The organism is Ruegeria sp. HKCCA0370, assembly GCF_013033705.1.
Lineage (GTDB): Bacteria > Pseudomonadota > Alphaproteobacteria > Rhodobacterales > Rhodobacteraceae > Ruegeria.
The window spans coordinates 511,664-623,281 of record NZ_WQEP01000001.1 but is presented as its reverse complement, the minus strand read 5'-3'; the positions used below and the strand labels follow the sequence as shown (position 1 = coordinate 623,281).

Genomic DNA, 111,618 nt, shown 5'->3' with positions numbered 1-111,618 from the left:
ACGCCACGCGGCAGGTCCGCCCAAACCTTGGGATCCAGATAGTTGGATTCGGGGTCGTCATACGGGTCGGTCAAAGTGGCATCCTGATGATGCGCCAAATGCAGATCGCGAAAACGGTTATACGGAATGGCCAGGGTCAGCGGCAGCGCCATCAGCGCCTCATTCAGCCATTTGGCTCGGAACGGGTGCCCGTGCAGGACTTCGTGCGTCAAAGACGAATGCAGGGCCGCAACAAAGCCCAAAGCCAGCACCGCCAACCACAGCGAAATATCCGCCAGCCAGAACAGCCCGACCAGCCATGCGGCATAGCATCCGACGATCAGGGCAAATGTACCCCATTCGGGCGACTTGGGTGTCGAGGGCTCAGCCATTGCGCCCCCACGAAACTCCGGCCCAAATTCTTTCATAGACAATGTAAAGCGTCAGGCCGATGGCGGTATTCACCAGTGCCAATGCCCCGCCGACGGCGGCCGAGCCTGTGGCGATCAGGCCCACCAGAGTCATGGTGGCCAACCCCATGACATTCCACACGATTGCTTTCACGACCGATCTTCGCCGCGTTTCCATTCCGATCCCCATTCTTTTTGCTTTTACAAAGGGGTTACATTTCATTTCTCACGCTGAAAATTCTGAATATGATTAACAAAACTAATCATATGTGATATTTTTCATCGCATGAAGGAAAACATCGACAAACGCGACCGCGCCGCTCAATTCCGCCTACGCCTTGCCCGCGCGATGGAGGACCGTCACGTCAGCCAAAGCGCGCTTGCGCGCCACATCGGCGTGGACCGTTCAACCGTATCTCAGTTGTTGACCGGTCATGGCGCGCGTCTTCCCAATGCGCATGTTGTGGGTGGCTGCGCCGCGGCACTGGGCGTTTCGGCTGACTGGTTGCTGGGCCTGTCCGACAGGCCGGAAAGCGCGGCAGAGATTCTGGCCAGTTCCCTGTCCATTACCGAAGCGCCCCGCGCCCTGGTCGATGAGCGGATTTTCGACTGGCACAAAGAAGCCACCGGGTACAAGATCCGCTATGTTCCGGCCACCCTGCCCGACATGCTCAAGACGCGCGCGGTGCTGGAGTGGGAATATGCCCCCCATCTGGGTCGCACGGCAGATCAGGCCATCGGTGCGTCCGAAGACAGGTTGACCTGGATGCGCAGTGCGCAGTCTGATTACGAAATTGCAATGCCATTGTTCGAGATCGAAAGCTTTGCAAGCGGCACGGGGTATTACCAAGGCCTTTGCCCGGCGATTCGTCAGGAGCAGATTGATCATCTGCTGGAGCTGTGTGAACAGCTTTATCCCCGAATGCGTATCTATCTGTTCGATGCCAAACGGCTTTATTCAGCCCCTGTAACGATTTTCGGGCCGCTGCTGTGCGTTTTTTATGCAGGCAGTCACTATATGGCGTTCCGAGACCGGGACCGGATCGAGACATTTTCACGGCACTTCGACACACTTGTGCGCGAGGCCGATGTGGCCGCCCGCGATTTCCCGGACCACTTGCGACAACTCAGAACGGCAGTATCCGGCAAGAATTGATGCAGCGGCGCAAAACCTGTGCTATCGTCCCTTGGCGCGAACCAACGGGCATTCCGATCACAAACGGAGGACCACAGGAATGGACGCAATTCAAACCGCTCAATACGCGCGCGCGCTGTATGCCGCGCACGGAGACCGGGCCGAGGCGGAAGCCGCGCAGAAAATGCGCGAATGCGAAGCCGCCGGAAACCAGAAAGAGGCGCAGGATTGGCAGGCGGTCCGTCAGACCATCCGCCAGATCCGGGGACCAAATCAGGGCTGACCTACAGTTTCGGGTCGGGGTTGACCGTGTGCCCATCCACCGCAATCACCTGCCCAGACACCAACCGTGCTGCGTCTGAAGCAAGAAAGACGGCCATATTGGCGATATCCTGCGCTTCCACAAAGCGCCCCATAGAGGTGCCCGAGGCATAGCCCTGATAGACCTCATCGCGGGTCATGCCTTTCGCGGCGGCCTCTCGGGCCAAGACACCTTCCATGCGCGGGCCTTCCACGGCACCCGGGCAAATGGCGTTTGCGCGAATGCCCAGCGGTCCAAGTTCCATCGCCAGGGTTTTCATCAACCCTATGACCGCCCATTTGGCCGAAGCGTAGGGCGCTCGGAACGGATAGCCGTACCGACCGGCTGTCGAAGAGGTCAGAATGATGCTGCCCGCCCGCGCCGACTTCATTATAGGGGCCGCGTGTTTGGCGGCCAGAAAGGCCCCGTCCAGATTGACCGCGACGCAGGCGCGCCATGCATCCAGATCGATATCATCGATCGCGCTGGTCGGCCCGGCGATTCCGGCATTTGCGCACAGAACATCCAGCCCGCCGGCGGCCCCGACAGCCTGAAACACCGCGCTCATGTCGGCCTCGTTGGTCACATCAGCCCTGTGCGCCACCCAATGGTCGGGCAAGATTTTCAGGGCTAACTGGTCAATATCCGTTACCCAGACATCATAACCAGCAGCGTCAAACGCCGCGGCCATGGCATGACCGACACCCGATGCCCCGGCCGTTACCAATACGCGCCTGGTCACGATGGCTTCCGAATGGCGGCACCCGCCCCTTCAGGGTAAGGCAAACCGGCCTGTGCCTCGGCAATCCGCGCCATCGCTGCTTCGATCTTGGGCGACGGCGGGCTGGGACGGCGGGTTTCAAGACTGACATGCAGCAGAAAGCTCTCGCCCGTGGCCAACAGCTTGTCGCCTTCATACATGCTGTGAAAGACATGCAGCTTCTTGCCCTGCCCCAACAGCATCTGCGTGCGCACGTCGATCTTCGCCCCTGCATGGACCTCGTCGATGTAACGGATGTGGTTCTCGGCGGTGAAATAGCTGCCACCCGACGCGATATACTCCATATCGCAACCGATGATCTCCATGAAACGGTCCGTGGCGGCCGCAAAGGCTTCCAGATACTTGGCTTCGTTCATATGGCCGTTGTAATCCGTCCAGTCCAACGGAACGGCGCGGGACAGGGTCAGGATCGGCTGGCTCAGATCCGCCTGATCCAGCGACGGCAGAGCACCCGGTTTCAACAGCGCATCATGCTGGTTCAGCACCGCCCCCGCGCCATAATTCTGCGCCTTGAGGGCCCGCATCATGCCGACAAGATTGTTGTCGCGAATGCGTTCCAGTTCCCGGATTGAATGCATTCCGGATTGCGCGTCTGACTGATCGGCGATCAGGTCGACCAGTTCATCGGTGAATTCCGGCACGTCCATCAGCTTGGTCCAGGGCCATTTCAAGGCTGGCCCGAACTGAGCCATGAAATGTCGCATTCCCGCTTCACCTCCGGCCACGCGGTAGGTTTCGAACAATCCCATCTGCGCCCAGCGGATGCCAAAGCCCATCCGGATCGCCTCGTCGATTTCTTCGGTGGTTGCAATGCCATCCTTGACCAGCCACAGCGCCTCGCGCCAGACCGCCTCAAGGAACCGGTCGGCGATATGCGCGTCGATCTCTTTCTTGACATGCAGCGGAAAGAATCCAACCGAGGTCAGCAATTCCCTGGCCCGCTCAATCATCTGCGGTGGGTTTTTGTCGGTCGGCACCAGCTCGATCAGCGGCAGCAGATAGACTGGATTGAACGGGTGCGTCACGACGATCTGTTCGGGCCGCAAAGCACCGTCCTGAAGCTCCGATGGTTTGAACCCGCTGGTCGATGACCCGATGATCGCGTCTGGATCACAAGCCTCCTGCAAGCCCTTGTAAACCTTCAGCTTCAAATCCAGCCGCTCTGGCACGCTTTCCTGGATCCACGTCGCGCCCTGTACGGCGTCGGCCATGTCGTCATGAAAGCTCAGCGCGCCCTCGGCCGGCAACGGAACGTCACTCAGCCCCGGCAGGGATCGCCGTGCGTTGTCCAGTACTTCGCCTATTTTGCGTTCTGCTTCGGGGTCCGGGTCGAACACCCGAACGTCCCAGCCATTGAGCAGGAACCGTGCGGCCCATCCGCCGCCGATGACACCGCCCCCGATAATTGCTGCCGTCTTTGTCATGCTGTCCTCTAATCGATACAGATTACCTGCGCGCGCGCCGTCTCATCCAGATGCGGAATGCATCCGAATTTCGGCGTCACCGCGCTGCATTGTTTGGTGTCCGACAGGCAGAACCCTGCGCAGTCAGAGGCTTTTTCACAGGAGTTTCCAGCGTCGGGCAAAGGTTCAAAGCAGATAAACTGCCGTATCCGCCCGCCCATCTCATAGCTTCCCCCTTTGGCTTCGCAGTCCTCGCGGGCCAAAGGGTCTTCCGCGGTCTGTGCCCCCCCGACCCGGGGCAGACATACGGCCAGAACCGTCGCGCAGATTACAAGCACCGATCGCATTGCTCACTTCCTTTTGCTGGCGCCCCTGCACTTACCGGTCATGGCAAGGGACGCAAGCAGGTCAACCTTTGGGCGCCCGTTTGACCAGCCCCAGCTTCTCGCGCACCTCGGCCGGGCCTATCACCCGCGCGCCCATGTTCTCGATGATGGTGCCTGCGCGTTCGACCAGTTGCCAGTTTTCGGCCAGCACACCCTTGTCCAGCCACAGGTTGTCCTCGAGCCCCACGCGCACATTGCCGCCCGCCAGCACCGAGGCCGCCACATAGGCCATCTGATGCCGCCCCAGCGAGAACGCGCTGAAGGTCCAGTCATCGGGCACGTTGTTTACCATCGCCATGAAGGTATTCAGATCATCCGGCGCGCCCCACGGCACGCCCATGCACAGTTGAACCAGGGCGTTGGGTTCCAGAATTCCCTCTTTCACCAGTTGCTTGGCAAACCACAGATGGCCGGTGTCAAAGGCCTCGATCTCGGGTTTCACGCCCAGATCGGTCATCATCTGCCCCATCGCCCGCAACGCGCCGGGCGTGTTGGTCATGACGTAATCCGCCTCGGCAAAGTTCATCGTGCCGCAATCCAGCGTGCAGATTTCGGGCAGGCATTCGGCCACATGCGCCACGCGTTCGGTCGCGCCAACCAGATCGGTTCCAGCCTCGGCCAATGGCAACGGGTTTTCGATACCGCCGAACACCATGTCTCCGCCCATGCCAGCCGTAAGGTTCAGCACTGCGTCCACCTCGGCATCCCGAATCCGATCGGTCACCTCACGATACAGCGCCAGATCGCGCGACGGGGCACCCGTTTCGGGGTCGCGCACATGGCAGTGCACCACGGCCGCACCCGCCTTCGCGGCGGCAATCGCACTGTCGGCAATTTGCTTCGGTGAACGTGGCACATGAGGGCTGCGATCCTGCGTCCCGCCCGAGCCGGTCACGGCGCAGGTGATGAAGACTTCGCGGTTCATTTCCAGAGGCATGGCGTTTTCCCCAAGTTATACCCAGTTTTGCCTTGGGTTTTCCCCAGGCTTCTCCACGGATTCCGATTTGCGTTCTAGCCCGACTCTGGCGCAGCCTTGGGAAAACCACTTGGCAGAATGCGAATCGAACTTGATGCAATCCGCAAAAAACATACTGCAACCCGAACATCGGGCCCTGAAAACCGCCGTTCTGGTGCTGGATGAATGCAACACGCTCAGCTTCGCCTCGGCGGTCGATCCGATGCGCGCGGCCAACCGTCTGGCGGACCGGCCCGCATTTGACTGGGACTATGTGACCGCCACAGCCGAACCCGCGATGCTGACCAGCGCGTTGCAAGTGCCCGGCATCCCGCTCGCTCGCCTGCAAGGTTGCGACCTCATGATTGTCGTCGCGGGCTTCCAACTGGCCCGCCACGCCACCCCCAGCCTGCTGGCCGGGCTGCGCCGCATTGCCGGTACCGGGGCGACGATGGCCGGGATTGACGGCGGCCCCTGGTTGCTGGCCGAGGCCGGGCTGCTGGACGGTCACCCCGCGACAACCCACTGGGAAGACCTGGAAAACTTTGCCACTCGTTTCCCCGACGTGGACGTGCGCCCCGACCGCTTTACTGTCTCGAATGGTCGCCTGACCTCGGGCGGCGCGATTCCCGCTGTCGAGATGATGCTGCACATCATCGCCGCCCGTCATGGCGCGGGTTTCGCCTCCCGTGTCTCGGGCCTGTTCCTCTATGATGGCGCGCCGGACCCGGGCAAACCGCAAAGCCGCACCGGCGTCCCACATCGCCACACCGCGCTGACGGCAAAGGCGAATTCGTTGATGCAGGCATCCTTGGATGACCCCCTGCCACTGGCCCATATCGCAGACCAACTGGGCACCAGCCCGCGCACCCTGCAACAACAGTTCCGCTTGCGCCTGAACACCACGCCGCAGGATCACTATCTGCAACTGCGCCTGGCCGAGGCCCGCCGTCTGGTCACTGACACCGACCTTCCATTGATGGATGTCGCGCTGGCCACCGGTTTTGCCTCGCAATCCAGTTTCGCCCGCGCTTTCCGCACCGCGCATGGCCAATCTGCCCGCGACCTCAGGCAAGAGCGCGCGCACCCCACCCATCACTGACCGGATCCAACTTCATCTGGCCAGAAATATCCCGGGGGAGGCACGCGCAGCGTGCCGGGGGCAGAGCCCCCTCGCCTCAGTACGGCATCGGGCGCGCCTTGTGGACAGCGTCCAGCTCGGCCAGCAACTCCTTTGACAACATCAAATCCGCACCGGCCAATACGTGTTCAAGCTGCGCGACCGTGGTCGCGCCAAAAATCGCCGACATCATGAATGGTCGCGAGCGGCACCAGGCCAACGCCATATGGGTCGGATCCAGGCCATGTCGCGCGGCAACATCCAGATAGGCCGCGACCGCATCAAACACCCGGTCAGACTTGCGCCCGCCCAATTGAGGTGAAAGCGACATACGTGAGCCGTCCGGCACGGCCCCGCCCTGGTATTTCCCGGTCAGCAGCCCGGTGCCCAGGGGTGAAAACGCCATCAGGCCGACATCTTCATGTACGCTCAGTTCGGCCATGTCGGTATCGAACAGACGGCACAGCAACGAATACTCATTCTGTACGGACGCCGCACGCGGTGTGCCCGTCTGCTCGGCCAGTCTCAGCCATTGCGCCGTACCCCATGCGCTTTCATTCGACAGGCCAAAAGCGCAGATGTTGCCTTTGTCCACCTGAACCTGCAAGGCCTCCAGACACTCCTGCATATTTTCCAGAACGTCCGCGGTATTGTGGCCCGAAGGCGAATAATCCCAGTTTTGACGGAACATATAGCTGCCGCGATTGGGCCAGTGGAACTGGTAGAGATCGATGTAATCCGTCTGCAACCGCCGCAAGGACCCTTCGATGGCCTCGGGAACGGTTTTTCCCGTGATCGGCGCACCGTCGCGAACATATGACAACCCCTCACCCGAATGCTTGGTCGCCAGTACGAAATCCGCCCGGCGCGACGAATTTGCAGCGTTCCAGTTTCCAAGAATTTCTTCGGTACGACCAATTGTCTCTTTGGCGACAGGATTCACGGGATACATCTCGGCGGCATCCACAAAGTTGATCCCCGCATCCAGCGCCATGTCCATCTGCCGGTGCGCATCCGTTTCCGAGGTCTGCGACCCGAACGTCATCGTCCCAAGGCAAAGATCGCTCACGACAATCCCGGTGCGGCCCAGAGGCTTCATCTGCATCCTCAAATCTCCTGATAAATGGCACGGCCCGTCAGGCTTCGGCCTTCTTTTCCCACCGCCCGGATTCCTCCGACCAGTATTGCGCGGCGCATCCGGCGCCGGTCAGCGTCTTCCACTGCCCGCGCGCGTGCTGTACGGCCATGTCGTCATTGCCGTCGAACAGAATGCAAACCCGCTCCAGGGCCGACACCTCTTCGGGTTCGACCGGCGCGCCGTCCACCGCCATGACACACACCGCGCCGTTGGGGGCCTCGGCGCTGGTGGTCAGAAGGATCGGCTGCTCGGCGTCATGCGGGCCGCCTTCGCGACCATGCGGCAGGAACCCGTCCTCGGGGCCCAGCCACAGCTTTTCATCCAGCCAGTCCATCCGTGCGGGATCGGTGCCCCGCACGGCAATCTTCCACCCGGCCTGTCGCGCCTTGTCCAGCAGCACAGGCAAGGTGTGCTCCAGCGGCTGGCGGGTCAGATGGTAGAAATAGACGGCACCCATTCGCTTACTCGAAATTGTCCTGCACGAACCGGCTCAGCGCGCGCACACCCCAGCCCGTGGCACCTTTGGGCGCATAGGATGTCTCGGACGACACCGAGGCCACACCCGCGATATCCAGATGGATCCAGGGCGTATCCTCTTTCACGAAACGTTGCAGAAACTGCGCCGCCGTGATCGAGCCCGCCGGACGGCCACCGACGTTCTTCATGTCGGCGATGCGCGATTTGAGCAGCTTGTCATAGGCATCGCCCAACGGCATCCGCCACGCGCCTTCATCCTCGGCCCGGGCCGATTTCAGGAAGGCGTCACAGAATGTGTCATTGTTGGAAAACACACCTGCATTCTCATGACCCAGCCCGATGATGATCGCCCCGGTCAGGGTGGCCAGATCGATCATGCCCACCGGATTGAACCGCTCCTGTGCGTACCACATCACGTCGCACAGAACCAAACGGCCTTCGGCATCGGTGTTGATGATCTCGACCGTGTCGCCCTTCATCGACTTGACCACATCGCCCGGACGGGTGGCATTGCCCGAAGGCATGTTCTCGACTAGCCCGACAAGGCCCACCACATTGGCCTTGGCCTTGCGCTTGGCCAACGCGCGCATCGTGCCCGCGACAACACCGGCACCGCCCATGTCCATGGTCATGTCTTCCATGCCACCGGCCGGTTTCAGCGAAATGCCCCCTGTGTCGAAAACCACGCCCTTGCCCACCAAAGCCAAGGGCGCATCGTCCTTGTCGCCGCCATTCCAGTGCATCACGACGACTTTGGACGGGCTGGCAGAGCCCTGCCCGACGCTCAGCAAAGTGCGCATGCCCAGTTCAGCCAGCTTGTCCTCTTCCAGAACTTCGACTTCCAGGCCCAGCTCCTGCATCTCGACAAGACGATCGGCAAATTCCGTGGTCGTCAGAACATTTGCGGGTTCGTTGGTCAGATCACGCGTCATCCGCACGCCGTCGGCAATCGCGTATAGCGGTGCAAACTCTGCTTCGGCTTCCTTGGGTTTTGAATGTCCGATCGTAATTGAACCGCTGCCTTCGCTGTCCTTGGTTTTGTGCGCGTTGAAATCATAACTGCGCAGCACCATGCCAAGGGCCAGATTTTCGGTATGCGCCTGATTGCCGACCATCACCAGCATGTCCTTGCCACCTGCGGATTTGGCCAACGCGGCACCAGCCTTGCGGGCCTCGTCGGCTTCCGGGCGGCGCGGCAGCACGACGACGTCCAGCGCTTCGGCCGCCATCCCAGCCGGCCAGGCCATCGAGATAACATCGCCGGTCTTGGACTTTCCGAATTTCTCACTTTCGACAAGCCGCGCCACAGCGCCTTTCGTCAGACGATTGGCCCGACGCGCCGCAGGGTTCATTTTTCCGTCCGACGGAATGATGATGGCCACCCGCCCTTCGGCCTGCGCCATCGCATCCAAGTCAAACTCCTGAAAGCGGACCGGTATCAGACTGCTCATTGCAAACTCCTCGAATTCTGTTCCCCAAGACCTAGCCCGCGCCGCCCGACTTGACCAGATAGCAGTTTTCCCCGCGTTTCAATTGCAGTAAGGTCCCGAAAAAATAACCGGCAGGCTCGGGGGAGAAAGACGTGACACGAGAGGGCAGGCATACGCCGTCGCGCAGGAAGACATGCACGCGCGATTTCGGCCCGTTTTCCGGCGCAAAAGGCTTGGCGGGGGCAGTCTTGTGATCCTCGACCGCTATTTCGCCCGCCGCTTTCTACAGAGCTTTCTGGTCATCGGCGGTATTTTTCTGACCTTGATGATTCTCATCGATCTGATCGAACAGATCCGCCGATTTGACGACGTCGACCTGTCCTTCGGCCAATTGTTGCACCTGACGCTTCTGAACACACCGGCCGCCATTAGTGAAATGCTGCCCCTGCTGGTCATTCTGTCCACCATTGCCTTGTTCGTCGGGCTGGCGCGGACCTCTGAACTCGTGGTGACCCGCGCCACGGGTCGCTCGGGTATCCGCGCACTGGTCGCGCCAGCGGCGCTGGCCCTGATCATCGGTGCGCTTGCGGTGGCATTGCTGAACCCCATCTCTGCGGCCACATCCCAGGAATTCCAACGCCTGTCCGATTCCTATCGCAACAACGGCAGTTCAGCGCTTTCGATCAGCAGCGAAGGCCTTTGGCTGCGTCAATCGGCGGAAAACGGACAGGCCGTCATCCATGCCCGGGGCACCTCGAACGGGGATACGCTGGGCCTGGACGACGTGACCATCATCACCTTTGCGCGCGATGGCAAACCCACCCAGCAGATCGTCGCCGACAGGGCCGTGCTGGAAGACCGAAACTGGGTCCTGTCGCGGGCCAAGATCTGGAATTTGCAGAATGGGCAGAACCCCGAAACCAGTTCGGTGGAGCATGAACGGCTGGAGTTGCCGACCTCGCTGACCCGGCAGCGGATTCTGGACACTCTGGGGCAACAGGATTCAGTGTCGGTTTTTGACCTGCCGCAACTGATCAAGGATCTGCGCGAAGCCGGGTTTTCGACCAAGCAATATGAAGTCTGGTTGCAGGTGCAGCTGGCCCGGCCGTTCTTTCTGGTCTCGATGGTGCTGATCGGGGCTGCTTTCACCATGCGCCACGTTCGGTTCGGCGGTACCGGAATAGCAGTTTTGACGGCCGTACTGCTTGGCTTTGCCATCTATTTCGTCCGCAATTTTGCGCAAATCCTCGGGGAAAACGGACAATTGCCCGTCTATATCGCGGCCTGGGCGCCGCCCTTCGCCGCCATCTTGTTGTCCCTTGGCCTGCTTCTACACGCGGAGGACGGCTGATGCGGAGCATGATTTCCCTGCTGCTGACCAGCGCAATCGCGTTGTCGGCACCGACCGTTCTGGCGGCGCAAACCACGTCGGCCGAGCCTGACCCGCAAGCTGCGCAGTCACAGGCCGAACCCGCCCTTTTGGTTGCCGACAAAGTCTTTATTACACCCGACAGAAAACTGGTGGCCGAAGGCAATGTCGAAGCCTTTCAGGGCGATACCAAGCTGTCAGCCCAACGTGTCACCTATGACCGGGAAACGGGTGAGCTGACGCTCGAGGGACCTATTCGCATTGATCAGGGGGGCCAGTCGACCCTTCTGGCCGATTCCGGACAGCTGGACAGCGGTATCCAAAACGGTCTGCTGATCGGTGCTCGGATGGTTTTCGATCAGCAGATCCAGATTGCCTCGGTTCAGGCGAAACGGGCAGCGGGCCGCTATACGCAATTCAGCAAGGTCTCGGCCACTTCCTGCCATGTCTGCACCAATGGTAAGCCACCCCTTTGGCAGATCCGCGCCCGCAAGGTCACACATGACCAGTTGGAGCGGCAATTGTACTTTGAAGGCGCGCAGCTTCGCGTGCTTGATTATCCGGTATTCTATTTCCCGTATCTGCGCTTGCCGGATCCGACATTGGAGCGCGCAACCGGCTTTCTTGTGCCGTCGATCCGCAGCACCTCACAACTGGGAACGGGGGTTCAGGTTCCCTATTTCTTCAAGCTGGGGGACCACAAGGATCTGACCTTGACGCCGTACTTGTCGGGCAAGACCACGACGCTGGGGTATCGATATCGCCAGGCGTTCGTGAACGGGCGCATTCAGCTTGAAGGGGCCTATACCCGTGATGATGTCCAGCCCGATCAGGATCGCGGTTATCTGTTCGCCAGCGGTTGGTTCAACCTGAAGAACGATTTCCGGCTGACATTCGCTCTGCAAACCACCTCGGACGACGCCTATCTGGCGGACTACGGGCTGCCGGGCCTGGATCGTTTGCGCAGCGAGATAGCGCTGGAACGGATCAAACGCGACACCGCGTTCAAAACAAGCCTGATCCATTACAAAACACTGCGTGACAGTGAAAATCAGGACGAAATCCCATCCCGCGTCTTCGACCTGAATTATGAAAAGCGATTCTTCCCCGGCGCACTTGGCGGCGAGGTTCGGCTGGCTTTCATCGGTCACGCACATGAACGCACCAGCGACGCCGATATCGTTGGCCGTGACCTAGCAAGGGCAACTGTTGATGCCGAATGGTTGCGAAGCTGGACATTTGCATCGGGCCTGCGCGCGGACGCGACACTGGGCGCATCGGTGGATACGTTCAATATTCGCCATGACAGCAACTTTCCCAGCAATGTGACCCGCTCGACGCCGCGCGCGGCGTTGACGCTTCGCTATCCGATGACCCGTCGTGAAAAGACCGGCGCGGTTCAGCTTCTGGAACCGATCGCACAGTTGGGATGGACCCATGTCTCGGACACTGATGTGCCAGATGATGAAAGCACGTTTCAGGAATTCGATCAGGGTAACCTGCTGGCCCTGTCCCGATTCCCTGCGGAAGATCAGCGCGAAGACGGTGCCACCGGGGTCATCGGCCTGAACTGGGCCCGCTATGGTGCAGACGGACAGCAGGCGCTTGTAACGTTGGGTCAGGTGTTTCGGGCGGATGCCGACCGGAATTTCACCCTGACGTCCGGGTTGCAGGGCACCACGTCCGACTTGCTGGTGGCGGGGCAAATCACCACGGCCAACGGTTGGTCACTCGGCGGGCGCGGTCTGATAGACAGCGATTTCAGTTTCGTCAAAGCTGAATTGCGCGGCGCCTGGGCATCCGAGTTTGCCGGCCTGTCCGGAAGTTATATCTGGCAGGAAGAGGATCCGGCGGAAAACATTGCGGATGAAATCTCGGAAATCTGGCTTCTGGGCCGCTATCAAGTCGACCAGAACTGGCTTACGAATGCCGAGGCACGCTATGATCTGAACCAGTCAGAGCCAATCCGGTTGGGGCTTGGTGTAACCTACCAGAACGAATGTGTTCAGGTTAACATGTCCGTAAGCAGACGCTTTACTTCAACATCCACTATTGAGCCTTCGACAGAATTCGGCTTTACCCTATCGCTGACAGGATACGCCCTTGAAGGCGGTGGTAACACATACAAGAGAAAATGCAGTTGATATCAGGTTTCTCCAGGTTTCTTCGTTCCGGTTGGCACAAACCGGTCACGCCGGCACTGGCCGCCGTTTTCCTCGCTTTTTCAGCACCGCAGGTCAGCGCCCAGAGCCTGTTCTCGCCAGCGATCCGCGTGAATCAGGATATCGTCACCTGGTACGAACTGGAACAGCGCCTGCAATTCCTGAATGTTCTGGGCCTGCCCGGCGGCAATGAAGCTGACGTCAGAGAAGCCCTGATCGAAGAAAAATTGCGCAAGCAGGCCATGCGTGAAGCAGGCGTGGAAGCTGCGCCGGAAGCCGTACAACTTGGTATCGACGAGTTCGCCTCGCGCGGGCAATTGTCCACCGAACAGTTCCTGCAACTTTTGGGTGAGGCAGGCGTCGACCCGGAAACTGTCCGTGATTATGTTGCAGATCAGCTGGCCTGGCGCGACTATATCAGCTCGCGCTATCTGTCGCAGGCCCGTCCGACCGAAGACGAGATTGATCGCGCGCTGGGACAGACCGGTGGCGGCGGCCTTCAGGTTTTGCTGTCCGAGATCATCATCCCGGTGAACCCTCAAACCGTTGCACAGACCGAATTGCTGGCGGAAGAAATCTCGCGACTTGAAACTATCGAAGCGTTTTCAGCCGCAGCGGCGCAATATTCCGGAGCGGCTACCCGCAACGAAGGCGGACGTCTGGACTGGCTGAATATCTCCAACCTGCCTCCTGCCTTGCAGCCGGTTATTCTTGGGCTTCAGAACGGTGAGATCACCGATCCCATCAGTTTGCCAAACGCCGTTGCCCTGTTTCAATTGCGCGGATTGCGCGAGGTGGCGACCGCTGCGCCGCGTATTTCCAAGCTAGATTATGCTGCCTATTACCTGCCGGGTGGTCGCAGCGCCGAGACCCTGGCACGGGCTGCCGCCCTGCGGGAGGAGATCGACACCTGCGATGACTTGTATGGAGTCGCCAAAGATCAACCCGTCGAAGTCCTGGACCGCATCGAAGCCAGCCCTTCAGAAGTACCACGTGATTTCGCCGTAGAACTGGCCAAGCTGGATCGCTTCGAGGTGTCAACAAACCTGACCCGTAACAACGGGCAGACGCTGGTGTTCTTGATGCTGTGCAACCGAGTCCGCGACCTGGGCGAAGACACCTCGCGGGCGGATGTCGCGAATGCACTGGCGCAGCAGCGGCTACAGGCCTTTGCGTCCAGCCTGGTAGAGCAGCTGCGGGCTGACGCCACCATTGTTCAGGAATGACACGCCCGATTGCACTCAGCTGCGGTGAACCGGCCGGAATCGGCCCTGAAATCGCGGCCAAAGCGTGGGCCGAGCTGCGCCAAACCTGCCCGTTTTTCTTTATCGGCGATGCCAACCACCTGCCTGCTGGCACGCCTATTGCGAAAATCCAAACCGCTTCGGATGCTGTTGCAGTCTGTGATCAGGCCTTGCCCGTGCTGCAACTGAACTTCCCTGCTGCAAACCTGCCCGGTCAGCCAGACCCAGCCAATGCCCCATCGGTGATCGATGCCATCGAAACCGGCGTCGATCTTGTGAAAGCCGGGGCAGCGGCCGCTCTGTGCACCGCGCCCATTCACAAGAAGGCCCTGATCGACGGGGCCGGGTTTACCTATCCCGGCCATACCGAGTTTCTGGCTGCGCTGTCGGGCACCCGCCGGGTTGTCATGATGCTTGCCAGCGACCAGTTGCGGGTTGTCCCGGCGACAATCCACATTCCCCTGGCGCAGGTTCCCGCCGCGCTGACACCCGACCTGCTTCGCGAGACGATCGAAATCACCACGCGCGGTCTGCGCGACCAGTTTGGCATACAACACCCCCGCATCGCCATAGCCGGCCTGAACCCCCATGCCGGCGAAGGTGGCAAAATGGGCAGCGAGGAGCTTGACTGGATCGCCCCAATGCTGGCCGATCTGAACCCGGAAGATGCGACCCTGACGGGCCCCCACCCTGCGGATACACTGTTCCATGCCGCTGCCCGCGCGCGCTATGACGCGGCGATCGCAATGTATCATGATCAGGCCCTGATCCCGATCAAGACACTGGATTTCGACCGGGGCGTGAACGTCACCCTTGGCCTGCCCTTCATCCGCACGTCGCCAGATCATGGCACTGCACTGGATATTGCAGGGAAAGGCATCGCCAATCCTACCAGCCTGATCGAAGCTCTGAAGCTTGCCCAACGCATGGCACAAGGCTCTTGATCCTTCATCTGGCTGAAAATATCCCCGCCGGAGGCAAAAAATTTCTGGCGCTGCCCCTGCGGCCTGCGTCACGGTAATCGGATCATGAGTGCTATCGACAATCTCCCCCCTCTGCGCGAGGTCATCGCCACACATCAACTCTCGGCGCGCAAATCCTTGGGTCAGAACTTCCTGCTGGACCTCAACCTGACCGCCAAAATCGCCCGTCAGGCTGGCGATCTTGCAGACTGCGACGTACTGGAAATCGGCCCCGGTCCTGGTGGCCTCACCCGAGGGCTCCTGTCCGAAGGCGCACGCAAGGTCGTGGCGGTCGAAAAAGACACCCGTTGCATCGCCGCCCTGAACGATATCGCCGCCGCCTATCCCGGAAGGCTGGAGGTCATCAATGGTGACGCGCTCGAGATCAACCCGCTGGAACACCTGACCCCGCCAATCCGCATCGCGGCCAACCTTCCATACAACGTCGGCACAGAACTGCTGGTACGCTGGCTGACACCCCCGGAATGGCCACCTTTCTGGCAGAGCCTGACGCTGATGTTCCAACGCGAAGTGGCCGAACGCATCGTGGCCCGGCCGGGCAGCAAGGCGTATGGCCGCCTCGCCATTCTTGCCCAATGGCGGGCCGAGGCGCGCATCGCCATGTCCCTGCCCCCCGGCGCCTTCACCCCGCCGCCCAAAGTCTCCAGTGCGGTGGTCCACCTGACCGCCCTGCCCGAACCGCGCTATCCTGCTGACGCCGCGACCCTGTCGCGTGTGGTGGCCTCTGCCTTCAATCAACGCCGCAAAATGCTGCGAGCGTCTCTGAAAGGCATCGCCCCTGATATCGAGGATCGCTTGCGGGCCGCGGGTATCCAGCCCACTGAACGGGCCGAGCAGGTTCCGCTTGAAGCGTTCTGTGCCCTGGCGCGCGAAGTCCAGAACCCCTGATCACAAAAAAGCCCCGAGGCTTGACCTCGGGGCTTTGCAATTTCTGATGCCGGCTTTATTCAGCCGCTTCCGGTGCGTCACCATCCGTTTTGGGTGCATCTTCGGCCGCGGGTGCCGGTTTGGGCTTGCGCGCCCGTGGTTTGCGCGCAGGCTTTTCCTTCTTTTCCGGCGCAGGAGCTTCGGCGCCCTTGCTTTCCGGTGTCTCGACCAGCCCGCTTTCCGGAGCAGCATCCGGTGCGGCGAAATCCATCACGTCCGGCTGAGGCGCTTCAGCGGGATCGGCCTGTCGGGCCGCTTCGCGTTCCTGTCGTTCAGCGCGCTCACGATCACGCTCGGCCTGGCGTTCGCGGTTCTGGCGCTCCTGCTCTTCGCGGCGCGCTTCAATCTCGCGCTGCGCCTCACTCAGCATGCGCAGATAATGTTCCGCATGCTGCTGGAAGTTTTCCGCAGCGACGCGGTCGTTTGCCAACTGAGCGTCACGCGCCAGCTGATTATATTTGTCAATGATCTGCTGTGGCGTGCCACGCACTTTGCCTTCAGGACCCGAGCTGTCAAAAACCCGGTTTACGACGTTACCGCCGGAAGGACGATTGCGGTTGTTCTTGGCCCGCGAGCGGGATTTGGAAGATCTCATCTTACTTTACGTCAGCCTTATCAATGCGCTGTCGCTCAACCCGCTTTTTGCACTGCTCTGAGGCGTTTGCTGTGACGGGACGTCGACTTTTTGGGCTTGGCGTCAGGGGTGCGCTGCAACAGCGTCAACCTCGCCGACTAATCCTGAGTAAACATGTCCTGACCGTGCAGACAAGAGGAATCTCGAATTTTCACACGCTTTTTTACTCGGGGCAGCATTTTTTGGCCTCAGACAACAGTTTCAACCCGGCATCTTCGCGCCGACAACCCGGTCACGCCCGTCCAGATCGGGGATTACGCGAATATCCACCAAACCCGCCGCATCAAACAAGGCAGACACCAGATTTGCCTGTGTCGGGCCAATTTCCACAAGTATTCGCCCGCCTGGCAGCAGGTAATCCGGGGCCGAGGCCGCAATCTGCCGATACGCGCCCAGCCCGTCCCCTTCATCGGTCAGCGCCATGCGCGGCTCATGCTCCCGCACTTCGGGCGAAAGTTTCGCCATTTCGGTTACGGAAATATACGGCGGATTGGAAACAATCAGGTCAAACTGACCCTCAATGTTTTCAAACCAGTTTGACTGCACGATCTCTACCCGCCCCTGTACCTGGTGGAGCACAGCATTGGCGCTGGCCTGAAGACAGGCGGCTTCGCTCAGGTCGGCCCCAAGGCCCGAAGCGCTGGTGCGTTCCGCAAGCAGTGTAATCAGAATGCAGCCCGACCCGACGCCGAGGTCCAAAACATGGTCAAAGGGTTCGCTCAGTGCGGCCTCGATCAGGGTTTCCGTCTCGGGGCGCGGATCCAAAACATCCGAACTGACGCGAAACCTGCGCCCATAGAACTCGCGTTCGCCCAGCAGATGAGACACCGGCACCCGAATGGCGCGCAGGGAAACCAACTGGTCATAGCGTTCCGCGATTTCGGGCTGCAATTCTTCCGGGGCAATCAGTGTCACCCGGCTGGCTTCTATCCGTGCGGCATGGGCCAACAACAGGCGCGCATCCCGCGCCGGGTCATCCACGCCCGCGGCCCTCAAGCGCGCGGTTGCGGCCACCATGGCCTGCGCAGCCGTCTGCACCCCCGTCATTGCGCCATCTCGGCCAGCAACCGGGCCTGATCATCCGCCGTCAGGGCGTCAATCACTTCGTCCAGATCCCCCTGCATCACCTGATCCAGTTTATAAAGCGTCAGGTTGATCCGGTGATCCGTCATCCGCCCCTGTGGGAAATTGTAGGTGCGAATGCGTTCCGAACGATCCCCCGATCCCACCTGGCTGGCGCGATCCGCTGAGCGTTCGCTGTCGATCCGCTGCCGCTCGAGGTCATAAAGCCGCGTTTTCAGCACCTGCATGGCGATCTCGCGGTTGCGATGCTGGGACTTCTCGGAGCTTGTTACCACCAAGCCCGTCGGAATATGCGTGATCCGCACCGCCGAGTCGGTGGTGTTCACGTGCTGCCCGCCTGCGCCGGAACTGCGCATCGTGTCGATACGGATGTCATTGGCGTCTATCTGGATGTCGACATCCTCGGCCTCGGGCAAAACCGCCACGGTCGCCGCCGAGGTATGAATCCGCCCGCCGCTTTCGGTTTCGGGTACGCGCTGCACACGGTGCACACCGGATTCGTATTTCAGCCGGGCAAAGACGTTGTCGCCCTTGATATGGGCCACCACCTCTTTGATCCCGCCCAGATCAGAAGCCTGTTCTTCGATGATCTCGAACTGCCACCCGTGGGCCTCGGCATAGCGTTGATACATACGCAACAGATCGCCCGCGAACAAAGCGGCCTCGTCCCCGCCGGTACCGGGGCGAATTTCCAGCATCGCCGGCCGCGCATCCGCCGCATCCTTTGGCAGCAGCGCCAGTTGCAGCGCGTGTTCCGCTTCGGGGATGCGTGATTGCAGGTCCGGAATTTCCTCTTCGGCCAACTCTTTCATATCCGGGTCGGCCAGCATCGCCTCGGCCTCAGTCAGATCTGCCACCAGCTGGCGCCAGGCCATGATCTGATCGACCACGGGTTTGAGGTCGGAATACTCCTTGGCCAACGCCGCAATATCGCCGCCCGATGCGCCATCCGCCATGGCTGCTTCGAGGTATTGGAAACGCTGGGTGATCTGTTCAAGTCGTTCTTCGGGGATCATCCCGGCGGTGTCTATCATCCGGGGGCTTTGGTCAAGGGCCACGTCATGCTAAGCTTGCCGTCATGAAACGGATTTTGCTTGCCCTTTTGCTGACGTCCACGCCGGTTTTCGCCGATTACATCGGCCCCGACGGCAAGACCCGCGATTGCTATTGCACCGACACATCCGGGTCCCGCATCGAATTGGGTGAGATGATCTGCCTGCAAGTCGACGGCCGAATGTTCACGGCGCAATGTCAGATGTCCCTGAACGTGCCCATGTGGCGCGAGGTGCAGGAAGGGTGTTTATCGTCCGGGTTGCAGAGCGATCCTGTTGATCACTTTGAACAGGATGAGGCGTCCTGAGCGCCGGTAGAACAGTTACATCTGCTCCAACCACCCATCAACCCGTGCCTTGTTCACACCGAAATCCCTGCGCCCAAACCGCAAACGGCCATGGATGCGCAGCGTGTCGCCGTCCTGCTGAACAGTGGTATAGTCGGGAAAACCGATCCATTTCGTGCGGGTGACATAGGTGATCATGCCCTCATCGACCGAACCTGCCAAAACCGAGGTACGCGGCGTGGCGCGGGCGATCCGATCGAGCTTTTGCAACCCTTCCGGGCCGGTTGCAACAACGCGCAGAACGCCACCCGGCAAGTCCTGATCAACCTCTGCAACCGGTGCAATATGCCATTGGGCCGGCGCAGATGGGGCCAGCCGGATGTAAGCGCCCAGCCCAAGCACCAGCGCGATTACTGCCCACAGAACCATCTTTTTCATCCCGCTTTACCCTCTTGCAGAAACCCTATGCGGATCAAGCGCCGGGGCAAGCCGTTCCGGGCCGGTTTACCGTAACGTCACCCCCGGCAGGATGCACAGCATCTCGTAGATCAGGTTGGCTGCCGTCAGGGCCGTGTTGCCGGACGGGTCATATGGAGGTGAAACCTCGACCAGATCACACCCCACTACATTCACACCCTGCAACGCGTGGATCAGTTGCAGCGCCTGCGGCGTAGTCAGCCCGGCAATCTCTGGCGTACCCGTGCCCGGTGCAAAGGCCGGGTCCAGGCTGTCGATGTCATAGGTGACATAGACCGGATGATCCCCGATGATCTTGCGGATCTGAGAGCCTATCTGCGTCAGATTCTGCTGCCACAACTCACAGGCCGGGAACTGGCGGAAGCCCCAATCCCTGGCTTCGGTGAAATCCGAAGCCGCATAGCCCGATCCGCGAATGCCGATCTGAAAGGTCTTGTCGGGGACAATCAGCCCCTCTTCATAGGCGCGGCGGAAGACGGTTCCGTGGGTCTCCTTCTCGCCGAACATCTCGTCATTCACATCCGCATGGGCATCCACATGCACCAGAGCCACCGGTCCATGCTTTGCCGCAATGGCCCGCAGGATCGGCAGGGTGATCGAATGATCGCCCCCCATCGCCACCGGGGTCACGTTCTTTGCCAGGATTGCATCATAGCTTTCCTTGATGATCCTCAGGCTGTCCGCAAGCGAAAAGGTGTTGATCGCCAGATCCCCGATGTCGGAGATTTGCAAGCTGTCGAACGGAGCCGCCGAGGTGGCCATGTTGTAGGGCCTTATCATCGCGCTTTCGCTGCGGATCTGTTTGGGTCCGAACCGGGTGCCCGATCGCCACGAGGTGCCGATATCCATCGGAATCCCCAGAACCGCCACATCCAGCCCCGCCAACGAGGCAGCCTGGGGCAGGCGCATAAACGTATTCGGCCCCGAGAACCGCGCCAGATCATTGCCGCTGACCGGTTGATTGAATTCAGTCATGCGCGTTGTATCCCCATCCCTTCAACTTTCTTTACCCAGCACATACCGGAAGTATGGCTAACCAATGGTTAATACGCATCCAAACGGTTATGTTTTTGCCAGCTTGTTCCACCCCAACAGGCAGACGATCTGCGTCGCCACATGCGCCCCCGCAATCGCCGTGGCGCCGGATGTATCGAACGGCGGAGACACCTCGACAACGTCGCCGCCCTTGATGTTGATCCCGGCGATGTCGCGCAGGATGATCTGCGCCTGAATGGAGCTCAAACCACCCCAGACCGGTGTCCCCGTGCCCGGTGCAAAGGCCGGGTCCAGACCGTCGATGTCAAAGCTCAGGTAGACCGGGCTGTCGCCCAGAATGCCCTTGATCTTCTGCGCCACAGCAGCGGGGCCGGATTCGTAGACCTCGCGCGCGTCGATGATGTTGACGCCCAGCGTGTCCTCGTTGGTGGTGCGGATCCCCACCTGGACCGAGCGTTTCGGATCCACGATCCCCGACTTCACCGCCTTGTAGAACATGGTGCCGTGGTCCACCCGGCTCATGTCGTCGTCGGCCCAGGTGTCGGTATGGGCATCGAACTGCAACAGCGACATCGGCCCGTATTTCTCGGCATAGGCCTTGAGGATCGGAAAGCTGATATAGTGATCGCCCCCCAGCGTAACTGAGGCCACATCCGCCGCCAGAATGGTGCGGATATGGTCGGTCAGCGTGTCTGGAAAGGCGGGGATATTGGCATAGTCATAGGCCATGTCGCCGTAGTCGATGATCGCCAGCTCGCTCAGCGCATCGAAGGGCCAGCCATAAGGCGCATCGGGAGATTGCAGCGCACTGGCCTCGCGGATCGCACGCGGGCCAAGACGGGTGCCCGGGCGGTTGGTCACCGCCTGATCAAACGGCACGCCGGTCACGGCGATGTCGGCACCGGTCAGGTCCTTGGTGTACAGCCGGCGCAGAAACGAGGTCGCCCCGCCAAAGGTGTTTTCGTAGGACAGTCCTTTGAGGTCCGGATTGGTGAATGCCTCATCCACCTGGTTTTTCGCGTCTTCCAGTGCCATTTCGCTCCCCCATCAGCCCAACGGCTGCGCCTTTTCCACGATCCGAGCGAAGAACGATGCCCCCACCGGCGCGATATCGTCATTGAAGTTGTATTTCGGATGATGCAGCCCGGCACCCTCACCCTGACCCAGGAACAGATAGGCCCCCGGCCGCGACTGCAACATGTATGAAAAATCCTCGGCCCCCATGTCGCGGCCCATAGTGTCGACCACCCGCTCAGGCCCCGACACTTCGCGCGCGACGGCCGCGGCAAAGGCAGCCTTTTCAGCATCGTTGATCGTCGCCGGATATCCCACCTGATATTCCAGCCGTGCCTCTACACCGTAAGACGCGGCCTGCCCCTGCACGATCTGCTCCATCCGCTCCATCACCATCTTCTGTACAGAAGGATCAAAGGTCCGCACGGTTCCGTTCAAATAGGCAGTATCAGGGATCACGTTGTTCACCGTTCCGGCGTGGATCTGGGTGACCGAAACAACCAGGTCTTCCACCGCATAGTGGTTGCGGCTTACAATGGTCTGGATTGCCTGCGCAATGCCGCAGGCCGCCATGACCGGGTCGCGGGTCTGATGCGGCATGGCGCCATGGCCGCCGACCCCTTGAATATGAATCTCGAACGTATCCACCGCCGCCATGATCGGTCCCGGCGTGGTATGGAACGTACCTTCCGGGTTTCCCGGATCATTGTGTATTCCATAGACCTCAGAGATATCGAACCGCTCCATGATGCCTTCTTCGACCATCACGCCCGCGCCGCCGCCTTCTTCCTCGGCCGGTTGAAAGATCAGGGCCACGCGGCCGCGGAAATTTCGCGTCTCGGCCAGATACCGTGCCGCGCCCAGCAACATTGTGGTGTGCCCGTCATGCCCGCAGGCATGCATCCTTCCGGGATTCTTCGATGCATATTCGACGCCTGTTTCTTCGGTTATCGGCAGCGCATCCATATCGGCACGCAGGCCAATGGTCGGGCCCTCCCCTTGCCCATTGATGATGGCGACCATACCGGTCTTGGCGATCCCTTCATGCAACTCATCCACTCCGAACTCGCGCAGACGCTCGGCCACAAAGGCGGCGGTCTCGTAGCATTCGAACTCCAACTCGGGGATCGTATGCAGGTGCTGGCGCCACTTGGCCATATCGGCGGCGAAATCGGCAATTCGGTTCACAACAGGCATATGGGGTGGACTCCTGATCCAAGCTGCGGGATGTCTGCATCAGACACCGGAACAAGGGGCTTCGCAATGGCTGAAAATCCGCTGATCCATGATCCAGACGCCGGAATCGAGCGTCTACTAGAAATCATGCGCCGCCTGCGCGACCCGCAATCGGGCTGCCCGTGGGATATCGAACAGGATTTCTCCACCATCGCCCCCTACACGATCGAAGAAGCCTATGAGGTCGCAGACGCCATTGAGCGCGAGGCTTATGACGAGCTGAAGGGAGAGCTGGGCGACCTGCTGTTCCAATCCGTATTCCACGCGCAAATGGCTGAGGAAGCCGGGCATTTCACCTTTCAGGACGTCGTTCGTACCATGTCCGACAAGATGGTCGCCCGTCATCCACACGTGTTCGGCGACGAATCCCGCGATAAATCCGCCGATCAACAGACAAAGGATTGGGAAACGATCAAAGCCGCCGAACGCGCAGGCAAGGAACAGAAAGGCGCACTCGACGGTGTCGCCGCCAACCTGCCCGCACTGTTACGCGCCCACAAGCTGCAGCAACGCGCCGCCCGCGTGGGATTCGACTGGCCAGATGCCAGCCACGTGCTGGCCAAGATCACCGAAGAGGCCGCCGAACTGGAAGAGGCCCGCGACAGCATGGATGCCGACGCGCTTGAGGACGAATTCGGCGATCTGCTGTTCGTCATCGTCAACCTTGGCCGCCATCTGGGCATCGAGCCCGAGGCCGCCCTGCGCCGCACCAATGCCAAGTTCACCCGTCGCTTTGAACAGGTCGAGGCCCGGCTGGCCGAACGGGGAAAGACCCCCTCGCAAAGCGACCTGACCGAGATGGATGCGCTCTGGGACGAGGTCAAAACCGAAGAGCATCGCGCCAACGGCAAACTCCCGCCGGTTGAAGTCATAGCCGCACCCAGAAACGGGTAGACAAGGCACCCGACACTTGCGAGTGTCCCACCTTCACGACCACCGGAGACGCCCATGCCCCCTCGCAAGATCATCATCGACACTGATCCCGGACAGGACGATGCCGTCGCCATCCTGCTGGCGCTGGCCAGCCCGGAGGACATCGAGGTTCTTGGCATCACGGCGGTCGCAGGCAACGTGCCCCTGGAATTGACCGCCAAGAACGCTCGGATCGTGTGCGAACTGGCGGGACGGACTGACATACCCGTTTACGCGGGCTGCGACAGACCGTTGAACCGCCCCCTTGTCACGGCCGAGCATGTGCATGGCAAGACAGGTCTGGATGGCCCGGACCTGCCCGATCCGCAGATGCCTTTGGCCGAGGGCCACGCGGTGGATTTCATCATCGACACCCTGCGCGCTGAAGAACCGGGTACGGTAACCCTTTGCCCGCTGGGGCCTCTGACGAATATCGCGACCGCATTCAACAAAGCCCCTGATATTGTTGATCGGGTGCAGGAAATCGTTCTGATGGGCGGGGCGTATTTCGAGGTTGGGAACATCACTCCAACAGCAGAGTTCAACATTAATGTCGACCCGGAAGCTTCTGATATCGTTTTCAAATCCGGAAGGCCGATTGTGGTCATGCCGTTGGATGTCACGCATAAGGCGCTGGTCACCAAACCCCGCAACGATGCTTTCCGTGCTCTGGGAAACAAAGTCGGAATCGCTGTCGCCGCGATGACCGATTTTTTTGAGAGGTTCGACAAGGAAAAATACGGCAGCGCGGGTGCGCCTTTGCACGACCCTTGCGTGACCGCCTATCTGATCCGGCCCGAGCTGTTTTCAGGCCGTCATGTGAATGTCGAGATTGAAACCCAGTCCGAGCTGACAATGGGCATGACCGTCGCCGATTGGTGGGGCGTAACCGACCGCGCGCCCAATGCGCTGTTCATTGGGGAAATCGACGCCGACGGCTTCTTCAATCTTTTGACGGAAAGGCTGGCCAGATTATGAGCGCCGCCCTGCGCCTGGCGCGCCCCGAAGACCTGGATCGTCTGATGGCACTGGTCACCGCCTTCCATACCGAGGCCGGATTGACGCAAGACCCGGACCAGACCCGAAATGCTCTGACACCCCTGCTCGAGGGTATTCCCCATGGCTGTGTCTATTTGATCGGCCCCGGACGGGCGCCGTTGGGCTACATCATTTTGACCTTCGGCTGGTCCGTCGAATTCGGCGGGATGGACGGTTTCGTGGACGAAATCTATATCCGACCCGCTGTTCGCGGCCGCGGCATCGCGACCGAAGTTCTGCTGGCACTGCCCAAAGCTTTGTCCGAAGCCGGGCTGACTGCCCTTCATCTGGAAGTCGACCGACACAACGAAGCCGCTCAGAAAATCTATCTGCGCACCGGGTTCAAACCACGCGACAGATATATGCTGATGAGCAAGTTGCTTTAACGAGACTCGCCGCGGAAGATATTGGCCGGGTTCATGTCCTGTACCGGGTCATTCGCCGAGACCGGGTCTCCGGTAATTGGGTAGGTTCCCGGACCCGCGCAGGCGGAAAGAACTGTGACGGAAGCTGCTGCGATTACCAGAAGGAATTTGGATACAGACATCGTGGTCTCCTTTCTGCAATGCATCCAGATTAGATCACGTGCCTGTGATTTACTTAGTAACAAGTTCACACATAATGTGATTTTTGCATTCTTTTTTGATACAAAAGGGCCATTGCAATACGCCTGCGAAACAAAAACCATTGAAATGATTGCGTAATCCGGATCACACCTCTTTCGCGAAAAGATCGAAGATTTCTTGAAAACTTTCAACTTCAACTGCAAGCAGGCCCGGCAATTTAAAACCCAAAGAAGGATCGAACCAGAAAGGTTCAATCAAGGGTGGATAACACCTGAAGCCGTGTTTCCCGCCGCAACCTATACCGCGATCGTCCGGAAGACGCCGGTTCAGGGCCCAAGAATCGCTTGGATCCAAGAGTTCCGAAGGGTCAACAGCACCAATTGATCCGTCACGCGGATTGCGGCACGTGCAGCGGAACGACCGCTTGGTGGATCAGAGACCCGCACTTTGAAAAAGGGGGCCGTTGGCCCCCATTCCATGCTTATTTCAGGATCGACGCGCCGGCGTATTCGGCCACTTCACCCAGCGACTCCTCGATCCGGATCAACTGGTTGTATTTCGCCAACCGGTCCGATCGCGCAAGCGAGCCGGTTTTGATCTGACCACAATTGGTCGCCACGGCCAGATCGGCAATGGTGGCGTCCTCGGTCTCGCCTGAACGGTGCGACATCACGTTGGTGTAGCGCGCGCGGTGCGCCATATCGACGGCGCGCAGGGTTTCCGTCAGCGAGCCGATCTGGTTCACCTTGACCAGCATCGAGTTCGCACAGCCGCGCTCGATCCCTTCGGCCAGACGCACAGGGTTGGTCACGAACAGGTCATCACCCACCAGTTGCACCTTGTCACCGATGGCGTCGGTCAGCGCTTTCCAACCCTCCCAGTCATCTTCGGACATGCCGTCTTCGATCGAGATGATCGGATAGTCATTGACCAGCGCTGCCAGATAAGCCGCGTTCTCGTCCGAGGTCAGGCTCGTGCCCTCACCCGAAAGAACGTATTTGCCGTCTTTGTGATACTCGGTTGCCGCGCAATCCAGCGCCAGGTGGATTTCCTCACCCGGCTTGTAACCTGCTTTTTCGATGGATTTCAGAATGAAATCCAATGCTTCACGGGTCGAGGCGATGTTGGGGGCGAAACCGCCCTCGTCACCCACACCGGTCGCCAGACCCGCGCCTGACAGTTCCTTTTTCAGCGTGTGAAACACCTCGGACCCCATGCGCACCGCTTCGCGAATGTTCGCGGCGGCGGTCGGCATGATCATGAATTCCTGAATGTCGATCGGGTTGTCGGCATGCTCGCCGCCGTTGATGATGTTCATCATTGGAACCGGCAGAACCCGCGCCGAGGTGCCGCCCACATAACGATAAAGCGGCTGGGTGGTGAAATCCGCCGCTGCCTTCGCCGTGGCCAGCGAGACACCCAGAATCGCGTTTGCGCCCAGACGGCCTTTGTTCTCGGTGCCGTCCAGCTCGATCATGGCCTGGTCAATGGCCACCTGCTCGGTCGCGTCAAAGCCCACCAGTTCTTCGGCAATCTCGCCGTTCACGGCGGCAACGGCTTCCAGAACGCCTTTGCCCATATAGCGCGCCTTGTCGCCATCGCGCTTTTCTACCGCCTCATAGGCACCGGTTGACGCGCCCGAGGGCACGGCCGCGCGGCCCATGGTGCCGTCTTCCAGAATCACGTCAACTTCGACCGTCGGGTTGCCCCGGCTGTCCAGAATTTCGCGTGCGTGGATGTCGATGATGGTGCTCATGAAGCCTGTTCCTGTGACTGCGGTCGGTTGCACGCGTCATAGCAGCAACCGGCCAAAAGTAAACCGGTTCCGTTAACGCTAACACGCATATTGCGGGACATTTAGGGCTAACAGTCCGCTGTTTGCGCCAACAGGGTCAGGCAGGGGCCAATTCGCGCGCCAGACGCCGTTCGCGGACAAAGGTATAAAGGCCCGAACCGATGATCAGGGTCGCCCCCGCCAGTGTCAGCACATCAGGACGTTCACCGAACACCAGCATTCCAGCGAGGATCGAAAACACCAGACGCGTGTACCGGAACGGCATCAGGGCCGAGGCTTCGCCCACTCTCATCGCAGTGACAATGCCGTAATACCCCAGAACGCCAAATCCGATCGCCCCCGCATAAGGGCCCGTTTGACCGGCTTGAACCGGCACGAAGGATGCCCCGGACATGACCATCAGAACCAGGCCGGCCAAAGCCACCGCAATATAGGCCTGCATCGCAACAACGGATGAAGCCACGCGTGGGTCCAGCTTGCGGGTAATCAGATCGCGCGCCGCAATGGCGACCACGGACAACACCACAAAAAGAGATTCGGGCCGAAAACCTTCTATCCCCGGGCGGATGATCATCAGAACACCGACAAAGCCGACACCGATCGCGCTCCAGCGACGCCAGCCGACCTGCTCTCCAAGAAACAGGGCCGCCCCCATGGTGACGACCAGCGGCATGGCCTGAAACACGGCCGCAACGGTGGACAGGTCGATCAGAGACAACGCCGTCACGAACGCCACCGCGCCAAAGCCTTCGGTCGCTGCGCGGATCAATGGCAGGGTTTTCCATGCCACGGGGTCAAGGATCCGCTTGCGGGTGACCACTGACATCGTGGCGAACACGAGCCCGCAAAACACGCCCAGAAACACCATGATCTGCCCTGTCGGCACAGAGCCGGACAGGAGCTTGATGAACATGTCCTCAAGTGCAAAGGCCGCCATCGACCCGATGAGCAGCAGGATGCCGTTTACGTTGTTCATTTGCGCGTCCGTTGGAAAGGGCACATCTGGTGCCTGTAGATGCACAACAACCTCAACCAACGGCATCTGGCAAGACAATTCCCGTCACGCCTGATGAATTAAAGTGAGGGCATCAATCGCGTTTCGTGATGGGTCAGTCCTTTTCCAGCGGGACGCCATACAGCTCCAACCGGTGCCCCTTCAGCTTGTACCCAAGCTTCGCGGCGATTCTTTCCTGCAGGGCTTCGATCTCGGGGTCGACGAATTCAATTACCTCTCCTGACTGCATGTCGATCAGGTGGTCGTGATGATCGCGCTCGGCGTCCTCGTACCGGGCCCGTCCGTCGCCGAACTCAAGGCGTTCCAGAATACCAGCCTCTTCGAACAGTTTGACCGTGCGATAGACCGTTGCAATGGAAATGCCTTTGTCCACGGCAGACGCCCGCGCATAGAGTTCCTCGACATCCGGGTGGTCGTCGCTCTGTTCCAGCACCTGCGCGATGACCCTTCTTTGACCGGTCATGCGCAGCCCCTTGGCTTCACAACGCCCAATAATCGTTTCCGACATGATGCCCCTCAGACTTGCTCGGGTGTCTGTCTTAATATGTCTGCGCAGGTTTCGCTACAGGGATTTCACCTTTTGCGACCTTCTGATCTGGCGCGCGTCAGATCGGCCCAGACCGGCAGGTGATCAGATGCGATATGCGCGGGACGTGTGTCGTGAACACCGTGCGCCACGGCCTGTATTCCGCTGCCCAGCGCGATCCGATCCAGCGCGCCCAAAGGCTGCGCGGCGGGAAAACTTGGTCTGGGGGGCAGAAACCGCATTTCGGGGACCAGATGATCCAGAACTGGCTGACGTGACCACTCGTTGAAGTCACCGGCCCAAACAGTCGGCATCTGGTCCATGTCCCAATCGTCCCGCCGAATGTGTAAAATCTGCTGTCGCCGCGACGCTGGCAGCAGTCCCAGATGCATACCCATCACGCGCAATGGCCCGATATGGGTGTCGAACTCGACCCGAACCGCCCCGCGCGGCTCCAGCCCCGGCAACTCGTGATGCCCTTTTCGGCGGACCGAGATCCCCTCTCCGCGCCAGATCACCGCGTTGCCGTGCCAGCCCAGACTTCCCGCGCCGCCCAGATCGACGATCTGCCATCCCGCCTCGTCCAACATGAAATGCGGCAGCGCGGCCGGACGGGGCGGCAGGCGCTTGTCGGCCTCCTGCAACACCACGATATCCGCTTTCATGTTTTCGATGACTTGCAGAATACGGTGGGGTTGACGCCGGAAATCCAACCCGACGCATTTCTGAATGTTGTAGCTTGCGATACGCAGCGTGGACGAAGTTGGCATGAGGGCTTGACCAAATGAATAGACCCTAAAGTGCCATGCCTGACGTGAGGCGCAACCCCTGTGCTTGGTTTCCTGCTGCGACAATTCCGATACGACACCCGCCCCTGACAATCTGCCTGCTACTTCGGCGATTGAATCCTGGCTGACATCAAAGCGAAGGTTCCGCTTGATCCCCGGCCCTGCAACGCTCTATCCCGATGCGGTGACGACAACGCATCGCAGCCAAAGCGGGGCCCGCATGAGCCTGAGCCAGACCCAACCCGACAACAGCACCCGGGCCAGTATGGTTTTGGTGACAGGCGGCGCGCTGTGGGGCCTTTATTGGATTCCGGTGCGGTTTTTCTACGATCAGGGCCTGACCGGCCCGTGGTCAGGGATCGCGATGTACTGCGCGGCCCTGATTGCGTTGATCCCCTTTGTCTGGCCCGACAGGCGCATGCTGGCCCGGCAATGGCGCGATCTGATGCTCAGCGGAATGTTCACAGGGGCTGCATTCAGCCTGTATTCGATCAGCCTTGTTTACACCGACGTCGTCCGCTCGATCCTGTTGTTCTATCTCACTCCGATCTGGGGCACGATTCTGGGCGTCGTATTTCTGAAAGAACGCCTGAGCGTGATGCGCCTTATGGGCCTGATCTGCGGGCTTGGCGGGCTGTTTGTCGTGCTCGGAGGCGCCGGATTCGTGCCATGGCCGCAGAACTTGGGCGACTGGTTGGCGCTGGCATCGGGCATATGCTGGGCATTGGGCACACTGGGCCTTTACAAGGCTGGCAGCATGACCATCTCGGGTCAGGTCTTTGCCTTTGTGATTGGCGCGTTGTTGCTGTCGCTTGTCAGCCTGCTGATGCTTGGGGGCCAAACCCTGCCGAACATCACAAGCGAAGAGTCGATCCGCATAGCGGGATACGCGTTGCTGTCGGCCTTTTATGTCCTGCCCATGATCTACATGACCATCTGGCCAGCAACCAAGCTGTCCCCCGCAAAGGTCGGCCTGCTGCTGATGAGCGAGGTTGTCGTTGGCATCGCGTCGGCCGCCGCCTTGTCAGGAGAACCATTTGGCCTGCGGGAATTTCTGGGCGCCACCCTGATCGTCAGCGCTGCGGTGTTGGAAATCCTGAGGAAATAGACGCAGGCCTCGCGTCACGTCCCGCAGAATGTTGCATGAACCACCTCATTTTCGGCCGGAGGACGCCTCAGGTCTTCCGCATCCCATTGATCCTCGTACGGTTGCGCCAACACGGCGTTCAACCGGTCGAAGGGCGCATAGTCGCCATGCACCGCCGCCTGGATCATCTGTTCGATCCGGTGATTGCGCGGAATGAATGCGGGGTTTGCGGCGGTCATCACCTCCTGTGGCGCCGCTTCGCGCGCCAACCGTGCGCGCCAGTCTTTTTCCCAGGTGTCAAACGCTGCCGGGTCAAGGAACTGATCCCGCGCCGTGCCGTCGCCCAGCGCCCGGAAGCTATTGGTGAAATCCGCCTGCCCCTCGGCCATGCGCTTCAGAAGATCGGTGATCAGTTCCTGATCGCCCTCGTCTGCGGTTGCCAGTCCGATCTTCGCCCGGAACCGGGACAACCAGTTCTGTTGCAGCAGGTCCGGCATCGCGTGGACGATCTCGGTCGCCTCTTCCACGGCGGCCTCTTTGTCGTCCATCTGCTGGATCAAGGACGTTGCCAACTGTGCGAGGTTCCACACCGCGATATCGGGCTGGTTCGAATAGGCATAACGACCCATCCGGTCGATCGAGCTGTAAACGGTGTTGGGGTGATACGTATCCATGAACGCACATGGGCCATAGTCAATGGTCTCGCCCGCGATCGAGCAGTTGTCGGTATTCATCACCCCATGGATGAACCCCACGCTCATCCACTGTGCAATCAAACCGGCCTGCGCATCGCGCACCGAACGTAACAGGCCCATCGGCCCTTCTGCCTTGGGATAATGCCGCGCAATGGCATAGTCCGTCAGGCGCTTCAGGCTGTCCATCTGCCCGCGCGCGGCAAAAACCTGAAATGTCCCCACCCGCAGATGACTGGATGCAACCCGGGTCAGAACCGCTCCGGGCATCGGGCCCTCGCGAAAGACGGTCTCGCCGGTTTCCACGGCTGCCAAGGCGCGTGTGGTCGGAATGCCCAGGGCATGCATCGCCTCGGATATCACATATTCCCGCAGCACCGGCCCCAGCCAGGCCCGGCCATCGCCCCGGCGGGAAAACGGCGTAGGGCCCGAACCTTTCAGCTGGATGTCCCGGCGCACCCCGTCCGTTCCGACCGTCTCGCCCAGCAACACCGCACGTCCGTCGCCCAACTGCGGGTTGTACTGCCCGAACTGATGCCCGGAATAAAGCTGTGCGATGGGCTCGGCACCTTCGGGAATACTGTTTCCCGCAAAGGCTTCGGCCATGTCCTCGACGTCTCCGGGCGAAATCCGCAGCAACTTGGCCAGATCATCGTTGAACGCAATCATCCTTGGCGCGCGCACGGGAACCGGTGGCTGCCGTGCAAAGAACGCATCCGGCAGACGGGCATAAGAGTTATCGAAGGGGATTTTCAGGGTCATGTCGTAAACATATCCCTCGGACGCATGAATACCATAGCGGATCACACCGGCCCGTGCATAATCGCACCCAAACACGAGGAACCACATGACCGCACAAGAGATTATCGACCGCTTGAACCTGCAACGGCATCCCGAAGGTGGTTGGTACGCCGAGACATGGCGCGCCGAAAACGAAGGTCGCCCCACCGGCACCTGCATCTACTTCCTGTTGCAGAAAGGCGAAAGCAGCCACTGGCACCGCGTCGATGCGACCGAGATCTGGCTGTACCATGCCGGCGCACCGCTTGTCCTGTCGCTCAGCGCAACGGACCAAGGTCCCGCCACCGAACATGTGCTGACCCCCGATCTTTCCGCTGGCGCACCACAATTGATCGTCCCGGAAGGCCATTGGCAAGCCGCCCGCAGCACGGGTGATTACACGCTGGTCAGTTGCACGGTCTCGCCCGGTTTCCAGTTCGAGGGGTTCGAACTGGCTGCACCGGGCTTCGATATCCCCAAGGCGTGAATGTTTACATAACGATCCCTGAAAAGGTCAGTTTACAGACGGTTGCCCATTGATCATTCTGTACACGCAGCCACAGGCGACGGAGTAACGAGTGAGTATGAAGCAGGTCCTGCTGACTGTCTTGTTCTTGTGTCAAAGCGCAGCATTCGCCAGCGCAGAGCCCGCTTGCGCCGAGGCCCGTCCTGCATCCGATCTGACTGCGCCAGAGCTGACCGGGGAAGAAACAGCTGAAGATGCTGACCCGACCGTGACAGTCGAACCTGCGGTGCTGGTTTCCAGGCGTCCTGCCCTGCGACCCTGCAAGTTTCGGCAATTCGAAGCGGGCCGTGAACGAATGCAGGCGCGGGGCGCCGTGTGCGGCGACTGGACCATTCTGGGCGAAACACGCAAGCCCGTCGCCGGAAAGGCCCGCGGATGCGGGATCACGAACCCGGTTCGCGTTTACAAAATCTCTGATATCGCACTCAGCCAATTCTCATTGATGGATTGCCAGACAGCGGTCACGCTGAAAACGTGGATCGAAAACACGGCCAAGCCAGCCTTTGCCGATATGGGCGGCGGGCTGAAGGGGATGCGGATCGTTGGCCACTATGCCTGCAAGACCCAGAACAACCAGCCGCGCTCACGCATCTCGGAACATGCGCGCGGAAGGGCGATCGACATATCGACCTTTGTTCTAAAGGACGGAACACAGATCACGGTCCGGGACGGGTGGAACAAGGCGCAAGGCGCTGTTTTGCGAAAGCTGCACGATGGCGCCTGCGGCATATTCGGAACCGTGCTTGGCCCGGACGCCGACCGCTATCACGTCGGGCATTTCCATTTTGACACAGCCCGCCGCAAGGGCGCTCCGGTGTGCCGATGAACCTTCGCGTTGCGCCTCTACTTGTCGCTTCGGCTTTTGATCAACAAATTGATCAGCGGTACCAGCAGCGTCGCTGCCGATCCCAAAGGGTTCGATCCAATGCTCTTAACCGCCTGCACAACCTCTTTGGCCTCTGCGGTCATCTCCTCCAATTCGTCTTCAATATCCGCTATGGCCATATCGCGCACCTCGACGGCCGGTGCGACTTCGTCGTCGATATTTCGGCGTTTTGCAATCAGCACCATAAGCCCGGCAAAAACGATGTTTCCAAAGGCCAACAGCGCCGCCGCCGATGCTGGTGACATCGAGCTTTGAAACGCCAAGAACAAGGAGACATTCAAAAGCACCACCGCCGACAATGCCGCGATGCCCGCGATGCCCATCAGTATGGTCTGTTGCTGCACCACCCCAAGACGGCGGCGCGCAATCAAACGTTCGGTCCGATAGATCGTAACCAGGTTCTTGCTCAGTCTGCTCATAACCTGCCTCCTAGCCCTGCGCGCGCCCAACGACATACCCAAGCGAAAAGGCAATCAGCAACGCCGTGATCGGATAGTCTTTCTGAAGCCGACCGAACTCCTCGACAACGTCATGTCCCAAGGACTGAACCTGGCTCAGGTCGATCCCGTGGTCTTCCAGCAGCTGCCGGATTTCATCCGACGATTTGGTACCCTCAGGCGGATCTTCGGAACCCGCTTCCTTTTCGGCCTGCGCCTCCAACGTCGCATTCCGCTTCCGCAACTCCTCCAACTCGGCCTCGAGCTCTGCCTTGGTCGCCATGCTGCCATGTCCCTGATCCATCGGTCCGGGCAATCGTCGCACAAAGAGTTGTTTTTTTGAACTGTTTTCGGATCGGGTTATCCGACCGGGTCCATCGACACCGTACTGACGACCCCGCCACCGACAAGCGCCTGAACGCCGGTGGTTCCAGGACAAGAGGTCGGCAACCCTCGCGCGACGCGCACCGCCAGATAGGCAAAGGCCTGCGCCTCAAGCATGTCGCCGTCCAGCCCCACCGCCTCAACCGGTTCGACCGGGCAATCCAGCGACACGCGCAACATCTCCATCAGCACCGGGTTGCGCCTGCCGCCCCCGGTGACCAACACACAGGACGGAGGTTTCGGACAGTGCTCCATCCCCTGCACAACAGCTGCGGCGCACATACCGGTCAGAGTCGCCACCGCGTCAGCGTCATTGAGTTCCTTGACCAAACCGATCATTTCCGAAAAATCGTTCCGGTCCAGGGATTTCGGCGGCATGCGAGAAAAATACGGCTCGGCCAGAAACAGCTCCAGCGCGCCCATTTCCACCGTTCCATCGCGCGCAAGCGCCCCGTCACGGTCCATCGGAAGCCCCAGCCGGGCCTGCATCAGATCATCGACCGGCGCATTGGCCGGGCCTGTATCAAAGGCCAGCAACGCACCGGGCGCTTCGGGGCCCTCGAACGCCGGGTCCACATAGGTCAGGTTGCCGACCCCGCCCAGGTTCAGGAAACACAGCGGCCGGTCCGCACCGAACCATTTGGCACAGGCGAAATGAAAGAAGGGCGCAAGCGGAGCCCCCTCGCCCCCCATCGCCACATCGTCGCTGCGGAAATCCCAGACCACCGGGCGCCCAAGGGCCTGCGTCAGCCCCAGCCCGTCACCAACCTGCAAGGTCCCGCGCCCGCGCGGCTCATGCGACAGCGTCTGTCCGTGAAAACCGATCAGATCCACATCCTCGAACTCGGACAGTGCTTCGGCATGGGCGATTGTCACCATCTCTGCCGCCGCATCGACCTGGGGTCCGTGCCACTGGCCCAGCGCGGCGCGCAACACGTCGCGTTCCGCATCCGAATACGCGCGGTATCCACTTTCCCCAAACCCGTAAATCGAATGCCCGTCGGTTTCCACCACCGCGGCATCAACCCCGTCCATGGATGTGCCGGACATTGCGCCCAAAGCCCGGAGCTTTCCGTATTTCGCGATGGTCTGGCCCAAGCCTGCCTCCTGAATTGGCTGTGTCTTTCGCCGCCTCCGGGTCCGGGATTTCACCTTTGGGTTGCAGCCCGGTCAACGTGCCTTCTGTTGGGGCGAAAAGGCAAGCGTTCCGGACCGGCCCGGCAATTTTTTTCTCAAGGCGCGTGTCTCGATCGACACCCTCCACCGCACCCCGCGCCCGAGGTGAAAAGGTGGCTTTTCCTCCCACGCGCTGCCGCCTATACAGTGCCCCGCAACATTAACCCAAAGGGCACGATATGACCTACCACCCCAAATCGGATTTCATCGCCACGATGATCGAGCGCGGCTTTCTCGCCGACTGCACCGATTATCAGGGCCTTGACGACGCGCTGATCAGTGGGTGCAAACCGGCCTATATCGGCTTTGATGCCACGGCCAAGTCGTTGCATGTGGGCAGCCTGATCCAGATCATGATGCTGCGCTGGTTCCAGAAAACCGGTCACCAGCCGATCACCCTGATGGGCGGCGGAACCACCAAGGTTGGCGACCCTTCGTTCCGCGCGGATGAACGCCCCCTGCTGGGACCCGAACAGATCGACGAAAACATCGCGGGCATCAAAAAGGTGTTCTCGGCTTACATCGACTATGACACAGAGGCCGAGAACAAAGCGTTGATGCTGAACAATGCCGAGTGGCTGGACGACCTGAACTACCTCGATTTCCTGCGCGACATCGGGCGTCATTTCTCGGTCAACCGGATGCTGAGCTTTGAATCGGTGAAATCCCGACTGGACCGTGAACAATCACTGTCCTTTCTCGAATTCAACTACATGATCCTACAGGCCTATGACTTCCTGGAACTGAACCGCCGCTATGGTTGCTTGCTTCAGATGGGCGGCAGCGACCAGTGGGGCAATATCGTCAACGGGATCGACCTGACCCGCCGCGTGCTGGATCACGAGATCTACGGCCTGACCTCACCCCTGCTGACCACCAGCGACGGCAAGAAAATGGGGAAATCTCAGGATGGCGCGGTCTGGCTGAACGCTGACATGCGTTCGCCCTACGAGTTCTGGCAATTCTGGCGCAACACGACCGACGCGGATGTCGGGCGGTTCCTGAAGCTATACACCGAAATGCCGGTGGACGAGTGCGATCGTCTGGGCGCGCTGCAAGGGTCCGAGATCAACGAGGCCAAGATCCGTCTTGCCAACGAGGTGACAACTCTGGCCCATGGTGCGCAGGCCGCGGCGAACGCCGAAGCCACTGCGCGCGAAGTCTTCGAAAAGGGGGGAGTTGGGGACGATTTGCCATCGTTTATACTCGAAACGAGTTCATTGAAACTTATGCCCGGAGTCGCATTGGGCAAAGGTAGCGAAGAAATGTACTGCTCTGCCGCCACCCTATTTGTTGAAGCCAAGCTCGCCAAGTCCGGAAAGGACGCAAAACGCTTGATCTCAGAAAAGGGCGCTCTGGTAAATGATGTTGCAGTAAACACAGATTTCCCGTTTGTCTCCGTGTCAGAGTTGAAGAAACCTACAAAACTGAGCGCAGGCAAAAAGCGCCACGCGCTGGTTCAGCTGGGCTGACCCGGCAAGGCTGAAAGACACGAAACTGCAACGGCCACCCAAACGGGTGGCCGTTTTTCATTCAGTAAGCCGTGCTTATCTGCGTTCTTTTCCGCCGCCACGACCGGGCCGGTCGCCACTTTCGTCATTGTTGGCGTTATGACCGCGGCCCGGGCTGCTGCCTTCACCGCCATTGCCATGGCCGTTGTTGCCCTTACCACCACCTTTACCCTTGCCGCCTTTACCTTCGCCTTTGCCTTCACCACCGCCGGATTCACCACCGCCACCGGATTCACCTCCACCGCCGGATTCATCACCGCCACCGGATTCGCCACCGCCACCGGATTCACCTCCACCGCCGGAGTCACCTCCACCGCCAGATTCACTTCCGCCGCCGGATTCACTTCCTCCACCGCCGGACTGGCCACCTCCATTGTTTTCGCTTTCTTCAGACGCGCCGCTGGGGCCACTTTCACCGCCTCCGACAGCTCCACCAGCATTGGCAAATCCAGACCCACCGGGTTCAGAGCCGCGGCTTTCACCCCGATTTTCTGCGGAACCAGACAGGCTTGCCGTCGGCAAATCCGTCAGCAACGCGGCCAGCCCCGGGCATTGCGCCCCGGCTACACTCAAAGTTGTTTCAAAGTCGGCCCGCTTTTGAAGCCTGTCCAGAAAACTCGGGGTTACCTGCACACAATCGCACAACCCGGCATAGTCCCCCGCGTTGGCAAGAGTCCGAGCCGTTTTCCAGTTGCAGGTTTCCGGTGCAGCAGCAGCATCGCCAACCATCACCATTCCAAAAACGGGCACAGCGACAACTGCACCCAGTATGTGTTTCGTACTTATTACCATAACAGATCCTCCTGGCGGAAAAACACACAAAGGCGCCGAGTTCTTCGCTCACGAACAGGCGCGTTTTCGTGAAGTCGGCATTAAGTATTGTTGAGGATCGGCCGAAACATCGGGGCCAAGGACCTTACCCGCCAACCAGGATCCTGCTTTCTCAAATTTGTGGACACTGACCCCAAAATGCAGTTATTGAACAAGTGTTCATATCCTTGGGAGGAGTTCACCATGCACCTGTCCACCACTGCCGCCCTCATCACCGGAGGCGCGTCCGGTCTGGGCGAAGCCACAGCACGCCACTTCGCCTCGGAAGGCGCGCAGGTCACCATTCTGGATCGTGATGCAGATCGCGGCGCACAGGTCGCCGCCGAGATTGGCGGGCATTTCGTGCAAACGGATGTGACCGACCAAGAGTCGGTGGCCGCAGCCGTGCGCCATGGCATGGACAAGATGGGCAAGATCACGGCCACGGTGAATTGCGCAGGTATCGCCTATGGTATCAAGACTGTCGGCAAGGATGGCCCACACCCTCTGGATGCTTTCCAGCGTACAATCGACATCAATCTGGTTGGCACCTTCAACGTGTCCCGGCTGGCCGCTGTCGAAATGGCAAAGAATGAACCCGAACCAGATGGGGCACGCGGGGTGATCATCAACACCGCCTCGATCGCTGCGTTTGACGGGCAAAAGGGTCAGGCGGCCTATGCGGCCTCGAAAGGCGGTGTCGTGGGCATGACGCTGCCGATGGCCCGCGACCTGGCCTCGACCGGCATTCGCGTCATGACCATCGCGCCGGGCATTTTCATGACCCCGATGCTGGCGGGCCTGCCCGAAGAGGTGCAACAACAGCTTGCCGCCGACGTCCCGAACCCTGCCCGCCTTGGCGATCCGCAAGAATTCGGAAGACTGGCCGGCTTCATCGTCGAGATGGGCTATCTGAACGGTGAGGTCATCCGCATCGACGGTGCCCTGCGTATGCGCTAAACCGGGGCTCATGACCGAGCGGCAGAAAATGGAAGCGGGTGAATGGTATTGCTGCCTTGACCCGGAACTGGATGCGCTTCGCGCCGAAGCGCGCCGGGCCGTTCATGCCCATAACACATGCCCGCCGGATGCCCGTGGGGCCATCGCGCCGGAACTGGATGCGCTTTTTGCGGGAGTTGGACGGGATTGCTTTCTCGAAGCTCCGTTTCACTGTGCCTACGGAATAAACCTGTCGTTGGGAGACCGCGTGTTTTTCAACGCAGGCTGTGTCGTGCTCGACACCGCGCCGGTGATGATTGGGAATGACACGATGCTTGGGCCTGCGGTGCAGATCTATTGCGCCGAACACGCGAAAGATCCTGTCTTGCGCGCTCGGGGCCTCGAAGTCACCCACCCAGTCAGGATCGGCGAAAACGTCTGGATCGGCGGGGCGGCGATCATCATGCCGGGCGTTACGATCGGCGACAATGCCATCATCGGAGCGGGCAGTGTGGTGACAAAAGACGTTCCCGCCGGCGAGACCGTGGTTGGAAACCCTGCCCGGCCTATACGCGCCCACCGATAGCCCTGCTCTTCCCCCAATCCGCCAGGGCCTTGTTCGCGGGGCGCAGCGCCTGTTTTTTTTCAGGCAGCGCCGGGTAAACGTGTCCCCAAGGGCGCGCGCGCCCGGGCAAGGGTGGATTTTGACCGCGCCGAACTCAAAAGTGTCATCGCCTGCACCGAAGAAGAATGCACCCAAAACGACCCCAATGTGGTTGCGACACATCCCGGTGTCGTTGCCTTCCATGCAATTTGGAACAGCCGCGAACCGTCGCAGACGCATTTGAACGCGCTTCATCTCGCCAGTTGCATAAAAATGCTCGACGGGTTCGCAGCCGAAGCAAGCTGAACGAATTGACGCGGATCCGCTGATCCGGTCCCCGGCAAAACCGAAGCAGCAGGCGAACTCCGGTCTTGAGCAGCTTTTTCCGCGCCGTTTGATAAGGCGGGCGCAGTTGGCGTCTACTCAGCCTGGGCTTTCTCTTCCAGTGTCAGCCATTCCTCTTCGGCCGCCGACAACTTGTCTTGCCGTTCGACAAGCGCCTCGGTCGCTTTCTGGAACTTGACCGGCTCGCGGGTAAACAGCTCGGGGTCGGACATCAATTCTTCGAGCTTTGCAATCTCGGCCTCCAGCCGTTCAATCTCGGCCGGCAGCTTTTCCAGCCGGTGCTTTTCGGAAAAGGACAATCCCGATCTGGCTTTTGCTTCCTGCTTCACCTTCGGCTTGGAAAGCTTTGTTTTTCCGTCTTTTTTTTCGGAAACTTCGCCCCGCTGCGCAATATAGTCGGACCAGCCGCCGGCATAGACGGTCGCCCGCCCGTTGCCTTCCATCGCGATGGTCGTCGTTGCAACGCGGTCCAGAAAATCCCGGTCGTGGCTGACCAGCAGAACCGTTCCATCGTAGTCGTCCAGCAGCTCCTGCAACAGATCCAGCGTTTCGACATCCAGATCGTTGGTCGGTTCGTCCAGCACCAGAAGGTTGGAAGATTTCGCCATCAACTTGGCCAGCAGCAACCGTGCCTTTTCCCCACCCGACAAGGATTTGACAGCCGCCCTTGCCTGCCGCTCGTCAAACAGGAATTCCTTGAGATAGCCCACGACATGTTTGGGCTGCCCGCCAACCATCACCTGATCGGCCTTGCCGGAAACCCGCATATCCGGGTCGCCGGTCAGGCTGTCCCACAAGCTCATCTCGGGGTCCAGTTGCGCGCGGGTCTGATCGAACACCGCGACCTCAAGATTGGTACCCAGCGACACCGAACCTTCGTCCGGCGCCACCTGCCCAAGAAGCATCTTCAGCAAGGTCGTCTTGCCAACCCCGTTCGGTCCGACAAAGGCCACACGATCACCGCGCTGCACTAGCAGATCAAAATTCCGAACGATCTGCTTGTCGCCGAACCCTTTGGCCAGCCCTTTGGCCTCGATCACCTTGCGGCCCGATTTTGGCCCGGCCTCCAGCGTCATCGCAGCGGAACCCTGACGCTTGATCTGTGCCGCCTTTTCGGCTCGCAGCGCCTGTAGGGCCCGCACCCGGCCCTGATTGCGTTTGCGCCGCGCGCTGATACCCTCAACCGCCCACTTGGCCTCGGACTTGATCAGGCGGTTCAGCTTGTGACGCTGCTGGTCTTCATCTTCCCAGATCTTGTCCCGCCAGGCTTCGAACGCGTCAAAACCTTGCTCCTGCCGTCGGACAGCGCCCCGATCAATCCACAGTGTCGCCCGCGTCAGTGCCCGCAAAAAGGCCCGGTCGTGCGAGATCAGCACAAACGCCGCTCGTGTCGACCCAAGCTCGCGCTCCAGCCACGCGATGGCTTCGATATCCAGATGGTTGGTCGGTTCGTCCAACAGCATCAGGTCCGGTGCCTCGGCCATCAGTTTGGCCAATGCCGCCCGCCGCCGCTCACCACCCGAAGCAGTCTCAACTGGGCGCGCAGGATCGAATTTCAGCCCCGCACCAGCCCGTTCAACTTTGTAGAGCTCACCCGGCTCCAACCCGCTCGACGCATAGTCGCCCAGGGTGGCAAAGCCCTCCATCGTCGGGTCCTGCTCCATATAGCCCACGGATTTTCCGGGCGGCACGACAATTTCACCGCGGTCAGCCTCGACCAGGCCGGCCATCACTTTCATCAGCGTGGATTTGCCCGACCCGTTGCGCCCAACCAGCGCCACGCGGTCACCGGGCTGTACCACCAGATCCAGTTCGGAAAACACCGGTTCGCCCCCGAAAGTCAGGGATATGCCGGACATCTGCAACAAAGGAATTCTCGCCATGCCCGCCAGCTAAACCGGCGGCCACACTGCGTCAACGCCCTGTCCTCACCTTTTCGGAAATACTCATCTTAACCGGCCAATGCCCGCAACAGGCGTTTTCGGGCCGGAGGGATCGCCCCGATTTCAAGCCCGGTAAACACATGCAACGTGTTCATGTGGCGATCCACAACCGCGTGATCACTCACCCACCCTCCCATCATCAGATAGGTTCGCAACAGGGGCGGCATGCGCGACATTGCCTTTTTCGCGTCCGGCCGGCGCCGCAGACGTGCGGCAAAACGGAACACGTCCGGAGCCTTGACCCGCGGCAACCACCGTTTCGGGGCCAGGTGGCGATGTTTGAGCATTGCAAAGGCATCAAGATATCGCCCGGTTTCGGTCCCGGCAAAGGACGAACATCCAAACAGCATCTGGACATTGTATTGATCGACATGGGACGTCATTGCACCCCAGGCGGCACGCAGAATGTCGGGATCGTTCAGACCCGGGTGAACGCAAAACCTGCCCATCTCGACCATGCGGCCACTGAACCCTTCCAACGAACTCAGGTCGTAGAACTGTGCTGAATAGCTGCGTCCGATTTCACCGCCATGCTCCATTGTCAGCATCCGAAAGCAGCAGACCAACTGCCCGGCGGATCGCATATCTTCAATCAGGACATGGCTGCATTGCGCGTCAAAAGCGTCAACGTCCGATTGCCGGGTCCCGAACGCCAATGTCCGCAGGCTTTGTGCGGCCCTGATATCCTCGGCCGATTCCGCCATTCGGGCGCGATAGCGCCCCTTGCTCAACATAACTGCCGCCGCCACGGTCGCGTCCTCCATGGGTGCCGACCCACGAGTGTCGGCACGACACCGTTAACACAAGACATGTGACTGCCTTGTGACCAACGCAAGGTTCCGGCGCGATCAGTTGGCGCCAGGAATATTGGCCGGGTTGAAGTTGCCGATATTGCCCAACAGCTGACGCAGGAAGCCTTTGTCCTGAACGTTGGAATCGGTCACACGGCGTTCCAGCGGAATCACGATGCCGTCTTCCAGGCCAAAACGCTCGATGTTTCTGACGACTCCACGCTGATCAAAGCTGATGGCGACCAGTTCGCGCGCCACCACTTCGGGCCGTTTCGGGCCGTAATGGCGCACCCGCGAGCGGACATAGTAATAGCCCGAATCCCGCACGACCCCGGACGCACCCGGTGCGCCAATGGCTTCTTCCACGCTGTCACGCGTATCGACGCCCACTTTGATTTCGGCCAGTTCCTCGGCCGGAGGCACATAGCCGTGATTCTTGTAGATCGGCGTACAGGCCCCGGCCGCAGCCAGACAGGCAACAAACACAAGCGATTTCGTCGCTGGTTTCAACCGGTTCACTACCTTCAACATGCACACCCTCTTGCCTTGGCCTCTTGCGGCTTCTATCCGATTACAGAAACCGCTGCCACGGTTCAACACATAGAAAGGCTCACGAATGGGCAACGTTACATCATTTCGGGTGGCTGACCTGCCCCAGAACGCCCCGACACCCTTTGAACTGCGCCCCGCAAGCGCCGCATTGGATGAGATCAGGCAGGGTCTGGGGCTGCTGGGGCTGCGCAAACTCAGCTTTTCCGGCGAGCTTCGCGCACAAGGCAAGCGCGACTGGGTTCTCAACGGCAAACTCGGTGCAACCGTGATCCAACCCTGTGTCGTGACGCTCGAGCCGGTCACGACCCGGATCGACATTCCCGTGCACCGCACCTTTCTGGCCGATTGGACCGACCCGGATGAACCCGAGTTCGAAATTCCCCAGGATGACGAATCCGAGCCCTTGGGCCCGGAAATCGACCCCGCATTGGTGATGATCGAGGCGCTGTCGCTGGCCCTGCCGCAATATCCGCGCAAGGAGGGTGCGGAACTGGGTCAGGCAGACTATACAAAACCCGGAAAACAGGCGATGACCGACGAAGACGCCAAACCTTTCGCCGGATTGGCGGGATTGCGCGATACGCTCAAAAAAGACGAGTGACAGAGCGCAGATTTCCTGTCATAGCAGGCGGTCAGAAAAATCGCTTGAACATACCGAGAATCGCAGTATTTTCGCGCGCTCATCGGATTTTGGGTTGGACATTGCGGGGCCCGTCGCCTAAACGCGCGTCAAACCACGATAAACGAACTACGAAACCCGGGTCGGCAGCGATTCTGCGACCCCTAGTCAGACAAAGGTTGAGACCATGGCCGTCCAACAGAACAAAGTTTCCAAGTCGCGTCGCAACAACCGCCGCGCACACGACGCTCTGGTTGCTGCAAACCCGAACGAATGCCCGAACTGCGGCGAGCTGAAGCGCCCGCACCACGTTTGCGCATCCTGCGGCCACTATGATGATCGCGAAGTCGTCGCTCAGGCCGATGAAATCGATCTGGACGAAGACGCAGCCTAAGCCTGATCGAGCGCAGACCAAGGCATGACTGAACAGCCCACGCACGCCGGACGGATAACCATCTCGGTCGACGCTATGGGTGGGGACGCAGGTCCCTCGGTCGTTGTTGCCGGTCTTGCGAAATCGGCCGACAAGAACCCGGATATCAGGTTCTTGCTGCACGGGCCCGAACAGGTATTGCGCAAGCTTGTCGCCAAACGGCGCGTCCTAGAGGGGCGCGTCGTTTTTCGTGATTGCTCGGGCGTGGTCACGATGGAGGACAAGCCCAGTCAGGTCGTGCGCAACGGCAAAGAGACCTCGATGTGGTCCACGCTGGAAGCGGTACGCCAGGGCGAAGCCCATGGCGCGGTGTCCTGCGGCAATACCGGTGCGCTGATGGCCCTGTCGATGATGCGCCTGCGCAAACTGCCGGGCGTGAACCGGCCTGCCATCGCGATACTGTGGCCCTCGCGCAACCCTCAGGGGTTCAACGTGATGCTGGATGTCGGCGCAGATGTGCGCGCCGACGCCAAGGATTTGCTGCAATACGCCCTGATGGGCGCCTCTTATGCGCGCAACGGTTTGGCCCTGAGCCGCCCTCGGATCGGACTTCTGAATGTCGGCACCGAAGAACACAAGGGACGCGCCGAACTGAAAGAGGCGCACTCGATGATCGCGGGCTTCGCGGAACAGGCGAATTTCGATTTCGTGGGTTTCGTCGAAGGCAGCGACATCCCCGGTGACAAGGCGGATGTCATTGTAACCGATGGCTTTACCGGCAACGTCGCGATCAAGACCGGCGAAGGCACGGCAAGCCTGATCGGTGACCTGCTGCGGCAGGCGTTCAAATACTCCCCGCTATCCCGATTGGCCTCGATTCTGGCTATCACGTCGCTGAACCGTTTGAAGAAACGGATCGACCCGCGACGCGTGAATGGTGGCGTGTTTCTGGGGTTGAACGGCACCGTGGTGAAATCCCACGGCGGCGCTGACGCAACAGGCGTGTCAGCTGCGATCAAACTGGCCTTCACCCTGGCGCAGTCCGGCTTTTCCGAAAAATTGGCTGCGCGGGTTGCATCCACTGCCCAGCTTGCACAAGATGCCGCGCAATCAGCGCCGCAAACAGATAAATAACAAAAAAGGCAGTACCGGAAAATGGCAGGCCGTTCAGTTGTAGTAGGTGTCGGGCATTATTTGCCTGAACGCGTTGTTCCCAATTCCGAGTTTGAAAAAACCCTGGACACGACCGACGAATGGATAAAGACCCGCTCGGGGATCGAACGCCGCCATTTTGCAGCCGAGGACGAGACGACATCCGATCTGGCCACCAACGCCGCCCAGGCCGCGCTGGCCGACGCGGGCCTGACGGCGGATGATATTGACGCAATCGTATTGGCGACATCAACGGCGGATCTGACCTTTCCTTCGGCCGCCACCATGGTTCAGGCACGGCTGGGCATGACCAAGGGTTTTGCCTTTGACGTGCAGGCTGTTTGCGCCGGATTCGTTTTTGCACTGTCCAACGCAAATGCGCTGATTGTTTCCGGTCAGGCCAAACGCGTGCTGGTGATCGGGGCCGAGACTTTCTCACGGATCATGGATTGGACCGATCGGTCCACCTGCGTTCTTTTCGGCGATGGCGCCGGTGCAGTGGTACTGGAGGCCCAAAAGGGCACAGGCACCGCCGAGGACCGCGGAATTCTGGCAACCGACCTGAATTCGGACGGGCGCTACAAGGATCTTCTCTATGTCGATGGCGGTGTTTCGACCCAATCCACCGGGCATCTGCGTATGCAGGGCAATCAGGTTTTCCGCCATGCCGTTGAAAAGCTTACAAAAACAGCGGAAACAGCGTTGGAACGAGCGGGGCTGAGCAGTTCGGACGTTGATTGGATCGTGCCGCATCAGGCCAACATCCGCATCATTCAGGGCACCGCCAAGAAAATGAACCTGCCGATGGAAAACGTGGTTGTGACCGTTCAGGATCACGGAAACACGTCGGCCGCATCCATCCCATTGGCCCTGTCCGTGGGCAAGCAGCGCGGACAGATCAAGCCGGGTGATCTGATCGTGACCGAAGCCATTGGCGGCGGTCTGGCCTGGGGCGCGGTGGTTCTGCGCTGGTAACCGGCGCAAACCGGCTTACACAGCCGCCCGCAATTCATTGATATTGACAGCGAATTTGCCATACCCATATGCTTCAATAGCAACAGGGGAATTAGCATGGGCGACAAAACACTGACTAGAATGGACCTGAGCGAAGCCGTCTTTCGTGAGGTAGGTCTGTCACGAAACGAAAGTGCGCAACTGGTTGAAAGCGTTCTGAACCACATGTCCGACGCCTTGGTGCGTGGTGAACAGGTGAAGATCTCGTCTTTCGGTACATTCAGTGTTCGCGACAAGACCGCCCGTGTCGGTCGCAACCCCAAAACCGGCGAAGAAGTCCCGATTCAGCCGCGCCGTGTGCTGACTTTCCGCCCGTCGCATCTGATGAAAGATCGCGTCGCAGCCGGGAACCGCAAGTAAGTTCAGGACGTCCAGGTTATGAGTAAGTCCCCCGATGCCTTTCGCACCATAAGCGAAGTTGCGGACTGGCTCGGTGTTCAGGCTCATGTTCTGCGATTCTGGGAAAGCCGGTTCACGCAGGTAAAGCCCGTCAAACGCGCAGGTGGACGCAGGTATTATCGCCCGAACGACATGCGTCTGTTGGGCGGGATCAAAAAACTGCTGCACGAAGACGGAATCACGATAAAAGGTGTCCAGCGTATCCTGCGCGAACAAGGCGTCGCACATGTCGCGGCGCTGTCCCCTTCCCTGGATGACCCTGGCCCCGCCCCGATTGAGGCCGTTCAGGCCACCGTGGTACCGTTTGAACCTAAGCCTGCAACCGCCACGGAACAGATTCGAATGGATCTGGGCGAACCGTCCGAGCAATCCGTCAAGGAAGGCGCGCAGGCCAACGCGCGTACATCTTCTGCGTCACAGCCGGAGCCAGAGCCCGAACTGGATGCCGCGCCCTTGATGGGGGGAATCGCGTCGCTTGCGTGGAATCAGACAGATTTTGATGACGACCTGTTGCGGCGCATCGCTCCGATTGCAAAAGATCTGCGGCGCTGGCTGGACCGTGTCGAAACACAGGCGACGGGTTAGGACAAAAGGCATTGATTTCCTCTTGCCCCTGCCGGGAAAATCTTTATGAACACCCCAACGTCGGGCTATGGCGCAGCCTGGTAGCGCGTCCGTCTGGGGGACGGAAGGTCGCAGGTTCGAGTCCTGCTAGCCCGACCAAATTACACCGACGTTTATGGCATACAGGCCAGATCCCGCTCTGGCACCAGGGGGGATCGAGATGACAGGTGTTTGCCCGAACCAACAGCTAGAGGCGATGATCGCGCGCGGTGAGATCACCGCCGAACCAGAGGTTCTGCCTGCCCAGATTCAACCTGCCAGCCTTGATTTGCGACTGGGAACAGTGGCTTACCGTGTCCGCGCCTCGTTTCTTGCGGGCGAAGGCCGGACTGTCACGGATCGCTTGACCGAGTTTGAGATGCACCGCATCGATATCTCGGATGGCGCGGTTCTGGAAAAGGGCTGCGTCTATCTGGTGCCCCTGATGGAATCGCTTGCGCTGCCCGACAGCATGAGCGCCGTGGCCAACGCCAAAAGCTCGACCGGGCGGCTGGACCTTCTGACGCGGACGATCACCGATGGCGGCACCGAGTTCGACCGCGTGCCCGCAGGTTACACAGGCCCGCTTTATGCCGAAATCTGCCCGCGCTCGTTCTCGGTTCTGGTTCGTCCCGGGATGCGTCTGAACCAGATTCGTTTCCGCCAGGGTCAGGCCGTGTTGTCCGATGCGGAACTGAGGACCTTGCATGCCGAATCTCCGCTTGTGGACGGACCTGCCGTCATTCAGGACGGTCTGGGCTTTTCGGTCGACCTGCAACTGCCCTATACCGATCTTGTGGGCTATCGCGCCAAACCTCATACCGGGGTGATCGATCTGGATCGAATCGGTGAATACGACCCGCAGGACTATTGGGAAGAAGTGCGCACCAAGGATGGTTGCATCATCCTGGACCCCGGCGCGTTCTATATCCTTGTCAGCCGCGAGGCGGTGCATATTCCACCGATGTACGCGGCTGAAATGGCGCCCTATCTGGCGATGGTTGGTGAGTTCAGAGTGCACTATGCAGGCTTCTTCGATCCCGGTTTTGGCCATGCCGCTGCCGGGGGGGCCGGTTCCCGTGGCGTGCTTGAGGTGCGCTGCCACGAAGCGCCATTCGTGCTGGAACACGGACAGGTCGTCGGACGTCTGGTCTATGAGAAAATGGCTGAAATGCCGACGCAACTATATGGTGCAGGCATTGCCTCGAACTATCAGGGTCAGGGCCTGAAACTGTCAAAGCACTTCAAAGCCGCAAGCTGACCCCTAGAACTTCATGAACCGGCGCATTTGACGGGTCACGCGCTGTGCCTGCCTGAGGTTCTGCGCATGTCGCGGTGCGCTGGTTTTTTTGGGCCCATTCGATATGCCGGGTCCGCCCTCCTTTCGGCTGGCCAGATCGATACCCTTGTTCACACCTTTGTTGACCAGACGGCGCATGACCTGACGCACAATCATGTCGATGATCCGGTTTGCATTCATCTCTCAACTCCGTGTCCTCACGCACGAAGATAGACGCTTTGTGCGGCAACAAAAGGGCTGTTCGATCACTCTTCTTCGAACAACTCGCTCTGGTCTTCGTCAACTTCGTCCTCGCGCCCTTCCCCCAAAGGGATCGCACCCGGAGGAGGCCGATTTTCCAACAATCCCGCGGCGCGCAGCTCTTTCAGGCCCGGCAGGTCGCGCGCGTTTTCCAGACCAAAATGATCCAGAAACTCAGGCGTCACCACAAACGTCACCGGACGACCCGGCGTCATGCGGCGGCGGCCCAGCTTGATCCACTCCATCTCAAGCAACTGATCGATGGTCCCGCGCGAAACCGACACACCCCGGATTTCCTCGATCTCGGCCCGCGTGCAGGGCTGATGATAAGCCACGATGGCCAGAGTTTCGATCGCGGCGCGGCTGAGCTTGCGGGTCTCGACCGTTTCCTTCTGCATCAGAAAACCCAGATCAGGGGCCGTGCGGATGGCCCAGGCATCCCCCACGCGCACCACGCGCACGCCACGCCCCTCGTAACGTTTCTGAAGCAATTCAACCGCTTGCGCCGCGTCGCTGCCATGGGGCATCCGCGCCTCAAGATCCGCAATCGTCACCGGCTCGGCGCTGGCGAAAAGAACGGCTTCGACCATACGCTCCTGCTCTGCCAGTGGAGGCGCCTCGAACAGCGTACCGGTCTCTTCTGGGGCATCAGTCACGTGTTTCGGTCCTCTTGCGCAATTGGATCGAAGCGAATGTCTCGCTCTGCTTGATTTCCATATGTCCTTCTTTCACCAGTTCCAGCGAGGCCGCAAAGGTCGCCGCCGTTGCCGACCTGCGCCGTACCGGGTCGGAATCCCAGCCATCGGGCAGGTAAGTTTCCATGTCGGTCCATGTCCCGGCAAACCCGATCAGCGGTCGCATCCGTTCCAGTGCCTGTTCCATGGTGAATACCGAATCGCGGTCCATCACAAACGGGCGGAATTCATCACGGGTGCGGATGCGGGCATAGCCCTGCATCAGATCCAGTAGCGTGGCGGAATAGGTGACGGTGCGGATCCGGGTGATATCTTCGCTCTGCCCGCGTTTGAAGAAATCTCGCCCCAGCTGATCGCGCGCCATCAATCGTGCCGCAGCGTCGCGCATCGCCTGCAAGCGTTCCAATTGAAACGCCAGATGTGCGGCCAGTTCCTCACCCGAAGGTCCCTCGTCTTCGGGGTCTGGCGGCAACAGCAGGCGGGACTTGAGAAACGCCAGCCAGGCCGCCATCACAAGATAGTCGGCGGCCAGTTCGATCCGCAGCGCCCGCGCCTTTTCGACAAAGGCCAGGTATTGCTGCGCCAGCGCGAGTACGGAAATTTTCCTCAGATCAACCTTCTGCGTGCGCGACAGGGTCAGAAGAACGTCCAGCGGGCCTTCGAACCCATCGACATCAACAATCAGCGCTTCGGCCGCAAGACGATCCGCGACCGAGACAGGATCTTCGCTGAAAAGATTATCGTTCATATACCTGCCCGCCCATTAGGGCAGATAGTTCCGCCTCGGCGGCAGGGATGTCAAGTTCCTGCGGAGCTTTGCGCATCGCCAGCGCCCGTTCTGCGCGGGCCTGTGCCACATCGGACATCTCCCCGGCAGCTTCCAGCACCTCGGCGCGCTCGGCAAAGCTTCCGTTGCAGTGCAGAACGACGTCACAGCCCGCGCTTATGGCTTGCCGCGACACCTCAGCAGGCGTTCCGCTGAGCGCCTTCATCCCGATGTCATCGGTCATGATCAGCCCGCCGAAGCCAATCCTGTCGCGGATCACATCCATCATGGTTGCCGAGATGGTGGCAGGCTGCGGGTCAATCCGGTCATAGACCAAATGCGCAGTCATCCCCATCGGCAGGTCGTTCAAGGCCCGGAACGGCACGAAATCGCTGCGCTCAAGCTCATCCAGGGGGAGATCCACATGCGGCAAGTCATGGTGGCTGTCCAGCGTGGCACGTCCATGGCCCGGAATATGCTTGAGCACCGGCAGCACTCCGCCATCCAAATGCCCCAGCGCCACAGCTTTGCCAATTCTGGAAACGCGTTCAGGATCAGCGTCATAACAGCGGTTCTTTAGGAACTTGTGCGTCTCGGAACGCGCGACATCCACCATGGGCGCGCAGTTGCTGTCGATGCCCAGGCCAAACAATTCATCGGCAATCAGGCGGTACCTCAGATACATGGCGCGCTCGGCCTGCTCGGCGGCATTGGCCACGTGATCCAACGGAGGCAGCCATTCGCGGGCCAGCGGCGCCCGCAGGCGCTGCACGCGGCCACCTTCCTGATCGATGGTGATCGGGCAATTGCGCCCGACTGCCTCGCGGAAATCATCACACAAGGCGCGCACCTGATCCGCGTGTTCGATGTTGCGGGCAAAAAGAATGAACCCGAACGGGTTCATTTGCCGAAACAAGTCTTTTTCTTGCTGCGTCAGGCGCAGGCCCTCTGCATCTGTGATCGTGGCACCGTACTTCACCTGACGGCCACCGGGATACAATCAGCCCCTTGCGCAACAAGCGCGGCACAAAACTGGCGCGAGTCGCTCAGGTCTTCAAAGCCCAGCACGCGCAGGCGGTAAAAGGTGCGCCCACCGCTTGAGGTCTTCTGGATAACGCGCTGTTTTCCCGCCATATATTCGCCGAACCTTCCGTTCAGGCGATCCCATTCCGTTTGCGCCACCTGAACGCTGTCATAGGCCCCAAGCTGCGCCAGACGCGTGCCTTTTGCCAGCGTATCAGGATCAACATCCAACCCAACCGCAGCCTTCACCGCGGCATTGATGGCGTCTTCGGAATTCTCGCTTGGCGACACCCGGCTGCGTGAGGCGCGTGCCGGGCGGGTCAACGGGCGCAAGGACCGGCGCACGCCCGGCAGCGCGGCAATGGCCGGGTCCGGCAAGGCGGCTGCGAAATCAGCCGGGTCAATTGCGGGTTCTTCCTTGGGGGTGGTCAGCGATGCCACCTTCACGCCATCCTCGGCGTTTTGCTGCGTTTTGGCTGCTTCACCAGCAAGTTCCGCAACCAGCGCATCCACTGCGGTCTGGCGCAATCGGGCGGCTTCCTGGGTTGAAATCGGCTTTTCCACCACATGCAGCGCCGGTGTCGGCTTCAGATCAGCGGCAGGTACGTCTTCATCCGTCAACGAGACCGGCCGCGGCGCAAGGATCAGACGATCCGCCGGGGCGGCAGCACTGCCCTTGGCTGCCACGGCGTTGACGGCCAAGCCCTGATGATCGGCCGGTGTTCCGCCCGGGTTTTCGGGTTGCACCCGCATCGGCCCTTCGGCTGCACGCACAACCGGCACGCCGCTGACATCCCGCATGACAAGCTTGTATCCCCAGATACCGACGCCGGCGACCAGTGCCAACGATGCGACAGCCCCCAGGAAATTGACCACCCGCCCCAGTCCGAACGCGCCGCGCGGCGCGTCGTAATCCTGCATCTCGTCGGGATAGTCATACGCATCCTCGAAATGCGCTTGATTCGGGTAATCATTCTGCCCAGGGCTTTGATGCCCCGAGTAATCGTAACTCGCCATGTCCGCCTCACTGCCCGCTTCGCGCCCGAAAATAAGGCGCGCGGGTCATTTCTTGCCTACCTCGTACCGGCGGTTCGGGCGATATTTGTTACCGCATCTCCTGCGCCGGGGTGACGCCAAGAATACCCAAGCCCGCTGAAATCACAACAGAAACGGCCCGGGCCAGCGCAATTTTCGACTGGCTTGTGGCAACATCGCCATCCTGAATGAAACGCAACTGGGTTTCTTCATTGCCCTTGTTCCACAGAGCGTGAAAATCCCCTGCAAGTTCATACAGATAGAAGGCGACACGGTGCGGTTCGTTGGTCCGCGCAGCGATCTCGACCAGGCGTGGCCATTCCGCCAGCTTCTTGGCAACCGTCAGTTCGGCGGGGTGGTCCAGCGACGCCAGATCGGCCCCGCGCAGGGTGGCGTCGGTGGCGTCGATCCCCGCCTCGGCGGCACGGCGCAGCACGCTCATCACCCGGGCATGGGCGTATTGCACGTAGAACACGGGGTTCTCGCGGCTCTGTTCCAGCACTTTGTCGAAATCGAAATCCAGCGGCGCGTCGTTCTTGCGGGTCAGCATCACGAAACGGGTCACGTCGGGACCAACCTGATCGACCACATCGCGCAGGGTGACAAAGTTCCCGGCCCGTTTCGACATCTTGAACGGCTCGCCATTTTTCCAAAGCTTCACCAGCTGCGTCAGCTTGATATCCAGCGGCACCTTGCCGTCGGACAGGGCCGACACTGCGGCCTTCATCCGCTTGACATAGCCGCCATGATCGGCACCAAACACGTCGATCAACGCGTCAAAGCCACGGCTCACCTTGTCATAGTGATAGGCGATATCGGGGGCAAAATAGGTCCAGCTGCCGTCCGACTTCTTGACCGGGCGGTCGACGTCATCACCATGTTCGGTGGATTTGAACAAGGTCTGTTCGCGCGGCTCCCAATCTTCTGGCTTTTTGCCCTTGGGCGGTTCCAGCACGCCTTCATAGATCAGGCCCTTTTCGGTCAGCGATTGCAGCGCGGCCTCGATCCGGCCCGTGCCATAGAGCGATTTCTCCGAGAAGAACACATCCATCTCTACGCCCAGCGCCTTCAGGTCGGCGCGGATCAGGTCCATCATCGCATCGGTCGAAAACTCGCGCAGCTCTTCCAGCCATTCGCTTTCCGGTTTGTCGATGAGGCTGTCGCCATACTTCTCTTTCAGCGCCTCGCCAATCGGGATCAGATAGTCACCGGGATACAGCCCCTCGGCAATCTCGGGGCTGAGGCCGTTGGCCTCGCGATAGCGCTCATAGGCCGAACGCGCCAGCACATCCACCTGCGCGCCACCGTCGTTGATATAATACTCGCGGGTCACATCATGGCCGGAATAGGCCAGCAGGCTTGCCAATGCGTCCCCGAACACCGCACCCCGCGTATGGCCCACATGCAGCGGACCGGTCGGGTTGGCCGAGACATACTCGACATTGACCTTCTGCCCCTGCCCCATGGTCGAGCGCCCGAAATCGGTGCCTTTTTCCAGCACCGCCGCCAACACGCCTTGCCAGACGGACGGCGCAAGACGCAGGTTCAGGAAACCGGGCCCCGCCACTTCGGCGCTTGTGATCCGGTCATCCGCCGCCAGTTTCCCGGCCAGCACATCCGCAATGTCGCGCGGCTTCATCCCGGCCGGTTTCGCAAGCACCATCGCGGCGTTGGTCGCCATGTCCCCATGGGCCGCATCACGCGGAGGTTCGACCGCCACGTTGTCAAAGCTCAGCCCCTCGGGCAGTGCGCCTTCGGACTGCATCTGCGCCAGCGCGTCCAGTACAAGGCCGCGGATCTCGGAAAACAGGTTCATTTCGGATGTCCTTTTGCTTGTCGCGGGGTTTACCACGCAATGCGGCAAGGTCAATGGACGCCTAATGTTTAAGCTTGGTTTGGCGAAACATCTCGCTAATCTCGGGCCTGTACACAGCTACCGGAGACCGTTGATGCACCGCACCTTGTCTTTTGCCTTGCTTTTGTCCGCCGCCCTGCCTGCGCTGGCCGACCTGCCACAGCCGCAAGGCCACGTGCTACTGACGCTGGGCGGCGCGGTCAGCGAAACAAACCTGCCCGCGCGCGGGGAGAATGACGGCGGTCTGCTGGGCTATCTGGAGGTCACGCATGGCGGCGCGGCTGGGTTTGATGCTGCTATGCTGGACGGGCTGGAGCAGTTCGAGATCACTATCCCCTATGGTCCTTCGGGCAATGAGCGGGATTACAGGTTTTCAGGCCCGCTTTTGGCAGAGGTCATGACATTGGCAGGGGCCGAGGGGAAAACCGCTCTTCCCATGGCGCTGGATGGGTATCAGGCCGAAATCGAGTGGGACAGCATCGCCACGCACAAACCGATCGTTGCAACGCATGCTGATGGCGCACCGATGGGGATCGGAGGTTACGGCCCGACGATGATCGTGTTCCCACCAACGAAGAACGCCGAACAGTCCGCTAAACAAGCCGCTCAGCAAGTCTGGGCCATCGCTTACATAGCCGTGGAGTGATCAGCCCGTCAGCCGCGCATGGTCCTGCAAGGCAAATCGGTCGGTCATGCCCGCAATGTAGTCGGAAACGATGCGGGCCAAGGCTGCGTCGTCCCTGGCAGCTTCAATGTCATCGTGCCAGCGCACAGGCATTTGCCTGGGATCGTTCATGTAAATCGGAAACAGATCTTCCACGATCTTTGCCACCTCTGCCCGCACTGACATCACCCTGGGCGCGCGATACATCCGTGTGAACAGAAACGACCTGATTTCGCGCAGTTGCGCCCAAACCTCATCCGAGAACTGGATGACAGGATACCCAAGATGTCGGATTTCTTCGACGGACCGCGCGCCAGACACGGCAATGAGATCGTTCGAAGTGTTGATGACATCCGCCACCATGACCCCAAAAACCCGCCTGAGCGCTTCGTGACGCCGGCGATAGGAATCCAGCCCTGGGTATCTGGCATCCACCTCGGCGTAACAGACCCCGACAATCGGCAGGTCCTGCAAATCGTCATCCGTGAACAACCCTGCGCGCAACCCGTCCAGAAGATCGTGATTGTTGTAAGCTATGTCATCAGAAAGGGCGGCAACTTGCGCTTCCGCGCTGGCATGGGTGTGCAGTTCAAGATCAAATTGCTGATCGCACTCGGCCAATGCCCAGGGCAGATCGCCCTCAACCGGCCCATTGTGCTTGGCTATCCCTTCCAGACATTCCCAGGTCAGGTTGCACCCATCGAATTCTGCATAGTGGCGCTCCAGCTTTGTGACGATCCGAATGGCCTGCGCGTTGTGATCAAAGCCACCATAGGGCTTCATCAACGCGTGCAGCGCGTCTTCGCCGGTATGTCCAAAGGGCGTGTGCCCCAAATCATGCGCCAGGGCCACGGCTTCGGTCAGCTCTGGGTTCAGGCCCAGGGCACCGGCAATGGTCCGGGCCACCTGCGCCACCTCGATGGAATGGGTCAGGCGGGTGCGGTAGCTATCGCCCTCATGCTCAACGAAAACTTGCGTCTTGTGTTTGAGGCGCCGAAAGGCACTAGCGTGAATGATCCTGTCCCGGTCGCGCTGAAAGCATGATCGGAAACTGCTTTCCTCCTCGGCTACGAGCCGTCCCCTGGTGCGGTCCGGATCCGAGGCAAAACTAGCTCTGTCCAAATGGCCCGTCCTTGTCGCCTGTCCTTGCACTTTCTATATTGTATGGCGTAACGGAAGGAAACCTTTGGAGACCGGCATGAATCTGCCCCCAACAGTCACGGATCGCGCCTTTGAACGCCTCGCAGAAATCGGCGCGGCGGATCAGGGTCAGGCACTGCGCGTCGCAGTGGAAGGCGGCGGTTGCTCGGGGTTTCAATACGAAATCGCTTTGGATACGCCAAAAGAAGATGATCTGGTCCTTGAAGGCAAAGGGCAAAAAGTCATTGTTGACGCCATTTCGCTGCCCTTTCTGGAAAACGCGGTTATCGACTTCACCCAGGAACTGATTGGCGCGCGATTTGTGATCGACAACCCCAACGCCACCTCTTCCTGCGGTTGTGGCACATCTTTTTCGATGTAACCGTGGGGGCTTTGCCCCCACACCCCCAGGATATTTTCAGCCAGATGAAGCAGGAGTCCGCCCTCTGACCGAAAGACCAGAGGGCGGACTCCTGGCGCGGTCATCGGCGTCCCCGCCTGTACCGCCACTTCAGCTTGAAGAAATTCGGTTAATAATCCGTTTCTTCATCTGGCCAATAATATACCGGAGCGCGAGGCAGAGCCTCGCAAATACGATCTCCGCCTTGCCGTTGGGCCCGTTCTGCGCGATAGGTTGCACCAAGTCTTCGGAGGATCGCGCATGAAAATCGCCACGTTCAACATCAACGGCATCAAAGCGCGGGCCGAAGCCCTGCCCCGTTGGCTGGACGAAGCGCAGCCGGACGTTGTGCTGTTGCAAGAGATCAAGTCGGTCGATGAAAACTTCCCGCGCGAGATATTCGAAGAGCGTGGGTTCAACGTGGAAACCCATGGACAAAAAAGCTTCAACGGCGTTGCAATCTTGTCGAAGCTTCCCCTCGAGGATGTATCCCGCGGCCTTCCCGGCGATGACGCGGATGAACAGGCCCGCTGGATAGAAGCCACCGTCGTTGGCAAAAAGGCTGTTCGGATCTGTGGATTGTACCTGCCCAATGGCAATCCCGCACCCGGCCCGAAATACGATTACAAACTGGCATGGATGGAACGGCTGTATGACCGTGCCCGTGATTTGCTGGCAACCGAAGAACCCGCGTTGGTGGCAGGGGATTACAACATCATCCCGCAGGCGGAGGACGCCAAACGCCCCGAAGCATGGCGCGACGATGCATTGTTCCGCCCCGAAAGCCGCGCCGCATTCCGCAAGATCCTGAATCTGGGCTTCACCGAAGCGTTCCGGGCCACCACCCAAAGCGCGGGGCACTATTCATTCTGGGACTACCAGGCCGGGGCCTGGAACCGGAACGACGGAATTCGCATCGATCACTTTCTGCTGACCCCGCAAGCGGCAGATCTAATGCGGGATTGCCAGATTGATGCCGCCGTGCGCGGGCATGAAAAACCCTCGGATCACGTGCCTGTCTGGGTCGATCTGGATATTTAGCGGTTCAGGCCGTTACGTCGTAGCTGTATATCCATTCGTAGCGGCGTGACAATTTCCCTCCGATGGCCATAAGCGCACATTGGGCCGCCAAACGGGCGGGGCCTGACAGGTGGAAATTGCGTGCGTTCGACCCGGCCGCGGCAACCACGCTTTCTGCCCTTGGCCTGCGCGTTTGCTCGTAGGCGGCAAGCGCGCTGGTGACGCCCGAGTGTTCGTCGAATGATCGTGCAAGCGTCCAGGCATCTTCCAGCGCCAGGCAGGCGCCTTGTGCCATGAATGGCAAGGTCGGATGCGCCGCGTCCCCCAGCAATGCCAGACAACCGTTCTGCCATTTTTCTGCGACCGGGCGCAGGAACAGGGCCCACAGATTCACATCCGAGACCTTTGACAGAATCTCACCGACCGGACCGCCGAACCCTGAAAAGCGTGCGCGCAGCTCGTCCGGATCGCCCTTCAGCTTCCATCCCTCTTCCCGCCAGTCCGAGCGTTCCTCGACCGCAACGATGTTCATCATGCTTTGATCGCGCAAAGGATAGGTTACGACATGCCGACCCGGCCCCATGGTCAGGGATGCCGTAACCACGCCTGAATCCGGTCGCCAGGGAATGGTGGCGCGCCAGGCGACTTGGTGCGTGAACTCGGGTGTCTCGGGCCCGTTCAGAGCCGGGCGAATCGTGCTTCGGCCGCCGTCGGAGGCGATGACGCATTCGGCGCGCAGCCGCTCGCCGCTCGCTAACAGGATTTCGGCTTCGTTGGGGTGTTTGTGCACGTTGGACACCTTGGCCCCCAGTCGGACATCCACACGTGCCTGGCGGGCCGCAGAATGCAGAAGATTCAACAGATCGGCACGGTGAAAATAATAGGTCGGGCCAGCCGAAGGCCCGGGCAGCCGGCTGACAACGCGGCCTTTGCGGTAATCGCGCAAGATCGTACCATGCGACTTTTGGCCCGTAGACAGATCCGCCACCCCAAGCGCGCGCAGCACGCACATCCCGTTTTCACTGATCTGCAGACCCGCGCCAACCTCGGTCAATGCCGGGGCTTGCTCCAGCAGGGTGACCTGCGCCCCGTGTTGCCGCAGCGCCAACGCAGCCGCCAGACCGCCGATGCCGCCGCCAATTACACAAAAATTCAACCGATTGATCTTCATGCCCCCCGCATAACGCAAAAACGCCAGAGCCACAGGCCCCGGCGTTCGAAACTTTCCAGCTGCACCCGGCGATCAATCGTCGCGGTGGACCTTTTCGCGGCGCTCGTGGCGCTCTTGCGCCTCCAGCGTCATGGTTGCAATCGGACGTGCATCCAGGCGTTTCAGCGAAATCGGATCGCCGGTCTTTTCGCAGTAACCGTATTCACCTTCTTCGATCCGGCGCAGGGCTGCGTCGATCTTGGCAACCAGCTTGCGCTGGCGGTCGCGTGTCCGCAGCTCCAGAGCGCGATCGGTCTCCTCGCTCGCGCGGTCTGCGACATCCGGGATGTTTCGGGTGTTGTCTTGCAGCCCTTCGATCGTATCGCGGCTGCCCGCCAAAAGCTCATTCTTCCAGTCCAACAGCTTGCGGCGGAAATATTCAAGCTGACGTTCATTCATGAAAGGTTCATCTTCGGCCGGGCGGTAATCCTCCGGCAGAAAAACTTCCTGTTTCATATTTGCTCCCTCGGTATGGCCAGAAACGTCGGTCGCGGATGTTTCACCTGACATTTGGCACCCCCTTCTGCGCAGCGTTTAGCCGACGGGCGTGGGATTGTCACTACACAAACGTTGCTTCAGCACGCCCTCGTGCTGTTTTGTCTAAATATGAGACAAACAACAACAAAACCCTGTTTTTCTATGAAATTTAGCAGGCCTTTTTGAGGCAGGTGTCAATTGGCAGGGTACATTCGCGCGCACGAATCAACCAAAAGGGCTTGGAGTTCCTGCAAAAATCGCCTCAACCGACGCAGGGACGCGGGTTGTCAAAATCATTGACCGTCTGTAACCCGGACAACACAACCTGCCCACGGATCACGAAAAACCACGCGAGAGGCCCATGACCGCACGCTTTCAAGGTACAGCCGAATATGTCGCCACTGACGATCTGACGATTGCCGTGAACGCCGCCGTCACACTTGAACGCCCATTGCTGGTCAAGGGCGAGCCCGGCACCGGCAAAACAGAGCTGGCCAAACAGGTGGCCGGCGCACTGGGGCTGAGGATGATTGAGTGGAATGTGAAATCCACCACCCGCGCGCAGCAAGGCCTGTATGAATATGACGCGGTCAGCCGCCTGCGGGACAGCCAGTTGGGTGAGGAACGCGTGCATGACGTGTCGAACTATATACGCAAGGGCAAGCTGTGGCAGGCCTTCGAGGCCGACGAAAAGGTCGTTCTGCTGATCGACGAGATCGACAAGGCGGATATCGAGTTTCCAAACGACCTTTTGCAGGAACTCGACAAGATGGAGTTCCATGTCTACGAGACAGGGGAAACGATCCGGGCCAAAAACCGCCCTATCGTCATCATCACCTCGAACAATGAAAAGGAACTGCCGGACGCGTTTCTGCGCCGCTGTTTCTTTCACTACATCCGCTTCCCGGACGAGGCCACGATGCGCCGCATCGTCGAGGTTCATCACCCCGGCATCAAGGATGCGCTGCTGACCACCGCCCTGACCCAGTTCTATGAAATCCGCGAGACGCAGGGGCTCAAGAAAAAGCCGTCAACATCGGAAGTGCTGGATTGGCTGAAGCTGCTGCTGGCCGAGGACCTGAGCGCCGAAGACCTCAAGCGCGGCGGCGCAGATGCGCTTCCGAAGCTGCATGGCGCGTTGCTTAAGAATGAACAGGACGTGCATCTGTTCGAACGTCTGGCCTTTATGGCACGCGGCAAACGATAGCCGGACGGTGACCAGACGGTGATCATGGCTTGCCTTGGGACGGCCCGGATGCCAGCATCGGTCCATCTGGCGAAACAGAGCTTCGCCGCCCACAGAATTGGATGAAACGCGTGGCGAACGCACTGACAATCCGCACCCTGCGTGCCGAGGACAAAAGCCAATGGGCCGACATGTGGCGGGACTATCTGGCATTTTATGAAACCGCCCTGCCCGATGATGTATACGAAACAACCTTTTCCAGACTGCTGGGCGACGACCCGCAGGATTTTTCCTGTTTCGTTGCCGAGCAGAATGGCGCCTTGGTCGGACTGACACATTATCTGTTTCATCGCCACGCTTGGAAGGTGGAAAAGGTCTGTTACCTGCAAGACCTGTTCGCGCGCCCCGAGGCGCGGGGGGCAGGCGTTGGCCGGGCCTTGATCCAGGCGGTCTATGATGAGGCAGATCGTCAGGGCGCGCCGTCGGTCTATTGGCTGACCCAGGAATTCAACCACACTGCGCGGAAACTGTATGATCGCATCGGCACACTGACACCGTTCATCAAGTACGCCCGCTCATGAAGCGATTGAGTGCCCTTTTTCTGGCACTGGTTGTTGCCGGCTGCGCGACGGTTGAAACGATCGAACTGCCCGATCAGGTCGCGCCCATCGAAGCAAGCCTGCCGCCTGCAAAGTCTTTTTCAACGGCGCGCCCTTCGCCGCCTGCTCGGTCCAACAAGAACATCGCCTCTGACTTCCTGTCCCTGCATTTCGAACTGGAAAGCGGCGCCGCCCTGCCCGTTTTCACGCGTTTTGAGACCCCGGTCACTGTCCGTCTGACCGGATCACCGACCGCAAGCATGCAGCAGGACCTGACCCGGTTGCTCAATCGTCTACGGCGCGAGGCCGGGGTCAACATCCGGCAGATCGACGAGGGTCAGGCCAATATCACCATCGAAGCCGTAAGCCAGAAAGACATTCTGCGCATCCTGCCCAATGCGGCCTGTTTCGTCGTCCCCAACTCGTCCAGCCTTGAAGAATATCGCCGTGACCGCCGAAAGATCAAAAGCAGCTGGACTGAACTGCGCAAACGCGAACGGCTTGGGATTTTCATCCCATACGACGTCAGTCCGCAGGAAATACGCGATTGCCTGCATGAAGAACTGGCACAAGCGCTTGGTCCGCTGAACGACCTCTACCATCTGCCGGATTCGGTGTTCAACGACGACAATATCCATACTGTTCTGACCGGGTTCGACATGCTGATCCTGCGGGCTGCTTATGCGCCGGAACTGCGCACCGGCATGACCCGCGATCAGGTCGCCGCGGTCATCCCGGGGGTTCTCAGCCGGATGAACCCGCGCGGGGACAGGGTGCCCGTTCAACCCTTCACGGATACGCCGCGCGAGTGGATTGACGCGATTCAGAAATCACTGGGGCCGGGGTCGGGTTCGCCCAGACAGATGCGCGCGGCGCAAAAGGCGGCACGGATCGGGCAGCAACAGGGATGGACAGATCACCGCCGCGCCTATCCCCATTATCTGATGGGCCGGATGGAACAATTCCGGGACCCCAACGAAGCTCAGCGCCAGTTTCAGATTGCGCAGCAATTTCTGAAGGCCACGCCCGGCACAGAGGTGCATCAGGCCTATGTCACCACGCAAACCGCGGCATTTGCGCTGGCACAGGACAAGGGACCCAGTGTTCTGCCTGAACTGGACAGGGCCATCGATGTCATGACACGGGCTGAAAATGCGTCTCTGCTGGCCACGTTGTTGTTGCTGAAATCAGAAGCGCTGAAGCAGGCGGGGCAGATACAGCAGGCACGTGCCGTCAGGCTGGACAGCCTGGGATGGGCGCGGTACGGGTTTGGCTCGGATCTGGTGGCCCAGTCGTTGTCGCGGGGCAATGGCCGAAGAAACACGGATGGCACGAAAGACGGATGACGCACATATGTTGGTAGTTCTGGGAATGGCGGCACTGGGTGCGACCTTGGGCGCACTGGCCGCGAAAAAGCGCAGCGGCAATCGGGCCGACATGGCGCAATATGCCGCCGGATACGGCATTGCCTTTGCGCTGGTGGGTCTGGTGATCTCGTTGGTTCTGGTGCGTTTGGTGGGCTGACACGATGTTCCTGCCCTTTTTCGAAAACCTTCGCAAAGCTGGCATCCCGGTATCGCTGCGGGAGTATCTGACTTTTCTGGAAGGCATGAAAAAGGGTCTGGCCACCTATGATGTCGAGGCGTTCTACTATCTCGCCCGCGTGTCGATGGTGAAGGACGAACGCAACATCGACAAGTTCGACCGCGCCTTTGCCGCCAGTTTCGAAGGACTGAACGAGATCAGCTTCGATCAGGTTCTGGAAGCCGTTGACATTCCCGGCGACTGGCTGGCCAAAATGGCCGAAAAACACTTGTCAGACGAGGAAAAAGCCGAGATCGAGGCGCTTGGCGGTTTCGACAAGCTGATGGACACGCTGCGCGAGCGTCTCAAGGAACAACAAGGCCGCCATCAGGGCGGCAACAAGTGGATCGGCACGGCCGGGACCTCTCCTTTCGGGGCCTATGGCTACAATCCCGAAGGCGTGCGCATCGGCCAAAAGGAAAGCCGCCACCAGCGCGCGGTCAAGGTTTGGGACAAGCGCGAATTCAGGAACCTGGACGACACGGTTGAACTGGGCACGCGCAACATCAAGGTTGCCCTGAAACGCCTGCGCCGCTGGGCGCGCGAAGGTGCTGCGGAAGAACTGGATCTGGACGGCACCATTCGCGCTACGGCCGAACACGGCTATCTGGACGTCAAGACCCGCCCCGAACGTCACAACGCGGTCAAGGTCCTGCTGTTCCTGGATGTTGGCGGTTCAATGGACCCGCATATCAAAGTGGTGGAAGAGCTGTTTTCAGCCGCACGGTCCGAGTTCAAGCATCTGGAATATTATTATTTCCACAATTGCCTTTACGAAGGCGTCTGGCGTGACAATCGCCGCCGCTGGGACCAGCAGACGCCCACGCATGAAGTGTTGCGCACCTATGGGCCCGACTACAAATGCATCTTCGTCGGCGACGCCTCGATGAGCCCATATGAGATCGCCTATCCCGGCGGCGCCAACGAGCATTGGAACGCCGAGGCCGGGCAAGTCTGGCTGCATCGGGCGCGGGATCAATGGGCGTCGAACCTGTGGATCAATCCCGTGCCCGAGAAATATTGGGAATACACCCATTCCATCGGCATGATTCAGGAAATCTTCGAAGGCCACATGGTGCCGATGACCCTGGCAGGGCTGGAACAGGGAATGAAAGCGCTGACCCGTTGAGGTCAGCGCCAGAGTTTACCCGGCAATCACCTGAATCCCAAGAAACAGGATCGCTGCCAGCATTGCTGCTGCGGGAACAGTGATAACCCACGCGGCAACGATGGTCAGGAAATGCGACCGGCGAACCAGTTTGCGGCGGCGGCGTTCTTCCGGCGCGACGCGGGGGCGTTCGGGAAAGGCCAGCCTTGCGCGTTTCAGCCTCCGCTCGGCATCCCATTCCCGGAAGAACCCGACCCCGAAGACAGCGCCAACCGCGATATGGGTGGAACTGACAGGCAGGCCCAGCCAGCTTGCAACGATCACCGTGATCGCGGCCGACAGGGCGACGCAATAGGCCCGCATCGGGTTGAGCTTGGTGATCTGGCTGCCGACCATGCGGATCAGTTTCGGACCAAACAGGAACAGGCCGAACGATATCCCGAACGCACCGATGACCATGACCCAATGGGGAATGCTGACGGCATGAGTGAAATCGCCCGAGGCAGAAGCCTGCATAATCGCGGCCAACGGCCCCACCGCGTTGGCAACGTCATTTGCGCCATGCGCAAAGCTCAGCAGCGCTGCAGAGACGATCAGTGGAATTCCAAACAGAATCTTCAGCGATTTGTTGCGGTTCTCAAGCCCTTCGGACTGGCGGCGGATCACCGGGATCATCACTGCCCAGATCAGCCCTCCACACGCCGCACCGATCAGCAACGCCGTCCCGAGATCGATCTTGATGATTTTCTTGAGGCCCTTGAGCGCCAGATAAGATGCAAAGGCGCCCGCCATGATCCCGACCAGCATCGGCACCCATTTGCGGGCCGCGGCGATCTTGTCTTCCTGATAGATGATCCTGGCCTTGATGAACCACAGGAAACCGGCTGCGACCAAGCCTCCCAGAAGTGGCGAGATCACCCAACTGGCGGCGATTTTGCTCATGGTACCCCAGCTTACGGCGCCGAACCCAGCCGCGGCGATCCCTGCCCCCATGACGCCGCCCACAACCGAATGCGTGGTGGAAACCGGCGCGCCGACCCATGTGGCCAGATTGACCCAAAGCGCCGAGGACAGCAGCGCCGCCATCATCGCCCATATGAAGACATTGGCCGTTCCCATGCTTTCCGGCGCAATAATTCCCTTGGCGATGGTCGACACGACATCGCCCCCGGCAATGAGCGCCCCGGCGCTTTCAAAAATGGCGGCAATCGCGATGGCACCGCCCATGGTCAGCGCATTCGCCCCCACCGCAGGGGCCATGTTGTTGGCGACGTCATTGGCCCCGATATTCAGCGCCATATAGGCCCCGAACATCGCCGCGATCACGACGACAAGCGTGTTGTTGCCCTGCCCGAACAGAAAAGCGGCCACAAGGCCTGCGGCAGCAATGAATGCCAGGGCAATCCCTGAGCCCACAAAGGGCCGTCCAGCCTGTGCGGTCGCCATTTCTAGGCGTGAAAAGCGCCGCAAATCCCGGTCGAGTGTTTCCAGGTGACGCGCTTCATAGTTCTTGTCGGTCATGGGTCCCCCATCGATAGCGCCCCGTCGGTTAAGTGGGATCGTTGAAATAATCAACAGCTCATATCGCAAGATCACAACTTATCGAAGGTTGTGCCTGTTTCGGCGCACGAGGAGGGTTTTGCCGATTTCGGCGCACGAACATGCGGGTCCCGACGAACATCCCGCAGGTGTGACTTGCGCAATGCCCATGTTCGGACCATATCTTTGACATGCTTCGATTGACCCCGATCCTGCTGGCAATTGGCTACGCCATCGTGATGTACCGTATTTCGGTCTGGCGCACCCATCGTGAGCTGGACGCAAAATCGACCGAATTGGCCGACCCGGTGCTGAAACGGATGACGGATCGGCTGGCCGCAGCTTTGGAAATCGATCGGGTCCCCGTCTATATCTACGAGATCGACCCGGTGAACGGGCTGGCTGCTCCGGACGGTCGGATTTTCATCACGCGCGGGTTTTACCGAAAATTCCGCAACGGAGAGGTTTCGGCCGAAGAAATGGCCAGCGTGATCGCCCATGAATTGGGGCATGTTGCCTTGGGTCATGCAAAGCGACGGATGATTGATTTTTCAGGTCAAAACGCAATGCGGACGGCGCTGATCATGGTGCTAAACCGGTTTATTCCGTTCATCGGAGCGATGATTGCGAATGCCTTGACGTCATTGCTGGCCTCGCGCCTGTCACGACAGGATGAGTATGAGGCGGACGAATATGCCGCCGCCTTGCTGACCAAGGCCGGAATCGGGATCGGGCCGCAGAAATCCTTGTTTCACAAGCTGGAAGACCTGACGCAGCAACGGGCGGGCGTTGCCCCGGCATGGTTGATGAGCCACCCGAAAACGGGTGAGCGCATTGCGGCACTGGAGGCCCTTGAGCAGCGTTGGGCGCGTGGCTGAGGGTGCGCAGCGAGAGGCCAGCCTCTCGCGCTCTCCGGGATATTTTTAGCCAGATCAAGGGGGCCCCAGTCTATTGGGTGAGCGCCTTGCCAAGGCGTGGAAGGCGGGCCTTTTTCATCAGCGCGCGCAAGGTCCATTGGTGGCCGGAAAGGCGGATGGCTTCACTCAGAACGCGATCGGCGATGGTCGCCAGGCCGTCAGGGTCCGATAGCCAGAGACCATGCAGCAAGCCGTCGGGATCTCGGCGGTCGAGCCCCTCCTCTGCCAGAATATTTCTGGGGAAATCCTTGGCGTTGACGGTGACGATGACGTCAGCCGAGGCCGTGATGGCCGTCGCCAGGACGTGGATATCGGCTGCGTCGGGCAGCCAGAGGCGCTGCTCCAACCCCGGGACCGGCGCGCGTTCGGCCTGCGGCCACTGCGCCTGCGCCAAGGCAATTTCGGCGCGGGCTTGCGCCTCGCCCGTCGGGCCCAGCTTGCGCGCGGCGCGGGCCCATTCTTCGAGGATGCGGGCAGACCAGATCGGAGTGAAATGGCCAAGGCGGGCCGCGCCCAGCAGCATCTCGCGCATCACCGTGGGATAGATGACGCAGGTGTCGAGAACGGCCTTCACAGGCGGTAGAACACTGCTTTGAGGTAGCCGCTTTCCGCCAGTTGCGGCAGTTGCGGGTGATCCGGACCCGCAAACCCGGTGTGGATCAGTTGCGCCTGACGCCCGGCGCGCCCGATCCCACGGGAGGACGCATCGCGGAACCGGCTCAGGTCAGCCGCGTGCGAACATGAACACAGCCCCAGATAACCACCGGGTTTGACCAGAGGCGCCGCCAGTCGTGCGATACGTTCATAGGCGCGCAGCCCCGCATCCAGCGCTTGTCTGGACGGTGCAAACGCGGGCGGATCGCAGATCACCACGTCAAATCGCGCGCCTTCTTCGCCCAATTGAGTCAGAACCTCGAACGCGTCGCCCTGTCGGGTCTGGAACTTTTCAGCAAGGCCCGACGCCTCGGCCCCTTGTTTCGCGAGGTCGAGCGCGGCGGCTGAGCCATCGACGGACAATGCCTGCCCCGCTCCACCTGCAAGCATCGCCAGACCGAAGCCGCCCACATGGCTGAACACGTCCAGCACCTGCGCATCGGGATGAACCAGGCGCGCGGCAAAGGCGTGGTTGGGGCGCTGGTCGTAAAACAGCCCGGTCTTCTGACCGCCTGTCAGATCCGCCATGTAGGTGGCGCCATTCATCGGCACAGGCAGGGGCGCATCGGGCGCGGATCCGCGCAATACCTGGTTGACGTCGTCCAACCCCTCCAGCCCGCGTGTACGGCCCGAGGCGTTCTTCAGCACCGTGGTCACGCCAGTGACTTTGACCAGAGCTTGGGTCAGCAGGCCCAGATGCGCCTCAGCCCAGGCCGCGTTCGGCTGAATGACGCAGGCCTCGCCAAAGCGGTCGATGATGACGCCGGGCAAGCCGTCCGCTTCGGCATGGATCAGGCGATAATACGGGGCGTCAAACAGGCTTTCCCGCAGATCAAGGGCGCGCTGCAAACGGTTCTCGAACCACGTCGCGTCAAGCTGCGCGTCGATGTCACGGTCCAGCACCCGGCACATGATCTTCGACACGGGGTTGACCGCGACCAGCGCGACGGGCGCCCGTTTGTCATCTTCGAGCACGGCCAGAGCGCCCGCGGGGATTTTTCTGGTACGGCGGTCCGAGACGATGTCATTGGCGTAGACCCAGGGGAAGCCATGGCGCAGGCCGCGCGCATTGGCTTTGGGTTTCAGGCGGATGCGGGGACGGTCGGCAGATTGGGTCATGGCGCCCTCATAGTCCTGAACGCGCCGGTGCGAAAGCCCTAGCGGTTACGGGATCGCCAACCGCCGCGGCGTTTTGGAGCCTTTGCCATCTGAAGGCCTTCGGTCAGAACCTGTGTCATCGGATGATCGGGGTTCTGCTCGGCATAGCCCGCGTGCAGTTCCGTCAGCGCCGTGTTCTGGTCGCGATCCGCGGGAAGGCTCAGCGCCCAGTCCAAAAAGATGCTGCGACACTCTGGCAGGGTGATGCCGTCGATTCGATAGGCTTCGCGGATCAGACCTTTGTGGTCGTTGGGATCACTGCTGCGCGCCATCTTCTTCCCCCTTGATCACGCCGCCGATCAGATCGGCCGCGGTCGTGTAACATTCCTGCAATGCCGCCTGCAACGCCTCGACCTGTTCGAACCCGGTGGCGCGGCACAAAAATGCCGTACCGCCTTCGCCGATCTTGTCGGCTTCGATTGTCTTGCCCGACAGCAACCGCGCGGCGCATTGCACCGACCAGAATAGGTCATAGCAGTCTTTCAGAGATTGCGCCTGCGCGACATCCAGCAACCCGGCTGCGACGGCACCATCCAGACCCGACGCGACATCGCGCTGCGCGGTCCCTGCCAGCAAAGCACCGGTTTCGGCCATCAGTTCGATATCCATCAGCCGGCCGGGGCCGTTCTTGGCGTCCCAGATGCCGGCGGGTGCCTTGGCCGCGGCCAGACGTGACCGCATCTCGGCCACTTCGCGCAGAACCTTCCCCTGCTCTCGCGGATGCGACAGAAACTCGGTGCGGAAGGCTTCGATTTCCTCGGCCAGTCCGGCGTCCCCGGCAACAACATGCGCGCGGGTCAGAGCCAGATGCTCCCACACCCAGGCTTCGTTCCGCTGGTAATTGACAAAGCTGGCCCAACTGGTCGCGACCGGCCCCTGATTGCCCGAGGGACGCAATCGCATATCGACCTCATACAAGCGTCCTTGCGACATCGGCGCGGACAATGCCGTGATCAGGGCCTGCGTGAACCGCGCATAATACGTGCGCGTGGCCAGAGGGCGCGGACCGTCAGAAATGTCCTGATCCAGAGGATCGTAGATGACGATCATGTCCAGATCGGATTGCGAGTTGATCCGGCCTGCCCCCAGCGACCCCATCCCAAGCACGGCAGCGCCGCGCCCTGGTGCAGGGCCGTGTTTGCGGGCGAAATTTTCGGTGACATGCGGCAGGATCGCCGCGATAACCGACTGCGCAAGCTCGGCATATTGCCGACCTGCCTTTTTTCCGTCAATCAGGCCGCGAAGGTGATGCACGCCGACCCGGAAGTGCCATTCCTTGCACCAGCGCCGGGCAAGATCAAGCTGGGTTTCATAATCCGTTTCTTCCGACAAAGCCTGCGTCAATTCCGCTTGCAACGCCTTTTGCCCGGGCCAATCCGCAAAGAAACTGCCCCCGATCACCGCATCAAACACCGACGCGTTGCGGGACAGGTGCGATGCCAGAGCATGCGAGGTTCCGACGATATCGATCAACAAGTCGATCAGTTGCGGATTCGCCTCGAACAGCGAAAACAGCTGCACCCCGGCTGGCAGGCCCGCCAGGAACCCGTCCAAAGCCATCAATGCTTCGTCGGGCTTGGCGGTTTTGGCCAGACGTGAAAGCAATTCGGGGCGCAGACGTTCGAAAATCCGCGCGCCGCGCTGGGACCTGAGGGCCGGATATGTCGTCCATCGGGCCAGAACGTTCTTGTCGAACTCCACATCCTGTACATGGGCGGGCGCCGCACCAGGTCCGGGGGCAAAGAACCCTTCGGTCAGCTCATGCACTTCGGCCAGACGGTTTTTCAGGTCCTGCGTCAACTCGGCACTGCTGATACCCTTCAGGCAGGCGACGCGTTCGATCCCGTCGGGTGAGTTCGGCACCTTGTGGGTCTGCGCATCATGAATCATCTGGATGCGATGTTCGACTTCCCGGTGCGCGCGGTAATGATCGGTCAGCTTGTCCGCCACATCCTGTGGCACCCAGCCTTTTGCCGCCAGCGCCGCCAGCCCGGGAACCGTGCCTCGCACCCGCAGGTCAGCGTCCCGCCCACCCGCGATCAATTGGCGGGTTTGCGTGAAAAACTCGATCTCGCGAATACCGCCCTGCCCCAGTTTCATGTCGTGACCGGGGATCGACAAGGATCCGCCCGTCCCTTTGTTTTCCCGGATGCGCAGGCGCATGTCATGGGCGTCCTGGATGGCGGCAAAGTCCAGATGGCGGCGCCAGACAAAGGGGCGCAAGCCGTCCAGGAAACGCTGCCCCGCATCCAGATCCCCGGCGCAGGGCCGCGCCTTGATGTAAGCCGCACGCTCCCACGTGCGACCGAGGCTTTCGTAATACCGCTCGGCGGCCTCCATCGCCATGCAAACCGGTGTCACGGCCGGGTCGGGGCGCAGCCTCAGATCCGTTCGGAACACATAGCCATCCGCCGTCTTCTCGCTCAACGTCGCACAGAAGTTGCGCGTGGCCCGAACCATGCCCTGCCGGGCCTCGTAAAAGTCATCGGGGTCAAAGCGCGTCTCATCAAACAGGACGATCAGATCGATATCCGAGCTGTAGTTCAGCTCATGCGCGCCCATCTTGCCCATCGCCAGTATGACCAGGCCGGCTGCGGTTTCGACATCATCCTCGGTCATGCCCGGCAGCTTCTTGCGCCGGATCAGTGTCGCGATCTCGGCCTTGGCGGCAACATCCGCGGCCAGCGCACCGAAATCGGTCAGGGCCGCCGTGACCTTCTCCAATGGCCACGCACCTGCAATATCGGCCAACGCCGTAAGCAGAGCCATTCGCCGCTTGGCCTGCCGCAATCCGGGTTTCAACTGATCCGGCGGCAGATCACGCGCAGCAGCCATGACGTCGGCCAATGCCTGATCCGGGTGCATCAGGGCCTCGGGCAGCCAGCCCTTCTCTTGTTCGATCAGGCTTTTCAGATAGGGGCTGGAACCGGCGGTGCCTGCCACCAAATCCGCCATCTCGGCCGGCAAATCAGGCATCAGGGCCCGCGCTTCGGCCCCCAGGGATGGATCGAAAGCGCGCGGAAGTCTTGAAATGGCTAAAACGTCTGTCATGGGCGCAAACTGCGCATCGCGGCGCGTGATCGTCAATGAGGCATTCTGATCAGGTGTTCTGAACCGGCGTGTCCTGACTGAAACTGTTGACCCAAACGTCGTTTCTGCGTTCCCATAACGACGAAATCAGCATCGCCTCGCGCGTTGTCGCACCCGGTCGCAGGTAATCGGCCTTGTAGGACAGCAAGACGATATCCGGTGTCAGTACACGCAATCTCTCGTCGCTCAATTCAAACTCGGCCATCGTCGGTGCGTCTGCAAATTGGCCGACATGATCGTCACGATTGGCAAATCCCGTCGGATAGACCCCAAGAAAATCCGCGCTCAGCAACGCCCGGTCTGCGCTTGCGTTGCCCTCAACCAGCGCCATCCAGACCTGCTTTTCCAAATTCAGAATCTCACTCAGCGCAGGTGCCGTTTTGTGTTCTTTCATATCCATTTCCGCAACCTGCGGCTGATGACGCTCACCGTCAACCGAATTGCTAAATGTAAATCTTTTTTACATTGAGCCCTTGCAACCCTCGTCCACGACCCCATCTAAGCAATGTGAAAAGAGTTTACATCAACCCTGGAGAGCTCAAATGACCGCATTGTCCGACCCCGCCGTCCCCGCGAATCCGGGATGGCTTTATCGAATCGAGGCCTGGCTGGATGACAAAGGCAAAGGGGCCTGGATTTCCGCCATGGTCCTTGGTTTCATCTTCTTCTGGCCGGTTGGCCTGGCCCTTCTGGCTTACATGATCTGGAGCAAACGCATGTTCAGCAAATCCTGCAGCCGCCGCAAATCCTGGCACAGCCAAATGAGCGCGATGAAACCATCCGGCAACAGCGCATTTGACGCCTACAAGGCAGATACACTGGCCCGCCTTGAACGCGAACAGCAGGACTTCGAGGCATTCCTGCGCCGCCTGCGCGAGGCCAAGGACAAGGCCGAATTCGACGAGTTCATGGATGAACGCGCCCGCGAGAACCATGAAGACGACGGAAATGGCAAGCCCGCCTAATTGACCTTGCCCTGTCCCGGCATTCCGGGACAGGGTACCCTGACCCATTTTTTCGGACCTGACGAATGAACCACCTGCCTGACCCGGATACCCAACCAGAATTCTACAACTCAGTGACAAGCAAACGCTTTGTCGCGTGGTTGTTTGATATCGCCTTCATCTCGCTGCTCTGCACGGTGGCGATCCTGTTGAGCGCAGGCCTCGGTCTGTTTTTTCTGGCAGTGATCTATGCCGTGATCAGCTTTGTCTATCGCGTAGTAACCATCACCAACGGCTCGGCCACACTGGGCATGCGGTTCATGGGAATCGAATTGCGCGACGCATTCGGAGAACGAATGGATATGGGCAAGGCCATCGCCCACACTGCCGGCTATTTCGTCAGCATGGCGTTTGCGGTGATCCAGATCATCTCGGTGATCATGATGTTGACCAGCGCCCGCGGCCAGGGTCTGACCGACAGTTTTCTGGGCACGGTCATGATCAATCGACGGGCCTGACACGCGGTTGCGCGAAACACTTGGCGGCCTCGGGAACGGTTGCTATCATCCCTCCCGAGGCTATCTGGGAACTTCATGCGACACACGCTGCCAATTGCGCCACAATTCTATGTCACGGCCCCGCAACCCTGCCCCTATCTCGATGGCAGGATGGAGCGTAAGCTGTTCACCGCGCTCCAGGGCGAAGGTGCGGAGCAGTTGAACAATTCCCTGTCGCAGCAGGGGTTTCGCCGGTCGCAGAATGTACTCTACCGCCCTTCCTGCACAGATTGCGCGGCCTGCCTGTCCGCCCGGATCGACGTCTCGGCGTTCCGCCCGACAAAAAGCCAGAAACGCGCGGTGAAACGCAACGGATTTCTGCAACGCCGCGCCACATCGCCCTGGGCCACGGACGAGCAGTATGAGCTGTTCCGCCGCTATCTTGACACCCGGCACGCCGATGGCGGCATGGCCGACATGGACGTGTTCGAATTTGCGGCAATGATCGAGGAAACCCCGATTCGAAGCCGGGTGGTGGAATATGCAGATCCTGAGACCGGCGACCTGATCGCTGTTAGCCTGACCGATGTGCTCGATGATGGGCTGAGCATGGTCTACTCTTTCTACGATCCGAACCAGCCTCAGAATTCTCTGGGCACCTATATGATCCTGGACCATATCGAGATCGCGCGCGAAGCTGGCCTGCCCTATATCTACCTGGGCTATTGGGTCCCCGGCAGCCCCAAGATGGGCTACAAGGCAAAATTCTCTGGGCTTGAGGCCTATGTTCAGGGCGAATGGCAAAAGATCACAGATCCGGATACCTTCTGCTCTTCCTCACGGCACCCCCTGTCCACCGCTCCGATTGCCGAGCAAGTGGCCAATATCCAGCTTCCCGACCGCCACCCCACCAAGGGCTGACCATCCGATGAAACAGAACCTGCACGCCGTCACCCTCGTGGTGCCGGATTACAATGACGCACTTGCGTTTTATACGGAAAGACTTGGCTTCCAGCTCTTGAAGGACATCGATCTCGGGGGCGGAAAACGCTGGGTCCTGATCACACCGCCGGGTTCAGACGGCGGCGGCCTTCTTCTGGCCAAAGCCGACGGGCCCGAACAACGCGCCGCCATCGGCAACCAGACCGGCGGCCGTGTGGGCTTTTTCCTTCAAACCGATGATTTCCAACGCGACTACACACAGATGCGTGCCAACGGGGTCCATTTCGAAGAAACTCCCCGCTTCGAATCCTATGGCACAGTCGCCGTCTGGCGCGATCCTTATGGCAACCGCTGGGATCTGATCCAATTCACCTGATCCGCTTTTTCATCTGGCCCCAAATATCCCGGGGATGAATTGGCCGCAGGGCAAGAAGGGGCTGGCCCCTTCCCTGCAACAAACAAGAAAAAGAGGGCCTTCGGGCCCCCTTTTGCATTTTGATGATCCGGATCAGTTCGGGATCAGGTCCGGTACGATCGTGACAATCGCCGGGAAGAACCACAGAATTGCGATCCCTACCACCTGGATCAAAACAAATGGAATGATCCCGCGATAGATATGGCCCGTCGTCACTTCCTTCGGCGCAACCCCTCGCAAGTAGAACAACGCGAACCCGAACGGTGGTGTCAGGAAGGATGTTTGCAGGTTCACCGCCACCATGATCGTCACCCATTTCGGGTCGAACGACCCGCCATAGATCACCGGCCCCACGATCGGGATCACGATGTAGATGATCTCGAGGAAATCCAGCACGAAGCCCAGAATGAACAACACCAGCATCACGATCAGGAAGACCGTGAACTCGTTGTCAAAACTCTTCAGGAATTGCTGGATATAGTGCTCCCCTCCGAACGAGATCACCACCAGGTTCAGCAATTGGGATCCGATCAGGATGGTAAACACCATCGAGGTCACCTTGGCCGTCTCACGCACCACCGGGGTCAGAACTCCGCTTGAATACAGCACCCAGCACCCGAACAGCAGCCCGAACAAGGCATACAGATAGGCTGCATACGCGATGATGAAGGCGATCCAGGTCTCCAACGTCACATTGCCCTGATTGACCCGCAGGTCAAAGTTGACCCCCATCAGCAAGGCGATGATCACGGCAAAGGTCGACCAGATGATCACCTTGCCCGATCGCCCCTGATCCTGCAGCTTACGATAGGCCGCCAGCATGATCGCGCCACCCGCCCCCAGCGCAGCTGCCGGTGTCGGGTTGGTCACACCACCCAGGATCGACCCCAGAACCGCGATGATCAGAACCAATGGCGGGAAGACCACGCGGATCAGGTCATTGGTCGCACATCGCGCTGCGGCTTCCTTGCAACCATACATGGCCAGCGCAAATGGCAACGCGAGCAACAGGAACGTCGCCCCCGAAGTTGTTGTGGGCGAAATCAGCAAAATATCGACCAACACCATAAGAAGCAGACCAATCGCACCAACGATAAGCGGCTGTGGCGCACGCGAGGGGGCGATGCCACGGCCCAGAACCAGAGTGAGGCCCAACAGCACGACGGTGATCGCGACACCCGTGCCAATTGGTGCGGCTGATGCAATCATTTCCTGTTGTGCGGCGGCCAGTTCTTCTTCGGTCAGGCGCTGAGACTCAGCTGCACCGCCAGCGGCATCAATGGCTTCCTGCTCGGCGACGGCCTGATCCCAGGCGGCCTGACCATGCAGATCGATCATCGATACCTTGCATTCTTCCGACACGTTGGTACGCAACGATGCGCCCTGTCCGATGTCCGAGAAAGCCGAGACCGAAATGTTCTGGCTGCCGATCAGGCCGACATTGCCCAGCAACACGGTGCCGACAATCAGCGCAACCGGTGCGCCCAGCAGCCAAGTCAGACCTTCGGACCGGGTGATCGGCTCACCCGACCCGCCTGACAGCGCCACGGCAGGTGCCTTATGGGGATTCAGCAATGCATAACCAAACGCATACAACGCATAAAGCAGGGCCAGAAGGATCCCCGGCAAAAGCGCCGCCTGGAACAAAGTTCCGACCGAGACAACCGCGGGCTCCCCCAGATAGGTCAGCGCATCGGTGCAGCCGGCCTCGACAGCCCGTGTCTCTTGCGCCGTGGAATACAGATCGCCCGCCAATGTGCCAAGCAGAACGATCACGATCGAGGGCGGAATAATCTGCCCCAGCGTACCCGAGGCCGCGATCACACCCGTTGCGAGTTCCGGCGAGTAATTGTTCCGCAACATGGTTGGCAGCGCCAGCAGGCCCATGGTCACCACGGTCGCGCCAACGATGCCGGTAGAGGCCGCAAGAAATGCCCCTACAACCACGATGGACACGGCCAGACCACCCGGCAGCGGTCCAAAGACGCGCGCCATCGTCGTCAGCAGGTCGTTCGCGATTTTCGAGCGTTCCAGCGTGATCCCCATCAGAACGAACATCAGCACGGCCAACAGGGTCTCAATGGATTGCCCTGCCAGTACGCGCTCGTTCATGCGGTTCACGATGAACGACACGTTGCGGTCCAGCGCGGTTTCCCAGCCAGAGACAAAGACCGGCTCGGCTATCCTTGGCAAATCCGGGTATCGGAATACCGATATGACATCAGGTTTTACCCCGGAATTTACAATATCCCGATAGGCTTGTGAGCCTGTGTCGATTGCCTGGTGGATCAACAGCCCGGCACTGTCCAGTGCCGCGATGATCCCAAAGGAAATCACTCCGGCGCCGCCGATGGCAAAGGCCACCGGGAAGCCGGAAAGGATGCCCCCAAAGAGGCAGAAGAATACGATAATGAGGCCTATCTCGACGCCATCAAGTCCGAATAGCATTGTCTTGGTCTCCGTCCTTAATGCGCGCCTTCATAGGCTTCTTCGCCCTCACCAAGGCTGTCCTTGTCGAGGTATTTTCCAGTGCTTTCCGGCCCTTCCACGTATTCCAGATACGACCGGTACAGGAATGCGATTGCGTGCAGGAACACCATGGCTGCAAAGGCCACCAGCAAGATCTTGAACAGGAAGTAGGCGTTGAATCCGTTGGGGCTGAACCCAATGGTTTCCACGTTCCAGCGCAGGGCGCGGGACTTGGCCACCAGTCGGTCCAGCGTGTCACTGGCCGAAGGTTTCGGCACGATCAGGTGTCGCCACATGAAGTACCAGCCATACATCCAGGTCAGCACCGCCATGGGCATCATGAACAAAACCGCACCGCACATATCAACCACCCGTTTGGCACGGTGGCTGATGCCGGCATAGATGAGGTCAACGCGCACATGCCCACCCTGCACGAATGTGTAGGTACAGCACAGGCACACGACCATCGCATTATACAGCTTCAGTTCTTCCGCGAACCAACTGATATCCATCTGGAACGGGATACCCAAACCAAAGGACATATCGGGTCGGGTAAAGACCCGCTGCATGAAAACGATCACGATCTGCTGGATCACCATCAAAAGACCCGCCCAGGCAAAGAAGCGGCCGGTGGTATTGGCGAACCCCTCAAGGCCCCGCACGATGGCCCACATGAAGTTCCGGTAGTACAGCCCGATGGCCGTCAGAACCAGAAAGAACGTGAACACCACAAAGAAGAACTCGACCGAACCGCCGTAATAGACAAAGCGCATGATCGACGCCTTGTCGGACCAGTCCAGCCAGAGTTGCGGATGCGTGATGGCGTATCCGAAATTATAGAAGGCTTCGGCAATGTTCTGAATGAACCAGACCAGTCCATTCCACAGGGCGCCGAAGAACGAGATACCGTTTTCGTCCTGCATGTTGTCCCCAGGTCGTCTCAGTTGTGCATGGGATTATTGTTGCTTGCCCAAACCCCTTAGCGCAACCGGAAAGGCTCCCCCACGACGCGGGGGAACCGGTTTTTCTTGGATCAGAATGGCTTAGCCGCGAACACGGTCGCGCTGAGCGGTGTAAACACCCGATGACAGGTTGTTCCAAGCAGACGATGCTGCCATCGACGTCATCGCGCTGTCGTGGATCTTCTTGAACAGCTCATCGCCCATGTTCTCGTCCAGAACTTCCTGGCTGGCCTGACCAAACGCGTCCCAGACACTGTCCGGGAATTCCAGAACCTTGACGCCGCCCGCCTGCAGGCGCTGCAGCGCTGCGCCGTTGTTGGCCAGGAACTGCGCCAGGTTCCACTGGTGCGCTTCGGCGGCAGCGACCTCGATGATCTTCTGCTGTGCCGGGGTCAGTTCATTGAACACATCGCGGTTGGTTGCCAGCGACAGACCTGCGCCCGGCTCGTGGAAGCCCGCAGTGTAGTAGGTCTTGGTGATTTCCTGGAAGCCGGCCTTTTCGTCGGCCCATGGACCGATCCACTCGGTACCGTCGATCGCGCCGGACGACAGCGCCTGATACACTTCCGACCCCGGAATGTTTTGGACCGATGCGCCCAGTTTACCCAGCGCCTTGCCGCCCAGACCCGGCATACGGAACTTCAGACCGTTGAAGTCTTCGGGGCTGTTGATCTCTTTCGAGTACCAGCCACCCGCCTGCGCACCGGTGTTGCCGGCCAGGAAGGACTTCAGGCCAAAGATTTCGCCCAGCTCGTCATGCAGCTCCATACCGCCGTCATGATAGTACCAGTTCACCAGTTCCTGTGCAGTCATGCCGAAAGGAACGGCCGTGAAGAACGCATAACCCGGGTGCTGACCCACAAAGTAATAGTCAGCGGCATGATACATATCCGCCTGACCCGAAGACACCGCGTCAAATACTTCGAAGGCACCAACCAGTTCGCCTGCCGCCTTGATTTCAACATTCAGGCTGCCATCCGACATGGCGTTGATGCTGTCGGCACAACGCTGCGCGCTGTCAAACACGCCCGCCAGACCACGACCCCACGAGGTCACCATGGTCAGGGTACGCTGGCCCTGAGCATAAGCCGGTGCCGCCAATGCGGTCGCTGCAGCAGCCGAACCGCCCAGCGCGGATTTTTTCAGAAATGAACGACGATCCATATGAGTGTTCCTCCCCTTCATAGTCACGGCCCGGCAGAACCGGACCTGTCGCATTCAGTGCGCGTCAGCCTAATGTGACCGAACTGAAAGGGAATACCTACTACTGCGTAGAGAATCGGATTCTTTGCGATTTCCAGCAAGAAATCAGACCATAAAGCACGTCTTCCCCGACGATAATCTCTGTATTCCCCGAACAAAGCCCAATCTTTTTGCATTTTCGCCGCCGCTTGCGTATCGATTCGTCCATGCAAAGACTCCGACATCTGGTCTCGCTGACCTATGCGCAGAAATTGTCACTGGTTGCCGCAATCCCGCTGGTCGTGGCCGTGGCGGCAATTGCCGTGCTTGTGGCATACGAGGCGCGCGCGACCGCCGAGCGTGAGATCGAAGCGCTGGAACGCAGCCTGGTCGAAGCCAAGAAGGAAGAGTTGCGCAACTACGTGACACAGGCGCGCAACGGGTTCGCCTATATCTACGGCCGGGCCGAGCCTGATGACGAGGTCGCGAAAAACCTCGTGTCCCAAATCCTGTCGGCAATGATCTATGGCCAGGATGGGTTCTTCTTTGTCTACGATTATGACGGCAACAATCTGGTCAGCCCCCGCCAGACGCAGTTCATCAACCGAAACTGGGAAGGGCTGACGGACAGCGACGGCACTCCGATCGTTGACGAGTTCATCCGCCTCGCCCGCCAGGGGGCTGGTTGGCACAGCTTCATGTGGCAAAAGCCCTCGACCGGAGAGGAAGCGCAGATGATCGCCTATGTCGTCGGGCTTCAGGACTGGCGCTGGGTCGTGGGAACCGGGGTCTTCATCGACGACATCGTTGCAACGGTCGCCAACGCCAGGGCCGAGGTCGAGGCCCGCGTTCAGCGCACCTTCATGTATATCGGCGCGATCGTTGTGGCGGCGGTGCTCATCGTCTTTGCATCCGGCATGTTGCTGAACATCCGCGAGCGCAGACTTGCGGACGCCAAGCTGAAGGAACTGACCCAGCGCGTCTTCGATGCCCAGGAAGAGGAACGAGGCCGCGTTGCCCGCGAACTGCATGACGGCATCAGCCAGATTCTGGTCGGTGTACGCTATGCGCTGGACAACGCGCGGCGCCGCCTGTCGCGCGGCGATGACGCGGGCGCACGCGATCCGCTGGACAAAGGGATTGACCATCTTGGCACCGCCATCACCGAGGTCCGCCGCATCAGTCGCGACCTGCGCCCCGGCGTACTGGACGATCTGGGCCTTGGGCCAGCGCTGAAAGCTCTGACCGACGATTTCCGGGACCGCACCGGGATCGAGACGGAATTCTCGACCGTGGTGTTCCGCAACCGGCTGGATCAAGACAGCAAGATTGCCCTGTATCGCATCGCGCAAGAGGCGCTGACCAATATCGAGCGCCACTCTGGCGCCACGCATGTTACGATAGACCTGCGCGGGCACAAGAAAGGTGCAACCATGCGGATCACTGACAATGGCCGGGGCATGCGGACCGATCCCAGCACCCCCAGCACCGGGATCGGGTTGCGCAACATGCAAGAGCGCATCGAACAGCTTGACGGGTCCCTGCGCATTCTGTCATCACGCGGACCGCGCGGCGGCACTGTCATCGAAGTCAGCCTGCCGCTGAGCCACCTTCTGCCGCCGCAGGAAGACGCAACTCCGAACCGAAAGGCCGGCACATGAGCGCCGAAAGCATCCGAGTTCTTATCGTCGACGACCATCCAATGGTGGCCGAGGGCATCCAGTCCATCCTCGAAAGCTATGATGAGATTCAAGTGGTCGGTACGCTTGGCAGCGGACAGGCGGCAGTGGATCAGGCTGTTGACCTTGCCCCGGATGTGATCCTGATGGATCTGAACATGCCCGGCCTCGGCGGTCTCAGCGCCACGGAAATCATCCTGGAACGATTGCCGGAAACGCGCATCCTGATCCTGTCGATGCATGACAGCCCGGAATATATCTCGACCGCGCTCAGCCACGGTGCCAAAGGTTACGTGCTCAAGGATGTGCCCACTGAAGAGATCAAGCAGGCCATTGATGCGGTGATGCGGGGTGAACAGTATCTGTGCACCGGCGCCAGCGGATCGCTCAAGCCCAAGGGCAACAACGTGCGCGAAGCGCTGACCGGACGTGAACAGACCATTCTGCTGGAACTGGCGCAGGGCAAATCCAACAAGGAAGTTGCGCAAACGCTGGATATTTCCGTGCGGACTGTCGAAACGCACCGCAAGAATATCAAACGCAAACTCGGCATATCCTCAACCGCCGGGCTGACACGCTACGCTTTGGAACATGGCGTGCTGCAAGGGACTGGTGTCGGTTTCTGATCTGCACGCGCCCGCAGCGCGCAGCGCTGCCCGGCCCAACCAGAGGATACGCGCCACAGGCGTGTTGACGATGGGCGGGAGCGGTACCCGCCGGGTCAAAGACCTTCTCCGAAAAAAACCAATGTCCCGTCTTCGTCCAGAACGTGGAATTCACGCTGATTATAGGGCTGATTGAACGGCGGCCTGACACGGCCTTCGGGCAGATCGGCCAATCGGTCACGCAGGCTGTCATAAAGCCCATCAATATCTTCAACATCGATATAGAAGGAGTGTTCATCACCCAATGGCTTGCCGTCATCCCGCGGCGGGAACTCCAAAAGGCGGATCGCAACAGGACCACGTTTCAAAAAGGCATAATTGTCTTGCGTGAACCCACAGGTGAACCCAAGGCGATCACAATAGAAGTCGATCTGGTCCTTCAGGGACGAGCACAACACAAATGGTGTAAGCTGCAAAATCTTGGGCATCTGACTCTCCGGACAGGAAACAGATGCATTGTACCGAGGTTGACCACTCAATCCAGCAATTGATCCTTTCGCAGCCCCGCGCGCTTGTAGTGATGCGGCAAAACGCGGCCATACAATTGCTGCGTCCGTTCCACACCGCCACACATGCCTTCAGCCTCGACAAAGGAAAAGATGCCGACATAACGACGGCGCTTGCCTCTAACCGGAGCGACCCGGTGCAGTGAATACCGGCCCTTGAAAATCTGTAAATCCCCCGGCCGCAGCTCCAGCCGGCGAACCCGCCCCATGTTCCCATCGAGAACCGAGGCCACCAGATCAAAGTTTTCATTTTCCGCCGTCCGCAGGTTGGGCACATACTCGAACGCGCCGCCCGTCTCTCCGTTCTGGATGGCCAGCGTCACGGTGTAGTTGTTGGTGTCGAAATGCCAGGGAAAGCCCTGCCCTTCTTCCACGACATTGATGATCACGTCCGCCAATGGGTCATCGTAGCGAAAAAAGCGGTCTTCGGGTTCATTCAGGGCATCGCGGACAAAGGGAAGAAAGCCGTCGAACTCGTAAATGCGCCGCAGCGGGCCGGATTTCGAAAGATTGTCGGCCGGAACAAAGGCGTTCGAACGATCATAGAACCGGCGGATCGGATGGGCGATGCCAAGCCTTGGGTCGTCCTTCGTGAAATAGGCGTTGGTTCTGTTGAAGGACCGGTGCGCCTTGGGCGCCACCCCCTCGGCTTCTTGCACCAGAAGCTTGACCCCTGCTTCGTGCACGAAACCCGGCAGAACAGCACATCCATCCTGTTCCAACTCGCGTCTCAAATCCTCGATCAGCCGATCATAAGCCGGTGAATCCGGACAATCGATTGGATAGCGGCCAAGATCAACCAGGTCCTGCAACATTTCAAGCCTCCGGGTTTTGCCCCCTGCACGTTGAGCGTGGCGCAGAAAAAAGTAATGATCATGCCCGTTTCGGACATCGGCCTGACGCTTTCAGACCGCCTTATCCGCGTACAAAACGGCCAATTTTCACGCCAAATTCCCGGAAATTCCCGACATGCGGCAATCTGCGCAATAAAATGTCGCAAAATACCGCCGCTGAGATAGAAAATTGGTGCAATTGCCTGTTGACGCCCCTTCCCCCCGACCATAATGTCGCCTCCAAGCAAAAAGGAGCCTCTGGCGATGAGAACGCTAGTCGTAATCGTAGGAACCACGCGCATGGGCCGGTAACGGTAAACCATAATCGAACCCATGCGCCTCCGAAAATCTCGGGGGCTTTTTTTTGTCAAACGCAAGACACATGTCGCGAACGGAGCAAAGCAGATGACACGTGAGATGACCGGCGCAAAGATGGTGGTTCAGGCCCTCAAGGATCAGGGCGTGGACACGGTATTCGGATACCCCGGTGGCGCCGTGCTACCGATCTATGATGAGATCTTTCTGCAAAACGACATTCGCCACATTCTGGTGCGTCACGAACAGGGCGCGATCCACGCCGCCGAAGGCTATGCCCGATCGACGGGAAAACCGGGCGTCGCGCTTGTCACGTCCGGCCCCGGTGCCACCAATGCAGTCACCGGTCTGACCGATGCGTTGCTGGATTCGATCCCGATCGTCGTTCTGACCGGGCAAGTCCCGACCTTCATGATCGGATCGGATGCGTTTCAGGAGGCCGACACCGTAGGCATCACCCGCCCCTGCACCAAGCATAACTGGCTGGTGAAGGACACGGACTCGCTGGCTGAAACCCTGCACGAGGCATTCCATGTCGCCACCTCGGGCCGCCCCGGCCCGGTGCTGATCGACATCCCGAAGGATGTGCAGTTCGCGTCGGGCGAATATGCCAGCCCAAAACCTTCGACCTCGCATTACCAACCCGCGATGAAAGGAGATTTGGAAGAGATTACCGAACTGGTTGCCGCGATGGAAACCGCAAAGAAGCCGATCTTCTACACCGGCGGTGGCGTTATCAATTCCGGCCCCGCGGCAAGCCAGTTGCTGCGTGAACTGGTGGATGCAACGGGCTTTCCGATCACCTCAACCCTGATGGGTCTGGGCGCCTATCCCGCCTCGGGCGAGAACTGGCTGGGGATGCTCGGCATGCATGGCCTTTATGAGGCCAATATGGCGATGCATGATTGCGATCTGATGATCAATATCGGTGCGCGGTTCGATGACCGGATCACCGGGCGCATCGATGCGTTTTCGCCGAACTCGAAAAAAGCGCATATCGACATCGACCCGTCCTCGATCAACAAGGTCATCCGGGTGGACATCCCGATCGTCGGCGATGTGGCGCATGTGCTCGAGGATATTCTGAAGATCTGGAAGTCGCGCGGCCGCAAGACGGACGCCGCGAATGTCAAACAATGGCAGAACCAGATCGCCGAGTGGCGCAAGATCAACTGCCTGGCCTTCACCAACAGCGAAAAGTCGATCAAACCGCAATACGCGCTGCAACGCCTTGAAGAACTGACAAAAAAGCATGATCGCTACATCACCACCGAGGTGGGTCAGCACCAGATGTGGGCGGCGCAGTACCTTGGGTTCGAAGACCCCAACCGATGGATGACATCGGGTGGTCTGGGCACGATGGGTTATGGGTTCCCCGCCTCGATCGGCGTGCAGATGGCGCATCCGGAGGCTCTGGTGATCAATGTCGCCGGCGAGGCCAGCTGGCTGATGAACATGCAGGAAATGGGCACCGCCGTTCAGTACCGCCTGCCGGTGAAACAGTTCATCCTGAACAACGAACGCCTCGGCATGGTCCGTCAGTGGCAGGAGCTGCTGCATGGCGAGCGCTATTCACATTCCTGGTCCGAGGCCCTGCCCGATTTCGTGAAACTGGCTGAGGCCTTTGGCGCCAAAGGTATCCTGTGTTCCGACCCCGCCGATCTGGATGACGCGATCATGGAGATGATCAATTACGACGGTCCGGTGATCTTTGACTGTCTGGTCGAAAAGCACGAGAACTGCTTCCCCATGATCCCGTCGGGCAAGGCCCATAACGAGATGCTGTTGGGCGAGGCGGAAACGCAGGGCGTGATCGATAGCAAAGGCTCGGTTCTGGTTTAACAAAATTCGACGGATTTGGTTGAGCGCCGCGCTGCGCCCGACCTGTCAAGGATGATGAAAGGGACGTAAATGTCTGCCCTACATATCAAAAAAGGCTCTACACGCCACTCGGCCTATAACCTACGGCCCACCTTCTCGGACGTTCAGGAACGCCATACCATCGCGGTTCTGGTCGAAAACGAGCCCGGAGTGCTGGCCCGTGTCATCGGCCTTTTCTCGGGTCGTGGTTACAACATCGAAAGCCTGACGGTGGCCGAGGTTGATCATACCGGCCACCTGAGCCGCATCACCATCGTCACCACCGGCACGCCCCAAGTCATCGAACAGATCAAGGCGCAGCTTGGCAGGATTGTTTCGGTGCGTGACGTGCATGATCTGACCGTCGAGGGCGCCTCGGTCGAGCGTGAACTGGCGATCATCAAGGTCGTCGGCGAAGGCGACAAGCGGGTCGAAGCCCTGCGACTGGCGGATATCTTCCGCGCCAATGTTGTCGACAGCACACTCAATTCCTTCATCTTCGAAATCACCGGTGCGCCCGACAAGATCGACGCATTTGCCGACCTGATGCGCCCGCTGGGCCTGATGGAAATCGCGCGTACCGGCGTGGCGGCCCTGCTGCGCGGCGATTGATCGAACTGTCCCGCCTTGGCGCTTGTCTTGCAGCCAAGGCGGGAACACTTTTTAGGGTGGCTGGTTCTTTCAAATTCAACTCTTGCGATCTGAATGCGCTATAATTGCCATAAGGTCGGCTTTTCCCCAAAAAGATCAGGCATTTTCAGATAAAGCCTATTGCCTTTACACATGAGGGCGTTAGCCTCGAAGCTGCAACGCGACGTGGGGATACGTTGCTTGGGGTCATTCTGTACGATTTAAAAATGCACTGGGCTTCGGCTTCAGTGCGACGATGGTTTCTTTCAGAAACTAAGCAAGACGTGGGCACCCATGACTGACGATATTCGTAGTCCGGCCGAGATTCGCGCAATGTTTGGTGCGAACCTTCGGCAATTGGCAAAGCGATATCGCTCGATCTCGGCGCTGTGCCGACAACTTGGCGTAAACCGTACCCAGTTTAACAGATATCTTTCCGGTGAAAGCGTACCCAGACCGGATGTGCTGGACCGTATATGCAGGTTTTTCGATGTCGATGCCCGCATTCTTCTGAAACCGCTGGACGAGATCGAAAAGATCGAAGAACACCCCGCAACGCCGGCCCTGACAGAGTTTCTGGGCTCGGGTGCGGATGCGATCGAGAAATCCCCGTTTTCACCCGGGTTCTACGCGGTGATCGAAAGCCTGTCGGCTGAACACCGGATGACCCTGCTGCACGCCCGACCCCTGGCCCAATGTACGTTGATCCGTGGTTACGTGTCGCGTGCGGCAATGCCCGAGGCACCCCCGAAGGCGCGGGAGATACAGGGGATAGCGGCCGCAAGCGGTGACACTGTCTATATGCTCACCTCCCAGCGGGAAGGTCACAACAGCCGGGTCTATCTGATCTCTCCGGACCCTACGGGAACGGCAGTTCATTGGCGTGGGTCGGTCATCAGCCCGACGAATGCGACAACGCCCGAACCCGTTGTGCTGAAATACCTTGGGCACGACTCGACGGCCATCTTTGCTGCTGCGCGATTGTCGACGAACAACGTGGCTAAGCACCTGTAACCTACCGTCTCAGGTAGGTGTTTTCCCTTCATCATTCTGCGTGATCTGCCGGTACAGATGCCAACTGGCATGTCCCAGCAACGGCAGAACCACCAGCAACCCCAGAAACCAGGGCACCATCGCCAGAAATGTCAGCACCGCGATGAAGGCACCCCAGGCCAGCATCACCGGAAAGTTCTCTGACACGTAGGTAAAGCTGGTGATCATGGCCGTTACGAAGTCCAGCTCGCGGTCCAGCAGCAGAGGGATCGACAGAACGGTGATCATGTACAGAACGGTCGCAAAAACCGCCCCGACGGCGGTGCCGACGGCCAGCATTGTCAGGCCATTCAGTGTCAGAAACACCTCAAGCGAGGTCGACACGTTGGTCATCGTCGCCAAACCCATGAACAGGGCAAAAATCATGTGCCCCAGAAAAAACCAGAAAAGAAACACGACAACTATGATCGCGCAGATCGAGGGCAATTGTCTGCGGCTTTGCTGCATCACGACCCCGAAGATCGCGCCAAAATCGAGCGGCTCTCCTTGTTCCAGCCTGTGCGATACCTCGTACAGACCAACAGCGGCAAACGGGCCGATCAGCGGAAACCCGATGGCCGCCAGCACCAGCCAAAAGGTTGTTCCGGTCTGAACTGTCACCCATGCCATCGCCCACCCGGACAGTACGTAAAACCCCGCAAAAATAAGTCCGAACAGCGGTGCGCGGCGAAAGTCGGCCCAGGCGCGCTGCAATGCCGTACGCAGCATGGCGGTATCGACCGGTCGCATATCCGGAACACCAAAGGGTTTGTCCATGTTGTCTTCCTCCTCCCTGACCGGCGCTATGGCATCGCCGGCCGCTTGTTCGGCCAATTGGTTTCGGCGTGGTAAGCCGCACCGACTGACAATAGTTTCCGATCCGATCCTCTGGGCCCGAACAATTGAAACCCCATCGGCAGCCCCTGCGTGCCAAACCCCGCGGGCGCAGCAAGACATGGCAGGCCGATCAGGCTGACCGGTATCGTGACATGCATCCATCGGTGATAGGTATCCATGGCCCGGCCCGCGATCTCTGTCGGGTAAGGCAAATCAACCGAAAACGGCCAGATCTGAGCAGACGGCAGAACCAACGCGTCAAACTGTTCGAACAGGTTCGCCGCGCAACGGAACCATTCCGAGCGGATGACACTGGCGTGGTGTACCTCCATTGCACTCATTGCCAGACCCCGATCCAGTTCCCATTGTGCTGAATCTTTCAAATCTTCCTTTTGCGACGCCAAGGGTTCCAGCCCGGCGGCCACGCTGAACGACCGCAGGGTGATCCAGCTGGTCCAGAGTTTTTCGGCATCGAAAGGCGGGGCGACGTCCTCAACCCGCGCGCCACGTGTTTCGAACACGTCCATCGCGTCTTTACAGATGTCAAGAATACCGGGCTCGGTCGGAAAAGCGCCGCCCCAGTCGCCAAGCCACCCGATCCGCAGCCTTTGCAGATCTGCGGCGGTCACCGGCGACACCGGCGCACTTTCAACGGCCAGCGGCAAGCGCGGGTCCGGGCCCGAGATGACATCAAGCAGAACACCCAGGTCTTCGGGGCAGCGCGCCATGGGGCCCAGTGTCGACAACTGGTGCAAAAAGCTGTCCCCGACGGGATCGGAAGGCACCCTGCCCCAGCTTGGCCGAAAGCCATAAACGTTGTTCCAGGCAGCAGGGTTGCGCAAGCTGCCCATCATGTCCGAGCCATCGGCCAGCGCAACCATGCCCGTCGCCAAGGCAACCGCCGCCCCGCCGGATGAGCCACCGCAGGTACGGTCGGCATCATAAGGGTTGCGCGTCGCCCCATAGACCGGATTGAACGTGTGCGATCCCAGCCCAAATTCCGGCGTATTGGTTTTGCCGATCAGGATGGCACCGGCTTGCCGCATCCGGGCGGCGATCAGATCGTCGCTGGCTGGCACGTGGTCTTGAAAAACAGGTGATCCTTGCGACGAGACGACACCCGCCACATTCACAAGATCCTTGACTGCGATTGGAAGACCGTGCAGCGGGCCGGTGATCGGGCCGTCGTCACAGGCCTTCGCCTCGGCCATCAAACCATCTGAATCCCTCAGCGCCACGATGGCATTCACCTCACCATTGACCTTGGCGATGCGATCCAGCGTGGCCTGCATCACGTCCGAGGCTGAAACCTGCCGGTTGGCCAACTGTTTCAAAAGGTCTGTAGCCGATATCCGGGTCAGGTCCATGACGCGCCAATCCATTGTCGTTTCCGGCAGCCTAGCGGGCAGCTCGGATCATTTAAACCCACTGTTTAAATGTATCTTTTCAGCGTCGTCCCAGACGGCAATGTCAGCGCGCTGATCTGCGAAAATGCAGGTTGCTGTCAGCCCCAAGCCAGTAGCGCAGGCAAAGAACGATCACGAGGCAGCTGAGCACCAGCCAGATCCCACCCCACAACATGGCAGACCCACCGAATTCCTCGGCCAGCATGAATGCATCCGAGCGCGCGCCAGACCGTCGGATCGTGTCATCGAAGATGTCGAAAGGGACATAGATCATGCTGGTCAATCCGATCACGCGCAGCACCAGATCGCTTGCATCGGGGCGCAGATACCACGCCGCAGCAATCATCGCAGCCCCGGTTCCGATGCTGAAAACAAGGGCGAACGGGTCGCGGATATACAGCACCGCCACCAGACACATGACGCCGCCAAAACCCGCCAGAACGGCGCGGTCGGCCCGTGTTCGCAAGGCAAGGATCAAAAGGGCCATGCCAAGCGCCAGTGAACCAAGATACCCGGCAGACAGGCTGAGAAAGCGATTGCCGCCCCGGCCGACGACAACGCCGCCCTGTTGTGATGAGATCGAAAAGCTCTCGACCGAGCCGCCCGTCATCAGGATCGTCACCGCATGAGACAGCTCATGCAGAAAGACGACCAGTATCTTCAGTGGAACCGCAACCAGTGTATTCCAAAGCAGAAACACCAGGGCCGTGATGAGGATAAGCTGCCAATGCCCTTTCAGAACGTTCAGGAAAGGGCTGTTACGCTTCACCTCAGATGTCGCCCTGGGCCTCGGAGCGGCTCTTGCCCGCCACGTTCAGGGCCAGTGTGGCCGCCATGAAGCCGTCCAGATCGCCGTCCAGAACACCCTTGGTATCCGAGGTCTCGTAATTGGTCCGCAGGTCTTTGACCATCTGGTAGGGCTGCAAAACATATGACCGGATCTGGTTGCCCCAGCCCGCATCCCCCTTGGCCTCGTGTGCCGCGTTGATGTCGGCGTTCCGGCGGTCCAGCTCCAGTTGATACAAGCGCGATTTCAGAGCCTTCATGGCGATATCGCGGTTCTGGTGCTGCGACTTCTCGGACGAGGTCACGACAATCCCGGTTGGAATGTGCGTGATCCGCACGGCCGAGTCCGTGGTGTTCACGTGCTGACCACCGGCACCCGATGACCGGTAGGTGTCGATGCGGATATCGGCGGGGTTCACCTCGATCTCGATATTGTCGTCGACCACGGGATAGACCCAGACCGAACAGAACGAAGTGTGCCGCTTGGCCGCCGAGTCAAAAGGCGAAATCCGCACCAGCCGATGTACGCCGCTTTCGGATTTCAGCCAGCCATAAGCGTTGTGCCCCGAAATCTTGTACGCAGCGGATTTGATCCCTGCCTCTTCGCCCGGGGTTTCGGACTGAAGCTCGACCGTATAGCCTTTTTTCTCGGCCCAGCGCACATACATCCGCGCCAGCATCGAGGCCCAGTCGCAGCTTTCGGTTCCGCCCGCGCCCGAGTTGATCTCGAGGAAGGTGTCGTTGCTGTCGGCCTCACCGTCAAGCAGGGCCTCAAGCTCTTTCTTCGCGGCCTTGGCCTGAAGCGCCTTGATCGCGGCTTCGGCGTCCTGGACAACTTCTTCGTCTTCTTCCAGTTCGCCCAGCTCAATCAGTTCGATATTGTCGCTTAGATCGGTTTTGATGGCCTCGTAGGTCTCGATCGCGTCGACCAGCATCTGCCGATCGCGCATCAGTTTCTGCGCCTTTTCGGGATTGTCCCACAGGTTGGGATCTTCGACACGCGCATTGAATTCCTCAAGGCGATGCGGCGCGGTCTCATAGTCCATGCGCTGCGCCAGCAGCTCCAGCGACTTTTCGATTTCCGCCACAGTGTTCTGGGTTTCGGCGCGCATGGTCTTGTCCCAACTTGCTCAATCAGGCCTGCGTGATAGCAAGAGGTGCGAGACACCACAAGACGGGCTGAGCGTGAATGCAAGGCACATTCAAAGAGTTTCTGGACCGATGGGAATTGCATCAACCGGAACTGGTTGCCGAGACGGCCCAGGCGCGGGTGTGGAAGGTACAGTCGGAACACGGGCCGGCCGCCCTGAAACTCTATCGCAGACCGGATCGCGGCAACGAAGAACCCGGGACCGCTTTGTTGAAGGCCTGGCATGACCGGGGAGCGGTTCGGGTTCTCAACGAGGAACGGAATGCCGTTCTGATGGAATGGCTGGAAGGCCCGTCTTTGGGGGACATTGCGCGGGCAGGACGCCCTGAAGACGCTGTTGCGATCCTTGCAGAAACGGCGGCGCGCCTGCATGGGAAGGCCACCGCTGACGTCGGTGGCTTGAAACCCCTGAACCAGGTGGTCGCCCCTTTGTTCGGCTGCGCCTTTGCTCCGGCCTGCCCAACCCTTCTGCGAAAGGACGTGCTGTCTGCCACGAATCTGGGTCAGCACCTGTTGATCAGCCAGCCCACGCCGGTGCCCCTGCACGGCGATCTTCACCCGGACAACATTATTCTGACCCACAATGGCCCGCGGATTTTCGATGCCAAAGGATATGCAGGAGATCCGGCCTTTGAACTGGCAAATGCACTGCGGCACCCAAAAGGCATGACCGAATTGGTGCGCGATCCCCGGCAGATCGAAACCTGCCTGTCGCTCTATTCCGAAGCCATGAATGTTTCAGAGGAACGGCTGGCCCAATGGGCAGCCGTCAAATGCGCCTTGTCCATCTGCTGGCGATCCGACGGTGCCATCGAAAACGACCCGGAAGCCGACCTTTTGCGCCTTTTTCTGGACGTGGCCGATTAGTAAAGACCGCCGGTACTCAGATCGCCTTGCGTGGCCTTGGGGCCGACCGTGATGGTTTGACCGGTGGAGGTTTGAACCTGCACACCTGCGCGCTGCGCTTCCTCGAACAAAGGCAGGTCGGAACCAATCGCAAAACCACCGTCATAAACACGGTCGATGAACCCATCGACACCGTCGCGGAAGAACTCGGCCACGACATAGTCGCCAGTGGCGTCATCCGGCAGGCGGGCGCCGCTGAAACGGTCGATTTTGATAAAGTGACCACCTTCTGGAACCTTGAACGGCCCACCGCCATACTTTTCGACGGCTTTTTCCATGAAGCTCTGGAACACCGGGCCGCACAAGGTACCACCATAAGCCCCCCGTCCCATCGGGCGCGGGCGGTCGTAACCGATATAGCAGCCAGCCACGATGTTCGAGGTGAAGCCGATGAACCACGCATCCTTGGATTCGTTGGTGGTTCCGGTCTTGCCGGCCGTCGGCACCGGCAAGTTCACATAGCGCGAGGCGGTGCCGCGATCCACCACGCCTTTCATCATGGACGTCAGCTGATAGGCCGTGATGGCATCCATGACCTGCGCGCGGTCCGTGACAAGGGTTGGGGCCTCGTCGGGCTCGAGCCAGGTCGAGTTGCAATTCAGGCATTGACGATCATCATGACGATAGATGGTCTTGCCGAACCGGTCCTGAATACGGTCGACCAGTGTGGGTTCAACCCGCTGACCCCCGTTCGCGAACATCGCATAAGCCGCGACCATCTTGTACAGCGTCGTTTCTTCGGACCCCAGCGAGTTTGCAAGGAACGCGCCCATCCGGTCATAGACGCCAAAGCGTTCGGCGTAGCCTGCAACCACCGGCATCGTGACCTCTTGGGCCAGACGGATGGTCATCAGGTTCCGCGACTGCTCGATCCCGGTGCGCAAGGGCGTCGGCCCGTAGAACTTGTTCGACGAGTTCTTGGGCCGCCACAAGCCCTGTGGCGTGTTCACCTCGATCGGTGCGTCCACAACGATGGTTGCCGGGCTGTATCCGCTGTCCAGCGCGGCGGCATAGACAAAGGGTTTGAAGCTGGACCCCGGCTGGCGCTGTGCCTGCGTGGCGCGGTTGAAAACGGTATCCTGATAAGAAAACCCGCCCTGCATCGCCAGAACTCGGCCCGAGTTCACATCCATCGCCACAAAGGCGCCCTGAACTTCGGGCACCTGACGGGCAGACCACTGCCCCTCTTCGCCCTCGACAACGAGGATCACATCACCGCGCTTGAAGTTCGCCGCAAAATCACCCTGCATCCACTTGATATCGGACCGCGGAATGGTGCCATCCGCAGGGCCGTCTTCGATCCCGACGGTAAGTTGCTGATCCGAGACATTCAGAACCACGGCGGGATACCAGCGGGTCGGCAGCACCACATCGCGCGGGATTTCCAGAAGCGACAGCGCCTCGCGCCACTGCGCTTCATCCGCCAGTTTTTCTTCCGAGATCACTTCGCCGGTGCCGCGCCATTTCCCGCGCGACCGGTCATATTTTTGCAACGCCGTGCGCAGGGCCTTTGCGGCCTCGACCTGCATTTCTTCGTCCACCGACGCACGAACCGTGAAGCCGCCGGTAAAGAACTCACCTTCACCAAAGTCCTCGCTCAGTTGGCGACGGATTTCATCGGTGAAGTAGTCGCGCGGCGGCAATGCGGTGCGGAAGCTTTCGAAATCGCCGTTCTGAACCGAGCGCAGCGGCATCTCGACCTCGGACTCATAGGTCGCCTGATCGATGTAACCGTTCTGGTACATCTCGCGCAACACATAGTTTCGGCGGGCCAGCAGGCGTTCCTTTTCCCGAACCGGGTGGTAATCCGACGGCGCCTTGGGCATCGCGGCCAGCATCGCGGCCTCGTGCGGGGCCAGTTCCTGCAAGGTCTTGTTGAAATAGGTCTGCGCGGCGGCCGTCACGCCGTACGAGTTCTGACCCAGAAAGATCTCGTTCAGGTAGAGCTCAAGGATCTGCTCCTTGTCCAGGGTATCCTCGAGCCGGGTGGCCAGGATGATTTCCTTGATCTTGCGTTCCGCCCGGCGGTCGCCCGACAACAGGAAGTTCTTCATCACCTGCTGCGTAATGGTCGACGCACCGCGCACGGTACCGCCTTTGGTGCGCACCGCTTCGACACCTGCCGCGACGATGCCGCGTGGGTCGTAACCCTGATGGGTATAGAAATTCTTGTCTTCCGCCGAAATAAACGCCTGCTTCACCAGATCGGGAATTTCCGCGGACGGCGTGAACAGGCGGCGTTCCTGCGCAAATTCGTCGATCAACTGACCTTCGCCCGAATAGATCCGGCTGATCGTCGGGGGCTTGTACTGGGCCAGGGATTCGTGGCTGGGCAGGTCCCGGCCATACATCCAGAAGACCGCACCGATCACCAGTGCGACCATGAAAATACCCAAGGTAACGATACTGAAGATCGCCCCGAAAAACGAAAGAATGAACCGGATCACGTTACTGCCTTTTTCTCGCGGTGGTGCCTATATAGTGTTGCACCGCCCAAGGGTCAAAACACCAAGCGTATTCTAGCCGTTTTGCGTCGCAAGGTCACTGGCCAATCAGGGATTTGCGGATCACATCCTGCTGACGCCAGTCTTCGATCCCCTGAAAGATACCCAAGGCCATTTTCGCCCGCCATTCCGAATCCCTGAGGTTTTCTCGATCTCTGGGGCTCGACAGAAATCCAAGTTCGACCAAAACAGACGGAATATCGGCCGCCTTGAGCACCGAGAACGAAGCGGTCCGCAGCGGTTTTCGGTTCATCGGCCCGCCTTGCTGGGCCATCCCGTTGGCGATCGCGCTGGCCAAGGACCTGGTCCGCGGCATCGTTTCCTGGCGCGCCAGATCAAGTAGAACATCGGCCACCTGATCATCGGCACCATTCAGATCGATACCCGAGATCAAATCCCCCCGATCATGCCGCTCGGCCAGTTTTGAACTGGCCACATCCGAAGCATCGGCCGACAGGGTATAAACGGCAGCCCCATGGGCCTGACCTTCCGAAAGGGAATCCGCATGCAGCGAAATGAACAGATCCGCGCCAGCCCGATGCGCCAAGGCAATCCGGCGCTCCAACGAGACGAACTGGTCGTCAACCCGGGTCAGGACCACCTCATAACCTCCTGATCGCAAGAGAACTTCGCGCAGTTCGCGGGCAAAGGTCAGCATCAGGGTTTTTTCATCAACGCCGTCGATTTCGGCACCCGGATCGATCCCGCCATGCCCCGGATCGAGCATCACGCGCAACGGCCGGTCTGCCGAGCGCGCCGATGCCTGCGGCACATCAGCTGGCTCCGGCAGGTCCCATCCCGGGTTGCGCGGCGCACCTGCGGTTGCGTTGAACGTATCAAAATCCGTGCCCTTGAGGTTGAGAGTCAGCAAAGCCGCCCCCGAAACCTCGGAAACTGACAATTCGGCAGTGTCTACGGCCATCGGAGCGCCCAGTTCCAACACCAGCCGCGACCAACCCGGAACATAGGCTCCGAATTGCACGCCGCTGACGCGTTCGGATTGCAGGAAATCCGTTCGGTTCAGCCCGGTCCAATCCACTTCGTTGAAGTCCAGAACCATCCGGTACGGATCCTGCAAGGTGAAGATCCGGTACGGCACCCCCTGGCTCAGGCCGATATCCACGCGAACGCCAGTTCGCCCCACATCCGTGATGCGGCTTTGGTCGGGCTGAACGCGTGCCAGCGCGCTGAAATCCTGCGCGACGGCACTGCCGCACAGCGCCCAGATCAGGGCGATGCAAATGAAGATCCTGCTCATGGCCTCAAGTTTTCCCGAGATCGTTTGCCGGGCAGCCTATACCACAAGGGCTGATTTGTGAACGGCTCAGGCAGGTTCCCCGATCACCTTCCGCTCGGTCATGAAAACGCGCAACCGTTCCAGCCCGTCCTGAATGTCGGCCGTCGAACGCGCATAGGAAAAACGCAACGTCGTATGGCCGCGCTGCGGATCGAAATCCAGACCCGGCGTGACCGCGACCCCGGCCTTTTCCAGAATCTCGGCCGCAAATGCGCGGCTGTCATCGGTCAGGTCAGACACGTCGGCATATACATAGAAAGCCCCGTCCGGAGGCGCGATTTTCGTAAAGCCCGCCTTGGGCAGCCCGTCCAGCATCAGGGCGCGGTTTCGGCGGTACACGTCCAGATTGGCTTGCAGCTCGTCCTCGCAATCCATCGCGGCCAGTGCGGCAACCTGACTGGCATGCGGCGCGCAGATGAACATGTTCTGGGCTATCCGCTCGACCACGCGCACCTGATCCTCAGGCACGACCATCCAGCCCACGCGCCAACCGGTCATCGAGAAATACTTGGAAAACGAGTTGATCACATAGCACTCATCCGTCAGTTCCAGCGCGGTCACGGCCTTGGCCTCGTATTCCAGACCATGGTAGATTTCGTCGCTGATGAAGGATGCCCCCTGCCCGTGTGCGGCTTCGATCAGCGACCCCATGGCGGCGTGATCCAGCATCGTGCCGGTAGGATTCGCCGGAGACGCCACCATCAGCCCCTTCAGGCCCATTCCCTGAATATCCGCTGCCACGGGTTGCAGACGGTTTTCAGGCGCGGTCGGCAGATCGACCGGCACCAATCCAAGTGCCCTGAGAATCTGGCGATAAGACGGATACCCCGGCGCACCGATTCCGACGCGATCCCCGCTGTCGAACAATGCCGTGAAAGCCAGCAGAAACCCGCCGGACGATCCGGGCGTGATGACCACGCGCCCCGGGTTCAGGTCCACATCGTACCACTCACCATAAAGCTGCGCGACACGCTTTCGCAGTGCAGGCAAACCCAGAGACACCGTATAGCCCAACGGGCTTTGATCCATCGCCTTGGCCAGCGCCTCGGTCGCGCCCTTGGGGGCGCCGGTTCCGGGCTGGCCAACTTCCATGTGAATCACATGGCGGCCCGCTTCTTCCGCACGGCGCGCGGCCTCCATCACGTCCATCACGATGAAGGGACCGACCCCGGACCGGGTTGAGTTTCTCATGCCCATCTCCCATGTTGCAGCCATGGCTTTTGAACGCGTATCCCTGCTGACGTCAATCCCGGCTCTGATCCTGTCGGTTGGTGTCTGGCTGGCGGCGGCAACGCAATCCCATGGGCAAAGCCTGATCCGCGACCCCGATATCGAGCGTGGCCTGCGCGAGCTGGCCTTTCCGGTTCTGCGCGCCGCCGGTCTGAACACCAATCGGGTTCAAATCCTTGTGGTCAATGACAACACGTTCAATGCATTCGTCATCGACTACAACGCCATCTATTTGAATTACGGGCTGATCCTTACGGTCGAAAGCCCCGAAATGCTGCAAGCGGTGATCGCGCATGAGGCCGCGCATATCGCGAACGGCCATCTGGCCCGGCGTGCCGAAAACCTGAAGGCGGCGCGGCGCAATGCGGGCCTTGGTACCGCTTTGGCCCTGCTTGCGGCTGCGGCCGGAGGGGGTGAAGCCGCCATTGGCATCGCCGCAGGCACCCAAGGCGCCGCAATCCGCAGCTTTCTGGGCCATACCCGCGCCGAAGAGGCCTCGGCCGACCGAAGCGCCGCAAGCTATCTGCGATGGGCTCAGATTTCCCCCAGCGGCATGGTCGAGCTGCACAGAAAATTCGCGGGTCAGGAATTGTTGAGCGTCGCCAATCAGGACCCGTACATGCGGTCGCATCCCACCAGTCGTGAACGATTGCGCGCCGCCGAAGCGTTTCTGGATGAGTTCGGCGACAAGGCCGTTCCGAATGCCAATGCCGATTACTGGTTTGCCCGCGTCAAAGGCAAACTGTCGGCCTTTTTACGCTCACCCAGTTGGACATTACGGCGCGCCAAAGAAGAAACCGCTCAGGACATCCGCCTGATGCGCGAGGCTTCGGCCCATCATCAGAACCGTGATTTGGATCGCGCGCGCCGTGCCATCGACGAGGCACTGGCGCTGCGCCCGAACGACCCCTACTATTATGACCTGAAAGGGCAAATTCTGCTGGAAAACAGGCAAATAGGCGCGGCTGTTGAAGCGTATGGGAACGCTGTTGAAATGGCTCCGAACGATGCGCTTATCCTGGCTGGATACGGGCGGGCGTTGCTGGCGCAGGGTCAAACCAAACAGGCCCTGAGCGTGCTGGAAAAAGCCCGCGCCCGGGACTACCGGAACGCCAGGCTGTTGCAGGATCTGGGTGTGGCCTATGCTCAGGTTGGCAATGATGGTATGGCATCCACCGTGACGGCAGAGCGGTATGCGCTGCAAGGGCGGTTGAAAGATGCCGGAATTCACGCGAAACGCGCCGTGGCACGACTGCCCGAAGGTTCACCGGGTTGGCAAAGGGCACAAGACGTGTTGATTGCGGCGGAACGACTCGACAAAGACAAAAGGAAACGGAAATGATCCTCAGACATGCTGCACCCGCCCTTCTGGGGCTTTCCATGGCGGCGACCTCGGCGCAGGCGCTGGACTTGAATGCGATGAACGATGCCGAGAAGGCGGAATTTGGTGCCCAGGTGCGCGAATACCTGCTGGAAAACCCCGAAGTGATCATCGAAGCCATCAACATACTGGAAGAGCGCAATGCCGTCGCCGAAGCCGCGGCGGACAAAGAACTGGTCGCCGCCAATGCGGATGAACTGTTTGATGACGGGTACAGCTGGGTTGGCGGCAACCCGGATGGCGACATCACGCTGGTCGAGTTCATGGACTACCGGTGTGGCTATTGCCGCCGTGCCGTTCCCGAAGTTACCAGCCTGCTGGCAGAAGACGGCAACATCCGCCTTGTGATCAAGGAACTCCCCATTCTGGGTGATGCGTCTGTGCTGTCCTCACGTTTTGCCTTGGCCACCAAACACGTGGCGGGCGACGACGCATACAAGCAGGTCCATGATGCCCTGCTGGAATTCACCGGCGAGCCAACCGAAGTTGCCCTGCGCCGCATCTCGGACGGTTTGGGGCTGAACAGCGACGAGATCATCGCGGCGATGGACAGCGATCGCGTTACGGATGAGATTGCGCGCACCCGTGCTCTGGCCCAGCGGATGCAGATCTCGGGCACGCCTTCGTTCGTGTTGGGCACAGAGATGCTGCGTGGCTATTTGCCAGCCGATCAGATGCAGCAGATCGTTAACGGTATACGTGCCGAACGCGGCTAAGGCCGGATCTGTCGGCGACGTGCCATGAAACGGCGGGAATTTCTGGTGGCCGGAGGAGCGTTGGGTATGACGGGTTTCTCTGGCCAGTCTATTGCGCAGTCCGCGACAGGCTTCCACGTGCCGGCCGAAGACGCCCGGCATGATCGCACTTTCATGCAATGGCCGGTAAGCCGCACCGTCTATCCCGACCCCGTTTTTTTGGAATTGGTACAGGGGACCATTGCGGAAATCGCAAACACGATCTCTGCTTTTGAACCCGTCACAATGCTCGCCGGATCGGAACATCACGCAGACATCAGCAAACGGCTTTCTGCGGCGGTCGAGATCTGGGATGTCCCGACCGAAGATCTGTGGTGCCGGGACGCAGGCCCGGTCTTTGCGATCAACGACCGTGGCGCGCTTGCGGTCCAACAGATCCAGTTCAATGGGTGGGGAAGAAAACAGGTTCACGCACATGATGCGAAAATTGCCGGCAGAGTGGCCGAAAGGCTGGGTCTGCCCCTGTTGCCGACCGGGCTGATCGGCGAAGCCGGTGGCGTCGAGCAGGATGGGCATGGGACACTTATGGCGCATGAAAGCTCGTGGGTGAATGACGACCGCAATCCCGGCCTCACTCGGGACGATATCGAAGCCCGGTTGTTGGCGGCCTATGGGGCCAAACGCATGATCTGGTCCGAAGGTGTCTGGGGCGAAGACATCACCGACTATCACATTGACAGTCTGGCCCGGTTTACCGGCCCCGGTCGCGGCATCATCAACTTGCCGGATGAACCGGACAAAGATGATCCTTTCCACATGGCCGCGCTGGACACCCATGATCGTCTCATTGCCGCGGGCATCGACATGGACGTGATACCCGAGCCGCATTTCCGCCGTGTCGAAAACCTGGATTTCGTGGCCTCTTATGCCAATTACTACGTCTGCAATGGCGGTGTGATTGCGGCCCGGTTCGGAGACTCGGAAACTGACAGGATCGCGTCGGAAACGCTTGCAAAACACCACCCCGGTCGTGAAGTCGTGACGCTTGACGTGGATGTGCTGGGAGAGCTGGGTGGCGGCATCCATTGCGCTACACAACAGATGCCCGGTTTTTAAATGTCGCGGAGAAACAAGCTATTCAGCCGCTTCAGCCGCTTCAGCCGCTTCAGCCGCCGCATCCAGTTCAGCCGCCTTTTTCTCGACCTCTTCCACGATGTGATCGATCATCTGGTCGTTCGACATCTTGTGGCTGGCTTTGCCGGCCAGATAGACCATGCCGGACCCTGCCCCGCCGCCGGTGAAACCAACATCGGTCATCAGCGCTTCACCCGGCCCGTTGACCACGCATCCGATGATCGACAGGCTCATCGGCGTCTTGATGTGTTCAAGGCGATGTTCCAGCGCCTCGACGGTTTTGATGACATCAAAACCCTGTCGCGCGCAGGATGGGCACGAGATGATATTGACGCCCCGATGACGCAGGCCAAGGGATTTGAGGATTTCAAACCCGACCTTGACCTCTTCCACCGGATCAGCAGACAGGCTGACGCGGATCGTGTCGCCGATCCCCATCCACAGCAGGTTACCCAGCCCGATGGCCGACTTGATCGTGCCGCTGACCAGCCCTCCGGCCTCGGTAATGCCCAGATGAATGGGGGCATCCGTCGCCTCGGCAATGCCCTGATAGGCCGCGGCAGACAGGAACACGTCGCTGGCCTTTACGCTGATCTTGAACTCGTGAAAATCATTGTCCTGAAGGATGCGGATATGTTCCAGCCCGCTTTCTACCATCGCCTCGGGGCACGGCTCGCCATATTTTTCAAGCAGGTGCTTTTCCAGGCTGCCCGCGTTCACGCCGATGCGGATCGAGCAGTTGTGGTCGCGCGCCGCCTGGATGACTTCTTTTACACGGGTTTCGTCTCCGATATTGCCGGGATTGATGCGCAGACAGGCAGCGCCCGCTTCGGCGGCTTCAATCCCGCGCCGATAGTGGAAATGAATGTCCGCCACGATGGGCACCGGGCTTTCCCGAACGATCTGTTTCAACGCCTTGGACGACGCCTCATCAGGAACCGAGACGCGAACGATATCCGCACCCGCCTCGGCCGCCGCCTGCACCTGCGCCAAGGTCGCCGCCACATCGGTGGTCAGCGTGTTGGTCATGGTTTGAACGGCAATGGGTGCATCGCCACCAACGGGGACGTTGCCGACCGTGATTTGACGGGATTTACGACGATAGATGTCGCGCCATGGGCGCACGTGATTGAGGGACATAAGGACGGATCCGCGTCTGCCTGAGTTGCGATTGTAGATAGTTCGGCAACAGGGTTATCGCAATGGCTAGATCACTCGGCGGGCGTTTCTGTCGCCTCGGTTTGCAGTTCCGCCACCAGTTGCTTGAGCGCACTGTTCTGTTCCGCCTCCAGATCGGCGACGGCATAGGCCTCGGACACGGCGTCTTTCGACAGAACAACACCCTTGGCGACCGTGCCCGGAGCACCCGCCGGGCCGTAATGTTCACCGTTCATCGCGAAATATACCGATCCCGACGCGCCCGCACGCAATGTCGGCGGTTCTTCCGTCAGGGGCACTTCGAATACGCTGCCTTGCTCGACGGTTCCCAGCGTACCTTCGAAAATGACGCTGCCATCCGCAGCCGTCACACGCATCCAGGCGGGATCAACTGCCACGATCTTGAGCGTGGTATCGATCTGTTCGACCACTTGCGGCAGGGCCGGTTTTTCGACCGTGTGCAGTTCAGCCACTTCGAACTGCGGCAATTCGGGCGGGCGGAAGGTTCCAACCTCGCGCGGATCAAGCGTTGAGATCGGAGCATCCCGCGAGACCAGCACCGGAACATCCAGCGCCTGCGGACGATAGAGACGGTCCAGTGCTTCGGCGCTTGCCACTTCCGTAACATCATCTGACACGTTGCTACGCGCCGCATCCAGCGGATCCAGATCAGACAGAACCACCGGTGCCTGTTCAACCGGGCTGACCTGTACTTGCTGAATCTTGTTCAAAACAGCCCAACCGCCATAGCCAATGCCACCGATCACCGCGAGCAAAACCAGCGACGAGCCGATTGCGCGGGGTTCAATCTGACTGACCAGAGACTCCTTGCCCGGAATATAGGGCGTATTGGGCGAAATGAATGGATCCCGCCCCATCGGACCGCGCGCAGGCAGAGCCCCCGAAGGTTTCCGCACCACCGAGGCCTCTGCGGACATGCCATGCGCGACCTCAAATCCGCTTTCCTCGCAGAAAGTCGCGAAGGTCTCATCGGGGTTCATACCCAGATAGCGCGCATAGGAACGCACATACCCGGCGATAAAGCCGGGTGTATCAAACGCATCAGGGTCGGCGTTTTCAATTGCAGCAATATAGTTGGCTTTGATCCGCAGTTCGCGCTGAACATCCAGAAGAGATTTGCCCATCGTTGCGCGTTCACCGCGCATCTTGTCGCCTAGGCGAACTTCGTAGTCGTCAAACCCTTTTGGTCTGACATCTACGTCCTCTTCGGATTCGCGCTGAGATCTGCGCCCAATCATCCCTGCTGCCCCATTCTGCCTGTCGCGTATTTCGCGTAAGTGGCGAATCATCCCCAGAATGATTCGTCTACTCGTTTTGTTAGCGTAAGCTTAACACGCGGCAAACTCGTTGCACACTTTGGCGTTAGGTTATCCGGCAAGTTCGGCGCGATTTAGCGCACAATGTGACCAAAGTTCGTCCATCGCTTGCACCAGACGGTTCATTTCGTCGGGTCCATGCACCGGAGACGGGGTAAAACGCAGACGCTCGGTTCCGCGCGGGACGGTCGGGAAATTGATCGGTTGCACGTAAATGCCATAATCGTCCAGCAGCATATCGCTGAGCTTTTTGGTGTGCACCGGATTGCCGACGATCACTGGCACGATATGGCTGCCGTGGTCGATCAGCGGAAGGCCCATTCCCTTCAGCCGCAGCTTGAGGATCTTCGCCTGGGTCTGGTGCTGCTCGCGCAGCTCAGACGCGGTTTTCAGGTGCGCAACGGATGCAGCAGCCCCTGCGGCAACTGCCGGCGGCAACGATGTCGTAAAGATAAAGCCCGGCGCATAAGACCGCACGGCATCGCACATCTTTGCGCTGGCGGCGATATAGCCCCCCATGACGCCATATGCCTTGGCCAGAGTGCCATTGATGATGTCGATCCGATGTGCCAGCCGGTCACGCTCGGTCACGCCGCCGCCGCGCGGGCCATACATGCCCACCGCGTGCACTTCGTCGATATAGGTCAGCGCGCCGAATTCATCTGCCAGATCGCAGATTTCTTCGATTGGACCAAAATCGCCATCCATCGAATAGACGGACTCGAACGCGATCAGCTTGGGTGCGGCGGGATCGTCCGCCTCGAGCAATTCGCGCAGATGCGCCAAGTCGTTATGACGGAAGATGCGCTTGGCCCCGCCGTTTCGGCGCACCCCTTCTATCATCGAAGCATGGTTCAGCGCGTCAGAATAGATGATCAGCCCCGGGAACAGCTTGGGCAGCGTGCTGAGCGTGGCGTCGTTGGCAATATACGCGCTGGTGAACAAAAGCGCGGCTTCCTTGCCATGCAGATCTGCCAGCTCGGCCTCGAGCCGTTTGTGATAGACCGTTGTCCCCGAGATGTTGCGCGTCCCGCCCGATCCTGCACCTGCGGCTTCGACCGCCTCGTGCATTGCGTTCAGAACAACAGGGTGCTGGCCCATGCCCAGATAGTCATTGCCGCACCATACGGTGATGTTCTGCTGCGAGCCGTCCGTGCGCGTGCGCACCGCGTGCGGAAAATGTCCGTTGCGACGTTCGATATCGATGAAGGTCCGGTAACGTCCTTCGTCATGCAGCCTGGCAATCGCTGAATCGAGCTGAGCAGTATAGTCCAACGGACCCTCCTTGAATGCCCGTTTCCGGTTTCCCTTGGGCAATTAGTCTGCCACATCCAACAGCTTAACCTGTATCAGCAGCTTTGTGTTACTTTATTCAGCTGGTTACAGCCGAACAGGTGAACCCAACTTTGATTTGCATCAAATATAAGTTTGCAATGCTCACGGCAAGTAAAGTTCCGGCTATCGGACGCGTGGAAACGACGCAGCCCGCGCAACGTCATTCGCGGGCTTGTGATTGCATGAACAATTCAGATCAACCGCTCTGGACGGCGCCGTCAACGCTGCTAGGGTTCGCGCGAACACAGACAAGCAGGAGATCCCCATGTCGCTAGACACCGTGCTGAACCGGATTGACGAAGATCTGCAAACCTCGATCGACCGCCTGATGGAGCTGCTGCGCATCCCTTCGATCTCAACCGATCCCGCGTACAAGGCCGACGTCAGCCGTGCGGCCGACTGGCTGGTTGCCGACCTCAACAGTATCGGAATTGCAGCAGAAAAACGGGAAACCCCGGGACACCCGATGGTCGTAGGCCATGTGGGCGAGGACTCGGATGCACCCCATATCCTGTTTTATGGCCATTATGATGTGCAACCCGTCGATCCGTTGAACCTTTGGACGCGCGACCCGTTTGACCCCGCCATCGAAGATACCGAGCACGGCCCCGTCATCCGCGGGCGCGGGGCATCGGACGACAAAGGTCAATTGATGACATTCGTCGAAGCCTGCCGCGCCTGGAAAGCGGTGCACGGATCCCTACCCTGCCGCATCACCTTCTTCTTTGAAGGCGAAGAGGAATCCGGCTCACCTTCTCTGGTCCCCTTCCTCGAAGAAAACGCGGCCGAACTCAAAGCGGATCTGGCGCTGGTTTGCGATACATCCATGGTATCGCGAGGTGTTCCGTCGATCGCCGCGCAGCTGCGCGGCATGCTGAAGGACGAGTTCACCATCATCGGGCCCCGCATCGATCTGCACTCCGGCCATTACGGTGGCCCGGGGCTGAACCCGCTGCGCGAGCTGTCGAAAATCGTTGCCTCATTCTATGATGACGAAACCGGGCGTGTCGCGGTCGATGGTTTCTATGAAGGCGTTCATGAAGTGCCCCAGGACCAGCTGCGCCAGTGGCAGAATTGCGGCTTCGACGAAGCGGATTATCTGAATTCGGTCGGCTATACCCAGCCGCACGGCGAAAAAGCCTATTCGACACTTGAACAGCAATGGGCGCGTCCGACACTTGAGGTGAACGGGCTGTGGGGCGGATACAATGGCGCAGGCTCGAAAACCGTTATCCCTTCGGAAGCGCATTGTAAAATCACGTGCCGACTGGTCGGCGACATGGACCCCGACGCGCTGCGCAACAAGATCCGCAAACATGTCGAGGATCGCCTGTCCCCGGATGCAAAAGTTGTCTGGGACAACGATCTGGAAGGTTCGCCCGCTTCGGTCATGAATATCGATCGCCCGGAATTCGAAGCCGCGCGCAAAGCACTGTCGGACGAGTGGGACCGCGAAGCGGTGTTTACCGGCATGGGCGGCTCGATCCCCGTCGTCGGATATTTCAATACCGTTCTGGGGTTGGATTCGATGCTGGTCGGCTATGCCAACGAGGACGACGCCATCCATTCGCCGAATGAGAAATACGACGTCAAAAGCTTCCACAAGGGCATCCGTTCGTGGGCCCGCATTCTGGATGCTTTGAACAAGTAACGGATTTCAGCGAGGCTCTGCCTCGCGCTCCGGGATATTTGCCGCCAGATGAATAAAGGATCCCTTGTTCATCTGGCCCCAAATATCCCGGGGGAGCCGCGCGCAGCAAGGCGGGGGCACAGCCCCTGTCCGATCGCAACACGCGTATGACGTTACATGTGGATCACGCGGCCATAAGCGTCCAACACGCTTTCATGCATCATTTCTGACAGAGTCGGGTGCGGGAAGACCGTGTTCATCAGGTCTTCTTCGGTCGTCTCCAGCTGCCGCCCAACCACATAGCCCTGAATCAGTTCCGTGACTTCCGCGCCGACCATATGGGCCCCCAGCAATTCGCCTGTCTTGGCGTCGAACACGGTTTTGATCAGACCTTCCGGTTCGCCCAGAGCAATGGCCTTGCCGTTGCCGATGAAGGGGAAGCGACCGACTTTGATGTCATAACCCAGCTCTTTGGCCTTGGCTTCGGTATATCCCACCGAGGCCACTTGCGGCTGACAATAGGTACATCCGGCGATGCTTTCGGGCTTGACCGGATGCGCATGCTGGCCCGCGATCAGATCGGCAACCATGACACCTTCGTGGCTGGCTTTATGTGCAAGCCAGGGCGCGCCCGCGATGTCACCGATCGCATAAAGGCCATCGACGCCGGTGCGGCAATATTCATCCGTCACCACATGCGTGCGGTCGATCTTGACGCCCAGCGCCTCGAGCCCGAGGTTTTCGACATTCCCAACAATCCCGACAGCCGAGATAACGGTGTCGAACTCGTGCTTTTCAACCTTGCCCTTGACCTCGATATGAGCGGTGACCTTGCCCTTGCCGCGATCCAACTGCTTGACCATGGCTTTTTCCATGATGGTCATGCCTTGCTTGGTGAAGGCTTTCTTAGCCAAGGCACTGATTTCCGCATCTTCCACGGGCAACACGCGGTCCATCACCTCGACCACCGTCGTGTCGGCCCCCAGCGTGTTGTAGAAACTGGCAAATTCGATTCCGATCGCGCCCGAGCCGATGACCAGCAGCTTCTTTGGCATCCGGGGCGGTTGCAGCGCGTGCTTGTACGTCCAGACCAGATCGCCATCAGCCTCGAGACCGGGCAGTTCGCGGGCCCGTGCGCCGGTTGCAAGAATGATGTTCTTGGCCGTCAGTTCTTCGGTGCCCTTATCGGTCTTGACGCTGACCTTGCCTTTTGCGGGGATCGTCGCCTCCCCCATCACCACGGCGACCTTGTTCTTTTTCAGCAGATGGCCGATGCCGCCCGAAAGCTGCCCGGCAACGCCACGGGATCTTTTGACGACCGCGTCCAGATCGTAACCGATCTTGTCGGCCTTCAATCCGAAATCCTTGGCGCGTGCCATCAGATGGAACACTTCGGAGGACCGCAGCAATGCCTTGGTCGGAATGCACCCCCAGTTCAGGCAGATGCCACCAAGGTGCTCGCGCTCGACCACGACGGTTTTCAGGCCAAGCTGGGCCGCACGGATGGCGGCGACATAGCCACCGGGGCCAGCCCCGATTACGATCAGATCATAGGATTGTGCAGCCATGTGTTCCTCTCGGCGCAGGTGGTGAAAATTTAGTTTACCATTAAACTATTTTCAGAAACGCATCAACACGCGTTCCCGCGACAAATGAGACACAGGGTAAACCTTACCTGAATATGCGGATTTCAGCCTATACGCAGGCCCATGCTATGGCTAGAACAGAAACGCCGACGCCGCTCGGACATTTGTGAACACATTGAATTCAAGGGGTTTACCATGGCCAAAACACTAAAAGATCTGGCGCTTGCTCTGCTAAACGCAACTTTGATACTTGTGGCGCTGTGCTTGTTTCTGGGCTGGAAGCTGGCATCGAAAGTCGAAAGCGTCTCGGCAGAATTCTCAGAGACCGTGCAAGTTCTTGCCCCCATTCGGGATGAGGCGAAGGGCATTCGGGGTGAACTTTCCGCGTTGCGTGATGATTTGACGACGCTGATGAGGGAAAACCAAGTTACGGACAGTCAAACCGCGCAAAACCTTCAGGCAACGTTGCGCCGCCTGAACGCAGTTGAACAAAAGCTACAAACTGCGCAGGAGCGATTCACAGAACTTGCAGAGACACCAGAGGTTTTGATCGCCCAAGCCATACAGACCGGAGCAGACATCGCGTCCGAACGCGTATTGTCGTTCAAAGGATGCGAGCCGGGAGCCTGAAGCCCCCGCACTAACAACAGAGGCGCAAAACCCTTGTACGGTCTCAGGCCATTGCTTGCAGCTCTCGCACGGTGCTGCCATAGCCGCCCATGTCGACATAAGCCTCTTCATGGGGGGTCGAGCTGCGCGACAGTGCTTTGTTCCGGTAAGGGAAACGACCGAACTTGCGGATCACTTCGCGATGCGCACGGGCGTGCAGCAGATTGCTTGTATCGCCGCTCAGGTTCTGACAGATCAGACGCACGCAGCGTTCCTGATCGCACAGATTCTCCGAATGCATCATCGGCAGGTAAAAGAACTGCCGGGCCGGTTCATCGATCTTCTTGTCCCAGCCTCTGTCTACCGCGCATTTTGCAGCTGCCAGGGCCGCTCGGTCCGTCGCGAAAGCACGCGCTTGCCCGCGGAACATGTTGCGTGGAAATTGGTCCGTCAAAATTATGTAAGCCAGTGACCCGCTGGGATAGGTCAGCCAGAGCGAAAACTTGCCCTCGGCCGCAGCCTCCCACGTTGATTGAAAACGTGCGCGGATTTCTGAATCCAGCGCTTCATCCTCTATGTACCAGCCCTTTGGACCCACCTCATCTAACCAAAAACTCAATACTTCTTCAGGCGTTACCATTGCCTTAAACTCCGTCTTGTGCCCGTAGTTTGGACGTAACGTCATTTAAGGCCGTTTTACAGAACTGTTACAGTAACATATTGCAACACTTGCGACATAATCCTGTGTCCTAGGCATCTTCCTGCTCAGCCTGTTCGGCCTCGGCGGCTTCGATGGCGACTTCCTGTGCCACTTCAAACGCAACTGGCGAGGCCGTTGGATACAGCGTCGACATTGTGCCGGTTTCGTCCACGGGTATCGATGCCCGCTGCGTCGTCCGATACAGGGCGTAAAGTGCCATTGCGAGTAACAGTGCCGCAATAAAGAGAAAAAAGCCCGGTGGCCCGAATACGGCATCCCCCATCAGCCAGCCGGTGATCACCGGCCCGGCAATCGCGCCCAGACCGTTGATGAATACCAGCCCACCGGATGCGGCCGCCATGTCCTCGTGATCCAGAAAGTCATTCGCATGCGCGATCAGCAGTGAATATAGCGGGTTGGACATACCGCCGATCAGGAAAGCCGAAGCAAGCAGAATTGGAAACGATCCGCCCATCATCATAGCGATCGTTGCGCCACCGGCACCGGCGAGCGCCACAAGCAGGATCAGAAAGCGGCGATCCATACGGTCAGAGAACCAGCCCAAAGGGTATTGCAGAACCACAGCGCCGATATAAAACGCCGCAACGAAGGTCGAAATTTCAACAAGCGACAGCCCTGCCCGGGCGCCATACACCGCCGCCATGCCGAACTGCGCGGAAAACACACCCCCCAGAAGAAACATGCCCACGCAGCCCAGAGGCGAGGTTTCCAGTAGTTGCTTCAGGGTCATCGGTTTGGTGGTATCAAAGGCCGGTGTCGGCGAGATCGACAGCAAAATCGGTGCGAAGGACACTGAAACCAGGATCGAGGCGATCACAAACGTCTCGTAACCGGCCGGGTCGCCGACAAGAACAAGCGCCTGCGCACTGATGATCCCCGTCATCTGTACGATCATATAGAGCGACAGCGCCTGCCCGCGATTTTCATTGCTGGCCGCATTGTTGAGCCAGCTTTCGGCAGTGACATAGACGCCAGAAAAACAGAACCCGATCACCACCCGGCCCAAAGCCCACGCGATCGGGTTGGTCAGCATGGGATACATGATCATCACGGCCGAAATAAATGACGCAAGTGCCGCAAAGACCCGCACGTGGCCAACGCGCCGGATCATCTCGGGCGCAAGGCGTGAGCCGCCCAGAAAGCCCAGAAAATAGGCCGACATGACAAAAGACATCTCAAGGGTCGAAAAGCCTTCGATCTCACCCCGCACACCCAGAATCGTACCCTGGAGGCCGTTTCCGACCATCAGCAACCCCATGCCGAGCAGCAGCGCCCATGCGCTGGAAAGGACCTGAATCATTGGGGCCTCCGACTAATGCCAACCTGATTTTAGTGTCGTTCTGCGATCAAAGACCGCCTACGTCGCGCTTGTCTACGACATTCCCGATCCGCGATGCTGTTTCCGCGCCTCTCAAGGGATCAAAAGCGACGCGTCGCCATAGGAAAAGAACCGGTATTTCCGGGCGATGGCATGCGCGTAGACATCGCGCATCCGATCCTGCCCCATCAGCGCCGAAACCAGCATGAGCAACGTGGATTTCGGCAGGTGAAAATTGGTCATCAATGCGTCAGTGACATGGAATTCAAAACCGGGATAGATGAAGATATCCGTTTCGCCTTCCCAGGGTTCGATCTTTCCTGACCTTGCCGCACTTTCGATCAAGCGCAAAGCCGTTGTCCCCACCGGGATCACCCGCCCGCCGGCGGCCTTGGTTGCCTGTATCTCAGCGGCGGCGTCGGGGCTTACCTGCCCCCACTCAGCATGCATCTTGTGTGTTGTGACATCCTCAACCTTGACCGGAAGAAAAGTCCCTGCCCCCACATGAAGCGTCACATGCGTGAAGCTTACCCCCCGTTTTGCCAGCGCCTTCATCAGCGCCTCATCGAAATGCAATGATGCAGTCGGGGCGGCCACGGCACCGGAATGATTTGCCCAGATGGTCTGATAATCCGTCTTGTCCCGTTCATCAGCCGGACGTTTGGCTGCGATGTAGGGCGGCAGAGGCATTGCTCCGGCTTGATCCAGCGCCGCGTCGAAATCCTCGCCGCTGAGATTGAAGCGCAGATACGCCTGGCCATCCGCAACCCTGTCCAGCGTGGCGCTGAGATCATCCGAGAAGACAATCTCTTCCCCAAGCTTCACCTTCTTGAGCGGCTTGATCAACGCAGACCACGTGCCATCGGCCTGTGGATCAAGCAAAGTGGCCTCGATCCCTGCGGAAACCGGCCCCTGCGCGCTGTCTCGGTGGCGCCGGCCGTTCAGTCGCGCCGGAATGACCCGTGTGTCATTCAACACCAGCCGGTCACCTGGCCGCAGAAAATCGGGCAGGTCGAAAACATGGCTGTCCGTGATTGCATCCCCCTGCGCCACCAGCAGACGTGCAGAGGAACGCGGGCTGGCCGGCCGCGTGGCGATCAGGTCTTCGGGCAGATGGAAATCAAAATCGCTAAGTTTCATGCCCGCGCCTTACAACCCTGCATCAGATTCGGCCATATCCTGTCAGCGGTCACTTGGGGATGAGCCAAATGTGCGTTTGGGTTCATCCGGTTTCTGCGGCACTGCGTTCGGACCATCCTGAACTTTGGGTGCCGGGGCACGCATCAGGTCGCGCAGGAACAGAGGTGCGAGACCGGACAACGGATTTACCGAAACTTTGGGCGAGGCAAGCGGGCCGGTCAGGGTGTAGTTGAAGCCAAAGACGCCCTCGCCCTTGCGCGTGAACACACTGCCAACTGAGTTGAGGAGGTATATGGGCGAGATCGCACCGCGCAGGTTCAGCAAGCCGTTCACCGTATCGATGGTGCCATCAAAAGACAGGCCCATCGACGGGCCGACGGCACTGCCGCTTAGCACTTTGATGTCTGTGGGGGTGACACGCATCCGGCTGTCGATTGCTGCAAAAAAGATACCCTGCCCCGCCATTTCATCCAACAGGCCCACAAGGCTGATGGCATTCAGCAAGGCCGCCATGGCCGGGGCGTCGGTAATCCGTGTGTTGGTGATTTTCAGTATCACGTCATAGCTGCCCGGTGCCGTCACAGGTTCGAGCTTGAGATTCATTTCTCCGCCCCGCGCCTGTGTCAGTACTCCGGCCGATCGTAGCACGGACCCCGCATCTTGCGACGTCAGGTCAACAGCACTTCGGTTCCCTCTGGGGCTGACCTGCCCTCTGACCGGCGCGCCGCCATTGACCTGCGCGGTGAAGTTCCCTTGTATTCCGCCGGTCGTCTGAAATGCACCCCGGAACCCGGTCAGCGCGACGGTTTCCGTAACCTGAAGGCGATCCAGCGCCACGTCCAGTTTCGGCCCGGCGCCGCCCCCGTCGCCCGATCCGCCGCTTTCGCCGAAATTCGCGCGACCCATATCAAGGACGCCGCCAAGCACACGGATGTCCGGCATGGCGTTTCCGCGCCCAATCAGCTCTGCCGGGACCGCCAGCCAGTCGCCGAGGTCAAAAGAGGTGAAGCGAACCCGGTCATATTCGCCGTTTTCACGAAACGTAATGGAGGCAGATGTACGCAATCCGGCTGCATTTATGCGCAGGCTATCCACCTTCAACTGCGACCCCAAAGTCGCTTCGGCCGTCAGAGTGCCGGTCGAATTGGCCCCCTTTCTCCAACCAAGCTCGGGTATGGCCAGCGCGACGCCCTGCAAATCGGACGTGACGGACAATTTCGGGGCAACCCCGGCGCCGAGCCCCAACGTGATATCTGCAATCCCTTTGCCGGTCAGCATCCCCGGAGGCAGGCCGGCGCCGATCTCATCCATCAATCGCGGCGACAGCTCGATCTGACCGGTCAGGGTGCTTCGCTGATCCGACTTGCCGCCTATAGGCTGCCGCCAGAGCGCCGTCAGCGGTACATCCCCGAACTGCCCCTGCCCCTGAATCTGAACGCCGGACTGATCACCAGAAAGGTCCAGAAGATCAGCACTAACGTCAAATCCGGGCACCAAGCGGTCACTGAACACGTTGGCCAACCTTCCATCGAAATGGAACTCGGTCTCGTCAAACTTGAGACCCTTTTTCAAAGGCAAGGAAAGGGTTCCCGCCAGCGACACCGTTCCTTTCGCTACGTCAACGG

Annotated in this window: 114 protein-coding genes and 1 tRNA gene (2 of these 115 only partly in view); 50 read left to right on the top strand and 65 right to left on the bottom strand. The window is 59.6% G+C overall.

All coding sequences use genetic code 11. The features are described 5' to 3' along the window. Together GOW31_RS03150 and GOW31_RS03145 are read right to left on the bottom strand one after the other, a co-directional pair. Positions 1-371 carry the 5' end (the start) of a fatty acid desaturase gene (locus GOW31_RS03150; RefSeq protein ID WP_171167829.1) on the bottom strand. It extends 532 nt beyond the left edge of the window, so the window shows 371 of its 903 coding nt (coding positions 1-371); it begins with the start codon at positions 369-371; the stop codon falls past the left edge of the window. Continuing rightward, the gene (locus tag GOW31_RS03145; RefSeq protein WP_171167827.1) at positions 364-567 is read right to left on the bottom strand and encodes a DUF2061 domain-containing protein; all 204 of its coding nucleotides are present in this window, start codon (positions 565-567) and stop codon (positions 364-366) included. The genes GOW31_RS03150 and GOW31_RS03145 overlap by 8 nt, the downstream gene beginning before the upstream one ends. 108 nt (positions 568-675) lie before the next feature. Here GOW31_RS03145 and GOW31_RS03140 point away from each other — a divergent pair, with 108 nt between their 5' ends. Together GOW31_RS03140 and GOW31_RS03135 are read left to right on the top strand one after the other, a co-directional pair. Beyond that, the gene (locus GOW31_RS03140) at positions 676-1,545 is read left to right on the top strand and encodes a helix-turn-helix domain-containing protein (protein ID WP_171167825.1); all 870 of its coding nucleotides are present in this window, start codon (positions 676-678) and stop codon (positions 1,543-1,545) included. 79 nt (positions 1,546-1,624) lie between these two features. Then, entirely contained in the window at positions 1,625-1,807 is a 183-nt protein-coding gene (locus GOW31_RS03135) for a hypothetical protein (RefSeq protein WP_117868740.1), read from the top strand. A 1-nt stretch (position 1,808) separates the two neighbouring features. Here the strand turns inward: GOW31_RS03135 and GOW31_RS03130 are convergent, their stop codons facing one another. The 4 genes from GOW31_RS03130 to GOW31_RS03115 all read right to left on the bottom strand — a co-directional run bounded on the left by GOW31_RS03130 (position 1,809) and on the right by GOW31_RS03115 (position 5,332). Further along, positions 1,809-2,567 (bottom strand): SDR family oxidoreductase, encoded by a 759-nt coding sequence (locus GOW31_RS03130; protein ID WP_171167823.1) that lies wholly within the window; start codon positions 2,565-2,567, stop codon positions 1,809-1,811. After that, a complete protein-coding gene (locus GOW31_RS03125; RefSeq protein WP_171167821.1) occupies positions 2,564-4,030 on the bottom strand; it encodes a carnitine 3-dehydrogenase in 1,467 nt (488 codons plus the stop codon). The genes GOW31_RS03130 and GOW31_RS03125 overlap by 4 nt, the downstream gene beginning before the upstream one ends. Positions 4,031-4,038: 8 nt before the next feature. Continuing rightward, positions 4,039-4,356, bottom strand: coding sequence for a hypothetical protein (locus GOW31_RS03120; RefSeq protein ID WP_171167819.1), 318 nt, complete (start codon positions 4,354-4,356; stop codon positions 4,039-4,041). A 61-nt stretch (positions 4,357-4,417) separates the two neighbouring features. Then, complete coding sequence (locus GOW31_RS03115) at positions 4,418-5,332, bottom strand: 3-keto-5-aminohexanoate cleavage protein (RefSeq protein WP_171115578.1); 915 nt, start codon at positions 5,330-5,332, stop codon at positions 4,418-4,420. A 133-nt stretch (positions 5,333-5,465) separates the two neighbouring features. Here GOW31_RS03115 and GOW31_RS03110 point away from each other — a divergent pair, with 133 nt between their 5' ends. Next, positions 5,466-6,452 (top strand): GlxA family transcriptional regulator, encoded by a 987-nt coding sequence (locus GOW31_RS03110; protein WP_171167817.1) that lies wholly within the window; start codon positions 5,466-5,468, stop codon positions 6,450-6,452. Positions 6,453-6,528: 76 nt separating this feature from the next. Here the strand turns inward: GOW31_RS03110 and GOW31_RS03105 are convergent, their stop codons facing one another. Genes GOW31_RS03105 through GOW31_RS03095 form a run of 3 tightly spaced genes read right to left on the bottom strand, consistent with a single transcriptional unit; the run spans position 6,529 to position 9,536 of the window. After that, a complete protein-coding gene (locus GOW31_RS03105) occupies positions 6,529-7,575 on the bottom strand; it encodes an aldo/keto reductase (protein ID WP_171167815.1) in 1,047 nt (348 codons plus the stop codon). 31 nt (positions 7,576-7,606) lie between these two features. Then, positions 7,607-8,065, bottom strand: a complete 459-nt coding sequence (locus GOW31_RS03100; RefSeq protein WP_171167813.1) for a DNA polymerase III subunit chi — start codon at positions 8,063-8,065, stop codon at positions 7,607-7,609. 4 nt (positions 8,066-8,069) lie between these two features. After that, a complete protein-coding gene (locus tag GOW31_RS03095; RefSeq protein WP_171167811.1) occupies positions 8,070-9,536 on the bottom strand; it encodes a leucyl aminopeptidase in 1,467 nt (488 codons plus the stop codon). A gap of 229 nt (positions 9,537-9,765) precedes the next feature. Between GOW31_RS03095 and lptG the strand changes: the two genes are divergently transcribed. From lptG to rsmA, 5 genes are all read left to right on the top strand, one after another. Next, complete coding sequence (lptG, locus tag GOW31_RS03090; protein ID WP_171168656.1) at positions 9,766-10,866, top strand: LPS export ABC transporter permease LptG; 1,101 nt, start codon at positions 9,766-9,768, stop codon at positions 10,864-10,866. Next, a complete protein-coding gene (locus GOW31_RS03085; protein ID WP_171167809.1) occupies positions 10,866-13,028 on the top strand; it encodes an LPS-assembly protein LptD in 2,163 nt (720 codons plus the stop codon). Before lptG ends, GOW31_RS03085 begins: the two co-directional genes overlap by 1 nt. Further along, a complete protein-coding gene (locus tag GOW31_RS03080; RefSeq protein WP_171167807.1) occupies positions 13,019-14,272 on the top strand; it encodes a peptidylprolyl isomerase in 1,254 nt (417 codons plus the stop codon). The genes GOW31_RS03085 and GOW31_RS03080 overlap by 10 nt, the downstream gene beginning before the upstream one ends. Then, a complete protein-coding gene (pdxA, locus tag GOW31_RS03075; protein WP_171167805.1) occupies positions 14,269-15,234 on the top strand; it encodes a 4-hydroxythreonine-4-phosphate dehydrogenase PdxA in 966 nt (321 codons plus the stop codon). Before GOW31_RS03080 ends, pdxA begins: the two co-directional genes overlap by 4 nt. A gap of 84 nt (positions 15,235-15,318) precedes the next feature. Then, complete coding sequence (gene rsmA / locus GOW31_RS03070) at positions 15,319-16,161, top strand: 16S rRNA (adenine(1518)-N(6)/adenine(1519)-N(6))-dimethyltransferase RsmA (protein ID WP_171167803.1); 843 nt, start codon at positions 15,319-15,321, stop codon at positions 16,159-16,161. Positions 16,162-16,216: 55 nt separating this feature from the next. On the opposite strand, the gene GOW31_RS03065 is transcribed toward rsmA, so the two are convergent. From GOW31_RS03065 to prfA, 3 genes are all read right to left on the bottom strand, one after another. Next, positions 16,217-16,795 (bottom strand): DUF4167 domain-containing protein, encoded by a 579-nt coding sequence (locus GOW31_RS03065; RefSeq protein WP_171167801.1) that lies wholly within the window; start codon positions 16,793-16,795, stop codon positions 16,217-16,219. Positions 16,796-17,035: 240 nt separating this feature from the next. Continuing rightward, complete coding sequence (prmC, locus tag GOW31_RS03060) at positions 17,036-17,881, bottom strand: peptide chain release factor N(5)-glutamine methyltransferase (protein ID WP_171167800.1); 846 nt, start codon at positions 17,879-17,881, stop codon at positions 17,036-17,038. Beyond that, positions 17,878-18,933 (bottom strand): peptide chain release factor 1, encoded by a 1,056-nt coding sequence (prfA, locus tag GOW31_RS03055; RefSeq protein WP_171116524.1) that lies wholly within the window; start codon positions 18,931-18,933, stop codon positions 17,878-17,880. The genes prmC and prfA overlap by 4 nt, the downstream gene beginning before the upstream one ends. A gap of 62 nt (positions 18,934-18,995) precedes the next feature. On the opposite strand from prfA, the gene GOW31_RS03050 reads away from it, so the two are divergent. Then, positions 18,996-19,277 carry a hypothetical protein gene (locus GOW31_RS03050; RefSeq protein WP_152458207.1) on the top strand — a complete coding sequence of 94 codons (282 nt, stop codon included), beginning with the start codon at positions 18,996-18,998 and terminating at the stop codon, positions 19,275-19,277. Positions 19,278-19,292: 15 nt separating this feature from the next. On the opposite strand, the gene GOW31_RS03045 is transcribed toward GOW31_RS03050, so the two are convergent. The 4 genes from GOW31_RS03045 to GOW31_RS03030 all read right to left on the bottom strand — a co-directional run bounded on the left by GOW31_RS03045 (position 19,293) and on the right by GOW31_RS03030 (position 22,940). Beyond that, positions 19,293-19,694: a DUF1499 domain-containing protein gene (locus tag GOW31_RS03045; RefSeq protein ID WP_171167798.1), complete on the bottom strand. Its 402-nt coding sequence runs from the start codon at positions 19,692-19,694 to the stop codon at positions 19,293-19,295. Between the two features lie 66 nt (positions 19,695-19,760). After that, positions 19,761-20,708: an agmatinase gene (gene speB / locus GOW31_RS03040; protein WP_171167796.1), complete on the bottom strand. Its 948-nt coding sequence runs from the start codon at positions 20,706-20,708 to the stop codon at positions 19,761-19,763. 87 nt (positions 20,709-20,795) lie between these two features. Then, positions 20,796-21,764 carry an agmatinase gene (gene speB, locus GOW31_RS03035; protein ID WP_152458210.1) on the bottom strand — a complete coding sequence of 323 codons (969 nt, stop codon included), beginning with the start codon at positions 21,762-21,764 and terminating at the stop codon, positions 20,796-20,798. 12 nt (positions 21,765-21,776) lie between these two features. Then, complete coding sequence (locus tag GOW31_RS03030; protein ID WP_171167794.1) at positions 21,777-22,940, bottom strand: M20 aminoacylase family protein; 1,164 nt, start codon at positions 22,938-22,940, stop codon at positions 21,777-21,779. A 66-nt stretch (positions 22,941-23,006) separates the two neighbouring features. Here GOW31_RS03030 and mazG point away from each other — a divergent pair, with 66 nt between their 5' ends. From mazG to GOW31_RS03015, 3 genes are read left to right on the top strand one after another with little or no spacing between them, the layout of a single operon-like run. Next, positions 23,007-23,873: a nucleoside triphosphate pyrophosphohydrolase gene (mazG, locus tag GOW31_RS03025; protein WP_171167791.1), complete on the top strand. Its 867-nt coding sequence runs from the start codon at positions 23,007-23,009 to the stop codon at positions 23,871-23,873. 54 nt (positions 23,874-23,927) lie between these two features. Further along, on the top strand, positions 23,928-24,869 hold the full coding sequence (locus GOW31_RS03020) for a nucleoside hydrolase (protein ID WP_171167789.1): 942 nt from the start codon (positions 23,928-23,930) through the stop codon (positions 24,867-24,869). After that, positions 24,866-25,315 (top strand): N-acetyltransferase, encoded by a 450-nt coding sequence (locus tag GOW31_RS03015; RefSeq protein WP_152458213.1) that lies wholly within the window; start codon positions 24,866-24,868, stop codon positions 25,313-25,315. Before GOW31_RS03020 ends, GOW31_RS03015 begins: the two co-directional genes overlap by 4 nt. On the opposite strand, the gene GOW31_RS03010 is transcribed toward GOW31_RS03015, so the two are convergent. The 5 genes from GOW31_RS03010 to GOW31_RS02990 all read right to left on the bottom strand — a co-directional run bounded on the left by GOW31_RS03010 (position 25,312) and on the right by GOW31_RS02990 (position 29,601). After that, entirely contained in the window at positions 25,312-25,476 is a 165-nt protein-coding gene (locus tag GOW31_RS03010; RefSeq protein WP_171115544.1) for a hypothetical protein, read from the bottom strand. The two genes, GOW31_RS03015 and GOW31_RS03010, sit on opposite strands and share 4 nt — an antisense overlap. Before the next feature lie 500 nt (positions 25,477-25,976). Next, a complete protein-coding gene (gene eno / locus GOW31_RS03005; protein WP_171167787.1) occupies positions 25,977-27,251 on the bottom strand; it encodes a phosphopyruvate hydratase in 1,275 nt (424 codons plus the stop codon). 136 nt (positions 27,252-27,387) lie between these two features. Beyond that, a complete protein-coding gene (locus tag GOW31_RS03000; protein ID WP_171167785.1) occupies positions 27,388-28,266 on the bottom strand; it encodes a DMT family transporter in 879 nt (292 codons plus the stop codon). A 133-nt stretch (positions 28,267-28,399) separates the two neighbouring features. Then, positions 28,400-28,813, bottom strand: a complete 414-nt coding sequence (locus GOW31_RS02995; RefSeq protein ID WP_152458216.1) for a Fur family transcriptional regulator — start codon at positions 28,811-28,813, stop codon at positions 28,400-28,402. A 65-nt stretch (positions 28,814-28,878) separates the two neighbouring features. Then, positions 28,879-29,601 (bottom strand): endonuclease/exonuclease/phosphatase family protein, encoded by a 723-nt coding sequence (locus GOW31_RS02990; protein ID WP_171167783.1) that lies wholly within the window; start codon positions 29,599-29,601, stop codon positions 28,879-28,881. 166 nt (positions 29,602-29,767) lie between these two features. On the opposite strand from GOW31_RS02990, the gene GOW31_RS02985 reads away from it, so the two are divergent. Then, on the top strand, positions 29,768-30,727 hold the full coding sequence (locus GOW31_RS02985; protein WP_171167781.1) for a DMT family transporter: 960 nt from the start codon (positions 29,768-29,770) through the stop codon (positions 30,725-30,727). Between the two features lie 14 nt (positions 30,728-30,741). On the opposite strand, the gene GOW31_RS02980 is transcribed toward GOW31_RS02985, so the two are convergent. After that, positions 30,742-32,160 carry a YdiU family protein gene (locus GOW31_RS02980; protein ID WP_171168653.1) on the bottom strand — a complete coding sequence of 473 codons (1,419 nt, stop codon included), beginning with the start codon at positions 32,158-32,160 and terminating at the stop codon, positions 30,742-30,744. An 85-nt stretch (positions 32,161-32,245) separates the two neighbouring features. Here GOW31_RS02980 and GOW31_RS02975 point away from each other — a divergent pair, with 85 nt between their 5' ends. Then, a complete protein-coding gene (locus tag GOW31_RS02975; protein ID WP_171167780.1) occupies positions 32,246-32,665 on the top strand; it encodes a cupin domain-containing protein in 420 nt (139 codons plus the stop codon). Between the two features lie 97 nt (positions 32,666-32,762). Continuing rightward, entirely contained in the window at positions 32,763-33,530 is a 768-nt protein-coding gene (locus tag GOW31_RS02970) for an extensin family protein (protein WP_254441646.1), read from the top strand. 17 nt (positions 33,531-33,547) lie between these two features. Here GOW31_RS02970 and GOW31_RS02965 read toward each other — a convergent pair whose 3' ends face one another. From GOW31_RS02965 to GOW31_RS02955, 3 genes are read right to left on the bottom strand one after another with little or no spacing between them, the layout of a single operon-like run. Beyond that, complete coding sequence (locus GOW31_RS02965) at positions 33,548-34,009, bottom strand: hypothetical protein (RefSeq protein ID WP_171167776.1); 462 nt, start codon at positions 34,007-34,009, stop codon at positions 33,548-33,550. 10 nt (positions 34,010-34,019) lie between these two features. Further along, a complete protein-coding gene (locus GOW31_RS02960; RefSeq protein WP_171167774.1) occupies positions 34,020-34,331 on the bottom strand; it encodes a hypothetical protein in 312 nt (103 codons plus the stop codon). A gap of 56 nt (positions 34,332-34,387) precedes the next feature. Continuing rightward, positions 34,388-35,461: an anhydro-N-acetylmuramic acid kinase gene (locus GOW31_RS02955; RefSeq protein ID WP_371813714.1), complete on the bottom strand. Its 1,074-nt coding sequence runs from the start codon at positions 35,459-35,461 to the stop codon at positions 34,388-34,390. Between the two features lie 305 nt (positions 35,462-35,766). On the opposite strand from GOW31_RS02955, the gene tyrS reads away from it, so the two are divergent. Then, on the top strand, positions 35,767-37,059 hold the full coding sequence (gene tyrS / locus GOW31_RS02950; RefSeq protein WP_171167770.1) for a tyrosine--tRNA ligase: 1,293 nt from the start codon (positions 35,767-35,769) through the stop codon (positions 37,057-37,059). Here tyrS and GOW31_RS02945 read toward each other — a convergent pair. Then, on the bottom strand, positions 37,047-37,538 hold the full coding sequence (locus GOW31_RS02945; RefSeq protein WP_171167768.1) for a hypothetical protein: 492 nt from the start codon (positions 37,536-37,538) through the stop codon (positions 37,047-37,049). The genes tyrS and GOW31_RS02945 overlap by 13 nt on opposite strands. A 574-nt stretch (positions 37,539-38,112) precedes the next feature. Here GOW31_RS02945 and GOW31_RS02940 point away from each other — a divergent pair. Continuing rightward, positions 38,113-38,868: a 3-hydroxyacyl-CoA dehydrogenase gene (locus GOW31_RS02940; protein WP_171167766.1), complete on the top strand. Its 756-nt coding sequence runs from the start codon at positions 38,113-38,115 to the stop codon at positions 38,866-38,868. Positions 38,869-38,878: 10 nt separating this feature from the next. Beyond that, positions 38,879-39,433, top strand: coding sequence for a sugar O-acetyltransferase (locus GOW31_RS02935; protein WP_171167764.1), 555 nt, complete (start codon positions 38,879-38,881; stop codon positions 39,431-39,433). A gap of 437 nt (positions 39,434-39,870) precedes the next feature. Here GOW31_RS02935 and GOW31_RS02930 read toward each other — a convergent pair whose 3' ends face one another. The 3 genes from GOW31_RS02930 to GOW31_RS02920 form a co-directional block, all read right to left on the bottom strand. Then, a complete protein-coding gene (locus tag GOW31_RS02930; protein WP_254441627.1) occupies positions 39,871-41,679 on the bottom strand; it encodes an ABC-F family ATP-binding cassette domain-containing protein in 1,809 nt (602 codons plus the stop codon). A gap of 68 nt (positions 41,680-41,747) precedes the next feature. Continuing rightward, the gene (locus tag GOW31_RS02925) at positions 41,748-42,503 is read right to left on the bottom strand and encodes a GNAT family N-acetyltransferase (RefSeq protein ID WP_171167761.1); all 756 of its coding nucleotides are present in this window, start codon (positions 42,501-42,503) and stop codon (positions 41,748-41,750) included. 84 nt (positions 42,504-42,587) lie between these two features. Next, on the bottom strand, positions 42,588-43,061 hold the full coding sequence (locus tag GOW31_RS02920; protein WP_171167760.1) for an outer membrane protein assembly factor BamE: 474 nt from the start codon (positions 43,059-43,061) through the stop codon (positions 42,588-42,590). Between the two features lie 85 nt (positions 43,062-43,146). Between GOW31_RS02920 and GOW31_RS02915 the strand changes: the two genes are divergently transcribed. The 8 genes from GOW31_RS02915 to GOW31_RS02880 all read left to right on the top strand — a co-directional run bounded on the left by GOW31_RS02915 (position 43,147) and on the right by GOW31_RS02880 (position 48,503). Then, positions 43,147-43,683 (top strand): DUF177 domain-containing protein, encoded by a 537-nt coding sequence (locus tag GOW31_RS02915; RefSeq protein ID WP_171167759.1) that lies wholly within the window; start codon positions 43,147-43,149, stop codon positions 43,681-43,683. A 205-nt stretch (positions 43,684-43,888) separates the two neighbouring features. Continuing rightward, positions 43,889-44,095: a 50S ribosomal protein L32 gene (rpmF, locus tag GOW31_RS02910; RefSeq protein ID WP_008756996.1), complete on the top strand. Its 207-nt coding sequence runs from the start codon at positions 43,889-43,891 to the stop codon at positions 44,093-44,095. Positions 44,096-44,119: 24 nt separating this feature from the next. Then, on the top strand, positions 44,120-45,208 hold the full coding sequence (gene plsX / locus GOW31_RS02905; RefSeq protein ID WP_152458232.1) for a phosphate acyltransferase PlsX: 1,089 nt from the start codon (positions 44,120-44,122) through the stop codon (positions 45,206-45,208). A 21-nt stretch (positions 45,209-45,229) separates the two neighbouring features. After that, complete coding sequence (locus tag GOW31_RS02900) at positions 45,230-46,201, top strand: beta-ketoacyl-ACP synthase III (RefSeq protein ID WP_171167758.1); 972 nt, start codon at positions 45,230-45,232, stop codon at positions 46,199-46,201. A gap of 96 nt (positions 46,202-46,297) precedes the next feature. Further along, positions 46,298-46,600: an integration host factor subunit alpha gene (ihfA, locus tag GOW31_RS02895; protein WP_152458234.1), complete on the top strand. Its 303-nt coding sequence runs from the start codon at positions 46,298-46,300 to the stop codon at positions 46,598-46,600. 18 nt (positions 46,601-46,618) lie between these two features. Then, the gene (locus tag GOW31_RS02890) at positions 46,619-47,224 is read left to right on the top strand and encodes a MerR family transcriptional regulator (RefSeq protein WP_171167757.1); all 606 of its coding nucleotides are present in this window, start codon (positions 46,619-46,621) and stop codon (positions 47,222-47,224) included. A 61-nt stretch (positions 47,225-47,285) separates the two neighbouring features. Next, a tRNA-Pro gene (locus GOW31_RS02885) sits at positions 47,286-47,362 on the top strand. Between the two features lie 61 nt (positions 47,363-47,423). Then, on the top strand, positions 47,424-48,503 hold the full coding sequence (locus tag GOW31_RS02880) for a 2'-deoxycytidine 5'-triphosphate deaminase (RefSeq protein ID WP_171167756.1): 1,080 nt from the start codon (positions 47,424-47,426) through the stop codon (positions 48,501-48,503). Positions 48,504-48,506: 3 nt separating this feature from the next. Here GOW31_RS02880 and GOW31_RS02875 read toward each other — a convergent pair whose 3' ends face one another. From GOW31_RS02875 to argS, 6 genes are all read right to left on the bottom strand, one after another. Continuing rightward, the gene (locus GOW31_RS02875; RefSeq protein WP_171167755.1) at positions 48,507-48,722 is read right to left on the bottom strand and encodes a hypothetical protein; all 216 of its coding nucleotides are present in this window, start codon (positions 48,720-48,722) and stop codon (positions 48,507-48,509) included. Positions 48,723-48,787: 65 nt separating this feature from the next. After that, entirely contained in the window at positions 48,788-49,438 is a 651-nt protein-coding gene (gene scpB, locus GOW31_RS02870) for an SMC-Scp complex subunit ScpB (protein ID WP_152458238.1), read from the bottom strand. Continuing rightward, entirely contained in the window at positions 49,431-50,225 is a 795-nt protein-coding gene (locus tag GOW31_RS02865) for a ScpA family protein (RefSeq protein ID WP_171167753.1), read from the bottom strand. Before GOW31_RS02865 ends, scpB begins: the two co-directional genes overlap by 8 nt. Next, complete coding sequence (nagZ, locus tag GOW31_RS02860; RefSeq protein ID WP_171167751.1) at positions 50,215-51,222, bottom strand: beta-N-acetylhexosaminidase; 1,008 nt, start codon at positions 51,220-51,222, stop codon at positions 50,215-50,217. The genes GOW31_RS02865 and nagZ overlap by 11 nt, the downstream gene beginning before the upstream one ends. Continuing rightward, complete coding sequence (locus tag GOW31_RS02855; RefSeq protein ID WP_171167749.1) at positions 51,219-52,283, bottom strand: SPOR domain-containing protein; 1,065 nt, start codon at positions 52,281-52,283, stop codon at positions 51,219-51,221. The genes nagZ and GOW31_RS02855 overlap by 4 nt, the downstream gene beginning before the upstream one ends. Positions 52,284-52,371: 88 nt before the next feature. Then, entirely contained in the window at positions 52,372-54,117 is a 1,746-nt protein-coding gene (argS, locus tag GOW31_RS02850) for an arginine--tRNA ligase (protein ID WP_171167747.1), read from the bottom strand. Positions 54,118-54,250: 133 nt separating this feature from the next. Here argS and GOW31_RS02845 point away from each other — a divergent pair, with 133 nt between their 5' ends. After that, positions 54,251-54,802, top strand: a complete 552-nt coding sequence (locus tag GOW31_RS02845; protein WP_171167745.1) for a hypothetical protein — start codon at positions 54,251-54,253, stop codon at positions 54,800-54,802. Here GOW31_RS02845 and GOW31_RS02840 read toward each other — a convergent pair whose 3' ends face one another. After that, positions 54,803-55,942 carry a deoxyguanosinetriphosphate triphosphohydrolase gene (locus tag GOW31_RS02840; protein WP_171167743.1) on the bottom strand — a complete coding sequence of 380 codons (1,140 nt, stop codon included), beginning with the start codon at positions 55,940-55,942 and terminating at the stop codon, positions 54,803-54,805. It lies immediately after the preceding gene. Positions 55,943-56,018: 76 nt separating this feature from the next. Here GOW31_RS02840 and GOW31_RS02835 point away from each other — a divergent pair, with 76 nt between their 5' ends. Both GOW31_RS02835 and xth read left to right on the top strand, forming a co-directional pair. Next, complete coding sequence (locus tag GOW31_RS02835) at positions 56,019-56,342, top strand: iron-sulfur cluster assembly accessory protein (protein ID WP_152458245.1); 324 nt, start codon at positions 56,019-56,021, stop codon at positions 56,340-56,342. A 279-nt stretch (positions 56,343-56,621) separates the two neighbouring features. Further along, positions 56,622-57,401 (top strand): exodeoxyribonuclease III, encoded by a 780-nt coding sequence (xth, locus tag GOW31_RS02830; protein ID WP_171167740.1) that lies wholly within the window; start codon positions 56,622-56,624, stop codon positions 57,399-57,401. Positions 57,402-57,405: 4 nt separating this feature from the next. On the opposite strand, the gene GOW31_RS02825 is transcribed toward xth, so the two are convergent. Both GOW31_RS02825 and dksA read right to left on the bottom strand, forming a co-directional pair. Then, the gene (locus GOW31_RS02825; RefSeq protein ID WP_171167738.1) at positions 57,406-58,551 is read right to left on the bottom strand and encodes an FAD-dependent monooxygenase; all 1,146 of its coding nucleotides are present in this window, start codon (positions 58,549-58,551) and stop codon (positions 57,406-57,408) included. A gap of 72 nt (positions 58,552-58,623) precedes the next feature. Beyond that, on the bottom strand, positions 58,624-59,046 hold the full coding sequence (gene dksA, locus GOW31_RS02820) for an RNA polymerase-binding protein DksA (protein ID WP_171167736.1): 423 nt from the start codon (positions 59,044-59,046) through the stop codon (positions 58,624-58,626). A 382-nt stretch (positions 59,047-59,428) separates the two neighbouring features. Between dksA and GOW31_RS02815 the strand changes: the two genes are divergently transcribed. From GOW31_RS02815 to GOW31_RS02795, 5 genes are all read left to right on the top strand, one after another. After that, positions 59,429-60,274, top strand: coding sequence for a MoxR family ATPase (locus GOW31_RS02815; RefSeq protein ID WP_152458249.1), 846 nt, complete (start codon positions 59,429-59,431; stop codon positions 60,272-60,274). Between the two features lie 101 nt (positions 60,275-60,375). Further along, entirely contained in the window at positions 60,376-60,834 is a 459-nt protein-coding gene (locus tag GOW31_RS02810) for a GNAT family N-acetyltransferase (protein WP_171167728.1), read from the top strand. Continuing rightward, the gene (locus tag GOW31_RS02805) at positions 60,831-62,198 is read left to right on the top strand and encodes a DUF2927 domain-containing protein (RefSeq protein ID WP_171167725.1); all 1,368 of its coding nucleotides are present in this window, start codon (positions 60,831-60,833) and stop codon (positions 62,196-62,198) included. The genes GOW31_RS02810 and GOW31_RS02805 overlap by 4 nt, the downstream gene beginning before the upstream one ends. Further along, on the top strand, positions 62,179-62,376 hold the full coding sequence (locus tag GOW31_RS02800; RefSeq protein ID WP_152458252.1) for a hypothetical protein: 198 nt from the start codon (positions 62,179-62,181) through the stop codon (positions 62,374-62,376). Before GOW31_RS02805 ends, GOW31_RS02800 begins: the two co-directional genes overlap by 20 nt. Positions 62,377-62,380: 4 nt before the next feature. Further along, a complete protein-coding gene (locus GOW31_RS02795) occupies positions 62,381-63,565 on the top strand; it encodes a VWA domain-containing protein (RefSeq protein ID WP_171167723.1) in 1,185 nt (394 codons plus the stop codon). A gap of 15 nt (positions 63,566-63,580) precedes the next feature. Here the strand turns inward: GOW31_RS02795 and GOW31_RS02790 are convergent, their stop codons facing one another. After that, positions 63,581-65,065, bottom strand: coding sequence for an inorganic phosphate transporter (locus GOW31_RS02790; protein ID WP_171167721.1), 1,485 nt, complete (start codon positions 65,063-65,065; stop codon positions 63,581-63,583). Positions 65,066-65,274: 209 nt separating this feature from the next. Between GOW31_RS02790 and GOW31_RS02785 the strand changes: the two genes are divergently transcribed. Next, entirely contained in the window at positions 65,275-65,961 is a 687-nt protein-coding gene (locus GOW31_RS02785; RefSeq protein WP_152458255.1) for a M48 family metallopeptidase, read from the top strand. Between the two features lie 70 nt (positions 65,962-66,031). On the opposite strand, the gene GOW31_RS02780 is transcribed toward GOW31_RS02785, so the two are convergent. The 5 genes from GOW31_RS02780 to GOW31_RS02760 are packed head-to-tail and all read right to left on the bottom strand — an operon-like array spanning position 66,032 to position 71,296. Further along, on the bottom strand, positions 66,032-66,574 hold the full coding sequence (locus GOW31_RS02780; protein WP_171167719.1) for an RSP_2648 family PIN domain-containing protein: 543 nt from the start codon (positions 66,572-66,574) through the stop codon (positions 66,032-66,034). Continuing rightward, a complete protein-coding gene (locus GOW31_RS02775; protein ID WP_171167718.1) occupies positions 66,571-67,773 on the bottom strand; it encodes an RSP_2647 family RNA methyltransferase in 1,203 nt (400 codons plus the stop codon). Before GOW31_RS02775 ends, GOW31_RS02780 begins: the two co-directional genes overlap by 4 nt. Positions 67,774-67,811: 38 nt before the next feature. After that, positions 67,812-68,084 carry a hypothetical protein gene (locus tag GOW31_RS02770; protein ID WP_171167716.1) on the bottom strand — a complete coding sequence of 91 codons (273 nt, stop codon included), beginning with the start codon at positions 68,082-68,084 and terminating at the stop codon, positions 67,812-67,814. Continuing rightward, positions 68,068-70,863: a glutamine-synthetase adenylyltransferase gene (locus tag GOW31_RS02765; RefSeq protein ID WP_171167714.1), complete on the bottom strand. Its 2,796-nt coding sequence runs from the start codon at positions 70,861-70,863 to the stop codon at positions 68,068-68,070. The genes GOW31_RS02770 and GOW31_RS02765 overlap by 17 nt, the downstream gene beginning before the upstream one ends. A 49-nt stretch (positions 70,864-70,912) precedes the next feature. Continuing rightward, a complete protein-coding gene (locus GOW31_RS02760) occupies positions 70,913-71,296 on the bottom strand; it encodes a nuclear transport factor 2 family protein (RefSeq protein ID WP_254441626.1) in 384 nt (127 codons plus the stop codon). Positions 71,297-71,444: 148 nt separating this feature from the next. On the opposite strand from GOW31_RS02760, the gene GOW31_RS02755 reads away from it, so the two are divergent. The 4 genes from GOW31_RS02755 (at position 71,445) to GOW31_RS02740 (ending at position 73,661) form a co-directional block, all read left to right on the top strand. Continuing rightward, a complete protein-coding gene (locus GOW31_RS02755; protein ID WP_171167711.1) occupies positions 71,445-71,867 on the top strand; it encodes a DUF2852 domain-containing protein in 423 nt (140 codons plus the stop codon). Between the two features lie 65 nt (positions 71,868-71,932). Beyond that, a complete protein-coding gene (locus GOW31_RS02750; RefSeq protein WP_171115477.1) occupies positions 71,933-72,364 on the top strand; it encodes an RDD family protein in 432 nt (143 codons plus the stop codon). 75 nt (positions 72,365-72,439) lie between these two features. Next, positions 72,440-73,264, top strand: a complete 825-nt coding sequence (locus tag GOW31_RS02745; protein WP_171167709.1) for an arginyltransferase — start codon at positions 72,440-72,442, stop codon at positions 73,262-73,264. Positions 73,265-73,271: 7 nt separating this feature from the next. Beyond that, complete coding sequence (locus tag GOW31_RS02740; RefSeq protein ID WP_171167707.1) at positions 73,272-73,661, top strand: VOC family protein; 390 nt, start codon at positions 73,272-73,274, stop codon at positions 73,659-73,661. A gap of 132 nt (positions 73,662-73,793) precedes the next feature. Here the strand turns inward: GOW31_RS02740 and GOW31_RS02735 are convergent, their stop codons facing one another. The 3 genes from GOW31_RS02735 to GOW31_RS02725 form a co-directional block, all read right to left on the bottom strand. Next, positions 73,794-76,148, bottom strand: coding sequence for a TRAP transporter large permease subunit (locus GOW31_RS02735; protein ID WP_171115471.1), 2,355 nt, complete (start codon positions 76,146-76,148; stop codon positions 73,794-73,796). A 17-nt stretch (positions 76,149-76,165) separates the two neighbouring features. Next, positions 76,166-77,092 (bottom strand): TRAP transporter small permease subunit, encoded by a 927-nt coding sequence (locus tag GOW31_RS02730; protein ID WP_152458266.1) that lies wholly within the window; start codon positions 77,090-77,092, stop codon positions 76,166-76,168. A gap of 120 nt (positions 77,093-77,212) precedes the next feature. Next, positions 77,213-78,295: a TRAP transporter substrate-binding protein gene (locus GOW31_RS02725; protein ID WP_171167705.1), complete on the bottom strand. Its 1,083-nt coding sequence runs from the start codon at positions 78,293-78,295 to the stop codon at positions 77,213-77,215. A gap of 245 nt (positions 78,296-78,540) precedes the next feature. Between GOW31_RS02725 and GOW31_RS02720 the strand changes: the two genes are divergently transcribed. Both GOW31_RS02720 and GOW31_RS02715 read left to right on the top strand, forming a co-directional pair. Beyond that, positions 78,541-79,974 (top strand): cache domain-containing protein, encoded by a 1,434-nt coding sequence (locus GOW31_RS02720; RefSeq protein ID WP_152458267.1) that lies wholly within the window; start codon positions 78,541-78,543, stop codon positions 79,972-79,974. After that, a complete protein-coding gene (locus tag GOW31_RS02715; protein ID WP_171115467.1) occupies positions 79,971-80,618 on the top strand; it encodes a response regulator transcription factor in 648 nt (215 codons plus the stop codon). The genes GOW31_RS02720 and GOW31_RS02715 overlap by 4 nt, the downstream gene beginning before the upstream one ends. 95 nt (positions 80,619-80,713) lie before the next feature. On the opposite strand, the gene GOW31_RS02710 is transcribed toward GOW31_RS02715, so the two are convergent. From GOW31_RS02710 to GOW31_RS02700, 3 genes are read right to left on the bottom strand one after another with little or no spacing between them, the layout of a single operon-like run. Further along, positions 80,714-81,085 carry a VOC family protein gene (locus GOW31_RS02710; RefSeq protein ID WP_171167703.1) on the bottom strand — a complete coding sequence of 124 codons (372 nt, stop codon included), beginning with the start codon at positions 81,083-81,085 and terminating at the stop codon, positions 80,714-80,716. Between the two features lie 47 nt (positions 81,086-81,132). Further along, entirely contained in the window at positions 81,133-81,978 is an 846-nt protein-coding gene (locus GOW31_RS02705; RefSeq protein WP_171115464.1) for a 2OG-Fe(II) oxygenase, read from the bottom strand. Continuing rightward, positions 81,906-82,331, bottom strand: coding sequence for a hypothetical protein (locus tag GOW31_RS02700; protein WP_171167700.1), 426 nt, complete (start codon positions 82,329-82,331; stop codon positions 81,906-81,908). Before GOW31_RS02700 ends, GOW31_RS02705 begins: the two co-directional genes overlap by 73 nt. 70 nt (positions 82,332-82,401) lie before the next feature. Here GOW31_RS02700 and GOW31_RS02695 point away from each other — a divergent pair, with 70 nt between their 5' ends. From GOW31_RS02695 to GOW31_RS02685, 3 genes are all read left to right on the top strand, one after another. After that, positions 82,402-84,153 (top strand): acetolactate synthase 3 large subunit, encoded by a 1,752-nt coding sequence (locus GOW31_RS02695; RefSeq protein WP_171167698.1) that lies wholly within the window; start codon positions 82,402-82,404, stop codon positions 84,151-84,153. Positions 84,154-84,222: 69 nt separating this feature from the next. Beyond that, the gene (ilvN, locus tag GOW31_RS02690) at positions 84,223-84,783 is read left to right on the top strand and encodes an acetolactate synthase small subunit (protein ID WP_117868667.1); all 561 of its coding nucleotides are present in this window, start codon (positions 84,223-84,225) and stop codon (positions 84,781-84,783) included. 312 nt (positions 84,784-85,095) lie between these two features. Beyond that, positions 85,096-85,815 (top strand): helix-turn-helix domain-containing protein, encoded by a 720-nt coding sequence (locus tag GOW31_RS02685; RefSeq protein ID WP_171167696.1) that lies wholly within the window; start codon positions 85,096-85,098, stop codon positions 85,813-85,815. 9 nt (positions 85,816-85,824) lie between these two features. On the opposite strand, the gene GOW31_RS02680 is transcribed toward GOW31_RS02685, so the two are convergent. The 4 genes from GOW31_RS02680 to prfB all read right to left on the bottom strand — a co-directional run bounded on the left by GOW31_RS02680 (position 85,825) and on the right by prfB (position 89,974). Further along, the gene (locus GOW31_RS02680) at positions 85,825-86,610 is read right to left on the bottom strand and encodes a DUF2189 domain-containing protein (protein ID WP_171167694.1); all 786 of its coding nucleotides are present in this window, start codon (positions 86,608-86,610) and stop codon (positions 85,825-85,827) included. Positions 86,611-86,636: 26 nt separating this feature from the next. Next, positions 86,637-88,037 (bottom strand): amidase, encoded by a 1,401-nt coding sequence (locus GOW31_RS02675; RefSeq protein WP_171168649.1) that lies wholly within the window; start codon positions 88,035-88,037, stop codon positions 86,637-86,639. A gap of 103 nt (positions 88,038-88,140) precedes the next feature. Further along, entirely contained in the window at positions 88,141-88,845 is a 705-nt protein-coding gene (locus GOW31_RS02670) for a M50 family metallopeptidase (protein ID WP_371813697.1), read from the bottom strand. Between the two features lies 1 nt (position 88,846). Further along, the gene (prfB, locus tag GOW31_RS02665) at positions 88,847-89,974 is read right to left on the bottom strand and encodes a peptide chain release factor 2 (RefSeq protein WP_171167691.1); all 1,128 of its coding nucleotides are present in this window, start codon (positions 89,972-89,974) and stop codon (positions 88,847-88,849) included. Positions 89,975-90,051: 77 nt separating this feature from the next. Between prfB and GOW31_RS02660 the strand changes: the two genes are divergently transcribed. Continuing rightward, a complete protein-coding gene (locus GOW31_RS02660) occupies positions 90,052-90,879 on the top strand; it encodes an aminoglycoside phosphotransferase family protein (RefSeq protein ID WP_171167689.1) in 828 nt (275 codons plus the stop codon). Here the strand turns inward: GOW31_RS02660 and GOW31_RS02655 are convergent. The 3 genes from GOW31_RS02655 to GOW31_RS02645 form a co-directional block, all read right to left on the bottom strand. After that, positions 90,876-93,365: a PBP1A family penicillin-binding protein gene (locus tag GOW31_RS02655; protein WP_171167688.1), complete on the bottom strand. Its 2,490-nt coding sequence runs from the start codon at positions 93,363-93,365 to the stop codon at positions 90,876-90,878. The genes GOW31_RS02660 and GOW31_RS02655 overlap by 4 nt on opposite strands. A 94-nt stretch (positions 93,366-93,459) precedes the next feature. Beyond that, on the bottom strand, positions 93,460-94,680 hold the full coding sequence (locus GOW31_RS02650) for an N-acetylmuramoyl-L-alanine amidase (RefSeq protein ID WP_171167687.1): 1,221 nt from the start codon (positions 94,678-94,680) through the stop codon (positions 93,460-93,462). 66 nt (positions 94,681-94,746) lie between these two features. Beyond that, positions 94,747-95,910 carry a pyridoxal phosphate-dependent aminotransferase gene (locus tag GOW31_RS02645; protein ID WP_171167686.1) on the bottom strand — a complete coding sequence of 388 codons (1,164 nt, stop codon included), beginning with the start codon at positions 95,908-95,910 and terminating at the stop codon, positions 94,747-94,749. Between GOW31_RS02645 and GOW31_RS02640 the strand changes: the two genes are divergently transcribed. Genes GOW31_RS02640 through GOW31_RS02630 form a run of 3 tightly spaced genes read left to right on the top strand, consistent with a single transcriptional unit; the run spans position 95,909 to position 99,141 of the window. After that, the gene (locus GOW31_RS02640; protein WP_171115447.1) at positions 95,909-97,291 is read left to right on the top strand and encodes a M48 family metalloprotease; all 1,383 of its coding nucleotides are present in this window, start codon (positions 95,909-95,911) and stop codon (positions 97,289-97,291) included. The genes GOW31_RS02645 and GOW31_RS02640 overlap by 2 nt on opposite strands. Next, the gene (locus tag GOW31_RS02635; protein WP_171167685.1) at positions 97,288-98,046 is read left to right on the top strand and encodes a DsbA family protein; all 759 of its coding nucleotides are present in this window, start codon (positions 97,288-97,290) and stop codon (positions 98,044-98,046) included. Before GOW31_RS02640 ends, GOW31_RS02635 begins: the two co-directional genes overlap by 4 nt. 24 nt (positions 98,047-98,070) lie before the next feature. Continuing rightward, the gene (locus GOW31_RS02630) at positions 98,071-99,141 is read left to right on the top strand and encodes an agmatine deiminase family protein (RefSeq protein ID WP_171167684.1); all 1,071 of its coding nucleotides are present in this window, start codon (positions 98,071-98,073) and stop codon (positions 99,139-99,141) included. Between the two features lie 18 nt (positions 99,142-99,159). On the opposite strand, the gene ispG is transcribed toward GOW31_RS02630, so the two are convergent. From ispG to hemA, 3 genes are all read right to left on the bottom strand, one after another. Then, entirely contained in the window at positions 99,160-100,299 is a 1,140-nt protein-coding gene (ispG, locus tag GOW31_RS02625; protein ID WP_171167683.1) for a flavodoxin-dependent (E)-4-hydroxy-3-methylbut-2-enyl-diphosphate synthase, read from the bottom strand. Positions 100,300-100,370: 71 nt separating this feature from the next. Further along, entirely contained in the window at positions 100,371-101,576 is a 1,206-nt protein-coding gene (locus GOW31_RS02620) for a helix-turn-helix domain-containing protein (RefSeq protein ID WP_152458283.1), read from the bottom strand. A 129-nt stretch (positions 101,577-101,705) separates the two neighbouring features. Next, positions 101,706-102,929 carry a 5-aminolevulinate synthase gene (gene hemA / locus GOW31_RS02615; RefSeq protein ID WP_171167682.1) on the bottom strand — a complete coding sequence of 408 codons (1,224 nt, stop codon included), beginning with the start codon at positions 102,927-102,929 and terminating at the stop codon, positions 101,706-101,708. A 325-nt stretch (positions 102,930-103,254) separates the two neighbouring features. Between hemA and GOW31_RS02610 the strand changes: the two genes are divergently transcribed. Further along, positions 103,255-104,640 carry a dipeptidase gene (locus GOW31_RS02610; RefSeq protein ID WP_171167681.1) on the top strand — a complete coding sequence of 462 codons (1,386 nt, stop codon included), beginning with the start codon at positions 103,255-103,257 and terminating at the stop codon, positions 104,638-104,640. A gap of 152 nt (positions 104,641-104,792) precedes the next feature. On the opposite strand, the gene lpdA is transcribed toward GOW31_RS02610, so the two are convergent. Continuing rightward, on the bottom strand, positions 104,793-106,187 hold the full coding sequence (lpdA, locus tag GOW31_RS02605; RefSeq protein ID WP_171115439.1) for a dihydrolipoyl dehydrogenase: 1,395 nt from the start codon (positions 106,185-106,187) through the stop codon (positions 104,793-104,795). Positions 106,188-106,400: 213 nt separating this feature from the next. On the opposite strand from lpdA, the gene GOW31_RS02600 reads away from it, so the two are divergent. Further along, positions 106,401-106,835 (top strand): hypothetical protein, encoded by a 435-nt coding sequence (locus tag GOW31_RS02600; RefSeq protein WP_171167680.1) that lies wholly within the window; start codon positions 106,401-106,403, stop codon positions 106,833-106,835. 43 nt (positions 106,836-106,878) lie between these two features. Here GOW31_RS02600 and GOW31_RS02595 read toward each other — a convergent pair whose 3' ends face one another. The 4 genes from GOW31_RS02595 to GOW31_RS02580 all read right to left on the bottom strand — a co-directional run. Beyond that, on the bottom strand, positions 106,879-107,454 hold the full coding sequence (locus GOW31_RS02595; RefSeq protein WP_152458288.1) for a DUF924 family protein: 576 nt from the start codon (positions 107,452-107,454) through the stop codon (positions 106,879-106,881). A gap of 109 nt (positions 107,455-107,563) precedes the next feature. Further along, positions 107,564-108,835, bottom strand: a complete 1,272-nt coding sequence (locus GOW31_RS02590) for an MFS transporter (protein WP_152458289.1) — start codon at positions 108,833-108,835, stop codon at positions 107,564-107,566. Positions 108,836-108,946: 111 nt separating this feature from the next. After that, a complete protein-coding gene (queA, locus tag GOW31_RS02585; protein ID WP_171167678.1) occupies positions 108,947-109,993 on the bottom strand; it encodes a tRNA preQ1(34) S-adenosylmethionine ribosyltransferase-isomerase QueA in 1,047 nt (348 codons plus the stop codon). Between the two features lie 42 nt (positions 109,994-110,035). Continuing rightward, positions 110,036-111,618: the final stretch of a DUF3971 domain-containing protein gene (locus GOW31_RS02580; RefSeq protein WP_371813696.1), read on the bottom strand. Its footprint extends 1,804 nt past the window's final position; the window shows 1,583 of its 3,387 coding nt (coding positions 1,805-3,387); the start codon falls outside the window, past its right edge — the gene reads right to left on this strand; the stop codon is at positions 110,036-110,038.

What these genes read in the sequence shown, in the direction of transcription:
- mazG (WP_171167791.1), top strand. Translation starts at nt 23,007, where the DNA reads ATGGCTGAAAATCCGCTGATCCATGATCCAGACGCCGGAATCGAGCGT.
- GOW31_RS02965 (WP_171167776.1), bottom strand. Translation starts at nt 34,009, where the DNA reads ATGAGCAGACTGAGCAAGAACCTGGTTACGATCTATCGGACCGAACGT.
- GOW31_RS02945 (WP_171167768.1), bottom strand. Translation starts at nt 37,538, where the DNA reads ATGCTGGTGGAGCTGTCGGAGGCGGTGAAAGTGGCCCCAGCGGCGCGT.
- GOW31_RS02875 (WP_171167755.1), bottom strand. Translation starts at nt 48,722, where the DNA reads ATGAATGCAAACCGGATCATCGACATGATTGTGCGTCAGGTCATGCGC.
- GOW31_RS03045 (WP_171167798.1), bottom strand. Translation starts at nt 19,694, where the DNA reads ATGAAAAAGATGGTTCTGTGGGCAGTAATCGCGCTGGTGCTTGGGCTG.
- GOW31_RS02600 (WP_171167680.1), top strand. Translation starts at nt 106,401, where the DNA reads ATGGCCAAAACACTAAAAGATCTGGCGCTTGCTCTGCTAAACGCAACT.
- GOW31_RS03095 (WP_171167811.1), bottom strand. Translation starts at nt 9,536, where the DNA reads ATGAGCAGTCTGATACCGGTCCGCTTTCAGGAGTTTGACTTGGATGCG.
- GOW31_RS02865 (WP_171167753.1), bottom strand. Translation starts at nt 50,225, where the DNA reads ATGAACGATAATCTTTTCAGCGAAGATCCTGTCTCGGTCGCGGATCGT.
- GOW31_RS02745 (WP_171167709.1), top strand. Translation starts at nt 72,440, where the DNA reads ATGCGACACACGCTGCCAATTGCGCCACAATTCTATGTCACGGCCCCG.
- GOW31_RS03030 (WP_171167794.1), bottom strand. Translation starts at nt 22,940, where the DNA reads ATGCCTGTTGTGAACCGAATTGCCGATTTCGCCGCCGATATGGCCAAG.
- GOW31_RS02835 (WP_152458245.1), top strand. Translation starts at nt 56,019, where the DNA reads ATGAATCTGCCCCCAACAGTCACGGATCGCGCCTTTGAACGCCTCGCA.
- GOW31_RS02700 (WP_171167700.1), bottom strand. Translation starts at nt 82,331, where the DNA reads ATGGGTTCGATTATGGTTTACCGTTACCGGCCCATGCGCGTGGTTCCT.
- GOW31_RS02715 (WP_171115467.1), top strand. Translation starts at nt 79,971, where the DNA reads ATGAGCGCCGAAAGCATCCGAGTTCTTATCGTCGACGACCATCCAATG.
- GOW31_RS02845 (WP_171167745.1), top strand. Translation starts at nt 54,251, where the DNA reads ATGCACCGCACCTTGTCTTTTGCCTTGCTTTTGTCCGCCGCCCTGCCT.
- GOW31_RS03015 (WP_152458213.1), top strand. Translation starts at nt 24,866, where the DNA reads ATGAGCGCCGCCCTGCGCCTGGCGCGCCCCGAAGACCTGGATCGTCTG.
- GOW31_RS02880 (WP_171167756.1), top strand. Translation starts at nt 47,424, where the DNA reads ATGACAGGTGTTTGCCCGAACCAACAGCTAGAGGCGATGATCGCGCGC.
- GOW31_RS02775 (WP_171167718.1), bottom strand. Translation starts at nt 67,773, where the DNA reads ATGACCCAATCTGCCGACCGTCCCCGCATCCGCCTGAAACCCAAAGCC.
- GOW31_RS02635 (WP_171167685.1), top strand. Translation starts at nt 97,288, where the DNA reads ATGATCCTCAGACATGCTGCACCCGCCCTTCTGGGGCTTTCCATGGCG.
- GOW31_RS03145 (WP_171167827.1), bottom strand. Translation starts at nt 567, where the DNA reads ATGGAAACGCGGCGAAGATCGGTCGTGAAAGCAATCGTGTGGAATGTC.
- GOW31_RS02770 (WP_171167716.1), bottom strand. Translation starts at nt 68,084, where the DNA reads ATGGCGCGCAGCAGTGATCCCAACGACCACAAAGGTCTGATCCGCGAA.
- GOW31_RS02930 (WP_254441627.1), bottom strand. Translation starts at nt 41,679, where the DNA reads ATGGCGAGAATTCCTTTGTTGCAGATGTCCGGCATATCCCTGACTTTC.
- GOW31_RS02760 (WP_254441626.1), bottom strand. Translation starts at nt 71,296, where the DNA reads ATGAAAGAACACAAAACGGCACCTGCGCTGAGTGAGATTCTGAATTTG.
- GOW31_RS03065 (WP_171167801.1), bottom strand. Translation starts at nt 16,795, where the DNA reads ATGAGATCTTCCAAATCCCGCTCGCGGGCCAAGAACAACCGCAATCGT.
- GOW31_RS03085 (WP_171167809.1), top strand. Translation starts at nt 10,866, where the DNA reads ATGCGGAGCATGATTTCCCTGCTGCTGACCAGCGCAATCGCGTTGTCG.
- GOW31_RS02730 (WP_152458266.1), bottom strand. Translation starts at nt 77,092, where the DNA reads ATGCAGGACGAAAACGGTATCTCGTTCTTCGGCGCCCTGTGGAATGGA.
- GOW31_RS02915 (WP_171167759.1), top strand. Translation starts at nt 43,147, where the DNA reads ATGGGCAACGTTACATCATTTCGGGTGGCTGACCTGCCCCAGAACGCC.
- GOW31_RS02705 (WP_171115464.1), bottom strand. Translation starts at nt 81,978, where the DNA reads ATGTTGCAGGACCTGGTTGATCTTGGCCGCTATCCAATCGATTGTCCG.
- lpdA (WP_171115439.1), bottom strand. Translation starts at nt 106,187, where the DNA reads ATGGCTGCACAATCCTATGATCTGATCGTAATCGGGGCTGGCCCCGGT.
- GOW31_RS02960 (WP_171167774.1), bottom strand. Translation starts at nt 34,331, where the DNA reads ATGGATCAGGGACATGGCAGCATGGCGACCAAGGCAGAGCTCGAGGCC.
- dksA (WP_171167736.1), bottom strand. Translation starts at nt 59,046, where the DNA reads ATGAAACAGGAAGTTTTTCTGCCGGAGGATTACCGCCCGGCCGAAGAT.
- GOW31_RS02940 (WP_171167766.1), top strand. Translation starts at nt 38,113, where the DNA reads ATGCACCTGTCCACCACTGCCGCCCTCATCACCGGAGGCGCGTCCGGT.
- GOW31_RS02810 (WP_171167728.1), top strand. Translation starts at nt 60,376, where the DNA reads ATGAAACGCGTGGCGAACGCACTGACAATCCGCACCCTGCGTGCCGAG.
- prmC (WP_171167800.1), bottom strand. Translation starts at nt 17,881, where the DNA reads ATGACGGGGGTGCAGACGGCTGCGCAGGCCATGGTGGCCGCAACCGCG.
- GOW31_RS02970 (WP_254441646.1), top strand. Translation starts at nt 32,763, where the DNA reads ATGAAGCAGGTCCTGCTGACTGTCTTGTTCTTGTGTCAAAGCGCAGCA.
- GOW31_RS02785 (WP_152458255.1), top strand. Translation starts at nt 65,275, where the DNA reads ATGCTTCGATTGACCCCGATCCTGCTGGCAATTGGCTACGCCATCGTG.
- GOW31_RS02645 (WP_171167686.1), bottom strand. Translation starts at nt 95,910, where the DNA reads ATGAGAAACTCAACCCGGTCCGGGGTCGGTCCCTTCATCGTGATGGAC.
- GOW31_RS03120 (WP_171167819.1), bottom strand. Translation starts at nt 4,356, where the DNA reads ATGCGATCGGTGCTTGTAATCTGCGCGACGGTTCTGGCCGTATGTCTG.
- GOW31_RS02685 (WP_171167696.1), top strand. Translation starts at nt 85,096, where the DNA reads ATGACTGACGATATTCGTAGTCCGGCCGAGATTCGCGCAATGTTTGGT.
- pdxA (WP_171167805.1), top strand. Translation starts at nt 14,269, where the DNA reads ATGACACGCCCGATTGCACTCAGCTGCGGTGAACCGGCCGGAATCGGC.
- GOW31_RS03105 (WP_171167815.1), bottom strand. Translation starts at nt 7,575, where the DNA reads ATGCAGATGAAGCCTCTGGGCCGCACCGGGATTGTCGTGAGCGATCTT.
- GOW31_RS02725 (WP_171167705.1), bottom strand. Translation starts at nt 78,295, where the DNA reads ATGGATCGTCGTTCATTTCTGAAAAAATCCGCGCTGGGCGGTTCGGCT.
- GOW31_RS02755 (WP_171167711.1), top strand. Translation starts at nt 71,445, where the DNA reads ATGACCGCATTGTCCGACCCCGCCGTCCCCGCGAATCCGGGATGGCTT.
- GOW31_RS03000 (WP_171167785.1), bottom strand. Translation starts at nt 28,266, where the DNA reads ATGAACAACGTAAACGGCATCCTGCTGCTCATCGGGTCGATGGCGGCC.
- GOW31_RS02920 (WP_171167760.1), bottom strand. Translation starts at nt 43,061, where the DNA reads ATGTTGAAGGTAGTGAACCGGTTGAAACCAGCGACGAAATCGCTTGTG.
- GOW31_RS02735 (WP_171115471.1), bottom strand. Translation starts at nt 76,148, where the DNA reads ATGCTATTCGGACTTGATGGCGTCGAGATAGGCCTCATTATCGTATTC.
- GOW31_RS02900 (WP_171167758.1), top strand. Translation starts at nt 45,230, where the DNA reads ATGGCAGGCCGTTCAGTTGTAGTAGGTGTCGGGCATTATTTGCCTGAA.
- GOW31_RS02695 (WP_171167698.1), top strand. Translation starts at nt 82,402, where the DNA reads ATGACACGTGAGATGACCGGCGCAAAGATGGTGGTTCAGGCCCTCAAG.
- GOW31_RS02795 (WP_171167723.1), top strand. Translation starts at nt 62,381, where the DNA reads ATGTTCCTGCCCTTTTTCGAAAACCTTCGCAAAGCTGGCATCCCGGTA.
- GOW31_RS02995 (WP_152458216.1), bottom strand. Translation starts at nt 28,813, where the DNA reads ATGTCGGAAACGATTATTGGGCGTTGTGAAGCCAAGGGGCTGCGCATG.
- GOW31_RS03140 (WP_171167825.1), top strand. Translation starts at nt 676, where the DNA reads ATGAAGGAAAACATCGACAAACGCGACCGCGCCGCTCAATTCCGCCTA.
- GOW31_RS03125 (WP_171167821.1), bottom strand. Translation starts at nt 4,030, where the DNA reads ATGACAAAGACGGCAGCAATTATCGGGGGCGGTGTCATCGGCGGCGGA.
- GOW31_RS02680 (WP_171167694.1), bottom strand. Translation starts at nt 86,610, where the DNA reads ATGGACAAACCCTTTGGTGTTCCGGATATGCGACCGGTCGATACCGCC.
- GOW31_RS03115 (WP_171115578.1), bottom strand. Translation starts at nt 5,332, where the DNA reads ATGCCTCTGGAAATGAACCGCGAAGTCTTCATCACCTGCGCCGTGACC.
- plsX (WP_152458232.1), top strand. Translation starts at nt 44,120, where the DNA reads ATGACTGAACAGCCCACGCACGCCGGACGGATAACCATCTCGGTCGAC.
- prfB (WP_171167691.1), bottom strand. Translation starts at nt 89,974, where the DNA reads ATGCGCGCCGAAACCCAGAACACTGTGGCGGAAATCGAAAAGTCGCTG.
- GOW31_RS02855 (WP_171167749.1), bottom strand. Translation starts at nt 52,283, where the DNA reads ATGGCGAGTTACGATTACTCGGGGCATCAAAGCCCTGGGCAGAATGAT.
- GOW31_RS02595 (WP_152458288.1), bottom strand. Translation starts at nt 107,454, where the DNA reads ATGGTAACGCCTGAAGAAGTATTGAGTTTTTGGTTAGATGAGGTGGGT.
- GOW31_RS02790 (WP_171167721.1), bottom strand. Translation starts at nt 65,065, where the DNA reads ATGACCGACAAGAACTATGAAGCGCGTCACCTGGAAACACTCGACCGG.
- speB (WP_171167796.1), bottom strand. Translation starts at nt 20,708, where the DNA reads ATGACTGAATTCAATCAACCGGTCAGCGGCAATGATCTGGCGCGGTTC.
- GOW31_RS02765 (WP_171167714.1), bottom strand. Translation starts at nt 70,863, where the DNA reads ATGACAGACGTTTTAGCCATTTCAAGACTTCCGCGCGCTTTCGATCCA.
- GOW31_RS02980 (WP_171168653.1), bottom strand. Translation starts at nt 32,160, where the DNA reads ATGACCCTGAAAATCCCCTTCGATAACTCTTATGCCCGTCTGCCGGAT.
- GOW31_RS02590 (WP_152458289.1), bottom strand. Translation starts at nt 108,835, where the DNA reads ATGATTCAGGTCCTTTCCAGCGCATGGGCGCTGCTGCTCGGCATGGGG.
- GOW31_RS02990 (WP_171167783.1), bottom strand. Translation starts at nt 29,601, where the DNA reads ATGCCAACTTCGTCCACGCTGCGTATCGCAAGCTACAACATTCAGAAA.
- GOW31_RS02750 (WP_171115477.1), top strand. Translation starts at nt 71,933, where the DNA reads ATGAACCACCTGCCTGACCCGGATACCCAACCAGAATTCTACAACTCA.
- GOW31_RS02935 (WP_171167764.1), top strand. Translation starts at nt 38,879, where the DNA reads ATGACCGAGCGGCAGAAAATGGAAGCGGGTGAATGGTATTGCTGCCTT.
- GOW31_RS02675 (WP_171168649.1), bottom strand. Translation starts at nt 88,037, where the DNA reads ATGGACCTGACCCGGATATCGGCTACAGACCTTTTGAAACAGTTGGCC.
- GOW31_RS03010 (WP_171115544.1), bottom strand. Translation starts at nt 25,476, where the DNA reads ATGTCTGTATCCAAATTCCTTCTGGTAATCGCAGCAGCTTCCGTCACA.
- GOW31_RS02890 (WP_171167757.1), top strand. Translation starts at nt 46,619, where the DNA reads ATGAGTAAGTCCCCCGATGCCTTTCGCACCATAAGCGAAGTTGCGGAC.
- GOW31_RS03020 (WP_171167789.1), top strand. Translation starts at nt 23,928, where the DNA reads ATGCCCCCTCGCAAGATCATCATCGACACTGATCCCGGACAGGACGAT.
- xth (WP_171167740.1), top strand. Translation starts at nt 56,622, where the DNA reads ATGAAAATCGCCACGTTCAACATCAACGGCATCAAAGCGCGGGCCGAA.
- GOW31_RS02925 (WP_171167761.1), bottom strand. Translation starts at nt 42,503, where the DNA reads ATGGAGGACGCGACCGTGGCGGCGGCAGTTATGTTGAGCAAGGGGCGC.
- speB (WP_152458210.1), bottom strand. Translation starts at nt 21,764, where the DNA reads ATGGCACTGGAAGACGCGAAAAACCAGGTGGATGAGGCATTCACCAAT.
- GOW31_RS03080 (WP_171167807.1), top strand. Translation starts at nt 13,019, where the DNA reads ATGCAGTTGATATCAGGTTTCTCCAGGTTTCTTCGTTCCGGTTGGCAC.
- GOW31_RS02805 (WP_171167725.1), top strand. Translation starts at nt 60,831, where the DNA reads ATGAAGCGATTGAGTGCCCTTTTTCTGGCACTGGTTGTTGCCGGCTGC.
- GOW31_RS03135 (WP_117868740.1), top strand. Translation starts at nt 1,625, where the DNA reads ATGGACGCAATTCAAACCGCTCAATACGCGCGCGCGCTGTATGCCGCG.
- GOW31_RS03050 (WP_152458207.1), top strand. Translation starts at nt 18,996, where the DNA reads ATGAAACGGATTTTGCTTGCCCTTTTGCTGACGTCCACGCCGGTTTTC.
- ispG (WP_171167683.1), bottom strand. Translation starts at nt 100,299, where the DNA reads ATGTCCCTCAATCACGTGCGCCCATGGCGCGACATCTATCGTCGTAAA.
- GOW31_RS02650 (WP_171167687.1), bottom strand. Translation starts at nt 94,680, where the DNA reads ATGAGCAGGATCTTCATTTGCATCGCCCTGATCTGGGCGCTGTGCGGC.
- GOW31_RS02740 (WP_171167707.1), top strand. Translation starts at nt 73,272, where the DNA reads ATGAAACAGAACCTGCACGCCGTCACCCTCGTGGTGCCGGATTACAAT.
- GOW31_RS02975 (WP_171167780.1), top strand. Translation starts at nt 32,246, where the DNA reads ATGACCGCACAAGAGATTATCGACCGCTTGAACCTGCAACGGCATCCC.
- GOW31_RS02620 (WP_152458283.1), bottom strand. Translation starts at nt 101,576, where the DNA reads ATGATTGGGCGCAGATCTCAGCGCGAATCCGAAGAGGACGTAGATGTC.
- GOW31_RS02630 (WP_171167684.1), top strand. Translation starts at nt 98,071, where the DNA reads ATGAAACGGCGGGAATTTCTGGTGGCCGGAGGAGCGTTGGGTATGACG.
- ihfA (WP_152458234.1), top strand. Translation starts at nt 46,298, where the DNA reads ATGGGCGACAAAACACTGACTAGAATGGACCTGAGCGAAGCCGTCTTT.
- GOW31_RS02825 (WP_171167738.1), bottom strand. Translation starts at nt 58,551, where the DNA reads ATGAAGATCAATCGGTTGAATTTTTGTGTAATTGGCGGCGGCATCGGC.
- ilvN (WP_117868667.1), top strand. Translation starts at nt 84,223, where the DNA reads ATGTCTGCCCTACATATCAAAAAAGGCTCTACACGCCACTCGGCCTAT.
- GOW31_RS02660 (WP_171167689.1), top strand. Translation starts at nt 90,052, where the DNA reads ATGCAAGGCACATTCAAAGAGTTTCTGGACCGATGGGAATTGCATCAA.
- GOW31_RS02800 (WP_152458252.1), top strand. Translation starts at nt 62,179, where the DNA reads ATGGCACGAAAGACGGATGACGCACATATGTTGGTAGTTCTGGGAATG.
- GOW31_RS02815 (WP_152458249.1), top strand. Translation starts at nt 59,429, where the DNA reads ATGACCGCACGCTTTCAAGGTACAGCCGAATATGTCGCCACTGACGAT.
- GOW31_RS03100 (WP_171167813.1), bottom strand. Translation starts at nt 8,065, where the DNA reads ATGGGTGCCGTCTATTTCTACCATCTGACCCGCCAGCCGCTGGAGCAC.
- queA (WP_171167678.1), bottom strand. Translation starts at nt 109,993, where the DNA reads ATGAAACTTAGCGATTTTGATTTCCATCTGCCCGAAGACCTGATCGCC.
- eno (WP_171167787.1), bottom strand. Translation starts at nt 27,251, where the DNA reads ATGAGCACCATCATCGACATCCACGCACGCGAAATTCTGGACAGCCGG.
- GOW31_RS02955 (WP_371813714.1), bottom strand. Translation starts at nt 35,461, where the DNA reads ATGTCCGGCACATCCATGGACGGGGTTGATGCCGCGGTGGTGGAAACC.
- tyrS (WP_171167770.1), top strand. Translation starts at nt 35,767, where the DNA reads ATGACCTACCACCCCAAATCGGATTTCATCGCCACGATGATCGAGCGC.
- GOW31_RS02640 (WP_171115447.1), top strand. Translation starts at nt 95,909, where the DNA reads ATGCCCATCTCCCATGTTGCAGCCATGGCTTTTGAACGCGTATCCCTG.
- GOW31_RS02610 (WP_171167681.1), top strand. Translation starts at nt 103,255, where the DNA reads ATGTCGCTAGACACCGTGCTGAACCGGATTGACGAAGATCTGCAAACC.
- GOW31_RS02710 (WP_171167703.1), bottom strand. Translation starts at nt 81,085, where the DNA reads ATGCCCAAGATTTTGCAGCTTACACCATTTGTGTTGTGCTCGTCCCTG.
- GOW31_RS02720 (WP_152458267.1), top strand. Translation starts at nt 78,541, where the DNA reads ATGCAAAGACTCCGACATCTGGTCTCGCTGACCTATGCGCAGAAATTG.
- GOW31_RS03110 (WP_171167817.1), top strand. Translation starts at nt 5,466, where the DNA reads ATGCAATCCGCAAAAAACATACTGCAACCCGAACATCGGGCCCTGAAA.
- rpmF (WP_008756996.1), top strand. Translation starts at nt 43,889, where the DNA reads ATGGCCGTCCAACAGAACAAAGTTTCCAAGTCGCGTCGCAACAACCGC.
- prfA (WP_171116524.1), bottom strand. Translation starts at nt 18,933, where the DNA reads ATGATCCCCGAAGAACGACTTGAACAGATCACCCAGCGTTTCCAATAC.
- rsmA (WP_171167803.1), top strand. Translation starts at nt 15,319, where the DNA reads ATGAGTGCTATCGACAATCTCCCCCCTCTGCGCGAGGTCATCGCCACA.
- argS (WP_171167747.1), bottom strand. Translation starts at nt 54,117, where the DNA reads ATGAACCTGTTTTCCGAGATCCGCGGCCTTGTACTGGACGCGCTGGCG.